The sequence below is a fragment of the Rubripirellula reticaptiva genome (genome assembly GCF_007860175.1).
Taxonomy (GTDB): Bacteria; Planctomycetota; Planctomycetia; order Pirellulales; family Pirellulaceae; genus Rubripirellula; species Rubripirellula reticaptiva.
Genome location: NZ_SJPX01000003.1, coordinates 138,223 through 253,565 on the forward strand (window position 1 = coordinate 138,223; position 115,343 = coordinate 253,565).

Annotated in this window: 96 protein-coding genes, 1 tRNA gene and 3 pseudogenes (1 of these 100 running past the window's edge); 51 read left to right on the forward strand and 49 right to left on the reverse strand. The window is 53.9% G+C overall.

Translation table 11 applies throughout. The annotated features are described in order from the left end of the window. Positions 1-195 precede the first annotated feature (195 nt). Both Poly59_RS13280 and Poly59_RS13285 read left to right on the forward strand, forming a co-directional pair. A complete protein-coding gene (locus Poly59_RS13280) occupies positions 196-1,140 on the forward strand; it encodes a putative bifunctional lysylphosphatidylglycerol flippase/synthetase (RefSeq protein ID WP_146534612.1) in 945 nt (314 codons plus the stop codon). A gap of 64 nt (positions 1,141-1,204) precedes the next feature. Further along, positions 1,205-3,352 (forward strand): sulfatase-like hydrolase/transferase, encoded by a 2,148-nt coding sequence (locus Poly59_RS13285; protein ID WP_146534613.1) that lies wholly within the window; start codon positions 1,205-1,207, stop codon positions 3,350-3,352. A gap of 20 nt (positions 3,353-3,372) precedes the next feature. Here the strand turns inward: Poly59_RS13285 and dnaB are convergent, their stop codons facing one another. The 3 genes from dnaB to Poly59_RS13300 all read right to left on the reverse strand — a co-directional run bounded on the left by dnaB (position 3,373) and on the right by Poly59_RS13300 (position 8,345). After that, positions 3,373-4,812 carry a replicative DNA helicase gene (gene dnaB, locus Poly59_RS13290; RefSeq protein WP_146534614.1) on the reverse strand — a complete coding sequence of 480 codons (1,440 nt, stop codon included), beginning with the start codon at positions 4,810-4,812 and terminating at the stop codon, positions 3,373-3,375. A gap of 140 nt (positions 4,813-4,952) precedes the next feature. Beyond that, on the reverse strand, positions 4,953-6,716 hold the full coding sequence (locus Poly59_RS13295) for a DnaA/Hda family protein (protein ID WP_146534615.1): 1,764 nt from the start codon (positions 6,714-6,716) through the stop codon (positions 4,953-4,955). Between the two features lie 456 nt (positions 6,717-7,172). Beyond that, positions 7,173-8,345 carry a GNAT family N-acetyltransferase gene (locus Poly59_RS13300; protein WP_146534616.1) on the reverse strand — a complete coding sequence of 391 codons (1,173 nt, stop codon included), beginning with the start codon at positions 8,343-8,345 and terminating at the stop codon, positions 7,173-7,175. 372 nt (positions 8,346-8,717) lie between these two features. On the opposite strand from Poly59_RS13300, the gene Poly59_RS13305 reads away from it, so the two are divergent. Further along, positions 8,718-10,145 carry a PDZ domain-containing protein gene (locus Poly59_RS13305; protein WP_186776232.1) on the forward strand — a complete coding sequence of 476 codons (1,428 nt, stop codon included), beginning with the start codon at positions 8,718-8,720 and terminating at the stop codon, positions 10,143-10,145. Next, positions 10,142-11,470: an excinuclease ABC subunit UvrC gene (locus Poly59_RS13310; RefSeq protein WP_246151623.1), complete on the forward strand. Its 1,329-nt coding sequence runs from the start codon at positions 10,142-10,144 to the stop codon at positions 11,468-11,470. Before Poly59_RS13305 ends, Poly59_RS13310 begins: the two co-directional genes overlap by 4 nt. 39 nt (positions 11,471-11,509) lie before the next feature. Here the strand turns inward: Poly59_RS13310 and Poly59_RS13315 are convergent, their stop codons facing one another. Further along, positions 11,510-12,205 (reverse strand): PEP-CTERM sorting domain-containing protein, encoded by a 696-nt coding sequence (locus tag Poly59_RS13315; RefSeq protein WP_146534618.1) that lies wholly within the window; start codon positions 12,203-12,205, stop codon positions 11,510-11,512. 327 nt (positions 12,206-12,532) lie between these two features. Between Poly59_RS13315 and Poly59_RS13320 the strand changes: the two genes are divergently transcribed. After that, a complete protein-coding gene (locus Poly59_RS13320; protein ID WP_146534619.1) occupies positions 12,533-13,207 on the forward strand; it encodes a hypothetical protein in 675 nt (224 codons plus the stop codon). Between the two features lie 31 nt (positions 13,208-13,238). Here Poly59_RS13320 and Poly59_RS13325 read toward each other — a convergent pair whose 3' ends face one another. From Poly59_RS13325 to Poly59_RS13335, 3 genes are read right to left on the reverse strand one after another with little or no spacing between them, the layout of a single operon-like run. Further along, positions 13,239-16,394 (reverse strand): hypothetical protein, encoded by a 3,156-nt coding sequence (locus Poly59_RS13325; RefSeq protein ID WP_146534620.1) that lies wholly within the window; start codon positions 16,392-16,394, stop codon positions 13,239-13,241. 29 nt (positions 16,395-16,423) lie between these two features. Further along, a complete protein-coding gene (locus Poly59_RS13330; RefSeq protein WP_146534621.1) occupies positions 16,424-16,957 on the reverse strand; it encodes a KdsC family phosphatase in 534 nt (177 codons plus the stop codon). A gap of 30 nt (positions 16,958-16,987) precedes the next feature. Continuing rightward, positions 16,988-18,076 (reverse strand): KpsF/GutQ family sugar-phosphate isomerase, encoded by a 1,089-nt coding sequence (locus Poly59_RS13335; protein ID WP_246151624.1) that lies wholly within the window; start codon positions 18,074-18,076, stop codon positions 16,988-16,990. Between the two features lie 299 nt (positions 18,077-18,375). Here Poly59_RS13335 and Poly59_RS13340 point away from each other — a divergent pair, with 299 nt between their 5' ends. Together Poly59_RS13340 and Poly59_RS13345 are read left to right on the forward strand one after the other, a co-directional pair. Further along, complete coding sequence (locus Poly59_RS13340) at positions 18,376-19,245, forward strand: hypothetical protein (protein ID WP_146534622.1); 870 nt, start codon at positions 18,376-18,378, stop codon at positions 19,243-19,245. Then, complete coding sequence (locus Poly59_RS13345) at positions 19,236-19,895, forward strand: class I SAM-dependent methyltransferase (protein ID WP_186776233.1); 660 nt, start codon at positions 19,236-19,238, stop codon at positions 19,893-19,895. Before Poly59_RS13340 ends, Poly59_RS13345 begins: the two co-directional genes overlap by 10 nt. Before the next feature lie 29 nt (positions 19,896-19,924). Here the strand turns inward: Poly59_RS13345 and Poly59_RS13350 are convergent, their stop codons facing one another. Beyond that, positions 19,925-22,240 carry a DUF1592 domain-containing protein gene (locus Poly59_RS13350; RefSeq protein ID WP_315852591.1) on the reverse strand — a complete coding sequence of 772 codons (2,316 nt, stop codon included), beginning with the start codon at positions 22,238-22,240 and terminating at the stop codon, positions 19,925-19,927. Positions 22,241-22,541: 301 nt separating this feature from the next. On the opposite strand from Poly59_RS13350, the gene Poly59_RS13355 reads away from it, so the two are divergent. From Poly59_RS13355 to Poly59_RS13380, 6 genes are all read left to right on the forward strand, one after another. Continuing rightward, entirely contained in the window at positions 22,542-24,149 is a 1,608-nt protein-coding gene (locus Poly59_RS13355; RefSeq protein WP_146534624.1) for a hypothetical protein, read from the forward strand. Between the two features lie 130 nt (positions 24,150-24,279). Further along, entirely contained in the window at positions 24,280-25,320 is a 1,041-nt protein-coding gene (locus Poly59_RS13360) for an AAA family ATPase (protein WP_146534625.1), read from the forward strand. A 110-nt stretch (positions 25,321-25,430) separates the two neighbouring features. Next, the gene (locus Poly59_RS13365) at positions 25,431-26,306 is read left to right on the forward strand and encodes a DUF58 domain-containing protein (protein WP_146534626.1); all 876 of its coding nucleotides are present in this window, start codon (positions 25,431-25,433) and stop codon (positions 26,304-26,306) included. Then, a complete protein-coding gene (locus Poly59_RS13370) occupies positions 26,303-27,304 on the forward strand; it encodes a hypothetical protein (protein ID WP_146534627.1) in 1,002 nt (333 codons plus the stop codon). The genes Poly59_RS13365 and Poly59_RS13370 overlap by 4 nt, the downstream gene beginning before the upstream one ends. Next, positions 27,304-28,434 carry a VWA domain-containing protein gene (locus Poly59_RS13375; RefSeq protein ID WP_146534628.1) on the forward strand — a complete coding sequence of 377 codons (1,131 nt, stop codon included), beginning with the start codon at positions 27,304-27,306 and terminating at the stop codon, positions 28,432-28,434. Before Poly59_RS13370 ends, Poly59_RS13375 begins: the two co-directional genes overlap by 1 nt. A 9-nt stretch (positions 28,435-28,443) precedes the next feature. After that, positions 28,444-29,454: a VWA domain-containing protein gene (locus tag Poly59_RS13380; RefSeq protein WP_146534629.1), complete on the forward strand. Its 1,011-nt coding sequence runs from the start codon at positions 28,444-28,446 to the stop codon at positions 29,452-29,454. A gap of 26 nt (positions 29,455-29,480) precedes the next feature. Here Poly59_RS13380 and Poly59_RS13385 read toward each other — a convergent pair whose 3' ends face one another. Next, complete coding sequence (locus Poly59_RS13385) at positions 29,481-29,660, reverse strand: hypothetical protein (RefSeq protein ID WP_146534630.1); 180 nt, start codon at positions 29,658-29,660, stop codon at positions 29,481-29,483. Positions 29,661-30,065: 405 nt separating this feature from the next. On the opposite strand from Poly59_RS13385, the gene rpsU reads away from it, so the two are divergent. Both rpsU and Poly59_RS13395 read left to right on the forward strand, forming a co-directional pair. Then, complete coding sequence (gene rpsU / locus Poly59_RS13390; RefSeq protein WP_146534631.1) at positions 30,066-30,260, forward strand: 30S ribosomal protein S21; 195 nt, start codon at positions 30,066-30,068, stop codon at positions 30,258-30,260. Between the two features lie 95 nt (positions 30,261-30,355). After that, a tRNA-Val gene (locus Poly59_RS13395) sits at positions 30,356-30,429 on the forward strand. Positions 30,430-30,509: 80 nt separating this feature from the next. On the opposite strand, the gene Poly59_RS29465 is transcribed toward Poly59_RS13395, so the two are convergent. After that, a complete protein-coding gene (locus Poly59_RS29465; RefSeq protein ID WP_186776346.1) occupies positions 30,510-30,776 on the reverse strand; it encodes a hypothetical protein in 267 nt (88 codons plus the stop codon). 401 nt (positions 30,777-31,177) lie between these two features. On the opposite strand from Poly59_RS29465, the pseudogene Poly59_RS30650 reads away from it, so the two are divergent. The 3 genes and pseudogenes from Poly59_RS30650 to Poly59_RS30655 all read left to right on the forward strand — a co-directional run. Further along, positions 31,178-31,231: pseudogene (locus tag Poly59_RS30650) on the forward strand (hypothetical protein); the annotation flags it as partial. Positions 31,232-31,259: 28 nt separating this feature from the next. Then, a complete protein-coding gene (locus Poly59_RS30155; protein WP_246151625.1) occupies positions 31,260-31,427 on the forward strand; it encodes a DUF1501 domain-containing protein in 168 nt (55 codons plus the stop codon). A 157-nt stretch (positions 31,428-31,584) separates the two neighbouring features. Beyond that, positions 31,585-31,836, forward strand: a complete 252-nt coding sequence (locus tag Poly59_RS30655) for a DUF1501 domain-containing protein (protein WP_390621483.1) — start codon at positions 31,585-31,587, stop codon at positions 31,834-31,836. Positions 31,837-31,913: 77 nt separating this feature from the next. On the opposite strand, the gene Poly59_RS13405 is transcribed toward Poly59_RS30655, so the two are convergent. The 5 genes from Poly59_RS13405 to Poly59_RS29470 form a co-directional block, all read right to left on the reverse strand. After that, positions 31,914-33,332 carry a DUF1501 domain-containing protein gene (locus tag Poly59_RS13405; RefSeq protein WP_146534632.1) on the reverse strand — a complete coding sequence of 473 codons (1,419 nt, stop codon included), beginning with the start codon at positions 33,330-33,332 and terminating at the stop codon, positions 31,914-31,916. Further along, complete coding sequence (locus tag Poly59_RS13410; RefSeq protein ID WP_146534633.1) at positions 33,329-36,442, reverse strand: DUF1553 domain-containing protein; 3,114 nt, start codon at positions 36,440-36,442, stop codon at positions 33,329-33,331. The genes Poly59_RS13405 and Poly59_RS13410 overlap by 4 nt, the downstream gene beginning before the upstream one ends. A gap of 93 nt (positions 36,443-36,535) precedes the next feature. Next, on the reverse strand, positions 36,536-37,975 hold the full coding sequence (locus Poly59_RS13415; protein WP_146534634.1) for a DUF1501 domain-containing protein: 1,440 nt from the start codon (positions 37,973-37,975) through the stop codon (positions 36,536-36,538). Positions 37,976-38,007: 32 nt separating this feature from the next. Further along, positions 38,008-40,965 (reverse strand): PSD1 and planctomycete cytochrome C domain-containing protein, encoded by a 2,958-nt coding sequence (locus Poly59_RS13420; protein ID WP_246151626.1) that lies wholly within the window; start codon positions 40,963-40,965, stop codon positions 38,008-38,010. Positions 40,966-41,216: 251 nt separating this feature from the next. Further along, positions 41,217-41,597 carry a hypothetical protein gene (locus Poly59_RS29470; protein WP_186776234.1) on the reverse strand — a complete coding sequence of 127 codons (381 nt, stop codon included), beginning with the start codon at positions 41,595-41,597 and terminating at the stop codon, positions 41,217-41,219. 33 nt (positions 41,598-41,630) lie between these two features. Here Poly59_RS29470 and Poly59_RS13425 point away from each other — a divergent pair, with 33 nt between their 5' ends. After that, positions 41,631-42,332, forward strand: coding sequence for a dockerin type I domain-containing protein (locus Poly59_RS13425; RefSeq protein ID WP_146534635.1), 702 nt, complete (start codon positions 41,631-41,633; stop codon positions 42,330-42,332). 384 nt (positions 42,333-42,716) lie between these two features. On the opposite strand, the gene Poly59_RS13430 is transcribed toward Poly59_RS13425, so the two are convergent. From Poly59_RS13430 to Poly59_RS13440, 3 genes are all read right to left on the reverse strand, one after another. After that, a complete protein-coding gene (locus Poly59_RS13430) occupies positions 42,717-42,908 on the reverse strand; it encodes a hypothetical protein (protein WP_146534636.1) in 192 nt (63 codons plus the stop codon). A gap of 630 nt (positions 42,909-43,538) precedes the next feature. Beyond that, positions 43,539-44,432 (reverse strand): diacylglycerol/lipid kinase family protein, encoded by an 894-nt coding sequence (locus Poly59_RS13435; protein WP_146534637.1) that lies wholly within the window; start codon positions 44,430-44,432, stop codon positions 43,539-43,541. A gap of 5 nt (positions 44,433-44,437) precedes the next feature. Then, positions 44,438-44,788: a cupin domain-containing protein gene (locus Poly59_RS13440; protein WP_246151627.1), complete on the reverse strand. Its 351-nt coding sequence runs from the start codon at positions 44,786-44,788 to the stop codon at positions 44,438-44,440. 227 nt (positions 44,789-45,015) lie between these two features. On the opposite strand from Poly59_RS13440, the gene Poly59_RS13445 reads away from it, so the two are divergent. Beyond that, positions 45,016-45,240, forward strand: coding sequence for a hypothetical protein (locus Poly59_RS13445; RefSeq protein WP_146534638.1), 225 nt, complete (start codon positions 45,016-45,018; stop codon positions 45,238-45,240). A gap of 204 nt (positions 45,241-45,444) precedes the next feature. On the opposite strand, the gene Poly59_RS29475 is transcribed toward Poly59_RS13445, so the two are convergent. From Poly59_RS29475 to Poly59_RS13465, 4 genes are all read right to left on the reverse strand, one after another. Beyond that, positions 45,445-45,615 carry a hypothetical protein gene (locus Poly59_RS29475; protein ID WP_186776235.1) on the reverse strand — a complete coding sequence of 57 codons (171 nt, stop codon included), beginning with the start codon at positions 45,613-45,615 and terminating at the stop codon, positions 45,445-45,447. A gap of 328 nt (positions 45,616-45,943) precedes the next feature. Continuing rightward, a complete protein-coding gene (locus Poly59_RS13450) occupies positions 45,944-47,185 on the reverse strand; it encodes an AI-2E family transporter (protein WP_146534639.1) in 1,242 nt (413 codons plus the stop codon). 568 nt (positions 47,186-47,753) lie between these two features. Next, positions 47,754-49,013, reverse strand: coding sequence for an MgtC/SapB family protein (locus Poly59_RS13460; protein WP_146534640.1), 1,260 nt, complete (start codon positions 49,011-49,013; stop codon positions 47,754-47,756). Between the two features lie 339 nt (positions 49,014-49,352). Continuing rightward, positions 49,353-49,823: a PA2169 family four-helix-bundle protein gene (locus Poly59_RS13465; RefSeq protein WP_146534641.1), complete on the reverse strand. Its 471-nt coding sequence runs from the start codon at positions 49,821-49,823 to the stop codon at positions 49,353-49,355. A gap of 326 nt (positions 49,824-50,149) precedes the next feature. On the opposite strand from Poly59_RS13465, the gene Poly59_RS13470 reads away from it, so the two are divergent. From Poly59_RS13470 to Poly59_RS30660, 6 genes are all read left to right on the forward strand, one after another. Beyond that, positions 50,150-50,365 (forward strand): MerR family DNA-binding transcriptional regulator, encoded by a 216-nt coding sequence (locus Poly59_RS13470; RefSeq protein ID WP_246151628.1) that lies wholly within the window; start codon positions 50,150-50,152, stop codon positions 50,363-50,365. 102 nt (positions 50,366-50,467) lie between these two features. Then, positions 50,468-52,963: a PAS domain-containing hybrid sensor histidine kinase/response regulator gene (locus Poly59_RS13475; RefSeq protein WP_246151629.1), complete on the forward strand. Its 2,496-nt coding sequence runs from the start codon at positions 50,468-50,470 to the stop codon at positions 52,961-52,963. 191 nt (positions 52,964-53,154) lie between these two features. Continuing rightward, positions 53,155-54,570 (forward strand): MBL fold metallo-hydrolase, encoded by a 1,416-nt coding sequence (locus Poly59_RS13480; RefSeq protein ID WP_146534642.1) that lies wholly within the window; start codon positions 53,155-53,157, stop codon positions 54,568-54,570. Then, the gene (locus Poly59_RS13485; RefSeq protein WP_146534643.1) at positions 54,563-55,123 is read left to right on the forward strand and encodes a YeeE/YedE thiosulfate transporter family protein; all 561 of its coding nucleotides are present in this window, start codon (positions 54,563-54,565) and stop codon (positions 55,121-55,123) included. The genes Poly59_RS13480 and Poly59_RS13485 overlap by 8 nt, the downstream gene beginning before the upstream one ends. Before the next feature lie 107 nt (positions 55,124-55,230). After that, on the forward strand, positions 55,231-55,836 hold the full coding sequence (locus Poly59_RS13490) for a YeeE/YedE thiosulfate transporter family protein (protein WP_146534644.1): 606 nt from the start codon (positions 55,231-55,233) through the stop codon (positions 55,834-55,836). A 191-nt stretch (positions 55,837-56,027) separates the two neighbouring features. Further along, positions 56,028-56,201, forward strand: a complete 174-nt coding sequence (locus Poly59_RS30660; protein WP_390621484.1) for a four-helix bundle copper-binding protein — start codon at positions 56,028-56,030, stop codon at positions 56,199-56,201. Between the two features lie 325 nt (positions 56,202-56,526). Here Poly59_RS30660 and Poly59_RS13500 read toward each other — a convergent pair whose 3' ends face one another. Both Poly59_RS13500 and Poly59_RS13505 read right to left on the reverse strand, forming a co-directional pair. Next, a complete protein-coding gene (locus tag Poly59_RS13500) occupies positions 56,527-57,348 on the reverse strand; it encodes an alpha/beta fold hydrolase (RefSeq protein ID WP_146534646.1) in 822 nt (273 codons plus the stop codon). A gap of 99 nt (positions 57,349-57,447) precedes the next feature. After that, positions 57,448-57,885 carry a hypothetical protein gene (locus Poly59_RS13505; RefSeq protein WP_146534647.1) on the reverse strand — a complete coding sequence of 146 codons (438 nt, stop codon included), beginning with the start codon at positions 57,883-57,885 and terminating at the stop codon, positions 57,448-57,450. A 350-nt stretch (positions 57,886-58,235) separates the two neighbouring features. Here Poly59_RS13505 and Poly59_RS13510 point away from each other — a divergent pair. Beyond that, a pseudogene (locus Poly59_RS13510) lies at positions 58,236-59,373 on the forward strand (ISAs1 family transposase). Positions 59,374-59,492: 119 nt separating this feature from the next. On the opposite strand, the gene Poly59_RS13515 reads toward Poly59_RS13510, so the two are convergent. Continuing rightward, on the reverse strand, positions 59,493-60,002 hold the full coding sequence (locus tag Poly59_RS13515) for a hypothetical protein (RefSeq protein WP_146534648.1): 510 nt from the start codon (positions 60,000-60,002) through the stop codon (positions 59,493-59,495). Between the two features lie 724 nt (positions 60,003-60,726). Beyond that, positions 60,727-60,894 carry a DUF1328 domain-containing protein gene (locus tag Poly59_RS13520; RefSeq protein WP_146534649.1) on the reverse strand — a complete coding sequence of 56 codons (168 nt, stop codon included), beginning with the start codon at positions 60,892-60,894 and terminating at the stop codon, positions 60,727-60,729. Between the two features lie 1,734 nt (positions 60,895-62,628). Here Poly59_RS13520 and Poly59_RS13525 point away from each other — a divergent pair. The 6 genes from Poly59_RS13525 (at position 62,629) to Poly59_RS13550 (ending at position 68,500) form a co-directional block, all read left to right on the forward strand. Continuing rightward, positions 62,629-62,865, forward strand: coding sequence for a carbon storage regulator (locus Poly59_RS13525; protein ID WP_146534650.1), 237 nt, complete (start codon positions 62,629-62,631; stop codon positions 62,863-62,865). 902 nt (positions 62,866-63,767) lie between these two features. Then, on the forward strand, positions 63,768-64,991 hold the full coding sequence (locus Poly59_RS13530; protein ID WP_246151630.1) for an AI-2E family transporter: 1,224 nt from the start codon (positions 63,768-63,770) through the stop codon (positions 64,989-64,991). Between the two features lie 115 nt (positions 64,992-65,106). Continuing rightward, a complete protein-coding gene (locus tag Poly59_RS13535; protein ID WP_146534652.1) occupies positions 65,107-65,991 on the forward strand; it encodes a DUF1206 domain-containing protein in 885 nt (294 codons plus the stop codon). After that, positions 65,984-66,535: a DUF421 domain-containing protein gene (locus Poly59_RS13540; protein ID WP_146534653.1), complete on the forward strand. Its 552-nt coding sequence runs from the start codon at positions 65,984-65,986 to the stop codon at positions 66,533-66,535. Before Poly59_RS13535 ends, Poly59_RS13540 begins: the two co-directional genes overlap by 8 nt. Positions 66,536-66,850: 315 nt before the next feature. Continuing rightward, the gene (locus Poly59_RS13545) at positions 66,851-67,126 is read left to right on the forward strand and encodes a hypothetical protein (RefSeq protein ID WP_146534654.1); all 276 of its coding nucleotides are present in this window, start codon (positions 66,851-66,853) and stop codon (positions 67,124-67,126) included. A gap of 660 nt (positions 67,127-67,786) precedes the next feature. Further along, a complete protein-coding gene (locus Poly59_RS13550; protein ID WP_246151631.1) occupies positions 67,787-68,500 on the forward strand; it encodes a CAP domain-containing protein in 714 nt (237 codons plus the stop codon). Between the two features lie 38 nt (positions 68,501-68,538). On the opposite strand, the gene Poly59_RS13555 is transcribed toward Poly59_RS13550, so the two are convergent. From Poly59_RS13555 to Poly59_RS13580, 6 genes are all read right to left on the reverse strand, one after another. Continuing rightward, on the reverse strand, positions 68,539-69,678 hold the full coding sequence (locus Poly59_RS13555; RefSeq protein WP_146534655.1) for a carboxylate-amine ligase: 1,140 nt from the start codon (positions 69,676-69,678) through the stop codon (positions 68,539-68,541). After that, positions 69,675-70,895 (reverse strand): amidohydrolase, encoded by a 1,221-nt coding sequence (locus Poly59_RS13560; RefSeq protein WP_146534656.1) that lies wholly within the window; start codon positions 70,893-70,895, stop codon positions 69,675-69,677. Before Poly59_RS13560 ends, Poly59_RS13555 begins: the two co-directional genes overlap by 4 nt. Beyond that, on the reverse strand, positions 70,885-71,244 hold the full coding sequence (locus tag Poly59_RS30665) for a DUF4235 domain-containing protein (RefSeq protein ID WP_390621485.1): 360 nt from the start codon (positions 71,242-71,244) through the stop codon (positions 70,885-70,887). Before Poly59_RS30665 ends, Poly59_RS13560 begins: the two co-directional genes overlap by 11 nt. Before the next feature lie 113 nt (positions 71,245-71,357). Next, a complete protein-coding gene (locus tag Poly59_RS13570) occupies positions 71,358-71,846 on the reverse strand; it encodes a DUF1269 domain-containing protein (RefSeq protein WP_146534658.1) in 489 nt (162 codons plus the stop codon). A gap of 389 nt (positions 71,847-72,235) precedes the next feature. Further along, positions 72,236-72,802: a type 1 glutamine amidotransferase domain-containing protein gene (locus Poly59_RS13575; RefSeq protein WP_146534659.1), complete on the reverse strand. Its 567-nt coding sequence runs from the start codon at positions 72,800-72,802 to the stop codon at positions 72,236-72,238. A gap of 445 nt (positions 72,803-73,247) precedes the next feature. Continuing rightward, positions 73,248-73,481, reverse strand: coding sequence for a transposase (locus tag Poly59_RS13580; RefSeq protein ID WP_146534660.1), 234 nt, complete (start codon positions 73,479-73,481; stop codon positions 73,248-73,250). A 283-nt stretch (positions 73,482-73,764) separates the two neighbouring features. Here Poly59_RS13580 and Poly59_RS13585 point away from each other — a divergent pair, with 283 nt between their 5' ends. Together Poly59_RS13585 and Poly59_RS13590 are read left to right on the forward strand one after the other, a co-directional pair. Next, a complete protein-coding gene (locus tag Poly59_RS13585) occupies positions 73,765-75,195 on the forward strand; it encodes a BON domain-containing protein (protein WP_186776236.1) in 1,431 nt (476 codons plus the stop codon). Positions 75,196-76,416: 1,221 nt separating this feature from the next. Beyond that, positions 76,417-76,917, forward strand: coding sequence for a YciE/YciF ferroxidase family protein (locus Poly59_RS13590; RefSeq protein ID WP_146534662.1), 501 nt, complete (start codon positions 76,417-76,419; stop codon positions 76,915-76,917). A gap of 625 nt (positions 76,918-77,542) precedes the next feature. Here Poly59_RS13590 and Poly59_RS29480 read toward each other — a convergent pair. From Poly59_RS29480 to Poly59_RS13600, 3 genes and pseudogenes are all read right to left on the reverse strand, one after another. Further along, positions 77,543-77,680, reverse strand: coding sequence for a hypothetical protein (locus Poly59_RS29480; protein WP_186776237.1), 138 nt, complete (start codon positions 77,678-77,680; stop codon positions 77,543-77,545). A 324-nt stretch (positions 77,681-78,004) separates the two neighbouring features. Then, positions 78,005-78,394, reverse strand: a pseudogene (locus tag Poly59_RS13595) (AI-2E family transporter); the annotation flags it as partial. A gap of 221 nt (positions 78,395-78,615) precedes the next feature. Beyond that, positions 78,616-78,933 carry a hypothetical protein gene (locus Poly59_RS13600; RefSeq protein WP_146534664.1) on the reverse strand — a complete coding sequence of 106 codons (318 nt, stop codon included), beginning with the start codon at positions 78,931-78,933 and terminating at the stop codon, positions 78,616-78,618. Positions 78,934-79,069: 136 nt separating this feature from the next. On the opposite strand from Poly59_RS13600, the gene Poly59_RS13605 reads away from it, so the two are divergent. Continuing rightward, the gene (locus Poly59_RS13605; protein WP_186776238.1) at positions 79,070-79,543 is read left to right on the forward strand and encodes a response regulator; all 474 of its coding nucleotides are present in this window, start codon (positions 79,070-79,072) and stop codon (positions 79,541-79,543) included. 79 nt (positions 79,544-79,622) lie between these two features. Here the strand turns inward: Poly59_RS13605 and Poly59_RS13610 are convergent, their stop codons facing one another. The 3 genes from Poly59_RS13610 to Poly59_RS13620 all read right to left on the reverse strand — a co-directional run bounded on the left by Poly59_RS13610 (position 79,623) and on the right by Poly59_RS13620 (position 83,595). Continuing rightward, positions 79,623-80,840 carry a hypothetical protein gene (locus Poly59_RS13610; protein WP_146534666.1) on the reverse strand — a complete coding sequence of 406 codons (1,218 nt, stop codon included), beginning with the start codon at positions 80,838-80,840 and terminating at the stop codon, positions 79,623-79,625. A gap of 101 nt (positions 80,841-80,941) precedes the next feature. Continuing rightward, complete coding sequence (locus Poly59_RS13615) at positions 80,942-82,045, reverse strand: baeRF3 domain-containing protein (RefSeq protein ID WP_146534667.1); 1,104 nt, start codon at positions 82,043-82,045, stop codon at positions 80,942-80,944. Between the two features lie 146 nt (positions 82,046-82,191). Further along, positions 82,192-83,595 carry a DUF2254 domain-containing protein gene (locus Poly59_RS13620; protein ID WP_146534668.1) on the reverse strand — a complete coding sequence of 468 codons (1,404 nt, stop codon included), beginning with the start codon at positions 83,593-83,595 and terminating at the stop codon, positions 82,192-82,194. On the opposite strand from Poly59_RS13620, the gene Poly59_RS29485 reads away from it, so the two are divergent. Further along, complete coding sequence (locus Poly59_RS29485) at positions 83,594-83,749, forward strand: hypothetical protein (RefSeq protein WP_186776239.1); 156 nt, start codon at positions 83,594-83,596, stop codon at positions 83,747-83,749. The two genes, Poly59_RS13620 and Poly59_RS29485, sit on opposite strands and share 2 nt — an antisense overlap. Positions 83,750-84,925: 1,176 nt before the next feature. Here the strand turns inward: Poly59_RS29485 and Poly59_RS29490 are convergent. The 3 genes from Poly59_RS29490 to Poly59_RS13630 form a co-directional block, all read right to left on the reverse strand. Next, a complete protein-coding gene (locus Poly59_RS29490; RefSeq protein ID WP_186776240.1) occupies positions 84,926-85,081 on the reverse strand; it encodes a hypothetical protein in 156 nt (51 codons plus the stop codon). Between the two features lie 375 nt (positions 85,082-85,456). Then, positions 85,457-86,404, reverse strand: a complete 948-nt coding sequence (locus Poly59_RS13625; RefSeq protein WP_456238990.1) for a YihY/virulence factor BrkB family protein — start codon at positions 86,402-86,404, stop codon at positions 85,457-85,459. Positions 86,405-86,534: 130 nt separating this feature from the next. Continuing rightward, complete coding sequence (locus Poly59_RS13630) at positions 86,535-87,260, reverse strand: phosphatase PAP2 family protein (RefSeq protein ID WP_146534669.1); 726 nt, start codon at positions 87,258-87,260, stop codon at positions 86,535-86,537. Positions 87,261-87,377: 117 nt separating this feature from the next. Here Poly59_RS13630 and Poly59_RS13635 point away from each other — a divergent pair, with 117 nt between their 5' ends. The 3 genes from Poly59_RS13635 (at position 87,378) to Poly59_RS13645 (ending at position 90,376) form a co-directional block, all read left to right on the forward strand. Continuing rightward, complete coding sequence (locus Poly59_RS13635; RefSeq protein WP_246151633.1) at positions 87,378-87,827, forward strand: SDR family NAD(P)-dependent oxidoreductase; 450 nt, start codon at positions 87,378-87,380, stop codon at positions 87,825-87,827. A gap of 49 nt (positions 87,828-87,876) precedes the next feature. Next, on the forward strand, positions 87,877-89,250 hold the full coding sequence (locus tag Poly59_RS13640) for an NAD-dependent succinate-semialdehyde dehydrogenase (protein WP_146534670.1): 1,374 nt from the start codon (positions 87,877-87,879) through the stop codon (positions 89,248-89,250). A gap of 100 nt (positions 89,251-89,350) precedes the next feature. Continuing rightward, on the forward strand, positions 89,351-90,376 hold the full coding sequence (locus Poly59_RS13645) for an NADP-dependent oxidoreductase (RefSeq protein ID WP_146534671.1): 1,026 nt from the start codon (positions 89,351-89,353) through the stop codon (positions 90,374-90,376). 1,126 nt (positions 90,377-91,502) lie between these two features. On the opposite strand, the gene Poly59_RS13650 is transcribed toward Poly59_RS13645, so the two are convergent. The 3 genes from Poly59_RS13650 to Poly59_RS13660 all read right to left on the reverse strand — a co-directional run bounded on the left by Poly59_RS13650 (position 91,503) and on the right by Poly59_RS13660 (position 95,915). Then, entirely contained in the window at positions 91,503-92,201 is a 699-nt protein-coding gene (locus tag Poly59_RS13650; protein ID WP_146534672.1) for a DNA alkylation repair protein, read from the reverse strand. A gap of 65 nt (positions 92,202-92,266) precedes the next feature. After that, positions 92,267-92,617, reverse strand: coding sequence for a hypothetical protein (locus tag Poly59_RS13655; RefSeq protein WP_246151634.1), 351 nt, complete (start codon positions 92,615-92,617; stop codon positions 92,267-92,269). Positions 92,618-93,023: 406 nt separating this feature from the next. Next, complete coding sequence (locus Poly59_RS13660; protein WP_146534673.1) at positions 93,024-95,915, reverse strand: FG-GAP-like repeat-containing protein; 2,892 nt, start codon at positions 95,913-95,915, stop codon at positions 93,024-93,026. A 406-nt stretch (positions 95,916-96,321) separates the two neighbouring features. On the opposite strand from Poly59_RS13660, the gene Poly59_RS13665 reads away from it, so the two are divergent. Beyond that, positions 96,322-96,792: an ISAs1 family transposase gene (locus tag Poly59_RS13665; protein WP_146534674.1), complete on the forward strand. Its 471-nt coding sequence runs from the start codon at positions 96,322-96,324 to the stop codon at positions 96,790-96,792. Positions 96,793-97,060: 268 nt separating this feature from the next. Here Poly59_RS13665 and Poly59_RS13670 read toward each other — a convergent pair whose 3' ends face one another. Continuing rightward, positions 97,061-97,354 carry a hypothetical protein gene (locus Poly59_RS13670; RefSeq protein ID WP_146534675.1) on the reverse strand — a complete coding sequence of 98 codons (294 nt, stop codon included), beginning with the start codon at positions 97,352-97,354 and terminating at the stop codon, positions 97,061-97,063. A 565-nt stretch (positions 97,355-97,919) separates the two neighbouring features. On the opposite strand from Poly59_RS13670, the gene Poly59_RS13675 reads away from it, so the two are divergent. The 5 genes from Poly59_RS13675 (at position 97,920) to Poly59_RS13695 (ending at position 106,144) form a co-directional block, all read left to right on the forward strand. After that, positions 97,920-100,853: an FG-GAP-like repeat-containing protein gene (locus Poly59_RS13675; protein ID WP_186776241.1), complete on the forward strand. Its 2,934-nt coding sequence runs from the start codon at positions 97,920-97,922 to the stop codon at positions 100,851-100,853. A 201-nt stretch (positions 100,854-101,054) separates the two neighbouring features. Further along, positions 101,055-101,234, forward strand: a complete 180-nt coding sequence (locus tag Poly59_RS13680; RefSeq protein WP_146534677.1) for a hypothetical protein — start codon at positions 101,055-101,057, stop codon at positions 101,232-101,234. Between the two features lie 94 nt (positions 101,235-101,328). Beyond that, a complete protein-coding gene (locus Poly59_RS13685; protein WP_146534678.1) occupies positions 101,329-102,492 on the forward strand; it encodes a DUF1559 domain-containing protein in 1,164 nt (387 codons plus the stop codon). Positions 102,493-102,758: 266 nt separating this feature from the next. Then, positions 102,759-104,762 carry a DUF1592 domain-containing protein gene (locus tag Poly59_RS13690; protein ID WP_146534679.1) on the forward strand — a complete coding sequence of 668 codons (2,004 nt, stop codon included), beginning with the start codon at positions 102,759-102,761 and terminating at the stop codon, positions 104,760-104,762. A 101-nt stretch (positions 104,763-104,863) separates the two neighbouring features. After that, positions 104,864-106,144, forward strand: coding sequence for a DUF1552 domain-containing protein (locus Poly59_RS13695; RefSeq protein ID WP_390621486.1), 1,281 nt, complete (start codon positions 104,864-104,866; stop codon positions 106,142-106,144). 38 nt (positions 106,145-106,182) lie between these two features. Here Poly59_RS13695 and Poly59_RS13700 read toward each other — a convergent pair whose 3' ends face one another. Both Poly59_RS13700 and epmB read right to left on the reverse strand, forming a co-directional pair. Further along, positions 106,183-107,820: an ABC transporter permease subunit gene (locus Poly59_RS13700; RefSeq protein ID WP_146535292.1), complete on the reverse strand. Its 1,638-nt coding sequence runs from the start codon at positions 107,818-107,820 to the stop codon at positions 106,183-106,185. Positions 107,821-107,878: 58 nt separating this feature from the next. After that, positions 107,879-109,018, reverse strand: coding sequence for an EF-P beta-lysylation protein EpmB (epmB, locus tag Poly59_RS13705; RefSeq protein ID WP_246151637.1), 1,140 nt, complete (start codon positions 109,016-109,018; stop codon positions 107,879-107,881). Positions 109,019-109,078: 60 nt separating this feature from the next. On the opposite strand from epmB, the gene efp reads away from it, so the two are divergent. The 4 genes from efp (at position 109,079) to Poly59_RS13725 (ending at position 113,016) form a co-directional block, all read left to right on the forward strand. Then, on the forward strand, positions 109,079-109,648 hold the full coding sequence (efp, locus tag Poly59_RS13710; RefSeq protein WP_146534680.1) for an elongation factor P: 570 nt from the start codon (positions 109,079-109,081) through the stop codon (positions 109,646-109,648). 27 nt (positions 109,649-109,675) lie between these two features. Continuing rightward, positions 109,676-111,025 carry a magnesium transporter gene (mgtE, locus tag Poly59_RS13715; RefSeq protein ID WP_146534681.1) on the forward strand — a complete coding sequence of 450 codons (1,350 nt, stop codon included), beginning with the start codon at positions 109,676-109,678 and terminating at the stop codon, positions 111,023-111,025. A 68-nt stretch (positions 111,026-111,093) separates the two neighbouring features. Then, positions 111,094-111,927, forward strand: a complete 834-nt coding sequence (locus Poly59_RS13720) for an amidohydrolase family protein (RefSeq protein WP_146534682.1) — start codon at positions 111,094-111,096, stop codon at positions 111,925-111,927. Positions 111,928-111,990: 63 nt separating this feature from the next. Next, positions 111,991-113,016 carry a zinc-binding alcohol dehydrogenase family protein gene (locus Poly59_RS13725; RefSeq protein WP_146534683.1) on the forward strand — a complete coding sequence of 342 codons (1,026 nt, stop codon included), beginning with the start codon at positions 111,991-111,993 and terminating at the stop codon, positions 113,014-113,016. A gap of 62 nt (positions 113,017-113,078) precedes the next feature. On the opposite strand, the gene Poly59_RS13730 is transcribed toward Poly59_RS13725, so the two are convergent. Continuing rightward, a complete protein-coding gene (locus tag Poly59_RS13730) occupies positions 113,079-113,609 on the reverse strand; it encodes an FxsA family protein (RefSeq protein ID WP_146534684.1) in 531 nt (176 codons plus the stop codon). A 184-nt stretch (positions 113,610-113,793) separates the two neighbouring features. Here Poly59_RS13730 and Poly59_RS13735 point away from each other — a divergent pair, with 184 nt between their 5' ends. Further along, positions 113,794-114,600, forward strand: coding sequence for a ThuA domain-containing protein (locus Poly59_RS13735; RefSeq protein WP_146534685.1), 807 nt, complete (start codon positions 113,794-113,796; stop codon positions 114,598-114,600). Positions 114,601-114,725: 125 nt separating this feature from the next. On the opposite strand, the gene Poly59_RS13740 is transcribed toward Poly59_RS13735, so the two are convergent. Continuing rightward, a protein-coding gene (locus tag Poly59_RS13740) for a family 16 glycoside hydrolase (protein WP_186776242.1) crosses the window boundary here: on the reverse strand, positions 114,726-115,343 show its 3' portion. Its footprint extends 15 nt past the window's final position; only the last 618 of its 633 coding nucleotides appear in the window; its start codon lies beyond the right edge, outside the window — the gene reads right to left on this strand; the stop codon is at positions 114,726-114,728.

Below are 115,343 nucleotides of genomic sequence, written 5' to 3' on the forward strand. Positions count from 1 at the left end.
AAGAGAGATTGAAATGGAACGAGGCGACGAATTTGCTATGCAAAATAGCACAATGGTGTCACGAAAGGAATTCAAAGCGGCGAAACACGTCCGTCGATCCGATTTGGCCATCCGCCCGGTCTTGCCAGGGGTGATTTGAATTGGACAATGAATGCGCGGTTACACGTGTTTTGATTCTCATCCACGGCGGTCCCATTGGCCAAGCTAAATCTTCGCAAATTCGCCGGCCCCGCCCTGGCGATCGCGCTGTTCGCTTTGGCCGTTCGTTTATTGGTGCACGAAGCCAATTCGATCACCTGGGAAGACTTCCGATCCGGCCTCACCAGCGTACCGACATTATACATCGTGTTTGCCGTCTTTTTGGTCGCACTCAACTACGGCCTGTTGGTTTCGTACGACTTGCTGGCGCTGCGGTACTTGTGCCGATCGATGCCACTTCGCCGCGTCGCGCTGGTGTCTTTCCTTGGCTTTACGCTAGGCAACAACTTTGGCACCTTCATGGCTGGTGCCCCGATTCGATTTCGCTTTTACACTCGCTGGGGATTGTCGCCAAGCCAAGTGGTGGTGCTAATTTCAATCTTGGGGCTAACTTTTTGGAGTGGCCTTTGGTTCTTGGGTGGTATGGTATTGGTATGTGTGCCGATTGAGTTGCCACCGCCTTACGTGCTGCCAGTTGGCACTCGGACGCTTGGCGTGATCCTGCTGTCGCTTGCAGTTAGCTACCTGTTGGTTTGTACGTTTTGGCGAAAACCGTGGCCGATTGGCAAGCTTCATTTACGTCCACCCGAACCGGGTTTGATGGCAGTTCAAGCGTCGGTTGCGGCAGTCGACTTGCTCATTTCAGCAACGGCGCTGTACCTCGTATTGCCAGGCGATTCACTGGTGCCGTTCACTTTGGTATTGGCGGCCTACTTGGCCGCGATCGCCGTTTCGTTGATCAGCCAAGTGCCGGGTGGATTAGGTGTGCTTGAAGTCATCCTGCTGGCGCTGCTGAAAGAAACGGTTGGCGATGCAGTGCTGGCATCGGTGATCATTTTCCGAACCATCTACTATCTAATCCCACTGATGTTCGGCATGACGGCGCTAGTGATCCACGAAATCTATGGCGGTGCAGTCGAAGCCCGTGAGGCACGCCAATAGGAATTCGCTTGCACAGGTAGAATGGAGCGAACCATTCCTCTGAACGCGCGGTATCGCCCCGATAATGTTGCCCATCGAATCCCAAAAACGGCTGATTATCTATGCGTTGCTCGCCGCGTTGGCAACTTTCTTAATCGCAACGTTTTATCCCGTGGGACGTCCGGCGGACGAAACAACCCAACTATCATTTGCGTCGGCATATGCGTGGATTGCAGCCCAGTCGCTAGCGCCGGCAATCGTGGTATTGATTCCATTGCAGCTCGTAACGCGACTATCTCCTCGACTTACTTGCCGCGTGGGTATGGCCCTGCTGGCATTATTGCCGATCACGATCTTCTTGGATGCCATTGGTTTCCACTGGACCGGCGAGCGACTACTGTCAGCAACGACGGCACACATTGCGTGGTCACTGCTGCCCGGACTGATCCCGTTTGCGAGTTTCTCGACGATCGCAATGACCGCCTGTGCAATTCTGACAGTGTTGGTACTACTGTGGTTCTCGGCATGGCTTTCAAAGTATCTAGCCGATCGTTGGTCGACGGATCACCCAGGCGAACTGTCGCCATTGAAGATAGGCTGGGTTCTTCTTGCAGGAACCGTTTTACTGGGATTGCCCGCGATGAAGCATCGCACCCGCACGATCGCCGAAATGCAGGACTACTCGACTCGGCATCCGTTTTGCGTGCTTCGTGTGATCGGATATCGATCCGTCGGCATGATGATTCCGACGGGCGAGTCTGCGGTCATGTCGCATCTTTATGGTTTTGGTTTGTCCACAGCAGTACAACATCGCCTGGACGAATTAAAACAAGTCCGGATTCAACTCGCCGTCATAGATGACAAAACTGAGCGGCCAAGCCAAGAAGACCGCTCCGACGTCTTGATCATCATCATGGAATCGCTGCAGGCATCATTACTCAACGAAGACGTAATGCCGAACTCGCACAAATTGGCTAGCGAGGGTCTGATGTTGACCCAGCATTTTACAGGCGGTAACGCTAGCAACCTGGGAATCTTTTCATTGCTGAATGGATTGGAGGCAACGTGGTTTCCCTATGCCGACCAATTTGAACCGCTGGCCAACCGGTTCTTTCATCAGGCAGATTACGAACTCGGTTTCTTTGGCGGGACGAACGACTGGCACTCCTTCGGAATGGAGCCCTTTATCAATCCGAAATGGTACGACCGCTTTAAAATCGAGCCAGTCGCCTGGTTGGAATCTGACCAGCGAGCAATCGACCATGTCCAAGAATTTCTTGGTCGCGGCAACAAGTCCCGAAAACCTCGCGTGGCCGTTCTGTATTTGTATTCCAGTCATGGTCCGTTTGCGTCACTCCCCGAAGAAGAAGTTTTCCAGCCCGCCGCAGAGTCTTACGTCACGCCGTTTTCGGACGCCATGCGGATGCCGGTTTGGAACAAGTACCGAAACGCTGTTCGGTCACTCGACAAAATGCTGTTACCGCTATTGGACCGTACCCGCATTACCGCAATTGTTGGCGATCACGGCGAAGCGTTTTTGGAAGACGGAACCATCGGTCATGGCACGCGGTTGTCTCAGATCCAAAACATGACGCCAGGGATGATTTATTTTCCCGGTGGCAAAGCAAAACGGATCACCGAGCGAACATCTCATGCCGACATCTTGCCGACGATTCTTGATTCGATCGGAATCAAAACAAGTTCACCGGTTTTCGAAGGCGTCAATATCAACAGCACCGAACCTGCGTTGCTTGCCCAGCGACGATTCGCGTCTTGCAGTTACATGGGCGGATCGCTGATCCTTACCGGCCCATGGACTGAGAAACCGGATCGTCCCTTCGCGTACCGATGCGCCTATTCAATCAAGGACTGGCAAATCGCTCCGCTGAATCCCGTGGACACCAAAGGTTTGCAGTGGATACCGCCAAACGAAAAAAGCGGCAACGAATCTCGCGATTCCGAAACAATTGGCGACGAACTTGGAGATTGGCTTATTCGTCGATTAGGAGTCAACCCGATGGACGACGAACGGGACGAGCTAGAACTATTCGCCCAATACTTAACGGCCCCCGATCACACCATTCGATTGGCGGCCGTCAATCTAGCTGAAAACGTTAGCCGGCCAAGCGACGAACTGATCAATCTGGTCAGCGATCGCACTGCAGACAGTCAAAAAGAAATACGCGACGCGGCTCGAAAAGTGGTGATCCAACTGCAGCGCCGAGCGCGGTAGCTAAACGATCCTCAGCTCGCTTACAAACCCGAGTTGTCGAACTCGGCCAGCCCATCAAATTCGCTGTGCCGTTCCGGTGCACGGTCGCTGAACTTCGTGAACTCTGCTTCCCACGTCAATTCAACGTCGCCGACCGGACCGTTCCGCTGTTTCGCGATGATGATTTCCGCTTGCCCAGCAAACTGAGCTTTGTCTTCACCACGGTGATAGTACTCTTCACGGTGCACAAACATCACGACGTCGGCATCCTGCTCGATAGCACCCGATTCACGAAGGTGACTCAGTTTGGGACGGTGATCCTTACCATCCTCGGCTTGCCGGTTCAACTGAGACAAACAGAGCAGCGGCACCTCTAATTCTCGCGCCATCCCCTTCAATCGACGAGCGATCTTGGCGACCTGTTCTTGCCGTGGATCGCGAGAGTTGTCCGGATCGATCAGTTGCAGATAGTCAATTACGATCAAGCCAAGACCATCTTCTTTGCGTTTGATTCGACGCGCCGTCGCGGCAATCTCGCTGACCGTTCGGCTGGGCGAATCGTCAACATAAAGCGGCGACTCACTGATCTCGTTAGCTTTGGAAATCAATCGATCTCGATCGTCTGACGAAATCGAACCGTTTCGCAATCGGTGACCGTTGACGCGAGCGAGCGAGCACAACATCCGGTCCGCCAGTTCAATCCCCGACATTTCCAACGACACAAACAAGACGGGCGCGCCTTGGACGATCGCACAGTGTTCGGCCATATTCATCGCCAACGCGGTTTTACCCATCGACGGACGAGCGGCCAAGATGATCAGTTCGCCGTTGTGCAAACCACCTGTCATTTCGTCGAAGACTTTCAGCCCCGTTTCGGCTCCGCCGTCAACGTATTCATCTCGCAACCGTGCCTCCATGCGGTCCATCGCTTGGTGCAATACGTCACTGATGCTGTGGACGCTTTGCGACGATCGACCGTCCATGATCGCGAACACTTTCTGTTCGGCCTGGGCACACAATTCTTTGGCCGTGCCGGTCTGTTCGTAGGCGTCACGCAGAATCTCGGTGCTGGATTCGATCAGCCGCCGGTAGACCGCTTTTTCAGAAACGATCGCCGCATAAAAACTTGCGTGCGCCGCATTCGGAACTGCGCCGGATAAACGCGCTAAATAAGCCGCACCGCCCACCGATTCGTAGTCACCTTCGGTCCGCAGACGTGACACCAAGAGCGTGATATCGATCTTCTCGCCGCCGTCGTACATTTCGCGCATCGCATGATAGATCTTGCGATTGGCGTCATTGTAGAAATCGTCCGCCTTCAACGACGCAATTTCGTCACAGATCGAAGGCAACAACAGAACGCTGCCGATCACCCCCATCTCGGCCTCCTCGTCGAAGGGAGGCTCTCGCATCAAGACTTCAGCAGTGGTCGGTTCATTCTTCTTCTTTTTGAACCGGAATTCTTTTTCGTCTTTAATCATGGTTCCACATCCTTGGGAGGTGCCGAGCGAGCTGTCGCGTCTAATCTGTCGCGAAAAAGCGATCGATGCAAGGACAGGAGCAAACGAGAAAGACGGCCAGCCGGACTAGAGCGCCGCGAGTCTGCGGATTACGCGATGGATCAGGCACGCAACAGGTTCTCGATTCGTTCAATCGCTTCTTGAGCCGACATCGCGACGTTACCACGGCCGATCGATTTTCCTTTTTCCAACCAACCCTTCACGTTCTTTTCCGCCGCCATTGCCGTGCTGTGCGATTTGCCGCCAAAATGTTTCGCAATCTCAGTGTACGCCGCCGATGTCATTTGCCGCGATAAATACATTGCCAGCATACGAGGTTCCGATACGGCCCGCGTCTGAGCTCCGCTGCGAAGGACATCAAGCGGCAACTGGAACGCATCGCAAACCGCCGTCTCGATGACTGACAAACTGGCAACCGGCTTGGCCGATCGCAATACATCACCGCCAAACCGACGAACTTCGTCCATCGACGGATTACGGCCGTACATGCGTTGCAGCAGATTGATCGTATTGACGACGCCGCTGATCACGCGTCCATCCCCCGCAAGCATCGATGTCAACTGAGTCACCATCGCGTCGTCGACTGGCATCGAACACGTATCACCAAGCCAGCGACGCAAAATCGTCTCGCGAGTCGACAGGTCAAGCGGCCCCATTGGGCAAACCAAACCGCTGGACATTCGCCCGGCCAACTCGTGAGTCAAGCCTTGGATTTCGGTGGGAGCATGCGAGCCGCTGAAGATCAACGGCCGACCAGCGGCCGCCAGTGTTTCAACGGTGTACAACACTTCTCGCAGAGTCGCTTTCTTTGAGCCCAAAAACTGGACGTCATCGATTAATAGAGCGTCGACTTCGCGGTAGCGACGACGGAACGACGTGATGCCGCTGTTGCCAACCGAAGTGATGAAGTCGTTGGTGAACTGTTCGGCCGACAAGTGCATCACGCGGCGCATCCGGTGATGTCGACGAAACTGGTCCGCGATCGCGGTCAGCATGTGAGTCTTGCCACTGCCGGTCGGGCCGCATAAGAACAGGGGGCTGGCCAGTCCCGGTTGTTGGCACACCATCGACATCGCGGTGAACGCCAACTGATTGCACGATCCTGACACGAAGGTTTGAGCGTTCATCGGACGCTGCTGCCCTACCGCTTTGGCGGAAGGGTCTCTCAGCGACTTACTCAGAGACGTGTCGCTGCCAGCCGGCTTCGTCGGTGCTTTGGACGGCGACTTGGACTGTGGCTGCGGTGTTCCGCCCAGAGCGAAATCGCTTGAAACCACAACACCATGGACGACGGTGGCGGCGACTTTGGGTGCGCGACGTTGATTGCGAACGGTACCGGCGCCGCTCGCCACCAACCCCGACATCGACATCGTCTTGCCGCGTTGAGATTCGATCTTCGCACTCGCTTGTCGACGACTGCGGACCGGTGATCTTCGCGGCGCGGAATCCGACTTTGATGCTTCGCCAAGCGGCAACTCGGCTTGCGCCGCTTGCGGTGCAGCAAGTTCCACCGAGACATTCGTCGACGATCCACAGGCCTGCATCGCAGCGCCGCGCAACTCGCTTAGAAAGTTCTTCTTCAAACGATCGAGTGCGAATTGGCCACGGACGCGGACAATCACGCAGCCACGAACCAAGCTCGTAGGCTTGGTGATGGGTTCGCCGTCGGACGGGTTACCAGTTTCCGAGGTTTCCGCTTCAACCGGCGACGATGCGACCTCGAAAGCGACACCGTTGGTGAACCACATTCGAAACCGGTCTGCACCGATGCGTTGTTCAAGCGCTTCCTTGAATGATGCGACAACGTCCCTGTCGTCGGTGCAGCCGTGCGGAACAAACATACCGGTAGCGCAATCCTCCTTCATGGACGTTTCGCGGACCAACCATTCTCATCGACCACATTCAATTCGCCCACGCGAATCGGATCGACGCTTTGCGTTTTAAGAAGACTCCGCCCATGCTTGGCGGCGACGTCACTTTCGCATTTCCTTCACGTCTCGACGAGCTACTCTCCTGCAGACGTGAGGCCAGATTCTAGGGTTGCTAGCATTCAAGTCAAACGCTGTTGTGAACAGAAAGTGAAGATTCGAAAAGGAGAATTCAATTAGGGATGCAGTTGACGCAGAAACACCGATTCTGATGGCGACAGATTACCAAGTTTGACTCGCCGAAATGCCAATTGGAAACTATCCACCCGTGTGGAAAATGTGTCGACTAGCAAGCCAGAATGCACCTGAGTCGCCGGCTGTGATTCCCTAACGCGTTACCACGTCGATGGTTAGCGATTGGCCATGGATAAAGATTGGGCGTAGAAACAAGAATCACTCATTCTCGCCCTTGCCAGGATCGGCTGCTGCGATCCTTTTGCACCACACCACCTCGCCCATCATCGACCGCAAACCGGCGCGTTCATACAGACGACGGGCCGGAATATTTTTTTGGTCGACGGCCAAAATCAAACGGTCGCCTCCGATCTGACGAGCGATTCGCATCGCTTGGGCAATCAGGCAGGCGGCCAGACCTCTCGACCGAGCCTCCGGCACCAATCCCATGTAAACGATTTCGACGACCGGCCGAGGCTGTGCGCCGTCAGCGTCTGGGTCGTCCGTTTCAGAACCCGGCGATCCGTGAAGACCAACGATCAAGCAGCCCGCTGGGCGGCCGCTGGCTGGATCCATCGCAGTGAACCAGTACTTAGGAGCAAAGGCGGCACTACTGCGATAGCCGAGCATCGTTTGGTTGGCGGAACGAAACTCACACAGTTGCGGGCAGTCCAGCGTGCCCTGATAAGTCTGTTCGACCAGCCTTTCCATCGCCGCCCAGTTTTCGGCCAAGTCGTTCCAATCAAACGGCTCGAACGTCAATGAAAGTGCGGGCTCGCTGCGATCCGACTGACCGACCAGCGACGTCTCCGTGACGAGATCCACAGGGCCGCTCATGTAATCCAGCGTCGCCAGCGGTTCGAACCCAAAATTTGCACACCAATGAGCCACCGAATCGGGTGACAAAGCAGAATGCGTATCGGTCTCGGCATCAGTCTTCGCGACCGGATCCGCTCCCCACTGGACGAAACTGACGCCACATTCCGCCAATTCAAGGTCCAAGCAATTGGCTAATTTCCCGATCACATCGGCGGTTAACGGACTGTTTTGTACACCGTTTGTCTGTCGCATCGTAACGCCGGCGTGAACAATCGTCGCCGTGTCGCCCCAGCAAAGCGACGTGGCGTCCACGGACTTGCCTAGCGGTTGTGCGTTTTCATCGTTGATCGCGGTCTGAATCGCGATTGCGGCGGCGACTACCCCTTTGTTCGCCGATTTCACTGTGGCCAATCGGATCCGACCGGACGAGGGGTCTTGCAGACTTGTTCGAATCTGATCGATAGCTATTTGTGCACGTCCGAGCGACAGATTGGCCAACAAGGGTGGCAACCACTGCTGCAATAACTCGGCTTTTGGCGACTCAGCCTGGTAGGTCAGGGTTTCTGATGGCATCAATCGTCTTTTTTACGAAGGATTCCCGATAGTGACGGTTTTTATTCTCGGCAACTTAACCCTATCATAGAAGGCCTCGAGTGGGTGAACGCAGTTGGACGTCCAGAGCCTTGTTGGGCAAGTCGTCATGGCGCGGCTTATTGATCGACAGCCCCAATCACGACTTTCCCCCCATCACCTGCTTCTGCGGATCAATTAAACGATTCGCAAATCTACCCCGACCACCCTTCACGGAATCTCAGTTCGATGTCGTCACGCCGATTCTGCCTTTGCCTCACCGCTCCCCTGGTTCTCCTTTTCTTGGTTGCCGATTCGCAATCCAGCCAGGCCCAAGGACTTCTGCGTCGAATTCAAAATCGGATCCAATCCCGAGTGCAACCGGCGCCCCAACCGCAATTACGGCGTCCTGCTCCTCAGCAGCAACCGGCCCCGCGACTTCAAACGCCGAACAACAACAGCAGCAACGCCGCCGGCCTCCGCCGGGTCAGCCCAGTTTCGCCAACCGGTTCGGGTGTTGAACCGTCGGCACCGGACGACGCCAACGACTTTGGGGCGTCAATTCTCAGTGGTAGGGACAACGACTCAGAACGAGCTTCGATTGGAATCACGGTTTCACCACCTGCGGACGGTTCAAGCGGAATCGAAATCACGCAGTTCAGCCCTGATTCGCTCGCCGATGACGCGGGCCTAAAAGTCGGCGACGTGATCACATCGGTGAACGGTCGCCCCATCCAAACAAGCAGCGACGTTGCCGCTCAGCTCGTCGGCCTCAGAAATGGCGAACGCGTACAGATCCAATTCAATCGCAATCAAACGCCCTACCGAGTGACAATTCCGTTGATCGCTCGCAAGGCAAACGATCCGGCACCGAAGAGCGACTCTGACAAGAAACCAGCACCAACAGCGACTGCCATAGAGAAGCCGGCGGACGTAGAACCAACTTTGGCCGAACCAAACAAGCAAAAGTTGAATACCCCCGAATTCAAAGTCGCTGAATCGATGCAAGCGGAACCGACTTTGGCGGCTCCCAAACAGGCTGCCAAGCCAGAACCAGCCAGCTCAGTCGCCTCGGTGGCATCGGTCGCTAAGCCTGTCGCCCCCCAGCCAAAACTGACTGAACCGAAGCCAAGTGATCTGACCGAAACGGTTGCGTTGCCGTCTCCCGTGCTTGATTCGCCACGCCCCTTTGGCGTCAACGCCAAGAACGTCAAGGGAGTCCGCGGGGCCGTCATCACCGAAGTGTCACCTGGATCGCCCGCTGCCAATGCTGGCATTATCCCCGGCGATCGCATCGTTTCCATCAACGGTCGTCTGCTGATGAATTCGGACTCTTTGTTTCGCCAAATGGACAATCGCATTTCAGCAGGTACGGTCATCGTTCAACTGGTTCGTGACACTAAACTGGTCGCGACCGAGGTGAGCTTTACGGCGGATCCGATCCCAGCAAAAACTGGGGAACGAACAAAAGAAGTTGCCTCTGATACCGATTCAAAATCGAGCACTCTGAATTCACTGCTTGGTGGTTTATTCGGAAGCAAAGCAGAAGTCCCCGAGAAATCGAGCGACGAAATGGCCTTTGGCGACAATGAACCGGTCAAGCGGGCTGGTTTCAACGAACCTGTTAAGACAGCGACACCGCAATCCCCACCGCCAACGGACCCGCCATCGCTGGACGACCTGGAAGCACCGACCGGGGCTGCCGCCGAAACAAAAGCCGATCCCAGCAAAGCCGAAACTGAGTTGCTGAAGAAGATCCGCGAACTGGAATCGCAACTGGAACGACTCAAAGGAACCGAGTGAGCGAGAATAAGGCAGACGAAGGATTTGACTACGCCGCGGCGAAGGTAAAGACGTTTCCACAAACGCCCGGCGTGTATCTGATGAAGGATGCCGCCGAACGCGTCATCTATGTCGGCAAGGCCAAGAACTTGCGCAGCCGCGCCAGCAGCTACTTTTTGAAAGCTGCCGCCGAGGACCTGCGAACGGCGAATTGGATCGGCGAGATCGCGGACATCGACTATGTCGAATGTGACAGCGAAGTCGACGCGTTGTTGATGGAGTCTCGGCTCGTCAAAGACATCCAGCCAAAGCACAACAAAGACCTAAAAGACGACAAGTCGTTCCCGTACTTGATGATCACGACTCGGGACGAATTTCCGCGAGTCGAAGTCACCCGAGAACCCAAAGAACGCGGCGTCAAACTGTATGGTCCGTTCCCGAGTGCCGGCGCCCTGCGTGGCGCGATCCAAGTGCTGCAGCGAATTTTCAAGTTTCGCACCTGCACGCTAGACATCACCGAATCGGACGAAAAGTGGCAATGGTTTCGGCCCTGCCTTTTGCACAGCATCCATCAGTGCACGGCGCCCTGCAATTTCCGAATCAGCAAAGAGGAATACCGGCGCGACATCAAACGCCTACAAACGTTCATGGAAGGCGGCAAGAAACGGCTGCTCAAGGAAATGAGCGACGAAATGATGGTCGCTAGTAAGGCGATGGATTTCGAACGCGCCGCGGTCCTGCGAGACGAAATCAAAATGCTCGACCGCTTGGAAGAACGAGGGGAACTCGACACACATGCGCAACCCGAAGTCTTTTACGTCGACCCCAAGAAAGGTCTGACCGGGTTGCGAAAGGTTCTTGGTTTAACCGAAACCCCGCGAGTCATCGAAGGCATGGACATTGCCCACCTGGGCGGTGGCGAGACCGTGGCGTCAATGGTCCAGTTCATCGATGGGCTGCCGTTCAAGCCAGGCTACCGACGATTCAAAATCCAAGACGTCGAAGGTATCGACGACTTCCGCAGCATGTACGAAGTCGTTTCGCGTCGGTTTCGACGACTGTCCGACGAAGGCGATTCGTTTCCGGATATCTTGTTAATCGATGGCGGCAAAGGCCAACTGAGCGCTGCCATGGCCGCGTTTCGTGATCAAGAAATCACACCGCCAACGGTGATCTCGCTTGCCAAACGAGAAGAAGAGATATTCCGTCCTGGCATCTCTGAATCGATCAAGCTGAGCAAGAGTTCGTATGCACTGCGATTGTTGCAATACGTTCGCGACGAATCGCACCGATTCGCGCAACACTATCACCACATCCTACGATCAAAATCAACGTTCGATCGCTAGACGTGATTCGTCAATTCGCTCGACTTATGATCGCTCAACCTAAGATCGACGACGACGAGCCAAGAAACCGCCGCCGACAACAGCGAATGCCATCAACGTGCTCGGTTCAGGAACCGCCACGACTTGGTACGAAACAACGTTGTCGAACGTGTAACTGATAAAGCCAGTGCCGTTTTCGTACAATTCAAGCTCGGTGATCGTTTCAAGGCCAGCCGAATCAACCAGACCAATGAAGAACGCTTGGTCACCGTCGACCGCGACTCCCGAACCAGGTGCGACTGCTGCAACCGTTCCATTGGCATCGTTAAGCTCGATCAATTCCAAGACACCATCGTTGGCAATCGATGCAGAGTCATACTGAACCCACAATCCGGCGGCCGAGCGAGCGGCACCAAAACTGATCGAAATCACTTGCACCTCGTCCAACGGTTCGAAATCGAAATCGTCACCAATGTAATTGGTGGGGCTGATCGTAAAGGTGGGAAACGTGTCGTAGACAAACAGTGTTTCACCGCCATCGGATGCAAAGCTGATGTCGCCGATCGACGTTAAAGCGGTGCCTGCGGTCTGGCCTTCAAACGTCTCAATCTGCTGAACACCAGTCGCCGCCGCGACAAAAGCGGCATAGTCGCTGTAGGCAACGAGCGCAGCATCGGCCGAATGGGAAAACCCCGTCAGAGCCAACAGGGCAACCGCTAACAAACAAGCCGCTCGCTTCTTTGCAACACTTAACATGGTCTTCCAACCTTCGATTCAATGAGACGTTTCTAGACAAGAATTGCGTAGTCGGCGCAATCAATCCTGTACGACCGAGTTCGGGCGACTCTAGACCTACTCTCAAGTAAAAACAACCTTCCCAACCGCTTTGGGGGGGACGGAATCGTTTTTCTTTCCTAACTACGATTTCGCCTTTTCGCATTGCAAATCGCAAACAGAGTCACCAAGAACCCTCGCCACCGGTAACACCCCCCGAGGATGGAATTGCTTTGCTAAGAATCGACGCCTTCACTAAGCTATTTAGCTCTAATCTCTCCTTTTGCCTTCGAACTGCGGTCATATCTAATGCCACGCCTTGCTCTTGCCCTAGCGATTTCGATGGCGACGATTTCGTTTTCTTGTGCTGCTACTGTGACGGTGCTTTACGACGAATCGACCAACCCGGTCGCCCTGTCCACCAACAACATGGCACCAACCGACCTCGGTGTCCTCGCAAGCGGATTGAATCGGGTCACCGGAAACCTGGAATCGGCCCTGAGTGTTGGAAACGTCGACGTCTTCAAATTCGATGTGCCAACCGGCTTCCAACTCGACGGGGTTTTCGTGTTCGACTACGGCTACCCCAATACTCCACCAGTCGGCGAAGGTGCGGCATTCTTAGCGATCAATGACGCTGCGATATTTCCTTACGACGCCTTCGACTTGGATTTCAACACGAATCCATTCTTGGACGAGACACAATTTTTGGGTGGATCGACGTTTGGATCTTCCGATGCACCAACGCTTGATATCCTGCCACGCATTGGAAACGTTGCCGGCCGCAAATTCACGGGACCACTGGCCGCCGGAACCTACACGGTCTACATCCAACAAACGGGCCCCGAGAATTTCTATTCGCTCGACTTCCAATCGACTTCGTTGACGGCTGTGCCCGAGCCTGCTCACGCATCGCTGGCAATCTTGGCAATGGCTACCATCGCCGTCAAACGGCGTCGGACGAAACGCTGCTTGACTAACTAGCCCTTCGACGGGCTGCAACGGAAATCAGTCACTATCGACTGGACGATCCCGACGGCAAGGCATTGCTGAGTCGCTCGAAACCTGTTCCTTGAACTTCCATCGTCTTCGGGTTGACGGTTAGCATTCTGACTGCGGCTTCAACACCCGGTTGGCCGTCGGCACGAGTTTGACGAAAGATAACGGGCATATTGGGCGCGCCATCGAGCGTAAAGATCTCCTTTGACGCCGAGTAGGCCGCGCGGCTGGCGGTGCCTTCCAGCAGTCCATTTTCGTTGCGTGTGCGGAAGACGACTCCACTGGTCGCCTCCATCTCCCACGCCGTTTGTCCGCTACCCAAACGAGATGAACCGTAAGCCGAACCGGCATAGGAATGAGCTGCTTGACCAGGCTCAACGGAAAACCGCAGGCGATCGCAATCCAACGTCGATTGGCCGATCGAAATCGTATCCATCTTGGCGGCATCAAACGCCTGATCCCAACCCGATACTTCCTGCACGCCCACACGAACGCCTCGCAAGAAATCCAGATTTCGTGTCGTCAGATCGGCTTGCATCGAATCATTGAACGTCAAGTGAATACCAGTCATGTCGTCTTGCGCGCCATCAACCACGGTCGCTTTCGACGCGTTTGTCGACTTTCCGCTGGCCACACCGGATGTCGCCAGACCGCCAATCGTCCAGCCGCGATACCATCCTGGTCCTTGCCCGACCAATCGACCGCCTTCACCAGGTGCCATCGTCAAACGACGGGCAAAAACCAAGTGCTTGGTTTCGCGGACACCGTCGCGACCATAGTGCAATGCTTGGGCAATGACAGGACGATCATCGGCCTGCAGAATCGTGATTTTCTGAACCACCGCGTTCCGCATCGATGCCATGTCGCGCATTTGAACGCCCTCTTGAAGATCGACTTCTAAACGATCACCGCTAACTTTCAATTCCCAGGGTTCTCGGTCACTGATCAACGATGCATCAATATCGACACCCTCGGTCAACACTGCCTTCCGCCCGTCGAACAGCATTTCACCTTGCCAACGACAATGCGGTGGCTTTGTCCAAACAAATCCGCCGGACTTCGTGCCGCCATCGGTTCCGTTGCCTCCTGAAAGTCCTGTTGGCAATGCAGCTGTGGGAATCTGAAACTCGCCCGCCGCATTGATCCAAACCATATTGTCACTTGGCCGAATTTGAATTTGCGGCCCCACAAAAAAACCATCACCGAGCTCAAACCTTGCTGGCGCGGCCTCATTTCCCGACAGTTGCAAGACATCTTCGCCGCCGCCGTCAAGCAACTCTAAACTTTCACCTCGGAACCCAACGGCCATCGACTGTCCGCCCGTCTCGATCACGTGCTCGACTTCGACGCCACCAACAACGCTTAATTTTTTGGCACTCAGCCCCGACGCATTTCGGCGCAACTGGGCATTAATCGATGCTCCACGAACCATCGGGCGAGCACGCGCAACAGGGTCGACCAAGGCGGTCGCTGCCGTAGGCTGGGCCACCCATTGCCGCAGCTGCGAATCCGATTCTGTTCCAGCACCAGCACCAGCACCAGCACCAGAAACGCTAGTAACAATCCCGTCGTCGCCAACCACGGCGTCGTTGATAAAGTTCAACCACATCTCCTCGGTCTCGGCCGCGATCGCCGCGGTCTCAATCCGCACGTTCCCTTTGATGTTAAACCACTCGGGTACCATTGTCGGACGGGCGGCCGGTTTGCTCGACTTTGCATCTCCGACCACACTACCATCCGGACGGTCTGTGGTCGGCTGAGGCACAAAGAGCCCAAAGACAGAATCGGCTGCGAACTCACCACCATCAACCAACCACGCGCGAACGTTACCGTCGATCCGCAACTCGATGTCGGTGTTCAAGTCTTTCGCAGTTGTAACTCCCTTGGGTCGGATGTGAAGTCCGTCCCGCCAACGCGCTTCGCGAACTGAGTTTTGTGGATCTTTGATCGTGACGATTCCTGCACCGTCGGCATCAAGAATCCCTATGACTTCCGGATTCGCAGGATCAAACTGATAGATCAACTGTGCCAAACTTGCCGAAACAGGCCCCCGTCGCATGCGGATCCCTCGTCGACCGTTGGCCTGAAGTAGTCCAGTCAAAGTGTTGAGTTCGATGTTGTCGGCCGCCACCTCAGTATCAAAGCTAGGAATCTTCGCAATCGCCGGATCGCCCGTCGCTTTGATCTTAACCAACCAGTCCAGCGGCGACCGTCGCACAATCTCGCTGTTCATGGGGTCGTTGAGCGTCAGTTCTAAGTGCTGACAGTCAAAGCGATCGGCAAGAAGGCCGTCGACCTGGTATACCAACGACACCGATTCGCGCAGCAACAATTGATCGATTGCAAAGTCGTATTCGACACGGCCACCGCAGGCGATCGAAATCATCGCTTGCTTTTCCGAACCCGTGGCCGCATTCACCTTGGAGCCCTTCGACGCGAACAGGCCCCCGCCTTTCATTGGCATCACCAACTCGTCCAAATAGATAAGCTCCATCCGGTCCAACACTGGTGTCGATTGCTTGCCACGTGGCCCAGGGGCCGACAAATGGATCGTCAAGTCACGGCCGACCATGCGAGCCTCGCCGAAGGTCATGCGGATCGCTTCGGTCGTCCAGATTTTTCGATTGTCGATGCCAACATTCGCGGTGCGCAGTTCCAAAGCCGGGCGATCGCCCGACGATGCCGAGCCCGGCTGGCCAGCGTTTGATCCCGCTTCGCCAGCACGATAGATTCTCACGTCGCCTACCATCCGGCCCCAATCAATCGGTGGCGCACCACCACTCATCATGTCCAGCGACTCGGTGAACTTCAATTCAGCTCCCTCGGGTGCCTCGACGATCACAGGATCTTCCTCGTCGTCATTTCCCAAACCGCGGCCAATCACCACCGTAATAGGCCAAAGTTTCCAATGGGCATCGTCGGTTTGCTCCCAGTTTTCGAAGAGCAAAACGCCATGGCTGGTCTGCAAGCGTTTGCAAGATCCTCGCTGCCAAGCGCCTTCGGCAAACAAATCATTCAACGAGTCATCGCCACGATGTTCCGGCGATTTCTTCAAAGCGATCAGTTCGACATCCGGCGCCGACATCAATGGCGCCAGCGCATTGGTGTAGACGACCGCCAGTGCGGTCAGAAATATCAGCGCCGAAAAATATTGCGTCAGTCGATCCAACATAAATGAAACCGCTGCTCAACGAAAAGCCTTCACGCCGATCGTGGCAGGTGCTCCTCCCATCGCCTGTTGGATCTCATCAACCGTTCGATCATTTCTCGAAGCACACCTTCACCACCCGGTGTTTCCAAATTCCAGTCGGCGGCTTCACGAACGTCGCGTGCCGCATCGGCCGGGGCGACCGCCAAGCCAACGTGATGCATCACGGCAAGGTCGGGCAGATCGTCGCCGATATAAGCAACTTGGTCGGGCGTGCAACCTAACGATTTCATCATTTCAGTCGCGGCTGGCCATTTGTCTTCATAGCCCTGCTTGACCTCGACAATCCCCAGTTCGGTCGCGCGCCGCGTCACCATCGGGCTGCTACGAGCGGTCAGAATGCCAAATTGAAACCCCGACTTCATCCACAACTTGATGGCCAAACCGTCCCGAACATGAAAACGTTTTGTTTCCACACCGTCGGAATCGTAGACGATTCGTCCATCGGTCATCACGCCATCGACATCCGACAAGATGCATCGAATGGGGGCAGCAATTTCGGAATCAGAGCGTTGAGGTAGCGTCATCAAAGTTTGATCGGACAAAGTATGGTTTGACTAGAACTTTATAATTTTTACGGCATCCGAACTGGAATCGCTAAGCGACACGACATCCGTGATATCGATCAAGCCGATCGGTCGCGAGTCTTTGTCGATCACGGGCAATTCGCTGATCCGCCGATGCGACATTACCGCCATCGCTTCACGCAGCATCGAACCCGATTCGATGGTCGCGGCCTGTGTGGTCATGCGAGTTGAAATGGGTTGATCTAGTGACGCTTCGTCACGGCACTGCAGCAAGCGAGCCAGGTCACTGTCCGTAAAGATGCCTGCCATGCGGCCATCACGGTCGATCAACATGATCGCTCCGGTGCGACGACCTGACGTGACACCATCGACGCTCGGTTTAGCGATCATCGCTTCGCGGATCGTTGCGTCCTTCGACGCGACTCGGCACGAACCGATGGGACGCATTATCTGATTGACTGTCGCCAACTTTCGGCCCAGCGAACCGCCCGGATGAAAACGAGCAAAGTCTTGACTGGTAAAATTACGCAGACTGCTGGCTAGCATCGCAACTGCGTCACCGACGGCCATCATGACGGCCGTGCTTGTCGTCGGCGCCAATCCGTTGGGACAGGCTTCGTCATAACGCCCAATGCTGACAACACAATCAGCCGCGACTGCGAGCGGGTTGTCATCCGAGGCTGTGATCGCGATCAGCCCCGCGCTGTTTTCGGCAAGATGGTCGGCAATACGGACGACTTCTTCGCTGCGTCCAGAATTGCTTAACGCCCAAACGATGTCATTCGAACGGACTCGCCCCAAATCTCCGTGTATCGCTTCCGCTGGATGCAAAAAGTGAGCCGGCGTGCCAGTACTGGCCAACGTTGCGACCAGTTTCTGTCCGACCAAACCAGCTTTGCCGACGCCTGTCACCAGCACACTGCCTTCGCAGTTCGCCGTCATCTCTGCCGCACGAACGGCGTCGGCGGACAAAGTCGACGCCGCCGCCAAAATCGCATTGCCCTCGGCTGACACAATTTGCCGCAGCCAACGCAGTCGTTCGAGCATGGTCGTCGGTGCAGCGATCCCAACCTTGGAATCGGCGTTCGATGAGACGGCGGATCGGGCGGGAACAGACACGGCGGACCTTCCTTGGTACGGCAGCGTAAACGGACTTCAAAGCTTCCGGCCTGGATAGTACGCAAAATTCCAGTCAGGCGACAACGGCGAACCGGTCCTCCTAGACCCCGCAAATCACCAGAGCTATCACAAGAGTGAGAATCCTGTCGGTTTCCGGCACGTCGCGGCGAGAGTATAGCCAACCCGTCATGCCAGATCAGCCAGGTGTTGATTTCGACTTAGGTCGGCTACCCATTCTTCGCCAGGCTCCTAGACTGACGACTCGTCTCCCGCAAACTCTGACCTCCGAGCGGCATCTGATGACTCCGTTTACCCGACTCTGTCGCCGTGCGGCCAGAAATGTGAACGCGCTATCTATCGATGCGGTGGCCGTCGGAGTCCTTTGGCAGGCAATTTTCACTCGCAGTTTTCGCGCGGATTGGCCGACGTTCTTCGAAAGCATCACACTCGCGATGACGTTGTGGCTGATCTATACGGCCGATCATTTACTCGATGCTACGCGATTGAACCTAGATCGCCGGCATACGTTTCGGCATCGTTTCCACCACCAACATCAACGTGTCCTCGCTGCGTTATGGATTTTGGTGACAGTCGTGGACACCGGTTTGATCATTGCGACGCTTGACGATTCGCTGATCCGGTGGGGGCTTGCGCTGGCCGGGGCCGTACTGAGCTATGGTGCTAGCGTTCACTTTCGATCCGGCCAGAAACCGGTCATCGGCAAAGAAGTTCAGGTCGGTTCCATTTTTGCCATCGGCGTTGGCTTGTTGGCTTGGGATCACCAGCCGTCGGTTGATTTGGCGATCGCAACCAGTTTAGCGGCAGTTCTGTTTTCCTCGAACTGCGTTTTGGTCGGACTTGCCGAATCCGAAGCCGATCGCCAACAGGATTTCCCCTCGCTCGCCAACCAGATTCCTGCGGCGGCTAAAGCGACTCCCAAAATCCTGGTGACACTTTTCTTTGTCGCCTTAGCGGTAACACTGACCGGGACGGTTCCCAAGTTCGTTTCGTGTTCCATCGCGATCAGCAGCCTGATGCTGGCGTGTACGGCGACTCCGCGGCAACAATTCTCGGTCAAGCAAACCGCAAGTCGCTACCGATCATCGCCATCGATCGTGTTGGCTGACGCGATGTTGATGGTCCCTATCGGACTGTGGTGGTGGGCGTGACCGAAACCAGCGATGGTGGCTACGACCGAATCGCTCGCCCCTATCGTTGGTTGGAATGGATTGCGTTTGGACAAAGCCTGCAGCATTCCCGAATCTGTTTGCTGAGTGAACTGCCTCTCGTGGATCGGATTCTTGTGATGGGCGATGGCGATGGCCGTTTGCTGCAACAGATCTGCCGATCACAACCCGGCGCAGAAATCACAAGTGTTGACCAAAGCTTGGCCATGATTGATCTACAGAAGTCTCGCGTTGCCAGCGCCGGCGCAACCGACCGAGTTCGCTGGGTTTGTGCAGACGGACGTCAATTCTCGCCAGCCTCGAATGAATACGACCTGCTAGTCACGGCGTTCTATTTAGACTGCTTTACCGAATTCGAACTCGGCCAACATTTACCACGCTGGCTAAGTGGCGTGAAAAATGGCGGTTTTTTCTACGTTGCCGAGTTTGTACAACCAACAAGCGGTTGGCGAGCAATCCGAGCCCGCGTGATGCTGGCCGCGATGCATCTGTTTTTTCGCCGGCAAACTAGCCTAACCAATCATCGTCTGGTTGACCTTACCGCCATTTTTGACTTATTGCCAATCGACGAAGTGAATCGAGCCGAGCGAAGCGGCAACATGATACGAACACAGATCTTCAGTGTTCGTTAACTAATTTGCGAAGAGCCGATCGCGACGGCTCATTCGCGATGCCCTTGCTTTTGAAATGGTTCGCTTTCGATGATCGCCACCAAAAGATAAGCGAACTTGTAGTCCCGTCGGCTGATGTCATCCATGATTTTATCGATCGCACACTTGTCGTAGTACTCGGTGCCACGCCCGAGCGCGTAGATCAACATTTTTTCAGCAACACATCGCACAAACTGTTCACGCCGCTGAGTGGACAACAAATTTCGCAGATCGCCGACGCCATTGAATTCAGTCCCATCAGGCAACTTACCCGACGCGTTGATTTCATCTCGTCCATCCCGTGTTCGCCACTGTCCAACCGCGTCAAAATTTTCCATCGCAAACCCTAGCGGGTCCATCATGTTGTGGCATGCCGCACACGCTGGATTGCTGCGATGTTGCTCCATCCGCTCGCGAAGCGTCCCCACCAACCGACTCTTTTCAAGCTCGGGAATGTTCGGTGGTGCTGGCGGTGGAGGCATGTTCAACAGATTGTCCAGAATCCACTTTCCTCGCTTGACCGGGCTGGTGCGAGTCGGATTGCTGGTCACCGTCAAAATGCTGGCGTGAGTCAACAGTCCGCCTCGCGGCGTTCCTGCCAACGACACACGTCGGAACTCGTCGCCCTTGACGCCGTGAATGCCATAAAACTTTGCCAGTGGTTCGTTCAAATAAGTAAAGTCCGCATCCAACAACGTCGGGACCGGCAAGTTTCCTCGCATCACGCCCGCAAAAAACGTCAACGTTTCCCGGCGCATTAATTCGCGCACGTCATCGTCGAACGTACGAAACAATCGCGTATCCGGATCGACCGTATCCAGATTACGAAGTTGCAACCACTGGCCGGCAAAATTTTCGACGAAACGATTCGAGCGAGGGTCCTTCATCATCCGAGCAATTTTGACCATCAACTTTTGCCGATCGCGAATCTGGCCTCGGTGCGCCATCAACAACAGTTCGTCATCGGGCATACTGCTCCACAAAAAATACGAGATCCTTGTCGCCAATTCATAATCGCTGATCGGCGGCATCTTTCCCGACGCATCGGGCTGGCGGTACTGTTCGACTTTGAACAAGAAATGCGGCGACACCAAAATCGCTTGCAAGGCAACCTGCAATCCTTCTTCGTAATTTCCGCCGTCACTGCGAACCTGCGCTGCCAGCTGAACCAAGCGACTGACTTCGTCTTTCGTTGCTGGTCGACGAAAAGCACGACTGGCCACTCGTCCCAGCACTGCAGCCGATGCCTGGTCGGCCGAAACGTTATCGTCCGGCGTCACGTACACGATCCGCTTGTGGCTTGCCGGCAGTTTGTCAGGATCGATAAACATCTCACGCCGCTCTTCACCACGAAGTCGCACGTGATGAATGTGCAGATTTCGATCTTCGCCATCTTTGAAGTAGTCGTTGATGAAGCTGATGTCGAACATGCGTTTTCCGCGACCGACTCGCATCGAAACATCGAAATCTTTGGCGTCACTATTTGGAACATCAATGATCTTTTCGGTGCGTCCACACTCAACTTTCATCTTGCACGGATCCGGTCCGCCTTGGTCGCCCGATGCGGTGATCGTCAACGTGTAATTGCCACCGAATGGCAAATCTGATTGCAGCGAAACGGTCCCGTTGCTGGCAATCACAACTCGGTCGCCTCCCCCCCCCTGTTTCTCGGCGCCGATCAGCGCCGAGGGCGACTTTTCGACTTCGTAAATCTCACCCGGTGGCGGCGTGTAAATGGCTTGCCCCGCAATCGTCTCGGCCGCATCCATGTATCGTTCGATCAACACCGGCGGTAACGACAACACATCGCCGATATTGTCGAATCCGTATCCCACGTCATCGCCCGGAAATCCATCGGCAAGCGTGTAATCGACGTCCGTCAAATCACGAATCGTATTGCGATACTCGGCTCGATTGAGTCGCCGTAGCGCCACTTTGCCGGCATTGGGGTTCTGGACACAATCGACTGCAGTCGCCAAATCATCAATCAGAGTTTCCATTCTCGATCGTGTCGCCGCGTCCATCGGGTCAGCATCTTCGGGCGGCATGGAACCGAGTCGAACTTGCGAAAGCGCTCTCATCCATACGCCTCGATTAGCCGCCAAGTCCGCTGCCGATTGATCGTCGGCCAACGACAACTCACTGCCCTCGTCGTGACAATCCAGGCAATACGTTCGCACCAGCGGCATCAACGAATTGCCGAAAGCGGCCTCGTTAGAAGCCGAATCGGCAAACACCGACGACGACGACGACGACGCGCAAACAAGTCCAGCAATGACTGAAAGAGCAACGGCGATTCGTCGTGCGACAGATTTTCGACAGATCAAGTTCAAACCAGAGACCAACCGTTGAAGGATTCGATGGGAACCGAGACGACTTTCCAAACGTCCATTGTAGAGTGACTTGTGTTTTCATGCCTTCGAAGCGACACAGCGAAAGACGCACAAAGCGAAAGAGTGATACGGCTATCGCATCGTTTGCAAGTTATTCCGTTTCCAACGATTGATCCGCTCAACCGAGCGTTTTGGCGTTACTGAATTCAGCGACGACCTTTTCAACCGCGAACAACGTAAACCACCTGTACAATTGAGGCTGTCCCCCCCGAGGCGTCTAGGTAGAGCCGTTTCTATGAATCCGATTCTCGACATCAAATGCCCAAAGTGTGCGCTGCCGCTGCGGCTACAGCGTCCCAGTGGTCCGTCGGAAGTCACTTGCCCAAAATGCCACAACCAAATCGGGCTGACCGCCCAAGGCACGATCACTGCCGCTAGAAAACTGGACGACTTCGCCAATTTGCCTGCGCCGATCTCAGCGACATCGGCACCGGCGCGGCCCAAAAATCTGCGTCCGGTAGCTCCCCCCCGCCCCAAGCCTGTGGCGGGTGTACCAAAACCGCCCGCGGGTACATTCCAGCCGAGTGTTCGCCCCGCTACCCACAATCCCAGCAGTGGCAAATGGGTCAAGCAATTGATCGTGCCGGCCATCTGCGTGCTGATCACCCTGGGCGCTGGCATTGGCGTTTATTCCATGCGTGATTCGATCCCGATCAACAAAATTTTGCCGATCAAATCGATTGTTGCATCATTGCCGATGATGGATTCTCACGAGTCCGTGCTGGCGGACTATGTCGATGTGGGAAAATCGACCAGCGACCTGTTTACCGCGCTGAAGGAACCCGGCACCTCGCTTGATCCAGCCGCGATCGCCACAGCGGTTGAGACTTTAAAAGCGCAAAACGAGCGTTGTGACCAAATCCGGCGTCGCGCGATCAACCTGCCAACGACGAGCCCCGATCAATGGGCTTCGCTGATGGAATGGTTAAAAGCACAAGCTCCCGACAAAACAAAACAAACGGAAACACCCGAGGTCACGAACGTGGCGCGGCAACAACTGGCTGCGTCAACCGCTCTTCGCGATGCGTCGATGGAACTGATGGGAAAGATGCAAGATGTTCGCTCGACCATTGAATCGGCTTGGCTTCCCACTCCTGAACCGCAAAACCCTCTGCAAACCATCGAATACGGTGCGATCATGGCCAAACGAAAGGTTTGGAAAGCCGTCATGACGGCCGATTCCGCGAGCGATTACCAAGCGATTTCGTCGGCGATGTCGGCCGCCGCTGACGACCTTGCTGAATTGACCGATCAATTCAAGACAATTGAAAAGCCCGACCGAATGTTCCGAGCTTTCTCGCCCTACTTTGGCCATTCGATGTCATACGACGCCGACATTGCTTTTCGGTTGATCGATCTCGCGAACGAGCATGGGCCACTTGACGACGCCGCTGCCCAAAAACGTTACGTAGGCAACATGGAAAGCCTGATGGCGGTCGGTAAGCAGGACGTGTTTGCCGACATGAACCGAATGACCCCGGACAACGGCTCGCCGCAAAACTCCTTTGGCGGCCCACCGCAAGGCTTCCAAAGAAACCGCGGAAACGTTGACGACTGGCTGGCCCGTACAACGCAAAACATTCGCAGGCAGCACACTAAAGACAAAACCGTGCTGCTGCGAATCGACGACCGCGTCGACGGCGCGGCAGGCGATGCCTTGATTGATGGACTAAAAAAGAGTCTGGATATTCGCCGTTCCATTGGATTCGGATTTGGCGATACCTCGTTGATCGCTCTTTTTGATTCTCGGTCACCCGAATCGGTCGCAGCCGCCATCGATTGGGCCGAAGTCATCAACATCGATTCCAACGAGCGACTGATTCACGTAAAAATGAAGCCGTAGCGTCGTTCTTCTGGCGCGGGCTGATTATCCGAACCTAGGTTGGACCGTTGGCGTAAAGGAGAATCGACGGTAGCCTTTGGTTACCGATTCCCTTACAGCCCGCCTTGCCCCCTGCATCCACTTCGAATTCATGACGTTCGAATCCCATTCTGATCCCATCACCCCCGACAACATCAACTCGGGGCATGAAACGTTGGGAGAATTGACGGCCGAGATCCAAGTTCACAGCGCCCCGTTTCGCCGCTTGGTCGACGAGGTTGGCAAGACGATTGTCGGTCAAGAAGGCCTGATTGGCCGCATGGTGATCGCTCTGCTAACGGGCGGCCACTTGTTGATCGAAGGCGTTCCGGGACTAGCCAAGACGACAGCCGTGGCGTGCTTGTCCAAAGCGATCAGCACAGGGTTCCAACGACTACAGTTCACACCCGACCTGTTGCCAGCCGACTTGATCGGAACCCAGGTCTATCGCCCCCAAACGCAAGAATTCGTGGTTCAGAAAGGCCCAATTTTTTCGAATTTGATCTTGGCAGACGAAATCAACCGCGCCCCGGCAAAAGTGCAAAGCGCACTATTAGAAGCGATGCAAGAGCGACAGGTCACGATCGGTGGCGAAACGTTCTTTCTGGACGAACCGTTCATGGTGATGGCGACGCAAAACCCCGTCGAACAAGAAGGCACCTACCCGCTGCCCGAAGCACAGATGGACCGTTTTCTGATGAAAGTGGTCGTGGACTATCCCAATCGCGACGAAGAACTGCAAATTTTGCGGCGTTATTCCAAAACCAATTCGGCAGTCGAAGTCCAGCCGGTCACGACGCCGGCGGAAGTGATGATGGCTCGAGCATTGGTCGACCGGATTCACGTCAGCCAAGCAGTCGAAGAGTACATTGTCGATTTGGTCATGGCGACGCGCAACCCAGTCGCCTATGGCTTGGATCTTAGCGAATTGATTCAGTACGGTGCCTCGCCCCGGGCGACCATCAATCTGACATTGGCCGCCAAAGCAAACGCTTTCGTTCAAGGCCGTGCCTATGCAACACCCGAAGACGTCAAAGCGGTCGCGATGGACGTGCTGCGGCACCGAGTCATCATCACGTACGAAGCCGAAGCCGAAGAAAAAACAGCCGAGGACATCGTCAGCACAATTTTGCAAACCATACCCGTGCCTTGATCGCAGGTGTAAAAAACAAAGGCAGCAAGTCACAGGAAAAGTGCCAAGCTCCTGATACGAAACGTCTGTCACCTGTCACCTGATTCCTATCACCTACGTCCTCTCCCGCCATGATTCCCCGCGAAGTGATGCAGAACATTCGCCGAATCCAAATCAACACCTCTCACGTCGTGGATGATTTGCTGGCCGGCAGCTGGCATTCCGCGTTCAAGGGTCGCGGGATCGAATTCGAAGAGGTACGGCCATACCAAGTCGGCGACGATATCCGTACGATCGACTGGAACGTCACCGCTCGCGCCGGCGAACCATTCGTGAAGCTTTTTCACGAAGAACGAGAAATGTCGGTGATGCTATTGGTCGACCTCAGCGCTTCCCAAGACTTTGGAACAAACCATCAAACCAAACGTCAACTGATCACCGAACTCGGCGCGACGTTGGCTTTCAGCGCGATTAAGAACAACGACAAAGTTGGCTTGACTCTGTTCACTGACCAGATTGAAAAAGCGCTTCCGCCCCGCAAGGGAACCCGGCACGTACTGCGTCTGATCCGCGAACTGCTTTACTGTGCCCCGATCGGACGAGGCACAGATATCCGAGCAGCGTTGGATCACTTGGGCCGAACCGCTTCGCGGCGCAGCGTTGTGTTTCTGGTCAGCGACTTTCAAGACGAGGGCTTTGAACGAACGCTACGTGTGACTAGGCGAAAACATGACGTGGTTCCGATCATGGTCAGCGATCGGCACGAAACCGAACTGCCCAACGTCGGCATGATTCGCCTGCGTGACCCTGAATCGGGACGCCAGGTTTCAATCGACACATCCAGTCGCCGGCATCGGCTCCGCTTTGCCGAGCGAATGCAGGCGCGCATCGCTGCCACTGAAGCGATGTTTCGGCGGATGAAAATGGAGCCGATTCGTATCGTGACAGGCGAAGACTATGTCGAACCACTGCAACGGTTTTTTCATCGCCGGGAGGCGAAGGCGTGAGCCGAGTTCGTACAAATCTGACGGGAATGTTCGCGATTCTGGCGTTGACGGCATGTGCCAGCGGCCTCGATGCCGCCGATCCTTCGCCACAGATCATTACCGATGGTGACGTTGAAATGACGATCACAGCGACTCCGTCGCAAGCGCCGGTCGCAACTCCGATTACGCTGCGCATCGAAATCGAAGCACCGGACCGGACAAGTATCTTCCCGCCGATGCATAAGGGCACCGTGATTAACAAAACGCTGGGCCGATTCAGCGTCACGGATCGCGCGGCGCCGACCATCGTGCCCTCCGCCGGCGGCCGGCAAACACGAATCTACCAATATGTGATCGAAACGCTTTCCAGCGGTCTCCACACCATCCCATCTCTTTCGGTCGCCTATCAATTACCCGGCATGACGACCGGGCCCAAACCGATTGTTAGCGAACCAATCGATGTAATGATCGAGTCGCTTCTTGATCCGATTTCTGACCCAACCCAGTTTCGCGACCTGAAGGGACCAGTAACGGCCAGACCGGCGGCCCCAACATCAAGTTCGAATGTGCCGATTGCCATTGCCTCGCTTGCGGCATTTGCCGGATTGTTGATCGCGGTTTTCCGGTATCGCCGTCGCCAACCGATTGCAGCCGATACTTGGGCAATCGCGGAAATTGAACGCATTGAGTCTCAGTCCGGCAAGCGACCAGGCCGTGCAAACCCGATGGACGAGCTTGCCGCCACGGTGCGTCGTTTCATCGAGTACAACCAACAGACGCCCGCCACCGCCATGTCGTCTGCCGAACTGATGCAAGTGGCCAAACAATCCGACTGGCCTGCTGACGCCGTCATCACGCTCGATCAATTCACTCGCGAGATTGACCGCCAAAAGTTCTCTGGCGAAGAGATTTCCAACGACGCCTCGATCAACCAGTGGTGCGAACGAATACGATCGATGGTCCAAACGATTGCTCGCGCCGAGAATGCTGGCACCGCGGCACCGAAAGAGGTTCAGTAATGTTTCTGTACCCTGGTTGGCTCGCGTTATTACTGATCATTCCCTTGCTGGCTTGGCGATCCTGGCATCGGCGAGACCCAATGTCGATTTCATTCAGTTCGGCCGCCGCGTTATGGGACGAACGACCAACGTGGCGGCAAAGACTGGCTTGGTTGCCGGTCGCTCTGTCGTTGGCTGCGCTCGCGCTGATGATCATCTCACTTGCTCGCCCACGCTATGGCAAAGAACAAACGATCGTGACAAGCGAAGGGATCGCGATCGAAATGGTCGTCGACCGCAGCGGCAGTATGCAAGCGCTCGACTTCAAAATTGACGGAACCAACGTCGATCGCCTGACCGCGATCAAGAATGTCGCCTCGAAATTTGTGCTCGGCAATCCAGACGCCCTACGCAGCAATCGCAGCTCCGACGAACACGACGAAGATCAAGACACTGCGGTCGCAGGCCGTGTCAGCGACTTGATCGGGCTGATTACGTTTGCCGGTTACGCTGATGCGATCACGCCACCGACACTGGACCATCCATTTCTAGTCGCCCAGTTGGAAAACACTGAAATCGTCAACGATCGAAACGAAGACGGCACCGCAATCGGCGACGCACTTAGCCTTGCCGTTGATAAACTCAGCTCACTCGACGAAAAAGTTGAAGACACCGACAAACGCCAAAGCAAAGTCATCATCCTGCTGACCGATGGTGAAAACACGGCTGGCGAAACCGAACCATCCGAAGGTGCCGAACTGGCCAAAGCGATGGGCATCAAGGTCTACACGATCGGCGTTGGCACGAAAGGCCAAGCGCCATTTCCCGTTCGCCGAACCCGTTCGGGCCAAATCCTGGTCGACTATGTCAGCGTCAACATCGACGAAGAAACACTCACTCAGATCGCCGACAAAACAGGCGGCAAGTACTTCCGCGCCACCGACACTGACTCGCTGGAAACCATCTACGGTGAAATCGACAAGCTGGAAAAGACCAAAGTCGAAACTCAGCGTTTTGCTGACTACCGCGAAATGGCGGTCCAGGACGTGCGGATCAGTGGTTGGCATGTGCCGCCGCTGCTGGTGATCGCGTTGTGGTTCCTGGCCATCGCAGCGGTGCTGCGGCGAACCGTTTTTCGCGTCCTGACCTAAGGCCATCTGATGAACTTCAACGAATTCGAAATTGGCTCGCTTGCCAGGCTGAACTATCTATGGCTGGTCGCCGCGATCGCTCTGCTAACGCTGCTATCATTTGCCGGAAATCGACGCGCGGCCCTGCGGTTTGTCACCAAAGATTTGCGAGAACACGTGTTCGGCAAAACGTCACTGGCCGGACGGTGGATATCGCTGACATGCGTAGTGCTGGCAATGACTCTGTTGGTGCTGTGTATCGTCGACGTTCGCTGGGGGAAGGTGTCGCGGACGATTCCGCAAAAAGGAATCGAGGTGATGTTCGTACTGGATGTCTCGCGCAGTATGTTGGCCGAAGACGTCACGCCGACGCGACTGGACCGAGCCAAACAGATGATCCGCGACGTGATCGACGAGATGACCGGCGACCGCATCGGCCTGGCTGTCTTCGCAGGCGAAGTCAAGCAAGTGATTCCGATGACCAGCCATTACGATGACTTCAAGCAACGACTCGACGAAGTTGGCCCCGAAAACATTGTACGTGGCGGGTCTAAGCTGGGCGATGCCATCACCGTGGCCGCCGAAGGATACTTGACCAAGACCAACGAACACAAAGCGATGGTGCTCGTCACCGACGGCGAAGACATGCAGAGCCGGCCGATCGAAGCGGCCAAGAAAGTTCACCAAGACAAAGGCGTCACGATCTTCACGATCGGTCTGGGCGACTTTGACGTCGGTGCGAAGATCCCCATCCGAACGCGATCAGGTCGCTCGTCGTTCATGACGCACGATGGCGAAACGGTTGTTTCGAAACTTAATGGCGACATTCTTTCGCAAGTCGCGACCGAGACCGGCGGCGCTTACATTCCGGCCGGCACCAAACAGGTCAACATGTCCGATGTCTACCACGGCTATATCGCCAGCGTCGAACAGCAGGACTTTGAAACGGCAACGGTGGACAATTACGAAGCACGGTTCGCGTGGTTTCTCACCCCCGCGATCGTCATCTTGATGGCGACCCTATGGATTGGCAAAGACTGAACCGGTGCCATTTAAACCGATCCGGACTAGACCAACGACTCATCCAGATCATCTTCCATCGTCACACCCAAACCAGTCAGAACGGCTTTCAGCTTTGCGTCGAGAGCATCAAGTTGCTCCAGCACGTCATCTTGACGCTGCTCCAGTTCACGAAGCAATTGACCTGGTTCTTGGTCAGCGACTTGCGAAGTAGGCGTGGGCGACATTTTGAGCTCAACCGGGGTCAGTGAAATGCCCACGGCGAGATTTTTGCGGAATCACAAAACAAATTCGCTGGGCTTGCAGGGAGAATCGGCTCGGATGTTGACCGTCCATGACCGTCGGTGCGATCGCAACGATCCGCAAAACTCGGTAAAGATTGCCGGTTTTTCCGCGTAATCCGACCAGGCAAACCTGCCGGCCCCGACTGCCGCGGGACATCCCAGAACAGCCTCATGCCCAGCTGTCGACCCAGACGATTAGAAAAGTGGTGTCGGGTGCCTTATTGCCCATTGCTAGAAAAGGGCATAAAGGTCTAAACTGCCGCCACATCGCGTCCCCGCCGAGTGGCGGATTTCGTTGCAATTCCCTCAGTTAGGGAGAAAATTCTCTCAGATGAATTCGGAGCAAAGATGGTTAAGTTAGTAGTTCGGGACAGGGAAACAATCCAAGAAGCTGTCCGCCGATTTCGGAAATTGGTCGAGCGTAGCGGCATCAAAAAAGAGATGCGCCGCCGCGAATACTACGAAAAGCCCAGCGAAACTGACCGCCGCGCACGCCTGCGAGCCGAGCGCCGAGCACGCCGAACCCGACTGCTAGGCCGATAAATACAGCCGGTATCCGGATCAAGAATCAGGTTTCAGCAAAATAGACCAACGTTCAAGCTGGAACCTGACCGATGAATCCCGCAATCCGCTAACGCGGGCGCTTAGCTCAGTTGGTTAGAGCATCTCGTTTACACCGAGAGGGTCGGGGGTTCGAGTCCCTCAGCGCCCATCCACTTAAACCCGCGAAACCCTTGCGTTTCCGCGGGTTTTTTCGTGTCTTGCCTCACGACGGTGGGCGGATCTTGATGGTCAGGAAAGGTCTCTATTTAACCACGATTCTATCGAAATAGTCGACAAGCGACTGAATCCGCACACCGCGGGCGATTCCCGCAGCTTGCTATCGTAAGCGTCGATCCGCTTCTTTCCGGTACGTTTTTGCCGTTGATACTCCACGAATGCTTCGATGTGCTCGCCAATCGGCGTGCCAGCATCTTCGGCAATCTGGTCTTGTTCAGGTGACAACACTTTCGCTTTGACAAGCTCGGCACGGCCAGTCAATTCCGCAAGAACTGCCATAGCGTCCTGCTTGTCCCGGCATCCCGTAGCCACTTCGCACACAACACCTTCGCCGTCTCGATGTTTGGCAATCCACTTGCCTACCTATGTCGCAATGCCTGACCCGCGGGGCGTTCCACAGAATGATTCGAACAACTGGGAACCCGAGCTTTTTCCTGCTGCGTTTCAGGGAACGCCACTCAGTTCCAAAGAACCGATTCGACACCTCGGTGCCCCTGTTGTGACCGGATCTGTTGATCGTGCGGCGCGGGCGATGTTGCATTGAATCAACGAACGACATCTTCAACAACATCCCGGCGATAGCAAGCTGGCAGCGCGGATCGCCAGCGAGTTAGTCGCCGCCAGGATGCAGCTTAACCTGGCCCGAGATCACCGACTCGAGCTCGGAGCCCGCACCGGTTCTGAGGAATTACGGAGCCGACGATGAATCCAATCCAAATCGTGCGGCTTTCCCCAGCAACTGCATTCCCGCTCGACGAATGATTGAAAGCGACGTTCGATTCGTTCAGTTGTGCAGTTGTGCAGTTGTTCAGCGGCGTTTACGCCAGCGGCGGGAAACTGACTTGGGATGAACACAGCAACTTGAAAGAACAAGACGATACGCACGCCGCCGTGCTCGATCAAACAATTGTAGCGTTGATCAAGACATGAAAGCTCGCGGGCTGTTGGACGAAACGCTCGTGGTATAGAGCACAGAATTTGGGCGAATGCCGTTCTTTCAAAAAGGCGCCAAGGGTCGCGACCACAAACTCGATGAATTCACGTGCGGTTGGCCGGAGCCGGAGTAAAGCTGGGCGTCAGTCACGGCATGACAGATGAACTCGGCCAGAACGCAGTTCAGAACTTTCATCCGTTGTACGATTTCAATGCCACGATCTCGCATCTACTCGGCCTCGACCACGAGCGGCTTATATTCGAGCGCAATGGTATTCAACTTCGGCCGACGAACGTCGAAGACATGTCATTCGCGAAGTCTTCGCTTAAAAACAAAAGAATTGGCCGATTGGAGTTCGTTGTAATTCATGCACGCCCGACCATGGCCGACGCCAAGCCGGCTTAAAGATTCGTTCCGACCACGAGTTGCGATCACTTCCATCCATATTGGCACTATCCAGCACTGGATTGCTGCTGTCTTTACTAAGCGATGATTTCCTTGATGATGTTGCCGTAATCTTGATCCAGACGCTTGTAGCCGGGAACTTCCAAGCGGCGTGGGTCGATGCCCAACAGATGATTGATCGTGGCGTGGACGTCGGTCACATAGTGAGGGTTTTCGACGGCATGAAAACCCAATTCATCGGTGGAGCCGTGAACAACGCCGCCTTTGAGCCCGCCGCCTGCCATCCAAACACTGAAGCCAAACGGATGATGGTCTCTGCCATCGGCACCTTGGGAGCCTGGTGTGCGTCCGAACTCGGTTGCGAACACAACAATGGTGTCTTCCAACAGACCTCGCTGCTTCAAGTCTTTCAGCAAACCAGCCGTGGGCAAGTCGACTTGTTTCGAAAGCTTGGCGTGCCCTTGTTTGAGCCCCGAATGATGGTCCCAAGCACCGGCCGCACCGTCACCATGCATGATTTGAATGAACCGTACGCCGCGTTCGGAAAATCGGCGAGCGGCTAGAAGCTGCTGGCCGAACGTTTTGGTCTCGGCTTGATCGAGTCCATACAGTTTGCGAGTTTCTTCCGATTCGCTGTCAAAATCCAGCACGTCAGGCACAGCGGTCTGCATCCGAAAAGCCAGCTCGTAAGACTGGATTCGTGCTTCCAAGGCTGGATCACCTGGAAACTGTTCGGCAGCAAGTCGGTTCAGTCCGTTGGTGAAATTCAAATTGCCCAACTGCTCGGCCGCGTTCATTCCGCCATACGGACTGGCGTAGTCGAGCGGATTCGCGGGGTCGACTTTCAGGTTCACCGCATCGTAGGCTGGGCCCAGGTAGTGCCCGTCTCGCTTGTCAAAAAAACGTGGGCCGATGTTGATGAATTGTGGCAGGTTGTCACTCAGGGAGCCGAGACCGTAGTTGATCCAGGCGCCAATCGTCGGCGCTCGTGGGTCCAACATGTGTCGACCAGAGTGAAATTGGACCTGGGCGCCGTGGTTGTTGTCAGTTGTCCACATCGAGCGAATGAGCGCGATGTCGTCCGCACAAGATCCAATTCGCGGAAACCAATCACTGATCTCCATGCCCGACTGCCCGTGCTTCTTAAAGCCGACCTGCAACGGATAGATTGTGTTGCGACTTTTCCCATTCGCATCATCGACGACGACGACCCTCAGATCCTTGAAATGTTTTGGGGCGAGAACATCCGCGTGAGGGGTCTCGCTGATTGATTTTCCCGCGAATTGATTGAGCGCCGGCTTCGGATCAAAACTCTCCATGTGGCTGACGCCACCTCGCATGAACAGCCAGATCACACGTTTCGCTTTGGGCTGAAAAGGCGGTCGCCCATCGGGCTTGGAAGGTTCCTCAGCAGCAACGATCCCGTCAAGAGCCAGGGCGCCGAAGCCAAGGCCGGACCGAAGCAGATACTGTCGACGTGAGAGGGGGTGGTTCATCGGATCACCTGGAAATCGTTGTGATTCAGCAGTGCATGAATGAAGCGGACGCGGTCTTTGTTTTCGGTCAAGAAAGAAAGACAAGCTGCCATTTCATTGGCCGAGGGAGGTCTGGCAAGCAGCAATCGGAATGCAGCTTCAGTCATTTCGGTGTCTGACAAAGCGGTGTCAAATTGTGAATCGATGTCACCTGCCGCTTCGATCGCTTCGCGGCTATTCATCAAGGCAAGCGCTTGCCCGGGAACAATGCTCTCGCTGCGACGGTAGCAACCGAACACATCGGCATCGTCGAATGTCGATAGAAAATTGTCGCGTTCATCTCGTGAGTGACGCAGATAAACGCTACGGCGACGGACGTCGCGAGCAGGTTCGACAGATGGGCCTCCTGACGTCGGATCAAGCTTGCCAGCCAAATGAAGCAAGCTATCGCGAATTGCCTGAGATTCCATTCGTCGATTGTTCATCCGCCAGTAATAACGGTTCGCTGAATCGCTAACGAGCGTCTGCACGTCGGCGTCAAGGTTCGATGAACTACGTTGCCAAGCCTTGGACGTGAGAATCAAGCGGTGCAAGTGCTTCATGCTCCAGCCCGATTCGATCAACTCAGCAGCAAGATAATCCAAAAGATCCTGGTGCAGCGGTTGGGGTGCCCGCCTGCCGAAGTCAAACACCGAATCGACCAGCGGTGTTCCGAAGTGTCGCATCCAGATGTGGTTGACGGCGACCCGCGCGGTCAACGGGTTGTCGCGATGCGTGATCCAACGGGCCAGCGAGATCCGACGCCCGGTGCTGGTTTTCGGATACACCGTCGCAAACTGGGAAACGTTGTCTGTCTTTTGATTCAGTGCCCGCTCGCTACCTTGTAGCGGTGCATGCTCTGGTAATTTCCCAGCAGCCAATGCGGCTTTCGCCGCGTCTATTCGCTTGACGGCATCGGCTTGTTTGGCTTCATCTGCTTTCAGCAGATCGACTTCCGCTTTCGCCAACCGCGTTTGAAGCTGAAGTCGTCCAGACTGTTCTAACAAGATTTCCTTGAAAGGCGACTCAGAATGGTCTGGTTTGAACATTACTTTGTCCACCGCGATGGCTGCCTTCAGTGCTTTCCATTCCAACTCGGCCAAAGTCTCCTGAGCCTGCGCCAACTTCAGTGACTTGTTGGAATCAACAGCCGCAGGTTGATCTTTTGTTTGCTGCAAAATGGTGTCGGCGGGCAACGGCTTGACGTCGATCGAGTAGAAATCCGCGGCGGCATCGAATGCGAACAACTCGATTGATCCGGCGTGTCGTTGCGGTAACCGGTAAGCAAAAAGAAACTCTCTATTCAAGGAAACATTGATCAAATCTTCCCTGACTTGAACATTCAGCGAGTATTCCTGATGCAGCTGTATCGCGCGGTCGGCTTTGGCATTTCCGGGATAGACTTGCCTGCCGGCCTGGGTGTGGGCGAGTTGTACTTTCGGCCCGCTGGCAAAGGCACTGACATAGACGGTGTGAGCGTTTTCGTTCGTTTCGTCGACATCAAAACGAATCCCGGTTGATTTCCATTTTGTGCCACCCGTTGTTTGGAATCTCAGCGTCAGTTCAAAGTCACGGGGATGATGCGACTTGGTTTGCAAACATGTCCGATCGGTTGTGGGCTGCGTTTGCGAAAGCAGGCCGCCTTGGTAACGCCAACCATCGCCGATCGTCTCCCAGATATCGGGACGAGCCTTTTTGAAATCATCACTCAGCGCCTTGCCGACAGTGTTGGTTGGCTTCGCAGTTGGTTTGTTCTCCGTTTTGGTTTCGAGTCTGATTTTCGCGAGTGCTTTGCGTGCTTGCTCAACGTTTGCTTCCGCTTTCGCCAGTCGATCCATTTGCACATAGTCTCGGACTCCCGGAGCCCAAGCTTCCACTGGCAGATCAATTGGCATCGGCGTCTCGGCGAACGCCGCCAAGAATCCTGGCGGACCTGGGGGAATCGTTTTATCCTTGACCGGCTGAGCGGGGTCGCCTCGGCGGTGAAGGAAAGTGGCGGCATCCAATCTGTCGTCGTATACCCGAGGAAGCGCGTTCTTCGCGTAATCCGTTTCACCTGGCAACGCGTCCAGGCGGACATGATGAGGTTCGAACACCGCGCGGAAACGATAGTAGTCTTCGTGACTGATCGGATCGTATTTGTGGTCGTGACATTTGGCGCAGTTCATCGTCAAACCCAGAAACGCTTTACTGGTGTGTTCGATCGTGTCATCCAGCCAGGTGGTGCGATTGAACAAATAGTAGTTGCGGGCCAGAAATCCAGTGGCCGCAACTGCCTTTGGATCTTGCGGAGCCAGCTCATCTCCGGCCAACATCTCCATGATCATCTGGTCATAGCCTTTGTCGCCATTGAGCGAATCGATGATCCAATCTCGCCAATGCCAAAGATGCTTTTGGCCGTTGCGCAGCTCTTCGCCGAGACCGTACCAGTCGCTATATCGCCAGACATCCATCCAGTGCCGCCCCCAACGTTCGCCGTATTGCGGACTACCCAGTAACGAATCGACGATTTCTTCAAGCGGTTCATCTGAGACGAGCTGTTCCGCCGTGGGTGGCAGGCCGGTGACATCGAGGTAGAGCCGTCGCAGCAGCAAACTTCTCACCGCTGTCTTCTGTGGTTTCAACCCGTTTGCCGTTTGTTTTGCCACCAGGAAAGCATCAATCGGGTTGGGTTCCCGCACCGCTGGTAAGGGAGGACGTTGTATTTTCTGAAACGCCCAATGCTGCGTCGGATCCGCTTCCGCTTGCTCGTCTTCCGGGGCAGCGGCACCGTTGCTCAGCCATTTCTGGATGACATCAATTTGCTGAGCCGTTAGCGTTTCGCCTTCGGGAGGCATTCGCACGTCGTCTTCGGTTGAAGTCAAACGGCTGAGCAATTCACCGTCGAAGATCCCATGGTCGTCCATGGCCTTCGCGGTGTCCAATCGCAAGTCGGCTTCCTGTTTCAAAGCACCGTGACACGCGAAGCATCGATCTTTCAGCAGCGGCTTGATTTCGTTGAGATAGAGATCGACGCCAGAATCTTGCCCCTGTGCGGAGACCGACAGCAACAGCAGGGGGAAGACGGAAAGGATCTTCGCAAAGGCATTCATGGCTGGACGAGGCTCTCATTCAAAACGGGTGGGTGAAACCGAGTTCATCGCAACAACAAACAACGTCGCGCAATCTTTCGTGATACCGATCGATCACGCGGTTAAAATTCCTTTGACCACGTGTGCTTCTTCCACGCCCGTCAGTCGAAAATCGAGCCCTTGGAACTTGTAGGAAAACCGTGTGTGATCGATTCCCAACAAATGGAGCATCGTCGCGTGGAAATCGCGAACATGCACACGGTCTTCGACCGCGTTGTACCCGAATTCGTCGGTCGCTCCGTATCGAGTGCCTCCTTTGACGCCACCGCCCGCCATCCACATCGAGAAGCCCTTGATGTGATGATCTCGCCCGCTGCCTTGAGCCATGGGAGTACGTCCGAATTCGCCGCCCCAAATCACCAACGTGTCATCAAGCATGCCGCGTTGGCTCAAGTCCTTCAGCAACGCGCCGGTACCTTGGTCAACCAGCTTCGCCGTCGTTTCAACGCCTTTTTTCACCCCGCCGTGATGATCCCAACCGCGATGGTATAACTGGATAAACCGTACTCCGCGTTCGGCCAATCGGCGCGCGAGCAGGCAGTTGCTGGCGAATGATCCGTCGCCTGGCTTGCAACCGTACATGTCAACAATGTGTTGCGGTTCGCTGGACATGTCGGTCAGCTCAGGCACCGATGCCTGCATGCGAAACGCCATTTCATAGCCAGCGATACGTGTCGCAATCTCCGGATCATCGAGCTGTTCGTTTCGGTGCGAGTTGATTCGCGAAATCGCATCGATAACTTCTCGTTGTTGCTTTCGACCGACACCAGCCGGATTGCCCACGTAGTGCACTGGATTCCCCGTCGCATGCATTTGCACACCTTGGAATCGGCTCGGCAAGAAACCCGAATGCCACTGTCGTGAACTGATCGGCTGACTCTGTCCGCCGCCTTCGCTGGTCAACACAATGAAGCCGGGAAGGTCTTCGGTCTCAGCCCCCAAGCCGTACAAGGCCCATGATCCCATCGAGGGCCTGCCGCTGATCGCCGTTCCGGTGTTGAAGAACGTGTGTGCCGGATCGTGATTGATTTGTTCGGTATGCATCGAATTGATGATGCACATTTTGTCGGCCCATTTTCCGATGTGCTCAAAGACCGAAGACATTCTCAGTCCGCTTTCGCCGTGTTGGACGAATTTATGCTGCGGGCCAAGCACGTTCAGTTTCTTGCCTTGCAACTGAGCAATCGGTTGACCTTTGGTCAGTGACTCGGGCATCTCCTTGCCGTCGTACTTCGCAAGTTCCTCTTTGTAATCGAATGTCTCCAGATGACTCGGTCCACCCGCCATGCATAAATGGATGACTCGCTTGATACGCGGTGGATGATGTGTCGGAGAAACGACGCCGGTCCAATGGCCATCGATTACTGACGCGGCCGATGGAGAGCGTCCCGTTTGCAGCAGCGATCCCAGCGCAACCGAGCCAATACCGGTGTTGCGGAGGAATGTTCGACGAGCGATCGTGGCGTGATTTTGCATTGTTTCGTTAGCCGTCATGAATCAAGCCCAGCGGTTTGGAGTTCGCAGGTTCAATATCGGGTGATTGTTTCTTGAAGGTTCAGGATCACGCGGGCGACGCTTGTCCAAGCGGCCAACTGTACGGGATCCAAGTCTTCGGCAACGGACGCATTGCCTTCGCTGATCAATTGCTTTGCCTCGTCGATCGATTCGGCAAAGTGGTTGGAGTGTTGAACGAACACATCGCGAAGTTCGTCCGCCACGACGGCGTCCGGTCCGCGAGAGACTGCGGTTCGATAGGCCCATGTGATTTTCTGGTCGGTCGAATCACCGCCTTCTCGCATGATCCGCGCGGCAAAGACGCGAGCGGCTTCGACGAACGTGGGGTCGTTCAAAAGGGTGAGTGCTTGCAGCGGCGTGTTGGATCGCGAACGCTGAGCGGTGCATTCTTCGCGACTGGGTGCGTCGAAGGCTTTCAACATCGGATGCAAGAACGTTCGCTGCCAATGCGTATACACACCACGTCGATACTGGTGATCGCCGTCGTCGGCGGCGTACTCTCGACGTGGGAAGTTCAATTGGGCGTAGTACCCCGGCGGCTGATACGGCCTTGCGCTCGTGCCGCCTACTTGTTCGACCAACAGTCCGCTGATAGCAAGCGCGCTGTCGCGAACCATCTCCGCCGCTATTCGGAAACGCCCCTGCCGTGCAAAAAGCTCGTTGTATGGATCGCTTTCGCGAAGTTCGGGTGAAGGCTTCGATGATCGTTGATAAGCCTGACTGGACGCAATCAACTTCATGATGTGTTTGATGTCCCATCCCGACTCGACAAATTCCACGGCCAGCCAATCGAGCAACTCGGGGTGCGAGGGGTAAGTGCCCTGCCCGCCAAAGTCATCAACGGAACTGCAGATTCCGCGCCCCAACATCAGGAACCACAATCGATTCACCATCGTTCGCGCGGTCAAGACGTTGTCGGGTTCGCAAAGCCAGTTGGCAAGATCAAGACGCGTGGGCCGAGCATCACCGGTTTCGAGCTTGCCCAGAAATTCGGGAATCGCCGGCCCGACGACTTCACCCGAATTGTCCATCCAATTTCCGCGTGGAAGAATGCGGATCTCGCGTGGCTCAACCGATCTGCTAACCACCATTGTTGTCGCGGATTCTTCGACCTTGGTGCGGTTCGTCTCGGCATCGGCGATCTGTTTTCTCAGGTCGACCATCTCATCGGCGCCATCGATGTAATGATCTTCGACGGCCTTTTCCTGTTCGTCGGTTCGCTCGGACGGATTGATCGCAATCGCTTTAGCCACCGTGGAAGGAATCCCTGCGCCGGTGTAGCCCGCTTGATCCCAGTGCACGAGCCCGCCGAACTGTGTGTAGGCCATGCCTTTGACAACCGTGCCGACCGGCAAGCCGAGCTGCAACGGGTCAGCTTCCAGTCGAACCCACTTGCCGGTATTTGGCAGACCACCGGCTCGTTGGTATCCGACCCAACTGTCGGCTCGCTTTCCATAACTGATATCGTCGGAACCCCACACGGCACGGTGTTCCCAATCCCCGTCATTGAATTGGAGCATCAGGGCTTTCGGTGGATTCTTGGAATCCAAATGCACCCAAACATAGAACTTCATACCCGCTTGAACGGTCGCTTTTTTTCTCGCGTCATCGAAAAAGTGTTGAACGAGTCCGTCGGATTGTTGGCTTCGCGATTTCGAACCGCTATGCACTGGAACACCCTTGCCGCTAACAAAATTCCAGCTGCCGTTATTCTTGCCTCCCGTGTCTTGTGCATCATCGATCCAGACAGTGTCGACTGATTCGTTACCTTCGATCTCATTCCGCGTGATCGCTTCCCATTCGCTTTGGCGTTCCAGCAACTGTTGCCGCAATGGAGCGACTCTTGCGTTCAACGCCGCGAGCTTTTGATCGGCTTCGGCAAGTCGCCGTGAGTCGTCGTCCGAAGGAACTCGAATCGTTGGGGGACGACTTCGAGCACCATAAACGCCTCGTTCGTCGAGGTCAGCAAAGAAAGCACCCAGCGAATAAAAATCCTTCGCTGTGTACGGGTCGTACTTGTGATCATGGCACTGGGCACATCCGACGGTCGCTCCCATGAAAACTTGCGACACGTTCCGGACACGATCGGCAAAGTAGATCGCGAGATACTCCTTCGCTTGTGAGCCGCCTTCTTCGGTCGTTTGGTTCAATCGGTTGTAACCCGATGCGACCTGTTGATCCAACGTCGGATCGGCTAGCAGGTCACCGGCAAGCTGCTCGCGAACGAACCGATCGTACGGCATGTTGCTATTGAAGGCGTTGATGACGTAGCTGCGGTAGGGCGATTGCGAAACATCCTGATCGCCGTGATATCCGACCGTGTCCGCAAATCGAACCAAGTCCAGCCAATAGATTGCCATTCGTTCGCCGTAGCGACGGGAATTCAACAGCCGATCAATGACTTTTTCATCCGCGTTTTCACTCGCGTCGTTCACGTATTCGTTGACTTCCTCGACCGTTGGAGGCAATCCAGTCAAATCGAATGACAGGCGACGGATTAACGTGACGCGATCTGCCTCCGCAACCGGCTGCACACTGCTTTCCACCAATCGCTGGTTGACGAAATGATCGATGCCAAGTGACTTCGAGTCTTCCTCTCGCTTGAGCGGAGTGTAGGCCCAATGCGATTCGTACTCCGCACCTTCCGTGATCCATCGACGCAGCGTCTGTTGTTCGATTCGAGTCAGCGGCTTATGTGACTCCGGCGGCGGCATGACCATCTGCTCGTCATCCGAAAAGATGCGTCGAACCAGCGAACTCTTGTCGGCATCACCGGGCACGATCGCCTCGGTTTCGATGGCTCGTGCTCGCAGATCCAGTCTTAAGTCGCCTTCCACCGTCTTTGCATCCGGTCCGTGGCAAGCGAAGCACTTGTCCGACAGGATCGACCGAATGTCGCGATTGAATTCGAGTGACGATTCTTTGGCATTGCAAAACGACGCCATCACCAGGAAGAAGAAGACCTTCAAAGCCCAACGTTGGGAGATCGCTGGCGCGGCGAAAGATCGTAGGCAAGCAAATTTCGAGCGAGCGCGGCCCTTCCGACTCAATCGATCGATGGGAGAAGCGACGGCAAATGGACTGAAACGTTCAAATGGGAGGTGCATTCAGCGGAACCTTGTCAGCAGCAGAGCACGTTGAACCAGAGAATGGTTGTAGGTGGGAAGATTGGCGGATTCCTATGATACACGGCATTCCGAACGCAGGTGCACCACACCCACTATGTTCGGTACCACCCATTGTGCAGCCTTGTTGGCATTGTGATTTTGGCCGACAAACTCGAATCCAAATCCGAGACGATCAACTTCGCGGTCCATTTGACGTTTAGAACAGCGACAACTACAGCAACATCGGCTTCCTTCACATCGAAGCTTCGGGAGCGGATGGCATGCCCAACGAGATTGGGCTCGCTCGCGGGATCACCATCGATCCGACATGAAGGTTTCCTGGCGATTTCTCGGCCGTGCAGGATGAGTTCCCTGCCGCGTCGCAGCAAGTGGGACGATCGATCGACCTGAATGACGTGATCCAGCAACTCGCCTAATTCGATTTGCACGGTACGTTGCAACCGATTCGGATTGCTGCTGCTTTGGTCGGCCATGAAGATTTAAGCAGGTGGCGTTCTGGTGCCCGTATGGCCCAAGGCGAGCAGGTCGCTGCCAATCGCGATCCCAAAAACACCTTTGACGTCAACGACAACGGAACGGTTTCAGCACTCGATGCCCTGTTGAACATCAACGCCCTCGCCCGACATGATAACAACCAAAGCAGTAGCATCGATCCAGATGACTTCTACTCAAATGTCTCTGGCGATAGCACCGTCTCTGCCCTGAATGCTTTTCTGGTCATCAATCAGTTAACGAGACAAGATCAGCTCGGAGCGCCTAACCAAATCACCGCTCCGACGGAACCGCCAACGAGTCTCGATGGCCAGATGATCAGGTGGACCGCGTCTCCGCTTGTCGGTGGCGAGACCTACGAAGTCGCGTTTTCGACGAAAGCAAGCTGTAATGCAGCAGACTTTGTCGCTAGCCGCAATGGAGTCGATGGGCTGCAAACTTCAATCTTCACCGAAGTCACGACCGACGGCGATTACTTCTTCTGCGTGACCGCCATCGGTTTCAACGACACTCGCTTTCCTGCAGACAACCAAGGTGCGGCGGTGCGACATGAGCTCGAGCGATTTCACACCGTGTTCTTCAGCAAAGCGACCGTCGCGATCTCTCAAGGTTCGCTGTGTCCAGACACACCGAGCAACCTGCGGTTCTTCGATTTGAAACGCAGCGAGATTGCCAGCAACGCTGGCCTAATCATCGATTGGATGGCGAGACGATGATCTACAAAGCGATCATGTCGGACGCTTTTTTGGATGCTAGGACAAGGTCTGGAGTGTAGGGGAAGGTGGTCGTTGGTAGCGGACAACTTATCGTCGACAACGAAGTTGATTTATGGGATGGAGCGATTGAGCGAGCAATCTTTGTGGATGAACATGGAGTTTTTGATCTGAACCGACCAAACGCAATCTACTCAGGAACCGATTTCGACAGCTCCTCAGCGGTTAGCAAGAATTGTAACAACTGGACGAGGCAGAGCCGGGGAGTTGGTGGCCTTACCGGAATCGAAGGATATATAATTCAAGGCTGAATTGACTCGGGGAATATCGTTGCATGCGATGCCGAAGCCTCCCTGCACTGCATCACCCCCGCACAACTGTCCTAGCTCAGTGGTGTCGGCAACCATCGACCCATTCTCGGGCCGTCCCTTTGTAGTTCAAAAACCAAGGCGACCGATAGATTACCGATTTGACGAGGTCGTCGGCATCGATGGTGATTCCGCCAGCGAGTGCAGCCAAGAGATCTTTCTGGTTCAGTAGGCACACGCCGAAGCGATAAAGAAGACGTTGCTGTTTCATCCAGTGCAACCAGTGGCATTACTCGCTGGCGGAACCGCGCAACGGATCTTTCGATAATGCCGTCACGACAGAAGCACTAAGCCGGGAGGCCGGACTCGTCTCTGAGTTGCCCATCAGCGCTGGCCGCGATGCTCAGTGATTGGCTCCGATGAACGCCCTAGTATCGGATTAGCCGGTGACAAAAGTGAGAACGGAAGTGGCGGATTTGTTCTTGAGTCCGGTTCAAATTGAATCGATTGGAATTCTCACCGAAGGGTGTGGGTGAGATTGGCCACGGGCCGATTCGGTTGGATGGCAATTGGGGTAGGTTGGATTCTTATGGGTGGGTGGAAAACGGTACTTTGTATGGTGCCACCCACCTTGCGTTGACTATCGGATTGGCTACGCCGTCACTGCTGTTGAAGGTGCAGACAACGCTAACGCGTTTGGCGCCCCGACGCAGACGGCAAACCAGACTCGAGCATGACCGGTCCCATGCCAGCGATGCGTGTCTTCTGTCCAATCGATTGAACAAAGTCCAGAGTTGATTGCGTCCGCGCCATTTGCTGATCGAAATAGTGAACTGAATTCGCTATAGCCGCTGACAGTCAGCCTATAAGTTGAAAAACCGAAAAAACGGATAGATTTCATCTACAACTGTTTGTTGATGTGAATGTGGATCGCTCCGGGCACGACTTCAAAATGAAGGGGTTCTTCATCGATCACTTCCCCGTCCATCGTGAATCGCATCGGGGGGTCAGATTGCAAGCGCAGAGAACGCGTTTGGCGGAAAATGACTTGATCACTGTCAAGAAAATCGCCGAGTAGATTGTTAGCGACAATCTCGACCATGTCGCCGATCGTGCCATCGCGAATAAAAATAACATCGATCAAACCATCAGTCGGAGACGCTTTCGGAGCGACCTCAATTCGCCCAGCGTTGGTTCTGCCGTTGGCAACAAGGACCGCCCAAGAATCGAGTTGAGTAAAGACTTCTGCGTCGCAGGTTGCGTTAATGCGGTAGCTTGTCATGTTGGGCAGGACATCGACTGCACCACGAATGTAGCTGAATGCTCCCCAACGGGATTTCATTTCGTCCGTCATCGCTTCGCTAACTCGAACACAATTGCCCCCCGCCGCGATGTTTGCGTAGTAACGCTGTAAGTTTCTGCCGCGGACACGGACAATGTCGACGGGTGCCGCTTCCTGGCCGAGCAAGTTTACTGCGGATGCAATGCTCTCTGGCACACAAAGTGTCCCAGCAAAATCGTTTGCGGTGCCAAGCGGGACAATGCCCATCGTCGGTCGGCGACGAGCGTCAATAGTCATTAACGAATTGACGACCGCGTTAACAGTCCCGTCACCGCCGGCTGCAACGACCGTTGCCAAGCTTTCAGCGGAGATGTGGCCAAGCTCTGTTCCCAAATCAGAAATTTCCGAAAGGTCGATCCATTGAGTTGATCGTTCCGCAAGTGTTTGCCGAAGTTCAGAGATTTCTGAGGCTCGGCCGGATCCCGAGTTCCAAACGATGGTTAGTGGCGACATAGGTGTTACGATGCCTTTGTTGGGTGTTCGTCAAGGTCGTTGAATCTGGCAGGTGGGCTCGCCGCTTCGATTGCGATAATTGGCTCGACAACTCGGCAGCGATTCTGAGCACCTTGAGGCACAAGCCACGAATCGCCAGTACGCAACGAGACAGTTTCGCCACCGAGACCAAGTTCGAGTGCGCCATCAATCATGTGGCCCATTATTTCGTAATCGCGGATAATCGCATCATTAGAATCGCTTGGATCTTGCTGCCAGCGGCGGAAGGAAACTTGCATACCAGTAGCAAGGTTTTGCCTGCCCATCGCGCCGCACTCAGCCGAGGCTTTGGGAGTGACTTGCGGGACAACCATCATTGGACCCCTTGTTGAGATTGAGGTAGTTTTTCTCCACGAGCTGTTAGCTTGAAAGCTGGACTTAGACGATCAGCTGGCAGCTTGTGCCAGCGTTGTAGAAAGCAAACGCTGTACCACGCCATTCGGATGGCGCGAGAATTCGGATGGCGCGAGAATTGCAGGAGAAGGTTCGTCGGGCAATCGACTTCGGTTGCTCTGTTAACGCCTTTCGAAAAAGGAAATCTGCGATGCGTGTGCTCATTGTGATCGTGGTCCTCGTGTTGATCTTAAGTCTCATTGGCTGGGTTCAGTTAAGTTCTCCTGATGGTGATCCCACGATCCGTGTGGATTCGGAGAAGGTCAAACGCGACGCTTCGGAGGTTGTTAAAAAATCGAAAGAAGCGATTGATCGAGCTGCCGAGAAGGTCGACGCCAGTATTGACCGTGAATCGCTTGAAACGTCCAGCGAGTAGTATCAGCGGTAGCTAAAAGCAAGAGGCTACATCATTCGGCGAACATCAGATGTGAAAGTCGGAAAGGCAATAGCGTCGACTTAACATCGACGGCGGTTAACCCGTGCTTCATCGCTAGCGCGGACAGATCGATCGTTTCCTCGGCGGATGGACCGATTAATGCGCGCCGATGATTTCGTCGGTTTGCTTATCGATCAAGAGCTTCTAGCCAGCGACGGTGTCTCCGGTTTTTCGAACGCGTCTCCAAGATGTGGTGTCCTCGAATCGCACGTCGATATCGTTGGCGAATTTTCCTGCGTCTTCTTCGGCCAGACCGACCGCAGCGATTACGGGAGTTGTGAACGCGTTCTTCGGGTTGGCTCTATAGTCAGGCATCGACTCGGGCGACTCGCAAAAAAGTTTTTAACATTGCCCCTTGCTAAGTTGAGCGAAGTCCTTCGACACGTATACGCCACCGATCAATAGCGGACGATCGGGAATCCCTTTCAGCTTGAAAAAATTGTCACTTTGTGTGACTTCGTTGCTACCTGGGAAATCAGTGGAGCCGGTGTCGTTCTGACTTTTCGCGGCTTTGCGGGAAACCGTTCAACTCGATGAAAATGAGTCAATGAGCAAAACAGGTTTGGCGACTTTCCAAACTTTTCTTCGACCACCCTAAGAAGCGGTTAGGGATCCTCGGAGGATTCGTTGATGCTGAGCGTTTTCACGTGGGGCAAGTCTCTTTTTTCACGACAGTGTTGATATGTGAGTCAGGAATCGTGTCGTGTTGGTCACTGTCGACAACGGAACGGTCCTGATCGGCTTCATCTGAGTTCGCTGCTTCCTTTACCGGTACCTCTGCACCGAGGACGTAGGCCAGCGGCCGTAGTCCGTCATAGCCTTCGCAGGCCATTCTTCCAGCGATCAATATCGGGACGGAAAGGAACACGCCCATGATTCCCCACATCCAACCCCAAAGCACAATAGACAGGAAAACCAGAATCGGACTTATGCTCATCGAGCGGCCCAAGATCGCAGGCGTGATAAATTGACCTTCCAAAGACGTCAGCGTGAGAAATAAGGCCGTGACGACGAACGCGTAATAGGTAGGATCAAAATTCACCAACGCCACGACAAAAATGATAGCTCCGCCCGTGATCGCACCCACGATCGGGATGAAGTTGAACAGAAACGCCATCGCTCCCCAAAGTACGGGCGACGGCATTCCGAGCAACCACATCGCCAATGCGACCGATACACCTAAGCCAGCATTGATGGCTGATATTTTCGCAAGATAGTTTCCGAGCCCTTCTTGAACGTTAGCAATCACTTCAACCAAGCGACGTCGGGCCGTGAAGTCCGGCAAAGCATGCATTATACTACGCAACAAGCTGTCACCAGTCGCCAATAAGAAGTAGAGCAATGCGACGCAAATTGTAATGAATGAGACGACGTTTCCTGTGCCACTAAGGTAAGTGACATTACTCGTCCATTCCGGCTGTTTTATTTCGACCGGCACGGGCTCGTCGTCTGCCGTCGCGGATGCTGAAGTCTCTGTCTGGCTAGTTGTATCAGCCAAGTCCTCGGTGGCTTGATTGACCGCTTGCAGCTTTTCGGTCACGAAGGAGAGCTTTTCTTTGACAATTGCAATGTGGCTCGGAGCCTCGGCAATCGTTTGCTGTGCCGGCTCGAACACCAAGTAGGTCGCCAATCCCAGCGCCACCAGAAGCCCAAAAATGATGCCGGCGGAACCGATGGCAGGGTTAATTCCGATTCGCTTTCCTTGGCGGACGATCGGACGCAAAACCATGTAGATAACGAATGATGTGACAACGGGAACTGCCATGCTGCGTGCGAAGTACAACGCGTACATGATCAACATGCCGGCACAGATGTGGGTCGCGATGTCACCAACGCGTGCACCGCGAGTTGTCGTATCTTCATTCTGAGATTCTGTGTCACTCATAGTTTCATTCCGAAAGTTCATTAGATATAGCGAGAGTCGCCAAAACTTGAGATCTCCAGGTGTGTAGTTTTCGCGACGACAGCTTTGCTAACTTTCACTAGTTCGAAAAAGATGGGCGGTTGTCCTTACAAGCATTTGCACAACTGGATTTGCGGACCTGTTGTTCTGTTTTTTTTCCCGATGCCGTAATGCCCTTGGACTTTGCCGACAAGCGATTCTCGTTTGACTTCGACTCGGTTGCGGTCATTGTCGGTCAGGTCTCTCCCATTTCAGTTGAGCTTGGCGTCTAATTTGTTTCCGCCTGCCTTGGATTTCCCCAAATCCACCGCACTGTTCCCTGTGTACGCAATTTGGCACTCGTGTGGCCGCTTCGCGTAAAACGACGTGTGATCGCTGTTCGGTTGCATTTGCTGGGCCAATGTGGCGGGAAAACTAGCGTTGTCCCAAACACCCCGGAAGTTGCGTGCCACTGAAGAAAACGCAGCAAACAGGTTGCCCGATTGATGACCGGGTTGGTCGATGGACAAGCATTCCACTTATCTTGCGCTGGCCACAGGCAGGCGAAACATTACGGGTTCGTGAATTGCGTCAGCTCAAACCCAGGCCAGAACGCGAGGAGCAACGCTCCGCCGGCCATTGCGATCCCGAAGGTGACGGTGACATACAGCAACAGCTTTCGACTTCCCAACATCGCGACGGCTCCCGCTTTGAACACAAGGTTGGACATCGTAGCGATCAAGATCACTCGCCAAGCCGTCGCCGCGTTCACTCGATCCTGCTTGAACATTTTGGCAGTCGAGAGCGTGATGGCGTCGACATCGGTCAGCCCCGAGATCCCCGCGATCCAATACAGTGCTCCGTCACCGAAGATATCCTTCGCTGCTGCCACAATAAACAAGATGACCGCATAGAGAACGCCGAAAATGATCGCCGGTTTGAGCTGTGCGGGATTGTCGTGATCAGGTGGCTTTGTGGCTTGATGGCGGAGCGGAAGATAGAGAGCCAGACATTCAACAACCATCAACAACAGCATTACGGCCATCGGTAGGAATGCGACATTCAGCAGATTGGGAGCCACCACGCCAATTTCGATTAATACGCGGACGTTAACAATCGTCGACGCGATCAGAATTACCAAGGCAGCCATCGCACTGATATTCGGCGAATCTTTCGTTTGCCGGGCGTAACTGACGGTCGTCGCTGTACTTGAGATCAAACCTCCGAGAACTCCGCCCAGAATCGCACCAACTTTTGCCCCGAGTAACTTGTAAGCCGCGTACGCCACCATACTAATGCCTACGATCAACACGACCATTCGCCAGATGCCGTAGGGATTCAAGACATCGTAGGGCCCGTACGTTTCATCAGGGAGGATCGGCAGAACGATCAGACCGATCAACGCCAGATTCATCATGGCACGAAGGTCTTTATCGGTCATCGATTTGACAATTCCGTGCAGTCGCTTTTTCCAGTGCAGAAGCACCGCAGCGACTCCCGCCGTCACGATCGCTGGCCCCGTCTCGCCAACGCCAAGTACACACCCGACAGCGAACATCAACAGCGCGGCGACTTCGGTAGTCATGCCCGAATCAAATTCACCGGAACGAATTTTCGCGACGTTTGCGATCGCCAATAATACCGCGATCGCCAGGATGCCCGCGGCACTCATCCAGCCGAGCTGGTTGCCTGGCATCGTCGATAAAGTTCCCATCATTGCGATCAGCGGGAACGTGCGAATCCCAGCGATCTCTGAGGCTTTCCACTGACGCTGTAAACCCACTAGCAGCCCAAGTCCTAGGGAGATGGCCAGGGCCTGGTAGGTTTCCATGTGGGTTGTCTACTGCTTGAGTAAGGTATTGCTCGCTTTTGGCGTGCAGTGCTAACGGACACCATCGGGAGTCATGACGATAATTGAGGAGAAGTTACCCGGCCAGTCCGGAGTTCACGCCAACGTAATCGGCGGCATTGATCGGCCGCGAGCTAATTGCCTGCGACCTCGAGCAACGATCCGTTCGACCAGACGACTGCGAACCGTCAACCAGAATACGCGGGGGACCAACTGACACGCTGTCGCGACAATCGCGGAAACTCTCGGCGATGCACTGAACTTTATTTCAGCCGATAACTCTTGGCGTGCTTCGCTACCTGACGATCGAACTTGGCGCGCCTACTTTTCCTTATACGCGTCTCTTAGGTCGCGGATTTTGTCGTGGCCGGCTTTGACGACGGTGTACTGATCGGTTAGCAAGTCATTCATTGCACTGCCAGCGGTGTCCTTCAACACGTCCTCGTACGCTTCTTTGATGTAGTCCTCGCCTCGTTCGGCTTCGATCAAGATCACATAGGGATCGCCTCCGTTGATTTTGCTACGGATGTTTATCCAAAGACGGTGCGTCTTGGCCGCTACACTGCCATCGTCCTCCGCTTTCTTGCCGTTAAATTCGACGTGCTTCTGCAACTCGCTGGCCATCGCACTGCGCTGATCGCCGAGTTCCTTGAAAAGTTCGGTTAGCTTCGCGTCATCAATCTCCTCGGCGGATTCGTGGAAACCGTTGTACGAGTCGATGTTGGCACGAATTAGCTTCTGAATTTTTTCGATCGTGGTGTCGTTGAGATTCGTTTTTGTTTCGAGAGCCATGGTTGATTCCTTTGGTACGTGCTTAAGTAAGCGTCAACTTGTGAACGCTTTTGCTGAGGCAACTAACGCAAACCACGTGCCGTTGGATCCTACTATTAAAGTCGGTCGCCTTGCGATCGCGATGCAGACCTGCCGACCGTCCCAGAAGCGGGAGTGCGGTTCGTCAGCGACCGAATTGGTTCGTGGTTGCTCATCGCGACGAAAGAGATTGAACTGCATGTCGGAAACTTAAATTGCCTTGATTGACCCAATCGCCCCTGTGGTTTTCAATGGGAAGAGTTTTAGTTTTTGTAAGGTTTATTTGTAAGGTTTAGAGGCAGCCTATCGTGAGTGAGAATCGAGAAATCCAGAAACTACGCGGACTGATGAAGGTCGGCGAAGCGGCTGAATTCTGTGGTGTTACCGCAGAAACACTTCGAAACTGGGATCGGTCTGGCAAGCTAGTCGCTCGTAGAAATCCGGTGACCGGTTATCGCTATTACCGACAGAAAGACTTGGAGAAGTTTTTGCAAAAGGTAATTGAGGAGCGGGCAGGTGGTTGAGCAATCCGTTTTGTTGGTGGCTTCCGTCGAGTTCGCCTCCGGCGCGAATCGCCCTGAAATTAGCGGCCGTGGACGCGTGCCGACCGACGGAGAATTCGTACTGTGAGCGAATTCTTCCCTAAATTCTTTGACACGTCCGATTTCCCGGCGCGTTGGTACTGCGGCAATTGGTCGGAATTCCTTGGATGGCTACATATTGTCAGTGACGTTGCCACGTTTGCGGCCTACTTCGCGATCCCAGCGGTACTGATCTACTTCGTACGCAAGCGAGATGACTTTCCGTTTCACAAACTGTTTTGGTTGTTCGGCGGATTCATCCTTGCGTGTGGCACCGTCCACCTGATCGAAGCGATCATCTTTTGGCATCCGATCTATCGTGTCTCCGCAATGATGAAGGTCATCACTGCGATGATCTCGTGGGCGACGGTGATTGCTTTGGTCCGTTACATGCCTCGCATTTTGCAGTTGCCTTCGATAGCGGCAACCAACGAGCGGCTAAAAACTGAGATAAGTCAGCGCCAGCAAACTGAGCGAGAGTTGCGCGAAGCGAAAGAACGCCACGACGCAATTTTGGCGGGCACAAGTAGTATCGTTTGGACGACCGATCGAAGAGGCCAGTTCGCTAAGCCACAGATTTCCTGGGAACGATATACAGGACAAAACTGGGACGAACACAAGGGATTAGGTTGGGCCGAGGCGATTCACGAGGATGACCTGCCGGAGCTCAAACGTCGGTGGCAAATATCGCTTTCAAATGGCACCAAGCATCAGGCGACGGGGCGAATTTGGCATCAGGAAAGCCAGGCCTACCGTGCATTCATCGCCGAAGCCGTGCCGGTGAAAAATGATGACGGCACCATGCGTGAATGGGTCGGCACTATCACGGATATCGAGGAACAGGAGCAGGCCCAAGCCGCACTGGGGCTTGCCAAAACTGATCTGGTGAAGCAAAAACGTGAATTGGAATTGATTTACGAAGCAACTCCAGTCGGACTTTCGTTGATTGATCGCAATTACCGGTTCCTGCGAGTCAACGAAACACTCGCGTCGATCAACGGATACTCAGTTGAGCAACACATTGGTGCGCGATCGGATGAGATGCTGCCGGAATTACACGAGCAGCTCTATCCGATCTACGACCAAATTTTTGCGACTAGCAAGCCGATTCTAAACGTAGAGATTGTCGGAAAGACGCCGGCAAGTGACCAGGAGAAGACTTGGCTGGCAAGCTACTTTCCGCTGGAATTGCCCTCGGATGACGGAACCGCTCATTCGGTGACTGCCGTCAGCGCGATTGTGCAAGACATTACTGATCGGAAAGAGACCGAGCGTCGTTTGCAACAGAGTGAAGCCGCCGCGCTGGCGGCGAGCCGGTCCAAAAGCGAGTTCTTGGCGAACATGTCCCACGAGATTCGGACCCCAATGGCAGCCATCCTTGGTTACGCCGACGTGCTGCTGGGTCACCTGAAAGACCCTGACAATCGCAATTGTGTTTTGATTATGAAACGCAACGGGGAACATCTGCTGGAACTTATCAACGATATTCTTGACCTGTCGCGGATCGAAGCGGGAAAGCTGGATGTCGAGCCGGAAGCGTGTCCGTTGCCGCAGTTGGTCGCTGATATTCAGTCGTTGATGCAAGTTCGTGCGGGCGAAAAGAAAGTCAAGTTTGAGGTCGAGTTTGAGGGCCAAGTGCCTGGCGAGATTTTGACCGACGCCACCCGCCTTCGGCAGGTACTCATTAACCTGATCGGTAACGCAATTAAGTTCACTGACGAAGGTGAAGTGACTCTGAAGGTGAAGTTTGTCGCGGAGGCGAATCCGCCATTGGTCGAATTTGCGATCGTGGATACCGGCATCGGCATCAGTCCCGAGCAACAAGAACGTTTGTTCAAACCATTCTCTCAGGGCGACTCGTCTGTGACTCGGCAGTATGGCGGCAGCGGCTTGGGATTGGCGATCAGTCAAAGGCTGGTCCAAATGCTCGACGGGACAATGGAGCTGGAAAGTGAACCAGGCGAGGGATCCACGTTCTTTGTACGCTTACCGGTGGACTCGATTGACGAAATTGAGCTGGTGAGGCCTGATCTGGTGATCCGCAGAAGCGAACCCGAGGAGTTGCTTTCTGAATCACCGAAACTCGATTGTCGCGTTTTAGTCGTCGACGACCGCCGCGATGTGCGGCACATCAGTCAACACTTTCTTGAGAAGGCTGGAGCGAGAGTGGCGACTGCCGAAGATGGTCAGCAAGGGATCGACGAGGCGATCGCGGCACGTGATGCGGGGCAACCATTTGATTTGATCGTGATGGACATGCAGATGCCAAATGTGGACGGTTTACAAGCGACCGCGCGGCTCCGGTCAGCGGGAATCGAGTTGCCGATCGTCGCATTGACTGCCGATGCGATGAAGGGTGATCGCGATAAATGTCTCAATGGCGGCTGCGATGACTATTTGTCGAAGCCGATTGACCACGCGAAGCTGGTGAACATGGTTGCGAAGTACACGCAACAGGTGACAGCTGAAGAATTGGTTCACCGCCGTCGTGACCGTGCTGAGCAACTCCGAAAGCAAATGGGAGATAGCAATGATGCCTGAACCGTGTCGCCATCAAACCGATCGACAAGACAGTCGTCTTGCAAAAGGTGAGGGATTGTTCCAAATCGCGGGGTAGCTCAGCATCGGAGTCGCCGTCTGATCGATCCTACGTTAAAGCAAGTTCGAGATTGGTACGTGATTCGCTTCTGTGTCGACGGTAACACCCGCCGCGCCGTCAACTGGAGCAAAACATGTTTGTCTTAGAGCCGATCCTGACTGATGGAATCGCCCAGCTTTCATACTTCGTCGCCGATACCGGCACCGGCACAGCGGCGGTGATTGATCCCCGGACCGACGTTGAGATTTACGAATCACTCGCCCGGAAGCACGGCGTTTCAATCACACATATCTTTGAAACGCACATCCATGCGGATTTCGTATCGGGAAGCCGGTCGCTGGCTGATCGCTTAGGCACCGCGAAAATCTTCCTCAGCGGCGTCCAAGCGGATTACAAGATTGATGCGGAACCAGTTTCCGATGGGCAAGAGTTTGGTTTCGGATCGTTCATCCTGACCGCTCGTCACACACCCGGCCACACGCCAGAGCATCTTTCGTTCTTGATGTGCGAAGCGAAGCACCCCGACCAACCATGGGCGGTCTTTAGCGGCGACTCGCTGTTTGTTGGCTCAGCAGGTCGTCCCGATCTGCTCGGCTCGGGTCAAGTAAACGAACTTGCCAAGTCGCTCTATGACACGCTTTACAATTTCTACCTCAAGCTCGAAGACTATGTGACGATCTACCCCGGTCATGGAGCAGGCTCGGCTTGCGGCGCTGACATCGGTGATCGCCTCAATAGCACCATCGGATACGAACGAAGAACCAATAAATTTCTGTCGTTCCCTAACTTTGAAGCGTTTCGCGAGTTTGTAGTCGACGATGCACCGCCGGTTCCGTGGCACTATCCCGAACTCAAGAAAATCAACTCCGCGGGGTCGGCAATCATGGATCGATTACCGACGATACCTGCGTTGCCTCCTCATGCGTTTCGTAAGGTCGCTCGCGAACCTGGCGTCACGACGATCGACACGCGTTCGATGACCGCTTTTGGTGGCGGGCATGTGCCGGGCAGCATCAACATAGCCGCTCGACCGGAAATGTCCCCATGGGTTGGACAGATGTTCGACTTGAAACACCGGTTGCTGCTCGTCCTAGACAAGGATACGGACGCTGAACAAATTCAGCGTTTGGTCGTCCGCAGCGGCCACAGCCAATTCGCAGGCTATCTGGCTGGAGGCATGAAGGCGTGGGAGACGGCCGGATTGCCACTGGAACGACTCGAACAACTGTCCGTTCACGAGCTGCGCGATTATCAAAGAACAGGAACGGGGCCGACCATTCTCGACGTTCGCTCGCCTGACGAGTGGAACAATGGACACGTTCCTGGTGCCGAACATCATTTCATCGCCGAGATGCGTGATCGCATCACTGGCTTGGACAAAGAGCAGCATTACGTAACGTACTGTGCTAGTGGCTACCGAGCGAGCATTGCGTCAAGCCTCATGAAGTCACGTGGCTTTCAGCACGTGTCGAACGTGCCCGGAAGCTGGAGTGCATGGTTGGCGGAAGGCTATCCCGTCGAGACTGGAAAAGAGGTAAGCCATGCTTGAGGTAACGCATTCCACGACGATCCTCGGAGCAATCGATCCACTGCAGTATCCAGGACCAGCGTGGTCACCCTACGTGGTCGGAGCACTGATCGGAGTGCTTTCGATGATGACATTTTACTTTTCGAACAAACCGATAGGCGCTTCGACCGCCTACGCTCGCATTGCGGGCATGATTGGACTGCTGGTCGCTCCTGCTCATACGCGATCACTGAAATACTTCAAAGACAACCCGCCAAAGATAGGCTGGGAATTTATGCTGGTAGTAGCTGTCGTCGCGGGCGCGTACCTCGCCGCGTGGACCGGCGGCGAGTTGACCGGAAAGTTTCTACCTGCGATGTGGCAGGAACGCTTCGGCGGTGACAGTTATTTACTCCGTGCCGGGGTCGTTTTGACAGGCGGAGTGTTGATGGCTTTCGGAGCCAGAATGGCTGGTGGTTGTACAAGCGGACATGGAATCAGCGGCACTTTACAATTTGCAGTTGGCTCATGGGTTTCCGCGATCTGTTTTTTCATCGGCGGCATCATCGCCGCGACGCTAATGTACGTAACTTGAAACTAACATGGAGTGAACTTCGAGCGTGCCATTAAAGTTGGAATGGCAAGCTCGAAGATTATGCCACTCTAAGCTCGCCAGCCTGTGTCTACGAATGGGAGAGAACAATGGCAACCTTCACCGAACCAAAATCTGATTCCAAAGTGCCTCCTCCGTCACAAGTGGTAGTTGAGTCTGCACCGATCAAGCAGCTCATTCTGGGTCTTGCTTTCGGCGTCATCTTCGGCTTCCTGCTGCAAAAAGGTGGAGTAGCCAAGTATCACGTGCTAATAGGTCAGCTACTTCTGACGGACTACACCGTCGTGAAAGTCATGCTATCTGCGGTCATCGTTGGTTCCGTGGGCATTCACTTTATGCAACGCGCTGGCCTCATTGAAATGCATATCAAACCGACTCGATACGCATCGAACATCATCGGTGGACTTCTGTTCGGAATCGGTTTCGCATTTTCTGCCTATTGTCCCGGCACAGGTGCAGCAGCTCTTGGGCAAGGTAACTTAGACGCAATCGCGATGGTAATTGGAATGATCGGCGGATCTTACATGTTTGCAGAGATGTCGGGCTGGATCGGCCGTTGTATCGACCCAATCGGTGATCGCGGAAAGCTGACGCTACACGACATCCTGCCAATGAATCGAACGACTGTCGTCATTGGATTCGCTGCAATCTTTTCGAGTGTCCTGGTGGCGATTGAACTTCTCGCGGTCCGCTAACCGCCCGTTTCACGAACCGATCCCAGTCACAGAAAGCTGACGGGCTACAACACCAAGCGTATCGACGCATGCCGATCTACGCCATCGCGTGCGAGCAATGTCAACATGCCATGGTAGACATAGCAAGTGACAACGACTGGCCGCACTGTTGCCGGGAGTGCATTGACATCTACCTGCTTTGCGCTCAAGCGATGGCGAGGAACAGCCGCTATTCGGATGCGATCTGTAAACCATGCGTCGGTATTTGCGAGTGGTGCCCCGAGCAATGCGGTACCCACGACCATGACCATTGTCAAAAATGTGCCGAAGCATGTCGGGCGTGCGTGCGATCATGCCGCTCGATGGCTGCGAAGGATAATGGCTAAACGCACGGCTGGTTGGGGTTGCTGTTGCTGGTCAGCTAAACCGCTGTGTCTGCGGCCCTGGTGGAAAGGGGTTGGGCAAGGGACCGGGTAAAGGACCAGGCGTGGGACTTGGTTCGGGAATCGGTTTTGGCCGAGGATTGGGCAGTGGCTGCGGCGGTTTTACTTGAGTGGCAAGCATGACATCTTTCGCTATTCAAGATCTGATCGGAGAGGTAAAACTTCGTTGACAACTGACTTCGCTTCTAGCCTGCAATTCTAGATCACGTACAAAAGCAGGATGAACACCTCACGCCTTCATGGGGAGATTCGATCGCAAGTGATGTAACTACGATTTCAGAAACTCGAGCAGGTCACCTGCAAGCTGTTCTTTGTGAGTTGCAAACAATCCATGTGGTGCTCCTTCGTATTCCTTCAGCATCGCATTCGCGATCCCGCTTGCTGCCGGACGACCGCTAGCGTCGATCGGGACCGTAACATCATTGGTTCCGTGAATGACCAGCGTGGGAACAGTGAACGCCGCAAGGTCATGACGGAAATCAGTGGTGGCGAATGAATTGGCACACGCCAACGTTGCTTTTAGACTTGCCTGCATGGCAATGGCCCGCGTCCACTGCAAATACTCTTCGCTGACGGAACTTGACAACATCCCAACGCCATAAAAGCTCTTAAAGAAACCGCTGAAGAACTTAGGACGGTCTTCCAACATCGCTTTCGTCATTCCGTCGAACACGGATTGTTCTACACCGTGGGAATTGTCATCGGTCTTCAGCATGTAGGGGACGACCGAGGAAATTAGACCACATTGTCGTACGTGACGGCCCGCGTGTCGCGACATGTATCGGGCAACTTCGCCGCCGCCCATCGAAAATCCGATGACTGAAGCGTCTTCCGTTTTCGTCGCCGTCATGACATCACTGAGGTCATCCGACAGCGCGTCATAATCATAGTCGCCGAAGGGTTGGTCAGAACGTCCGAAACCGCGTCTGTCATACGAAATCACGCGAAAGCCAGCTTCAGCAATTCTCATTGCATGATAGTCCCAGCTATCCGCCGATAGTGGCCACCCGTGGAGTAGAACAACGGGCCGACCACTACCCCACTGTTTGATGTAGAGTGCGTGACCGTCGCGGGTTGGAATCATCGTCATTGCAGGAACCCTCATGTTCAATCGAGTTATCGATGGTCGCACAGCCGCTCCACCGGCTCGCTGAAATTTCTGCGGTCGGCGGAGCGATCAGCGGAAAATTCAGCCCCAAGAGCGCTTCTTGATCTGGTCCCAGGCGTTGGTTTGAGGCCGTGTGCTAAACCACAATGCTGTGACCGTCGCACCGAGAACCATACCCGCTACGAAGCTAGTAATGACCGATTCAGTCGGACGCTTTGCAATGCACTCATCAGCTCGCATATAAGCGAACTGCGCCGACTCACCGGCTTGGTGCAGCGTGTCGCTCGCCGTATGAGCCACTCGACTCGCTATCGACTCGTGGGGCGTGAACTCGCCAACGACTGATTCGATTTCCTCATCCGAGGCATCGACTTGCTGTTTGACGAAGTCGGTAATCGTGCATTTGTCGTCCGGACAATCGTGAAGTTCATCACGGTTGATATTGGGCCATCTTTCGGTCACGGCTTCGCGAACGCGGTTCCAGGCAGCTTTATCGTCGGTTCGAGTCTTCGTAGTCATGTTTGGTTCCTTTGAACTAGTTTAGGTGGATGCCTTTCAACTCCCCCAAACCATGAGCAAACTGCATTCCAACTGCTCGAGCACATGGCTATTCGAGTGAAGACGATTGAAATAGTCAGGCTGAATACGCGTGCCACTAAGTTCACCTCGTGCCGGTTGGTCGATTTGCGTCCACAAAAAAGGTCACTCAGACGACATAATCCGCACGCGGCTACTCGGCGCCTCAACGGCAATCCACGTTCGACCCAGGGCGATTGCGCCACGATTGGTATTTTGCGAAACCTGGTGAGACATCGCTTTGGGATTGAGTGTTCGATGAGCGACCGGGTGATGCATCTTGCCCTGGAGTCATCGCCTTGGAACGTTCCGCCAGTCTCACCGAGCATCTTAGCAATGTCACGGACCCGCGCACCGGGAAGATCACTTACCCACTGACCAATATTCTCTTCATGACTATTTGTGCGGTAGTCGCTGGTGCCGATGACTTCGTCGCCATTGCTCACTTTTGCTCACTTTGTCAACACGAAGAAAGATTGGTTCGCGAAATCCTTGGATATGAGTTCGGGTGTCCCATCGCATGATCGATTCAACTCGATCCTTAAACACATCAAGCCTGACGAATTGGAGCGATGCTTGTTAGCTTGGCTGACAAAGCTGCATGAGATCACCGACGGGCAAGTCATCGCAATCAACGGGAAGACACTGCGTCGAAGCTACGATCACAAAGACGGTAAGGCAGCCATTCACATGGTCAGTGCATGGGCCACTGAGAATCACATTAGTTTGGGGCAAACCGTGGTTGATGCGAAGAGCAATAAGATCACGGCCATTCCGAAACTGCTGCAAATGATTGAAGTTTCCGGAGCTTTGATCACGATCGACGCGATGGGATGTCAGACCGAAATTGCCGATCGGATCATCACCGAGAAAGCCAATTACTGTTTGACCATCAAAGGCAATCAGCCAACCTTGAACAAGGGACTCAAAGCGTTCTCCTTGAAGCACCTGGAAAACGACTTTGCCGATGTTGAAGTGCGTGAGTTTCAAAGTAACGAGAAGGGGCACGGACGAGAAGATTTTCGTTCGTACTACCTTTGCAAAGTGCCCTCAGAGTTGCGCGATGCAGCGCGTTGGCGTGGACTCAAAGCGATCGGGATTTCGATAAATAATACAACTCGCCGAAGTGGTGATCGCATCGACGTCCGCTACTACATTTTGAGCAAATATGTCTCGGGCAAACGGTTCGCCTCAGCGGTTCGTGACCACTGGGGCATCGAAAACAGTCTTCACTGGAAGTTGGATATAACGTTCGGCGAAGACCAAAGCCGAATCCGAAAAGGTCACGCTAACGAGAACTTCAATACGCTTCGCAGGACAGCCCTGAGTCTGCTCAAGCAAGAGAAAACGGCCAAGTGCGGAGTGAAGAACCAACGACTGAAATCTGGCTGGGACTGCGACTACTTAGCAAAAGTCGTGTTCGCAGCATGACTTGCGGTGCAATCGCCCTGGCTCATCGACCTACCCGATTTGTGGGTAGGTGAATCGCTATCAGCGACCGGAGTCTACGGAGCAACGACTGTCCGAGATCGCCGAATACCTCAACGTTCCTAGCGAGGTTTGTTCGTTCGCGTATGGATTCGGTTGTAAGCGTCCATCGCAGCCGGCCGTGCTTCGTCCCATGTCATGTATTCCGCCCCCCCTTCATTTTCCCACCGCTCTCGTGCAACCGTTTCTCGCGTCGCCCAGTCCTCGTTGGCTTCAGCGTCGTACGCTTCCCAACCCGATTGGTAGGCGGGGCGGTAGTGGTCGTACTCATGAGATTTATTGTAGTAAGGTCGATTTTGGTGTTCAGATTCCCAATAAGCGGTTTCGACCGTTGGGTCATAGCTTTCAGCGACAGCCTTCCCCGCCAATCCACCAGCGACGCCGCCGATCACAGCACCCGCCACGGTTCCGACTGGTCCCGCTACAGCACCTGCCACCGCGCCCGCCGCTGCTGCACCCAACGCTGTGCCGACACCCGTGCCAACGGGATGAGCGCCAGTTTCACCAGTGATCGGGTCTTCGTTGCGCAGTTCTTCGCGACTCTCGTCGCCAATGGTTTTCTTAGTTGACATGATCGCTTCCCTTAATGATGTAAGAGGCACCAGACACGAGCCGAGCGGCTCGACAATCCGGCGCTGACGATCGTGGAGTAGTAGCACTTGTCGTGCCATAGAAGTGCAGCGGAAAGGTGACAACGCGTTCAGGCCCTTGAGGTATCGCTCTTCACTCCTGCGAATGGACAGCGAGATTAGGACCCGCTTATTACTGAGGATGGAGCCGCGCAATGACAAGTCGAAACTGAGTTATTTGGCGAGTTCACATCTGCTTGGCCCAAGTCTAAGTCCATTGCAATCAGTCGCGTGGACAGAAGCTTGCGATGCGCCCGTCGAGATAACGGCAATGGCGCCCAAGATAAGCGACTCGAACAACGCTCGGCTATCGCAAGCCACAAGTAATCGACAACCTTAACGCGTGCGACTGCTAGCCAGAAGCAATCGCTTTCACTCGAGCGTGAGCAGAAAGATCGCGAGTCCATTTCACAGCATCGCACTCCGCTGCAAGCACTCTGTCACTCGGTACCCAGCTCGCCGCCTTGAACTCTACCATGCTCCTTTTGTGAAGCTGTTCGCATCGGCTCGGCCAACCAAACTTCACAAACTCGAGATGGGGATCGCTAACAATTAGATCTACCGAAAGCCTCAATTCGAGCAATTTAATAGAGCTCACATCGTAGTCACGAGTTATCAACTTATGACCACGAGTACTCCTATCACGAAAGCGTGCTGTGCCTCTGGATCAGGCAACGGGCCCGCGGCGACCCATCACCAATCCGATGATGAACAGCACCAGGAACACAACGAACAGAATCTTCGCGATCGACGCGGCGGTTCCGGCAACGACGCCGAAGCCTAGCACACCAGCGATCAGTGCGATAATCAAAAATGTAATGGCCCAGCCCAACATGGCTATCTCCAAACGTTACGTGGTTTTTCTCGCGGCGGCTAACAACACCACCCGGCGAACATAGTCTTGGAAGAGCGATTGGTGTGCCAAACACGTTACTGCTTAATTTTTCCGTGAAAACGACGACTCTAGCGGTCCGAACTGGACGACTGCGAGTCACTCTGATCGTGAAACGTGCATCGAGAGACAGAGAGGCCGGCCAAGCCTGCCGCTACGCCGCGATGCCCCTCCACTTTCTTCTCGATGAATGCCGAATCTCGGAAAGGGGTTTGCCTACTTTGATGCCGCATTCAAAGACATTGCGAATTATCCCTGAGCCATACGAGGCCGAACTCCTGGCCACCCCCAAAAATGGAACGACTTGACATCGGTGATATGTATCGCGGCCTCAAATGCGACGCGGCGATACATGCGAAAAAGGGATGCAACTACAAAGATTGCTGGACGAATTCCCAGTGCTGTGGTCAGCAGCTTGAGACCGCGACCGCATTGTCGATACAGAATCAGTGAGCGTCAAAATGAAATGAGTTGGCCGACCGTTACCGAAACTGGAGAACCGATTTGAATTTAGATGCGTTTGACATATCGATAGACACCGACATTGGCCCGAAAAAACGGTGAATCAGGATCGTTTCCCCGTTGCAAACCTGCGGCGCAAATAGATCGCCGAGCAAACCGACGGGACTGAAACACACCACGCGGATTCCTTGGATTACAAGGAGGAGAGGCTATTTCTGAAACTCTCGCCCAGTGACTCGTAAGATTTCAAGGAAAAGCTTTCGGAATGCTTAAGCACGGCCAATGAAAAATTCCGCTCGATGTTCGACCCTCTATGTTCGACCAAAGGTATGGCAAATTCAGAGGATTGTCACGATCGCGTTCGTGCGATGGCCGCGTATGTTTGTCGCTTCTCGTTTTCAGTGATGGACAGACCGGGACAATCGACAAATCGGAACTTGCGGCAACGCTACCAACGCTGACTCCAGCGAGGCATCACTGTTAGATCTGGTCGACTCCGTGAACCGGGCACGCGAGAGAACAATATCCCTGCCGTCGTGTAGCGAATCGGACATCCAAAAACTTACGTTGAAGAAAGCTCACCGAGCTCGCCAACCACTACGATCGGTCGCTGTTCGTAGCGAAACTCGCCATCGGAATTGTTGGAAATTGCCGTAAGCCTAAAGGACTTTCGATACGTTAGATTCGGCGTGGTGATATGCTTTTTCAACCGTCAATAGACGACGCAGAGGCCGAATCGAGATGACCCAAAAACAGCCAAATCCTTGACACTTCCGCGACCATCCTGGACGTTGACGATACAGCGCCACGCAAGACGCTTGGCAAAACACTCGACGATCTCGGTTTTTCGCGGTGATAGCCTTCGACGGAGAGTCGGCGCTTTCAAAGGGCCGCGACCATCATCCCAACGAGATCTTCACCGACGTGGAAGATGCGAAAAATGGACGGCGGGAAGTTGGTTGAATCACGGCAGAGCAACGAAAATCTGGGCATTGGCGAACTTTCATTCATTGCTTCCCCTCGAAAGTTGACGCATTCACGCTCGCGAAACTTCGCCGCCTTCATGCCGGTACGATTGCCCCTAAATCAATCGATGTTCGTTTGCTTGCAAATAGCAAGCTGCAACTTTTCACGAACGATTGTGTCGGTCTTGGCACGGCGATTGCCGCTACACAGAGAAAGTTCATCTCAACCTCCCCAAGCAAGGATGGAACCATGTTGGTACTCTCACGAAAAGCCGGTCAGCAAATTCACATCGGTGACGACGTCGTTATCACGCTCACGAAAGTCACTGGTAACCGAGTCGCAGTTGGCATCGAAGCGCCCCTTGAAGTCTCGATCCGCCGTGGCGAACTCGAGATCCACAATGATGAATCTGAATCGTCGACAGTCATTCTGTTGCGTCACGACGATTCGCGGCCTCCATCAAGCCATCTTGCTGCGGCACAGTAAGTGCGCGCTAAATCCGATAGTGGACGTCGCCGGGAATTTTTTAAAGTTTTGTTGCTGGAATGCGGCCCAATCAGTTCGACTGGTGGCATGTCAAACTTTGATTGTTGTGCTCGGCTCCGGCGAGTATTTTCCCAGGATCGACCACCGGACGCGGGCGGCGGCAATTTCGAAATTTGTTGTTAGCGGCGTTATCGAATTTTACTGATTTACCATGGAATCAGTAGATGGGATTTCAGCCGACAGATTGTTGGTTGGGCTGAACATAGTAGAAGCCGACTTTTTGACTTCTCTCATAGAGTCGTGATCATCAAGCTCTTCAATCTGGCGTTTTACTCACAAAATTCTTCGATGTCGTTACTAGTTTCGTCAGCCCTCTCTTCCATCAATGGCTTGGCGACCTAGAGCAACCACTACTTTGTCGCCTCAGTCGTTGACCCGTTCATCGAGATCATCCGCAAGTTCGCAGACATCGTCCGAATGCTCTTGCGAGTCGTCACGTTCGGCGCCGGTCTGCTCGTCTCACACGCTGCCGATGCATCCGGCATAGGCGAGCCCAGCAATGAGCGAAAGCAGCGTGAGCGAGCTTTTCACCTTCGGTGCAAATTCGTTTGGATATGCGATTTGTTCCGCGTCGATCGAGATTCGATCATCCCTAGCTATCTTGGAGAGGCGACGGGTCTGCCATGAATCAGCGATTCGCGGCTTAGGCCTTTGAACGCAACGCGACTGCTTAAAGACTGGAACGTCTTTTGCGTTCTTTCGTTCGCCGCGCCCGCGTCCGGCATTTAGCCGCCTGCGCATTCGTCCCGAGACATCATTCGTAGATGGGTGACGACGATCACAACCCAAAACTCTTAACGAGTTTTTCTAACCGCAGAACATCAAACGACAACCATTCGACCATGGAAATGAACCGAATCGACACCGAACGTGACGCCGGACGCTTCGATCAGCAGGATGGCGTCTACTACTCACGGCATCGAGTGCGGCTCGATCAGCCACCGTTGACCGAAAATCAGTCAACCTCTCCTTGGGTCATTTTGATTGCGATCGTATTGCTTCTGGGTGCGTTCTACATTGCCAGCAGTTTGCTGGTGCCGCTAACCATTTCCGCATTAGCGTACCTGACCCTACGACCTATCACCGCTTGGCTATGCGGCTTCGGACTGAGCCAGCCGATCGCTGCTGGAATCATCATCGCAGGATTCTTTTCCATCATCGCGGTCATCGCGACCCTCATGTACGACCCATTACAGTCATGGATGACCACCGCACCGGAAAGCGTAGGAATGCTGAAGGATAACTTCGACAGCGTTGTCCAGCCTCTGACTGCGATCGATCGAGCTGAGGAAAGTCTAGGCGAAGCGGGCGAGCAAATTGGTGCTGAGCGGCCGCCGGTCGAAGTGAAGCTTGAGAAGCCAAGCATCATCAACCCCGCCTATCTGGTGAACACGACAGGACATTTACTTGCGTTTATCAGTGCGATCGCCGTGCTAACGTTTTTTATGCTTTCATCCGGCGATGATCTCCTTAATCGCGCGTTAAACGTCTTGCCCGATGAGCAAAAACGCGAGGAAGTTCTGGTGAAGATTCGTAACGTTCAAGACAACGTTGGCAGCTACCTTGGGTACGTAACGCTTATCAATGCTGGGCTTGGCGTCGCGGTTTCGATTGTGATGTGGTTGGTCGGCATGCCGACACCGATTCTGTGGGGAGTCATGGCTGCGCTGCTCAACTTCATTCCCTACATTGGCCCAATCGGCGGGACCGTGATTGTTTTGGTCGCCGCTGGCAGTGTGTTTGACTCCTTTCCAAGAGCAATGGCGACTGCAGCCGCGTTCTGGTTGACCACCGCGGTTGAAGGACAATTCGTCACGCCAACCGTGGTTGGCAAGTCGTTGAAGGTTGGTTCGCTCGTTGTGTTGATCGCCGTCGCATTTTGGGGATTCCTTTGGGGCTCGCCAGGCATCTTTCTGGCTGTGCCATTGCTGATCGTACAACGCGTAGTTTTCAGCAGCTTTCCGGCAACCTTGCCCATCGCTGTCGTGCTCGGTGAAGAGGCCTGCAAGCCTGGTGAAGATTGCGAATTCGTTCAAGACGACAAGCCAATCGCTGAGTGCGTGTAGCACACTTGCAGATGAAAGCTGCCAACTTGCAATTACGTGGGATGGCTGGTGGCACATCGTTTGCGTTTATTGCCCTTGCAGCTCGTCCATCACAACCACACGACGGTTTTTGCCCATGTCGATTAATCAACCCACAGCACGCCGCGATCCCCACAGCCGATCGTGGCATGGATATGAACCACGTTCGATGCCCGAAGTCCCACCCTGGATCAAAGCGTTAGGACGCGCGGGGCATATCGCGAAGGGTGTCGTGTATTTCATCATCGGTATGCTCGCGTTCAAGTTAGCGATTGGTGCCGGTGGGGAACTTTCTGGTTCACGCGATGCAATTCGAGAAATTGGACAGCAGCCGTTTGGCCGCGTCCTGCTTGGGCTGGTTGCGATCGGGTTGCTCGGTTACACCGCATGGCGATGGGTCCAAGCTGGCAAGGACACTGAAGGAGCCGGATATGATGCGAAAGGGGTCTGCAAGCGAATCGGCTACGCTTTCAGCGGCTTGGCATATCTGGCATTGGGGTTCTTTTCCGGATCGCTGGCGTTGGGCTTCGGTTCCGAATTCGGCAACTCACAAGGCAATGCGGCAAGCCCGTTGTTGGATTCGTCGTGGGGGCGGGTGTTGCTGGGAATTGCCGGTGCTATCACGATCGGGGTATCATTTTATTTTGCCTACAAGGCCTATCGGGCCAAGTTCGTGACGAAGTACGACTTGTCAGCGATGAGAGAAACGACGTGCGTAATCGCCCTGTATGCAGGTCGGATGGGCCTCAGCACAAGGAGTGTTGCATTTGCGATCGTCGGTGCCTTCATGCTGGTTTCCGCAGTTCGAGGTACCGCAGATGGCGAAGTCGCAGGGATGAGCGACGCCTTGGCAGCAATCGCGGCACAAAGCTACGGCAAGATTCTTATCGGCATCACGGGTTTCGGCCTGATGTGCTACGCCATTCACATGATGCTGATGGGTTGGTTCCGCAAGTTCAACGTGGCGAAATCGAATGTTTGATAAATGGATTTCCGCATCGCTAAGTCAGCTTGCGATGATTCTGCTTTCGTCGATCGTAGTCTACATCGGCATCTTGCTTTACACCCGATTTGTTGGCCTACGCAGCTTCTCAAAGATGTCGGCGGCCGACTTTGCAATGACAATTTCCGTCGGATCTCTATTCGGGGCAACCATTTCATCCCCAAGTCCAACACTGTTCATGGGATTGTTTGCGATTGCGTGTATGTTCGGCGGTCAATGGTTGTTAGCGATCCTACGGGTTCAATCCAGCAAGTTCAGCAAAGCGATTGACAATCAGCCACTCCTGTTGATGGCAGGGGCCGAAATCCTGCACGACAACCTCCGACGAGCCAACATGACCGAGCACGATCTGTTCGGAAAACTTCGCGAGGCTAATGCAATGAACTTCGACCAAGTCAAAGCAGTGGTGTTCGAGACGACAGGCGATGTATCGGTCCTTCACGCCGACGGACCAATCCAACTCGAATCTCGATTCTTTGAGAGCGTCGATGGATCAGAGATATTGTTCGATCAGACGCCGTAAGGCTTGCATCGAAAGTCGACAAGATTTTCGACCTACCCACGCTCCATCGCCTAGTGCCTAGTGCCTAGTGCCTAGTGCCTAAACTTTTGGCGAGTGTCGTTGCCGGCCATCTTGGTACGCTGATCGAAATCACACCGACCTGTTCGGCGATCTACCAAGTATCGCTTCATCAACCCTGAAAGCGAGTTGCCACGATCGAGTATCGACTTTTGGCACGCAGGTTGCGTTATCAAAAGTCATCATCTTGGCGGTTGGAAACTAGACAGACCGATTCGGAGTTCGCCGCCTTACTCCGGACCCAACACAGGAAATCACATGTTCAAGATACTACTCAATAGCTCACTCGCTGCCGCACTCGCTTTCTGTGCGGTTGGTTGTGACGTCGAGCAGACTCGCGAAGGCGAAATGCCCAATGTTGACGTCGACGTCAATGGCGATCCAGGGCAATTGCCCGCGTACGACGTCGACGCACCCGAGGTAGATGTCGAGATGGAAGAAAGCACGGTCACGGTGCCGGATGTCGATGTCGACATGGAAAAGAGGACAATCAAAACTCCAGACGTGGACATTACACTTCCCAAGGATGAGTAATCTCTTGTCATAGCGTCTCGCTCGCTGCGAAGAATGCCAGATTTTCGCGAGGAGCTGTGCTTACCACGGCTCTTCGCGGATTTGGTTAGGGCACAAAGCAACTTAATGAAAGCCAATCAAGATCGAGATTCTTAATCTTCCTCATCGGTGCTCGCTAGAGCCGATAAAGCGGGGATCTAAGGTTGTCCAGCAGCAGACGAGATCGCTACGGAAATCGGTGGAAGCAGTGTCGAGCTGAACTCGGGATGGTGAGGCGATGCAGAGCGATCCAGCTTCGTGCAGGTTGACGATGCGAGGTGACTTCGTCAGACAGGAAAGCACTTAGTAAGTCTCAAGTATCATGAAGTGGACTCGTCGCATCCGACAAACGTGATGTGGTTCAATAACCAAACGGACAGACCGTTGTCGATCGAACTCTTAAAAGCGAAGGCTAACCTCGCAGAGGGAACGCGCCCAAACCACGTTCCCTTAGCCATTCGAATTCAGACGATGATCGAGAATCTGTGTGACCGAGACCTGGTTAGCGAAGACACGTGTACGTCAATCACCCAACCGCTCGGAAACACTGCTCCAATTAGCTCAGGAAAATTGATTTCCTGAGCAGCCGCCGTCGCAACGAACTAAACGTACATCATTCTCTTTTCGATACGGACAAGCATCATGCGACAACTCCTAACGCTAATGTTCCTGCTCGCGATGATCGGTTTCGCGAATGGTCAGAATAAGACATCGGACGATCCGTTGATTACCGAAGTAGAAACGGCAATCGTATTGCAAACAAATGAATTCCGGAAAGAAGACGGTTTACCATCCGTAAACGAGAACGCAAACCTCACAGAAACTGCATCCAAATTTGCTAGCTTTATGGCGACGAGGGAAAAGTATGGACACCACGCTGACGGCCGCACTCCTGCTCAGCGAGCCAAGGCGTCTGGATATAAATACTGCGTCGTCCGCGAGAACATTGCGTATCGAACAAACACCGGTGAAGTGACTGCCGCGAGTTTGATCGAAGCGTTCGTGCAGGGCTGGATCGACTCGCCCCCGCACCGCGAGAACATGCTGGCAGACTATGTAACCCAAACGGGTGTCGCCGTTGCGAGTGCGGATGGCGTAACCTACTATGCGGTTCAATTGTTCGAACGCCCCAAATCGGCTGCAATTCAGTTGAAGGTGACGAATGAGTCGGATGAGGCTCGGACGATGCTCATCACCGCAAACGACAGCGAAGATTCAGTCGAGTTGCCACCGAGAGCTGTCATCACGATGAAGCGTTGTTTTCCCACGACACTAAAGTTGGAGAATAGCGATTCCGAAGTTCGACTAACAGAATCGAGTGAACTGACCATTACGGAGAAGGGACTGACGCGATAGGTCCATTGCAAGGTAATGAAACTCGTTATGCGTTTCGGTTAACGATGTCCGCAATTCTTGGCGACTGTCGCTACCGTATTCTGAGCCGTCTCGACGATGGCATGCTGTACGGCGTCGATCAAGTTCGCGTCGCTGCCCACGGCTGCCCGTTGGCGATCGGCGCCTGTTCCCCCCGCAAGCACTCGCTTTACATACTCTGCCACACACTCCAAGTCGCCTGATTCTTCGAGTGATTGCCGCACATAACCGAGAAGCTCCGCCACCAACTCTTCCGTCGACTTTTTCTCGCAGGTTAACGGATCGACCATGTCTTTGCTCACGCCGTAACGCGCCGCGTGCCATGTCGCATAAGTAAGGACGTTTGCACGAATTGGCTTGTTGATTTGATTAGCTTCAACTTCCTTGGTTGCCTGCATCACGATCGCCCGCACTAAACCTGTGTAGCCGACCGTTTCCTCCAGTGAAAGCATCACGTCCGCACCACGGAACTCGATCGTTGGAACCTTGGTTGGCAATCGTATATCCCAATAGATAAAACTCTCGTCTTCGATCGCTCCACACCGAATCAAGTCATCGACACACGCCTCATAGTCTTCAAGAGAATCGAAATGCGGTGGCGGTCCTGCCATCGGCCACTGCGCCCACAATTCACGCCGGTAACTCGCATAGCCTGTGTCTTCACCATCCCAAAATGGCGAATTTGCGGACAGCGCTTGAAGGATAGGCAACCAGCGGCGAGCTTGATTCATCACCTGGAACCTGAGTGAGCGATCGTGCATTTCCACATGGACATGGCATCCGAAGATCAACATATCGCGTGCTACCTGTTGAAAACGCTCGTGCATCGCACGATATCGCTGTTTTGGTGTGAACGATTCGGTATCAGGCAGGATTAAAGGGTTGGTACCGGCTGCAACCAATGCCGCCCCAGTTTGCTTTGCAGCTTCGACGAGTTGACGCCGAACTCTCTTCAAACTGTCGCGAACTTCATCGAGTGTATAGCAGACGGCTGAGGCCATCTCGATCTGCGTCAGATGCAATTCGTGTTGAATGTCCGCTTTGGTATCGTCACCGAGTCTCCTCATCACCTCTTTGCAGTTTGGCAGCAGTTGCCCCGTACCAGGATCGACCAGTTGGTACTCTTCTTCCACGCCGACCGATGGGATTGGCTTTCTCATAAGATTGCTTTCGTCGAAAGTTCGATTGCTGCGAGGGCAAGGACCGCTGCACCGTGTTCCAGTACCGATTCGTCAATGTCAAACGTTGGCGTATGCAATGGCTGTGCCCCGACGTCGCTTCCAGTAACACCAATTCGCATCATCGCGGCCGGAACCACTGATGCGAAAAAGGAAAAATCCTCCGCTCCCATGCTCGGCTGTTCAATGATTCGCACGTTGGAATCACCGACCAGTGCAATTGCGGCTCGACGAAACGCGAGATTGACGCCAGAATCGTTGAAGACGGGCGGCGTGTGAGTGGAGAAATTTAACATCGCTTCGACGGGATGACTTAGCTCGAGAGCCTCAGTGATTCGCTTCATTTGTTGTCTAGCTCGTTCACCGCTTTCGCGAGACAACGTTCGGACAGTGCCACCAAGGTGCACTTCGCCAGGAACGATGTTCGGTGCGTTTCCGGCCGTGAACTGTCCAACGTTCACGACAACTGCTTCGCGAGCGTCTTCGTTTCGTGGCAGCCGACGATAGATGTCGGTCACCCATGAAGATGCAGCTCCGATGGTGTCTCCCGTCAAATGCGGTCTAGCACTATGCCCAGGCTGGCCGATCACTCTTAGATGAAAAGTATCGCAACCCGCCGTGAACGCTCCATCACGATACCCAAAGCTGCCAACCGGTCGGCTCGGGTCAACATGCAATGCGATCGCGGCACCGATGCCATCCAGTGCTCCCGCCTGGATCATGTGTCGACCACCCGTACTGGTTTCTTCCGCGGGTTGAAAGATGACTCGCGCCGCGAAGCCGCTCGGCAGTATTTGTTCACCAATCAGCTCGTTCAAAATTGCAAGTGCTCCCCAAGCCATCGTGGCATGCGCGTCGTGGCCGCAAGCGTGCATAGCGTTGTCAACGCCACTGGCGTAGGTCGTACTCAACTGAGTTTGAATGGGCAACGCGTCAATATCGCCACGGATTGCGACTCGAATATGGTGCTCACCGCGTTTCGCATCGACATCCGCCCAGACGCCGCGTCGGTCGCCTGCGAAATTCGGCGTTAGTCCTAAATCCGATATTAGATTGGCGAGGAATTCCGTGGTCGCATACTCTCGCTCGGACAACTCGGGGCGTTGATGCAGGTAGCGACGGATTTCTCGCAGACGTGCCGTAAGCGACTTAGCGCAACGGCTAATGCGATCCTGCAACTCGGTCGCTTCAACGGACATCTGCCCCCCCATACCGCGAAACGAGATTACTGCACACGTTCGATAATGAACGCCGCGACGCCTTTCGCATCACACCCAACAAAGCCCCGGAGAAGGCTCCCCAGACCAGGACATCCCTCCGAACGACTTCCAGAGACGCTAGATTCATGGGCGAATCACACTCCAACGCCGTTCGCCACACCGCTTGCAACGCGTTACGAGCGAGCACAGTCGCTCCGATCACCATAGCAAAAGAGAGCACGATTTCGGTTTTTCCGATTCCTACATTGCGCTGGTCAGGCTCGCTACCGAAGCGTTCTTCGGCAGACCCACGCACGTCGTGGAACCGTTCACGTAGTTCTCGCTTCATCTTCCGTTTTCTCAAGTCGTAGTCGCCGGTACATTCGATAGCGAAACTCACCAAGAGTCACTTCCGCCCGCGTAAATCAGTGGAATTCTTGGCGATTTCACTGCGTCCGAACGTTAGAGCGGGAAAGTTCCCAACGACGCCGGCCCTGCTGTTTTCAATAAACGACTCGCGACTGAAACGCGATTCAAGTCGCCAGAAACGATAATCAGCAACGCACCATCCCGCACTTTTGCTTCGTAGTCGCCAGCGACGTCGCGGTCGACGCCCCAGCTTTCCACCGCACCCAACACGCTCCCGCCGACGACACCTGCCGCGACACCAAACAACGGCCCAGCAACCAACATTGGGCCCATCATTGTCATCGTTCCCAATGCGGCTCCCAATGTCCCGCCCACCAAAGTCGTCGTGGCAGCGGTTTCCTGCCGTGACGGCGAGGCAGCTGACTTTACTGTTGTAGCATTGAGCCCAGCCAAGCTTTCATCGTCTGCATGCACGACCGTGGAAACTTCCTCTTGATTGAAGTGGGCTTTTTCAAGAACTTCAATTGCGGTTTGAAAATCGCTGCGATTTTTAAATTCAGCAATCAGGTAGTGATTATCCATCGAATGGCTCTCTATTTATGTTGTTTTATGTTGTTGCAAAAATCAACAATCCGTCGTCAAAACTGTCAACGATCCGGAACGACCGAAAACGCTGGCGAGTTTCAATACGTCTCTACTTCGGCGAACGCTTTGCTGGAGTTGCGACTCAGCAAGTTGACACAAATCTTCTCGCCACAACTCGGACACGCCACAACTCGGACACGCCACCGCTCGGTCATCGACAACCTGCCACAAGCCGGGCATGGAGTCCGTTTTAGCGAAGCGGCGACTGCAGTATTATTCATCAGTAGCCCAAACCGTCAGGTGGGAAACCTATCCACAAGCCGCTAGCCTTTCGGCTTGGTAGCGATCAAAGACGGCAGCTTGTAGTCACTGGCTAAGGAGGTGCCCTATGCGGTTTGCGCCGCGTGCTTTCCTTCCGCAAACTCTTCAATCGCCTTCTTGCAGAAAGCGGGGAGGTCACCTGGATTGCGACTGGTCACCAAGCCTTCGTCGCAGACACATTCTTCATCGACCCACTCGGCACCAGCGTTTCTGAGGTCTGTCTTAAGACTCGGCCACGAAGTTACTTTTCGCCCGCGGACCACATCTGCTTCGATCAGCGTCCAAGGACCGTGACACACAGCGGCAACCGGTTTATGTTGCTTAAAAAAGTCGCGCACGAACGTCACCGAGTCTTCGCACGTCCGCAATGCGTCGGGGTTGGCAACACCACCGGGCAATACGAGTCCATCGAAGTTTTCCGCGGACGCGGATCCAACCAACTGATCTACGTTGAACGTGTCCGCCTTCTCGTCATGATTCATGCCTTGAATATCGCCTTCTTTAGGCGAAACTAAAACGACGTCGGCACCGGCGTCCTTGATCGCGTTCCACGGCATCGTCAGCTCCACCTGCTCAAAGCCGTCGGTGGCGAGAAATGCAATTCTTTTTCCTTTGAGCGATTGGCTGCTCATAATGCTCTCCTGTTCTAGAAAGTGTTGTTTATGGAATAACCACCTGTGCAGGTTCTATGCCAACTATTTGGTCAAGATCGCAGAGCGGGTCCAATCGCATAAGCAGCAATGCAGCACCCCTGATTACCTAACGATATGAAAAGGCGGGTCAACGCGGTGGACAAGTACCCTCGACTCTGACGACGAATTGTACGTTCGAATATTCGTTCCACTGATGCTCGATCACGGACCAACACGAACCCTCTTCGGCCAAAACATTTTTTGTCGCGGCTGCTGTTTCTCAAGGAAAACGTCTGTCGATCGTCTCGTTGAATTTGCCCAGCTCACGCAAGCGAAACTACTCTTTCAAATTATCTGCACTGGATTTTGGAAAGCATCAATTCGCGCGACTTCGATAGCGGCCGCGTCACTATTGTCTTTCACAGTAGTGTCGCGTTGCAGAAATTCAGTGCCATGCGTCGAATTGCGGCTGAAACCTCGGCGATGTTCCACCGCGAATTCGGCTGGCGTCTTCGGGAAAAGTTACATCCAAGAGATAGTGCTCACTGTTTTCAATCTTCCAGTGATCACGAACGAACTTGCTAAGGCGTTTCAATTTCGGTGGCAAGCTGCTGATTAAGAACACGGTTTCACCGTGCTCGGCGACATTACCTTCACCTTCGCGATGACGGTAAATCATGCCAATTGTCTTTGACGTGTCCTGCAATTTCATTTTCAATGACCGCGATAGCGAAAAAGGAATGCGGCGTACGCCGCCACTGTGGTTGATTGCAGGCCAGCGTGGTTGATGCAGCCTCACTCAATTGCTCTGGAATTTTCGTGTCTGCAACCAAACTGGGCGATGGCATACGAGTTGCGGCGCACAACAGTTGAGCATGTAACTCCGAAATCCCCAAAGCAAGGCGCCCATTCCAATGCTTCGCAACGTTTCCCTTGTCCTCATCGTTTTCTCTTCATTACTGGTGAGCACCAGTATTTTGATCGCGGATGATCTTGAATCCTCGTCGATCGAACCCAGTATTGTCGCTTCCGCAATCCAATCCGACTTTGAGGGCGATGAACGACTGGCTGTTGGTTCGCTTAAGGTCGAAATGAACGGCGGCCTTGTCACTCTATCGGGGCAAGTTGATAGTTTGCAAGATAAGAACCTCGCCTCGCGCATCGCCAAACGGACTCTTGGTGTGGAAGCCGTCCTCAACCAAATTCTAGTGAGAACATCGGATCGACCCGACGATGCGATTCGAAAAGACGTGCTGAAGGTCCTGCACATCACTGACAGTGTTGACAAGCCACAAATCGTTGTCGACGTGACCGCAGGTGAAGTTGCGATGACGGGCAAAGTCGATTCGCTATCGGAAAAGCGAATTGCCGAGTTCACTGCCTCGGGCGTTCGCGGTGTGACGAATGTCGTGAATCAAATGACGGTCAACTTGTTGACGCCTCGCAGCGATCAGCAACTGCGTGAAGAGGTCAATGCATTGCTCGTTCAATCGGTTTATCTAGACGACGCCGACGTCGAAGTGAACGTCCAGGATCACATCGCAATGTTGTCCGGCAAAGTCAGCACGGCGGAGATGAAGGATCGTCTAGAGGAAGTTGCAGAGGTTAGAGGCATCAAAAAAGTTGATGTAAGCAGAGTTGAAGTTGATCCAAGTTCGGCTGACGGTACGCGTCGCAAATCACGCTACGCGGATGTGACGGACGAAAAGATCAGCGATGCCCTTTTGCGAGTACTCCATGCGGATCCGGTCGTTTTCGGCGAAGCGGATGCGATTTCAGCCAGTGTTGATTCTGGCATTGTCACGTTGACCGGTTCCGTTACACGACTACGAATCAAGGAAAAATCGGAACGATTGGCGATGGACGTGATCGGCGTTCAGCAAGTGTCGAACGAACTGAAGATCGAGTTTTCTGACCGATCGCCTAGCGATAGCGACATCATCCGAGAAACACAGGAAGCCGTTCGATTGAGCGCGTATCTCGACCGCCGCGATGTTCGAGTCCATTGCCAGCGTGCGCACGTCAGTCTGTACGGCATCGTCGAGAGCGAGACCGAAAAACAAATCGCTGGCTGGCTCGCTGGTGGTGTGACAGGCGTGGTTCATGTCAACAACTCGCTGGCTGTCGAGAACAACTGGAAGGAGAAGAGCGACAAGAAGATAAAGGAAGACTTGGAGCGAAAACTTAAGTTTGCCCTGTTTGACACCAGCAATCAGATTGAGGTGACAGTCGAAAACGGTGTCGCGATCCTGCGTGGTGAAGTCGATACATGGCGTCAATGGCAAGCCGTGCTGGACTTGACCGTGGAAGCTGGAGCAAAGCATCCGCACAGCTTGATTAACGTTCGATACCATCCTCCGCATGGTGCCTCGCGAATCTACGTTCCGCGATAGTTCGCCATAGCCGAAAACTGAAAAAGGAACGAGATTGCATTGACACAAGCGCCTGCCGTCATTGTCGAGTAGGCGTGCGCAACCGCCGGATGGTGCGAGTACCGCAATTAGCGGACCTTCAAAATCTCAATCTCCCGTTGTAAGTACATCAACAACAAGATCATCGGCGGCGTTAAACAACAATGCGGCTCGACAATCTGACCGAGGACATGGATCGTGAAGTTGTCTTGAAAAGATGCTTTCGCACTTTCGCAGCCCATCCGTCATCACATGAACTGATCGTCAAGTTTTCATACGCTTGACGTATTTCCGATTGCGTTTCGCTCCTTACCATTCAGGTGAGCGTGGGGGCGAAGCCGCTCTCCTTCTCGATGGTGCAACAAGTACCGATCGAACAGTCGATTCCACTCTCGTCGCGAATTCTTTCATGCGATGCTCTCATCGAGCGGGGCAGAGAGACTCACAACAGACGAGAACGCCAAGTTATCGCCAGCTTCGGCACGATACTGCACCAGCAGTTTGCTCCCAATGAAAATGTGGCTGCGTTCAGTCTGTGTTTGGTCCACCTTGAATGGTTTCCATGGATCGGACGCACCAAGCACTTGCAGTTCTCAGTGTACTCCAGATGATGAAACCGCTGGCAGGGACGCGCCGATCCGCCAGCAACTCAGTCAGGCCAAAGGATGACTGGAAAGCCTTGGTAAAGAAGCGTTTCCGCCACCGAACGCATACAACCACTCTTCCCATGTCCGCCCAAACCGTGGAACACGATAACCGTTGGCTTGACCAGTGATCTGTCCTCAGGACGATAAGCAAAAGCCGGAAACGGTGTCTGGTCGTTCGGAACATCGAAGGCGTCGCGTCCGCCATGCGAGGAAACACCAAGTTCAGGATGTAGCGCTCTTATAGATGCAGTTTGTATTTATCCGCCGCGCCACGACAGATATGACTCGAAAGAATCGTGCCAGTCAAAACGGTTGGTCGCACGCTTGCGTGGGTTAGGCACAGACGCATCCAGTTTGGTGGCAGATCGGTCACGTAGTTCGCGACAAACCTCGCGAAGAGTTTCGGCTTCGACCGAATCACCGAAAATCTCGGCGAATTCTTCTATGGAGTTGCAAACGATACAGCTTTCATGTCGCGATTCTTGTCGATGGCACGCGATATGCTTCGTCCTGGTTATGCAAACCAACCGTTTCCCCAACACGAAGAAAGCATGCCATGAAATTGGACTCACTTAGCAAACTTTACGTTCACGAGCTGAAGGATCTGTATAGCGCCGAGACACAATTGCTCGAAGCGATTCCGAAGATGCAAGAGGCGGCGAGTAATCCAGATTTAAAAAGTTGTTTCGCAGCTCATTTGGATGAGACGAGGACACATATTTCGAGACTCGAGTCGATCTTTAAACAGCTCGACTTTGAGCCAGGTGGCCACAAATGCGTCGCCATGGAGGGGCTTATCAAGGAAGGCGAAGGACTTATCAAAAGCGATATCGAACAAAAGGTTCTCGATGCTGCTTTGATCGCGTCTGCTCAACGGATCGAGCACTACGAAATGGCTGGATACGGGATCGCGCGGACCTACGCCGAGAAACTCGGTAGCCACGAAGCCGCCGAAACGTTGCAGCTCACCCTCAACGAAGAAGGACTTGCTAACCAAAAATTGACCCGATTAGCCGAGCGGAAAATCAATTTCCTCGCGCTTGGTGCGATTGGTTAAAACCGTTCGGCTTTACACATTTACTTTCGCGAGGTAGCCGACAAGCTGGCAGCTTGTGCCTACAAAAACCCACTATTTGCTACGAACCAATGAATACCCCAAACATTCAAACTGTCCACGGACTTTCGTTTCCCATCCCTGTCGTGAAGAAGTCCACTCCAGATCCCACAGGCGAAGCGAGCGATTCAAAATCCGACGATCCGCTCGAGCGTCGTCATCAAAGCACGTTACGTTCATCTGCCAATAGCAGGCAGAACGCCAGGCGAAACGGTGGCAAATGACCTACCGATAGTGGTCATCACGTCACTCGCAAGTAGATTTCCTTGCGACGTGAGGAATCGTCGTTACGTGCAACGGTTGCACTGAAAATCCGCCGTGGGGCGAACAGCAAACTCGTTGAGTTCCCCCCATCGCCGCGCGATCGTTGACGATCTGTCGGCGGGCTTTAACAAACGTACATTAGCGGAGCTGGAATCGCTGTAGCGACCTGTTCGCGTTAGGGTCAAGACACTTGAACGTAGTGTCGCCTAATTTGCGACATTAACGTCATCCTATCGATCGGCTTAAGACGTCAAGACTTGAGGGTCATCGCACGCCTGCTGGCATGATTTTCCACTCAGCCTATCTACGGGGCTGTACCTTCCACAACAGCGATCGGATTCGAATTCACCTTTTGCGTCTGGCGTGAAGCATCCAGTTTCTCAATCAACTCTTCTCTGGCATCGGCAACCATTTCGTTTGCTTCACGTTTTGCTTCTCTCATTTCTTCTTCCGCTTCTTCCTTTGCACCAGCAACGATCCAACCGCCTCCTCTTTTGATTCCGCGATCACTTCAGCCGCCTGCAAGCGTGCTTCTTCGAGATTTTCTGAGCCTGCTCGGGTTCACCAAGAAGCGTTATCGGCTCGTTGTTTCATACGCAAGCAGCAAGACAAAATAAGATAACAATATCCTGAATTTATATAGCTTTGATCTCAGGTTTATAACGTTGTACCGCTATGCGGAATTGTTCGTTCACAACCAATGGTGCGGCCATCCTTACGTCGAAGATTCCTATGAACACGTCCATCACCTATTTCGCAGCAATGGTTAAAATTGGTGGTAAAGAGACTTCGTGTCGTTGACACTACCGGTGTTATCAGATAGCTTTCGACCGCTTGCAGATTCCCGTTGTACAAGCAGCACAAACGAAACTGTTTGCGTGCGGAAATCAATCGCGAGCAACATCTGTAGCGCTGCATCCGAAAGCGGCCCGACGTCGGGGATGAACGTCAACGATGCAGCCCGGATACCGAGCGAAATCGGTAGCAATATTCCTAGAGCCGACATCGCGATGGCAGTCGCAACGCCGTCGATCGTAATCGAAAGTGAACGTCCAACGATCCAGAGGGCCAATTCCGATCTCAATTCGTTCAATACTTCACCTGCCCGATCTCGCCGATCGTTTGGTACTAACTTGACCAGCCCGGTTCGATAGAGTTCAGGTTCATAAGCAGCCTAGAGTCCAATAAAGAAAACCACCAGCGTGCAGGTCGCACCTCAGCCAACCCATTGCAGCCACTGAAACATCTCTGGGAAAACCCAACTGGTCGATTGCGTGACTCTATCTTGCATTTCCGAAACACTCGGCAAATGCTCGCTCGCCCAAGGGTTCTGCGACAGCCTGCCGTTTGCGCAGCGGATTGTGAATGCGACCACAGCTAATCCGTTCGGCGAACCACTTGCGAACTAAGGTAGAAGCAGCCGACGCCGGTCGACAGCAACATGGTCGCCACGACGACGAGAAAGCTGGAGCAATAGAACAGCGGAGCATGCTCGGCTGGCCACGAACTGAGCAAATAAACCAACACGCCGAAGAGCAGCCCGGCGACCACGAGCATGAAAAACTTCCCATCGGCGCAAACAGTCCCTTGGTTGCAAGTACCAGCATGGCCGGCAACGCCGCGATGACGAGGACTCGCATGCTGGTCACTCGGTTGAGTGTGAGTTGCTTGTTCATCGCCAGTTCTGTAAGGCAATCAGCGTGCCAGGTAAAAGTCTGTTCATGCTTGCGTCAGCTATTTCGGCACAGAGATTGCATCATGGAAAACGCTCCTTCGTTTCCTTTTCGAAAATACGCTGTTGATGCCTCACTCTGCACTGCCCAAACGATGTGTGATTGCTGACGACGTTCGTCGTTCTCGCGAGACTATTGGAAAGTGGCTGCGTGAGTGCGGGTTCGAATGCCGGTTGGCGCAGAATGGTAGGCTCGCGTGGGAAATGATTAAAGAACAACCACCTGAGCTTCTGGTCACTGACCTTGAGATGCCGGAATTGTGCGGACTCGAACTGCTGGAAAAAATTCGCCAGGCCGACGATGAGAGTATCCGCAAATTGCCCGTTTTAGTGATGACCAGCCTTCACGACGGCCAGACACTAAAAATCATCCAGAAGCTAGGCGGAGATGGTTTGTTGCAGAAACCGCTCGACAAGCAAGCCACATTTTCGGTGATTCGCGACATCGTATCAGCGCGCTACAGTCTTCAACAAACTATGCATCCTGGTGATGAAAAATGTATCAAAGACAGGGGAGTAATCTCACCGACGCTTCGCCGCTTGCTAAATAAGGTTGCTGAGAACGAGCAATGACTCCGCGGCAAAGGTCCTCCAGAGTTACCGTCGCGGAGCCCGGTAACCCCCGAAAGTCCCGACGACTTCCGTTTCGCGTCTACTTCAATATCGTTTGCAGAATCTCTATCAGCCGAGGACTCGAGGTGGCATCCATTGCCGCACTTGCATGTGACTTCAGCTTTGTCACGGCCATCCGCGTTCGCTCAACGACATTTTCTTCGGTTGTGAATTCTGACCAAGTAGCCTGGTTTGCGTTGAGTTGGAACTGCACCCAATTTGCATCTTGCTGATTGCCTGAAAGTTTCGACGTGTAGCGATCCATTTCTACGTTCCGCTTGGACTGCTTGGCATTCGACTTGTTCTCGCGTGCCATCGCTGCGATCAGCTCGTCCTCGCCGTCGATCACTTTAGCCGGGGAATCGGGGTCAATGCCGTCGTCTCCATCACCCAGGTCGGCGCTGGCTGGATTGGTTGAGTTGCCCCCGAGTGGATTGTCAATTTCGTAATCCACATCAGGATCATAGTCGTCACTGTCATAGATCGAATCCTCTGCGTAAGGCAGGGTTGCCGACCGCGTGTGAACTTCCCGTTTACTGATGTGTTCAGCCGAAGGACGCCCCATGCCGCGTCGACCAGCGGCAGCAGCGATTACTCCTTCGACACCGTCTTCAATTGCATCGGCGCGGTTTAGTGCTTCGGCCGGCGTTTCGTCGATGTAGTCATTTACACGGTATTGATCAACATTAAGACGCAGATTGTTGCCGGTTTGTTCGTCATCTAGTCCAGGATCGTCACGGCCTGCTTGCGTTTCCGTATCAAATCGCTTGACGCTCCAATCGAGTGACGGCTTTCTGGCGATCGTCTTATTAGGATCGAATGCTGTCTCATCGGGCGAAGTGCTTGTGTTTTCAGCGCGGTCGATCGAATCTGCAAGTGCGACACCGGCGTTTCTTAGGTCAGACGTCGGGTTCAATGAAGACTCGCGTTTCGCTTTGGAAGAAGTGTGTCTGATTTGTTTCCAGCCGAACATCTCAAGAGCGTCGACTAATTCGCTTGACGTTTTGGCAATTGCATGAAGCTGTTCTTTCTGCTCGGGCGATTCACTGCGTTTTGCAGCTTCGGACGCGAGTTTCTTAGCGAGACTGGCGTCGCTCCAGATAACGCCAGCCAGCGCCCAATCGCTAATTTTGGGCGTCTCGGCGTAGCGAACTAAGGCGTCGGCCTGTTTTCTTTCGTCGGCTCGGACACTTATCATCGCGGCTATCGCAAAGGCGACATAAGCGAAGAAGTAGACGAGGGTTCGTTGACGTTGCATTGGATTGCTTCCTAGATAGAGTCTCGAAATTCGGTGTTGCCACACGCCTCCGGCGCGTGGCTTTGGGTAGCGCACGCGGGGAGCCAAGCACTACAGTTGTTTTAGTAGCGGAAGATTGCTGCGACTGCTGCATCGTCGGGCATGTGCTCCGCTTCACAACTGAATACGTCTCCACCTTGACGCAGCGTCTCGCCGACGATCACGTTAACTTGGTCCAAGTCAGCGTTGCTGCAGCAGACCATCACTGACTCAACACGTCCGAGTTTCGCAGCGGTGACGATTTCTTCGATGTCCTTTGAGCCTTTGGATTGTGCGAGCGCCGTCCCGAATCGCTCGGCGTAATCGATGCCACCCGCGTTAATCTGCTCGGCGACCGCTTCGTTGACTCGATTTCGCATCTCGTCGTCGCTCCACCGAGAAGGGCTACCCTCGATTTTCACATCGGCGGTCAAGCCCGTTGCCGCTTCAAAATGTCCGGCGACTTCGGCCGTTGCAACAACCACCAACGCTGTGCCGGTGTTGTAGATCGCTTCGGAAACTTCATCGCCGACGAGCGATAGATATCGATCACGATCTGCTTGGATCTTGCCTTCGCCTTCGCCATGGCCGTGAAACATCGCCTTCGAAGGGCCTCCGTTGTTGCCAACACTACGGTGACTCGTGTTCTGCAAGTTCTCTTCAGGGTCGCGAGGCAAGACGAGATCGTGATACTTGGCCGGCAGAGATTGTGTTTCGACCAGTTTCAACACATCGCCGGCGGAACGGAACAACTTTGCTTCGTCCCATGTCAACGCCAACACGAAATAGCTGTCGCCAGCATTTTGCTGACTAACGAGCGGTAGCAGGAAAAACGAGTCGCTGACGCTGACGTGTTCGTCGACTGATCTCTGCAATTTGATGAGACGACAATTCTCGGACGTTAGAAACAGGGCTAGTCCTTCGACTTGATACTGCCAGAAATCCGAGTTGGTCGTTAACGACTCAACGAGAGCCAGGATCGAGCAATCGTTTCCGGCTTCCTTTAGTTTCTGCCTTGCCTCACCCAAGAGATTTTTGAAGCGAATCGCATCTTGCTGAGTTGCGGCGCCGGAACGGTGCGTTCGCATGAGAATCGAAACGCACGGATTCGCTGTTGTCTCGGCGAGTTGTTTTAGGTCACCTTGTTTGAGGCGGCTTGGTGTTAGGTCGTGGGCAGTGATGGACATCGCTGATCTCGCTTAGGAAGATAGGAAACATTCTGTTTCGTCATATCCGCAGCAAAAGGGATGCCGAACGTCGGAGTGAGCGACACGTCGAAAACGCACACGACAACGTCACCACGCGCTTCCGACGATTGGAAGGGGATAGCCAGTTACGCTCTTCCACCGATCCAGTTCCCCGTATCCAACACTTGCCTGCGATACTCGGGATCGCGTAACAGCCAGATGATCGAACGATGCCGATCAGATAGCAGCTCGATACCACGTCGGTCGTTGAGTACCTGCTTACACTCCCGCCTTAACGCACCAGCTTGCCTGACTAACAATCGTCGGTAAGCTTCATTCGAAGCGGATAACGACACCTTGGCAATCATCTCCATCATATGAATCGACGCGTTCCGATCAGCCGACACATAAGGGCGAAGTCGATCGAAGACAAGTGATACGAAATCAGCAAACTGTTCCGGCTCAGCAACGAGTCGAAGGTTTTGATCGTCATCGTATCGGTACGCATCCGGCAATTCTCGCTCGGCGAGATTTTCCAACGCTGATCGCATCCAATCCATGCAGTTGGTCGCAGTGAATGGGTCGTTCACGCCAGGAGATAAAGCTCGCATGGCGACTTCAATCAGTTGATTGAAAACGAATCGCAAGTTCTGCTTCGCAGTTCGCTGTGCTCCTGATACGAACGTGGCGAGCATTTGGTTAGCAACTTCATCGCTGACATTGGACTTTGGTGAAGCCAACATCAGAACGTTCCCCGGCGTGATAAAGTCGCCCGCGCGAAACCGCATCCGTATCGTCAAATCGTTCTCGACGGCAATCCGCATCAAGCCATCGGTGTCGGCGAATTCAACGTAACCAGAGTGCTCGGATTTGATTGCTTTCGCAGATTCGTAGAACGAAGCAGGCAGGCCTGACTCGACCTGTTGCAGCGACTTCTTTTCGTTCGGCTCACCGACTCTGGACGGAAACTGATGATCAATCCGTCGATTCAAATCTCTTCCAATTCCCGCGACAATGTTGGAAATATGGATGCTCTCTGGAATATGGTGAATGAAATAGATCAACACTCCAACACTCGCGATTGCCATCAAAATCCCGACGATGATCGCGATGTGAGGAACAAAAGCAGCCATTTCTCCCGTGCCTCCGCCACCTCCCCCGTTACGAACGGTTCGCAAAACCATCAAGCAATACAGGAACGTCGAAATAAAGACACCCAGTGTGACCTGGTTGCCGGTATCGCGCATGAAGTTGTTGAGCAATCGCGGCCCAACTTGTGATGTGGTGTACGAAATCGACAGAATCGTCATCGAGAACGTGACGCCTGCAACCGTGATCATCGAGCCAGCGACCGTCGATAGAACAGCGCGAGCACCATCGGGTTTGTTCGCGTAAAGCCAACTGATCTTCTCTAACCAGCCCGCGCCGAAGTGACTGTCAATTCCTGTCGTCACGAACGAAAGCACGATGGCACCAATCGCCATCAGTGACGGAACAAACCAGTAACTTTCGCGAACATGGGAGACCCACGTGATGAAGAGAGCTTTCATGAACACTCCATGGTCACAAGCTGCCAGCGTGTCGGCTGAGATCAGCTACGGTATCGGGATCACAAGCTGGCAACTTGCGCTTACGCTCTCGACCGGTCTTTGTCATGTAAGCGGCGTGCTGGAATCTGCTTCCGAAACCGAAAACGCCACTTAGAACCGACCCGCACGAGATCATAGATCGCAACGCTTGTTGGCGGCTTGCAATTTCTCGGATTCACTCCCTCAATCAAATCAAATTGAGCGCGTGAAATCGGAATGTCAATCCAGACTGGCATGGATGCCGAACGGTTGCGGCTAATGGTTTCGAAGTGCCCATCGAGTGGTCCACCAAGAAACTCAACAACGAATAGCTTAGACCGGCCTGGCCCAACAACATGCTTTGTGAACTCCAGACATTTGCGAATCCAATCATGTATCTTCCTGGAAACTTTTCGTACTCGGTTCACAGGGTCACCTTGCTCACGCCGGAGGTTGCAATCAGGAATACATTCTCGATAACGCAAACCCTGTGCCATAAAAACCTGAGCGGGAACAAAGGTCCCTTACGGCTAGGCGCGCGGGTGATTATCAACGTTGAACAGCATGCCCACGCATAAGTTGCACCCAGCCGACAAGCTCGCCGTTTGTGGATGAGGGGCGACTTGCTGAATAGACGGTGTACAACAGCTACAACGTCTCTGACATGAATTTGGGGAGATCCATCGCCGGCGTTGACTATTCTCGCGATCAACATCGAGTGGCCCAATTCATTTACGACTGGTCCCGTTGCGGTCAACTTGTTGCGTTTCTGAACATCAAGCTTGAGCTTGTCCTATGGTCCTATGTCCACCAGTAACTTTATCCCTTCGTTGGTGTTGATATTCACAAGTCGATGCGTGTTGCCACGAACCTTTACCGTCATTATCTTCCACCATACCTCTAAATTCGCGACAACTGCGGTTGATCGACTATTTGTTGCGATTCCGAGTTGTATTGCAATCCAGCAATTGGAAACTTTCGCCAGCATTGAATGCAGTGCCTTCAACGCTGACGTATTGTGCCAGGCGAGGCATCGTGCCATGAGGTGTACTGTTCATCGCAACTGCTCTAACGGTGCCTTGGTGCAAAATGACCTGTGAGGTGCGTGTCTCCCGGTCGTTCTGAGACTTCATTTATTCCTCTTGTCCTGTTCCGCATTGGTAAGGGAAAAACGGAAGCGATTGAAGTCGTCGTACACACGATCATTGACGGTGTCGACGTTCTCGGAGTTCGAATCGTATACACCGTCACCGTCGTAGTCGTAATACGAAGCGGTGTAATCCCAGGCTCCGTCGGCGTTGCCGTCGCTAAACTACCAGTAACCAAGGAGGTCGTAGTTGGAAAACCAGTTGTCGTTTTTCGAACTGGGCAAATCTTGCGAGACGTCGAAGGTTTCGTTGTCCGACCGCCCAATTGCATCGTCAATTTTCGCCTTGTAATGGATGACTAACAATTTCGACAAGTGCATCACCGAATCTCCGAATCTTTTCAATCGCCAACAGTAGAAAGTTCAGGCGAATCAGCTTTTGGAACAACCCTGTTGCTCAATCAGTATCCGGACACAGCCCCACCACTCCATTTGCATCGGGAAGGTAGCGACGATTAGGAACGCGCTCCGATCAATCGCGTGAACTCGTGCAATTCGTTTCTGCATCTGCTGGGCGATTCCAAGGCACGCGGATAACGAACAACGTTCTCGTAGCAAATGCGATAGCGACAGGCTTCTCTACGGCAATAGACACCTTTACGAATCGCCAACGGGTTTGAAAAAAGGTGCAACCGAATTGCTGTGCTTGCCTTCCGCGTGCACCCCCGCCGAAAACGGCCGGCGACGATGCCTCAGTCAGCCAATTTCTGTACGGCGGACCTCTTCAACAACCCGAACTGCGTTGTCTTCCGGCTGAATTCCATGGCCATAACGAACCGCATAAACCTGAGTCGCCTCAGCACCGAGCAGCACGATTATCGCAGAGTAGTACACCCAAACCAGAATCACCGCTAAGGAAGCCGCAGCGGCACCCAATTGCGCCCCTGGTTCGCTGTACGAAAAATAGACTTGCATGGCAAATCGCCCTGTGAGGAACAAAGCGGTCGTGATCGCTGCCCCCACGATTACATCTCGCAACTTGACCTTGGCATCTGGCATGAACCTGAAGATCGCTGCAAAAACGATGAAAACCACCGCCGCCTGAACCAAGTAGTTGATCGTGCCCGCAACCCCGTTACTGATACCGACGGCTTCACCGAGTTGCTTTCCGGCACTAGACAGAACTGAAGAAACCACGATCGAAACAAGCAGCAAGAAACCAAGACCTAAAATCATCGCAAGCGACATCACCCGCTTGTAAAGAATTATAAAAAATCCCGATGCTTTCGGATCGGGTTTTACCTGCCAAACTCGATTCAATGAATCCTGCAGAGCGCCGACGACTCCGGTTGCTGCGACAATGATCCCTGCGAAACTCAGCAACGCCTTCCACCAAGTACCACCGGACTCACGATTGTGTTCCAAGATCGTTGTGACTCCTTTTGCAGCGGCGTCGTTACCGAGCATCTCGGTCGCTTGCTTTTCCAAGACCGCTTGCGCCTTCTCCTTCGCGCTGTCGCTTTCATAAGCCACCGACAATCCAAACGTCAGCACCGTCAACAGCAAGTACAATAACGGCGGCAAGGCGAACGCGGTGTAATATGCAAGTGCCGCGGCAAGCGTCGTACAGCGATCTTTGGAGAATTCAGAAAAGGATTGCTTGAGGAAATCCATCGGCGCGTGAGACAGGTAGGAGTTTGACACCCGTTGAGTGATGCCATGCTAAAGAGTTGCAGATGCGAACCTCGTAGGACGCAAATCCCATGCCAGGACCAAATGCGTAGTCATCCACTCCCGGCGTTTTACTTTTGCCTCTACGCCACCAATCGGGCGACTACATGCTTTCCCGCTTCGGATTGACACCCTTCGCTATCAACCAGCACGTGATCGCCCAAACCAAACCGGCTGACCAACCGGCCAACACATCGGTCGGATAGTGAACGCCCATGTAGACGCGGCTAATTCCGACCAGCACGGTCAATCCGACCGCCACCGCGATCACGTAGAACCGCAACCAGAAATGTCTCAGTATCGGCGAGATCAGTACCGCCAGCGTTAGATAAACAACTGCCGCCATCATCGAATGTCCACTCGGAAAGCTACTCGTATAAACATGCGAAAGATGCGGTACGAAGTCGGGGCGAGGTCGAGCGAATAGTGACTTCATCAACAAACTTGCTCCTATCCCGCTAAGCGTGGAAACCAGCAGCACAGCCATTGTTCGGTACGCTCGATTGATAGCCAAAAAACCGGCTGTTGATGCAATTGCGATCAACATGACCGCTATGCCACCAAGAGCCGTTAAATCTCGTCCTGCCTCCTCCAACCAAGTCGGTCCGATTGGATTCGCAAGGTCATTTGCATCCCGCAAACTCCGCACCGCCCAGCGATCGAACGAGTCAGTGCTTCCTTCAATCACTTCATCCGTCAACTCGATAAACCCCCAGGCCACCAGCACAACGACCAATAACCCCAGGAGAACTGTCGGTTCGCGTCCACGGAGAAACCGGACTAGCTGAAGGTACCGCTGCTGAAAGAATCGTTTACTTGCAGTTTTCATGTTTCAATCAAAACGCAAGTCGCATGCCACTTTTGCCACGACGTCACTCTTTGGCACGCTAATCGCGTCGCTGTCTATGCGATGTCAAAACAAAACTCCACTCCGCAGAAAGACACCATGCCTACCACACTCGTTACAGGAGCCTCGTCCGGTATCGGCTGGGAACTCGCGAAACGGTTTGCCAAGGGTGGCGACGGTTTGGTGCTTGTTGCACGAAGCGAAGACAAACTCTATGAATTGGCCGACCAAGTTCGACAGAAACACGGCGTCAATGCAATCGTCATTCCAAAAGATCTCGCCAGGCCCGACGCAATAGATGAGCGATGTCGCCAACTGCGCGAACGATCCATCCAAGTCGACACACTCGTCAACAACGCGGGCCAAGGCCGGGTACGAAGGCTATGTCAACAACAGGGACATCGTCATTCCCAGCTGGAAGAACCGTCTGATGATGACATCGACAAGCTTTCTGCCACGCTTCGCAACCCGAAAATTGGTCGCCAAGCTGCATGGGGTCTGACCGCACACGGTCGGCTCAAGCTGCAAGCCTGTCGACTGTTTCCATAACAAGTTAGTAGCTTGTCACCACGTTCCCATTCCCAACGAGACCTGTCCTATGACAATCACCAGCATCAATCCCGCTACGAACGAAAAACTGCAACAATTCGAGCCCCAAACAAAAGACGCGGTCATCGAAGCGATTGGCACAGCTCACGAAGCCTACAAAGACTGGCGCAAGACGACTTTCTCGCACCGAAAAAATTGTCTGCTAAAGTTCGCAAAACTTCTCAGAGCGGATGCCGATGAGTTCGCTCGAACGATCACGCTCGACATGGGCAAACGCATCTCCGAAAGCCAGTACGAAATCGAATATTGTGCGAATATTGCGGAATTCTATGCGAACGGTGCCGAGCAGTTTCTTGCCGATCAAAAGGTAGAAGTTGAAGATGCGAACGCCTACATCCACTATGAACCACTCGGAGTTTTGATGGGTGTCATGCCCTGGAACTTTCCGTTCTATCAAGTCGTACGTTTCGCCGCTCCGAACATTATGGCTGGCAACACAGTGATGGTGAAACACGCCAGCAATGTACCGCAATGTGCAAAAGCCATCGAGGAACTGTTCACCGAATGCGGCCTACCTAAAGGCGTCTACACAAACCTATTTATCCCATCCGAGTTCGTTGAAGCGATCGTATCAGACCAACGTGTTCAAGGCGTCTCGCTGACGGGAAGCGAGCCGGCCGGAGCAGCCGTCGCGGCGCTCGCCGGAAAGAATCTGAAACGGAGTGTCCTTGAACTCGGTGGCAACGATCCGTTTATTGTCCTCGAAGATGCCGACCTGGATCACACGATCGAGCAAGCCGTCAAAGGCCGTACGGTCAACGCCGGTCAGTCGTGTGTTGCATCGAAACGATTCATCGTCGTCGAAGCTGTTGCAGAATCCTTCATCGCGGGATTCAAACAGCAAATGTCGGAATTGAAAATGGGCGATCCGATGGACGAGGGAACAACGCTCGCACCACTTTCATCCGAGGAAGCCGCCGTGGATTTACTCGAGAAGGTGCAATCTTCCATCAACGCCGGTGCAGTCGTGTTGCTTGGCGGGGATCGGCCGGATCGCGAAGGTGCTTATTTCAACCCCACGATCTTATCAGGCGTGACCCCAGACAACCCAATCTTTGATCAAGAACTATTCGGTCCTGTCGCGACGATTTACATCGTCAAAGACGAAGCCGCTGCGATCAAATTGGCCAATCAATCGTCCTACGGTCTCGGCGGTAGCGTCTTCACCGCCGACACTGAACGAGGCCGCCGCGTTGCCGAAAAAGTCGAAACCGGGATGATGTTCGTCAACCGACCAACAAAGTCCCAAGCCGAACTACCATTCGGAGGCATTAAAAAATCCGGCTATGGACGGGAACTATCCCACCTAGGAATCCTTGAATTCGTTAATAAGAAACTGATCCACCTTGGCACCTCGCATTAAAAGTCGCCATGACGTTAATCGAGTCAGGCTGCACAGCGAAATTCTTGGCGAGTTTCGCTGCCCGCAAACCTTGTCAGCACACCTATCACAGAATTGAAAAATGACTACCAAATTATCAAATGCCACCGTTTCTAGGCAAATCGTTCTCGCGTCACGACCTGAAGGCGTACCGCAGGAAATCAACTTCAAGGCGACCACAACCGAAATCGCGCCGATCACCGACGGAGAGTTTCTTGTCAAGAACGAATGGATGTCTGTCGACCCATACATGCGTGGTCGAATGAAAGAAGGTGAGAGTTACGTTCCCGCCTTCAAAATCGACCGGCCGCTCGAAGGTGGCTGCATCGGGAAGATCGTCGAAACGAGAAACAATGATTTTAACGAAGGCGATTACGTACTAGGTAATTTAGGCTGGCGGGACTATTGGAAGTCGAGCGGTGACGGCATTACGGTAGTTGATCCGAACGTCGCACCCGTGCAAACCTATCTCGGCGCTCTTGGCATGACAGGCATGACCGCTTGGGTCGGCCTTAATAAAATCGCCAAACTGCAATCTGGCAGTACCGTCTTCGTCTCCGCAGCATCGGGCGCTGTTGGTTCAATCGTCTGCCAACTTGCCAAGGCCAAAAATTGCCGCGTCATCGGCAGCGCCGGCAAAGCCGAAAAAATCAAGTGGCTGAAAGACAAAACTGGCATCGACGCAGTCATCAATTACAAAAGAACTGATGGCCTCACCGCAGCACTCAAGCAGCATGCTCCAGACGGCGTTGATGTTTACTTCGACAATGTCGGCAGCGATCACCTCGCAGCCGCCCTCGACGTGATGAATGACTTCGGAGTCTGCGTTGAATGCGGCATGATCGCAACCTACAACGCTACCGATCCGCCTGCAGCACCACGAAACCTTTTTAAGATTATTGCCAAACGAATTCGTATGGAAGGATTTATCGTCCGCGACCACATGGATGCCCAAGATGAATTCGTTCGAGAAATGGCATCGCTGATCGAATCCAAGCAGGTTGTCTGGGAGGAAACGATTACCGAAGGTCTAGAGAACGCCCCCGCAGCGTTCATCGGACTATTCGAAGGCGACAACCTAGGCAAACAGTTGGTCCGTATCAGTTGATACCAAAAACTTTCCGATTGCACCTCTTCGTAACGGCGTTTGACGGCTGTCCACTAAATCCAAGCAATCAAAGATTGCTTGGAAGTGTCAGCCGAGCAATCAACGATTGCTTGGAAGTGTCAGCCGAGCAATCCGAAGTCGAAACGGATCCAAGCAAACGGATCAGAGTTGCGACACTATGGACGTTCTTGCAAGTTCAGCAGCAACGCAATCAGCCTCAAGGCCTACTTCGGGGAACCACCACGCCAGCCCCATCGGTAATGTCAGAGCACTCAGATGCGTCAAGAAAAGCCATCAGTAAATGTGTAGCTACGGCTGCATGATCTTTAAGGTGAAATCTGGCGAGACTGAATGATTGACGCCATCATCGAGAAACCGCTGCGAGAGTATCGCGTTTGTTAGGAATAGAATATCTTTGACACGGAGCTGAACGTATTGGCAATCGCAACAATCGCAGACATGGCCCAATCGTCGCTATTGAGATAGTGCTTACGAACACGGTTGCTTCCGCGATTGCCGATAGCATGCATTGAATCAAAATTGTCACTGGACGCTCGTTGACGGACGCTCTTCGTCATGCAAGTACATCAACGGAACCATCTGATTCCTAGGATTGACCAACGAAGAGATTGACGCTTGATTTCGCGCTGCCGCATCGACCGGTCGGTGCGGCTACACCTGCACGCTTATGCTCCGAGTTTCCGCGGCAGTAGATTTACTGGCGATAGCAAGCAAGTTGCTTTGTGCTTGGTCATGGATCGGCGTCCAGGTTTCTAGCAGGTCCGATATGTCGGGACGCTTCACGATGTTTGCTGATGTCGCTACTGGACTTCGGATAAGCGGGCTTAGCGTCGATTCGACATCTACTCCGATCGCTTCCAGTGTGCCGGAACCAGTTATCGAGGACGCGATCCGTGAAGCGGCTTCCACGGTCTAATTTGGTACGGCGACTCGCGTGCCGTACCATGAAATAACTATGGAAGCACGGCGATGTGAACAGGGGTGGCCCCCCCTTTTGCCGAGCCCGAACAAGCGTCTCGCCCCCTCCACCGCCCAAGCAATCCTCACAAAAATCACCCGCCGATTCGGCGGAAGTGCCATCAATTTAGACCAAGCGGCGAGCGCCTCACGTTGCAAACCTCTTTTTCATCGTGTCGCTCGTCAGGTGCTTCAACACGTCGAGCGGTTCACAGGTATTATCATTGCCATAATCGACGTCGATCGGACCAATCTTTTTGGCGGCTCGGATGGCAGTGATGTTTAGCTTTCTATTTCGCTTACCGATCCCCATCAACGCCGTCGCCATTGCTTCGCGAACCCACATCTCTTCGCCAACAATCGAATCGACGATCTTTTCGATCCGCTTCATTAGGTACTCGTCGTCCATTCCCTTGGGGTTCTTTTTGGACAATTCGTACAGCAACGAGTAGCCACAACGCCGGCGAACAGAATCGTCGCTGCTCATCCAATCATCGGCAATCTGAAAAGCAAACGGAGCCTTGGCAACCGTCGAACCGCAAGAAGCGAAGACATGCAATAACATACCGTCGGCTAGCTGATCTACCTGCTCTTCAACTTGTTTGCGAGTGATTTGCTTGGGATCGTCGATCAATAACGCAATCACTTTGGCGTCGTAGCAATCACTCTTCCAAAGCTGCCGAGCCAACTTGTGGTCTCGGCCGATCTGCTTGGCTAGCTTTCGCAGTACCGTCAAACCGATCCCATAGCTCTTCAAAGTCGAAGCCTGCCGTTGCCAATAGGTGGTGCCCCGCTCGTCACGGTTATTCTTTAACAGCGCCAGAACCTCAGCCTTCGTCATGCTCATTCGATTCGCCTTCAACGGATTGCGATGCTACGTCCAGTTACGCCGAAATCGGATTGCGACTCGATTCAATGTGAATCTTGCCCAAGTGAATACAATCCGTTGCCGGTGTGGCGCAGTTTGCCTGTGTTAGCCAGTTCGCGCCAAACGGCTCGCGGAAATTGGTCTGGTGGCCGGATCGCGGCGATCGCCGAACGTTGCCCCGAAGACATCGGCCCGTGACCAAGTCGCGACTCTTCGTCCAACTGCATCAACTTCATTCGTTTACGAAAGGCCTTCAAAGCCAACTGCAACTCTTCTTTCGTTGGCGGTGCGGGCTCGGGCGTGCCAGCTTGCTCGGAATTTGCTTGCTCGTGGAAAGCGGGCACGCCGTCCGAAGCCGTTTGGGACCGTGCTTCATTGGGTTCAGGGTTGGTCATCGAAAAAATCCCTAGAAAATTGACTCTGATTGAAGTCGCCCATTGTCGTCCAATGTCACGGCTCGGGCAACCGACGGGGTGCCCCCATCGAAAACGAACCACGTTCCCCCGATCAATCACCCCACGGACCAAAAAATCACTCCGCTTGCCCCCCTCGCCCAACTGACCTGATACGCTCATGCCGTACTGCCAACCGAGGGCGCAAGTGTCCGGACCAGAGACTGAGTTCAGCGATCCAGTCCCAGCGATCCAGTCCCAGCGATCCAGGATCAGTCACCCACAGCTGCATCGGACGGGTTCGCCCCCCACCACATCGTGACCGTCGACAACTGCGTCTCGGCCGACAAGCTTGCCCGTTTAATCATGCGCAAAGCAAACACTACACGATGATCTAGTTCGGCCGTTACTAATCGTGAGGCAGTCGCCTTGGCGTTGGAATTTTTTGCCCTTCGACAAATAAATAGCGATGATTAGCAAGCAGCGATTCATGGATCTGGAAACTGCCGGACGGCCAAGTGATTTCGATTTGATCGACGGCAATTGCACTTCCTATCCCAACGTGAAGCATTGATTCGTTCGTGCACATGTAGCCGTCGCCTGCTGTTTGCCAAAGCGTCCATTCTTCTTCGCCGACCCGAATTACAACGCGCGCACCAATCGCATCCCGCTCGCTCTGAACCCCCACGAGTTCGAGTTGCATCCAGTTTTCCGCTATCGTGTCATTTTGCAGGATAGCAGTCGGCTGATCCAAGTGATTTGCTACTAGGTCGATTCGGCCGTCACGATTCCAATCGAATTTGGCAAGCGTCCGACCAAGCTGCCGACGTTGCCAATAGGGACCTCCGATAAGCGGATCCTGCGTTAGGAAACCGCTAGATCCGCCGCGAACCAACTGCGCTGCCATTTGAAATGGAATATCGGCATATCGAGCGTCATAGATGTGCCCATTCAAGATTGCTAGGTCCAACCATCCGTCATTGTCGAAGTCGTCCGCTTGAATACCAAATCCAAGAACATCTTTAGACGGATCCACAAGCCCGTAATTATACGACTGGTCGATAAACAGCCCGGATGGTTCTTGCAAGAATAGGTTCATCGGTTCGTTGTAAAAGTTAGTGATCGCAACATCCAAAAATCCATTGCGATCAAAGTCGCCCGTCGTGGTCCCCATGCAGCCCTGGCTAAGCCCTTTCGCGCCGACGCTGCACCCCACCAATCCAGCGACTTCAGTCAATTCGAAATCATCGATCGTTCCTGCAATGGCCGACACGCTCTTCCAGAAATGATTCAAGTCCCCATCATTCGCAACAAAAATATCATTGCCATCTTTACCGTCAAAGTCGGTGACGACGATACCGAATCCGTAGTTGGGCAATTTATCGATTTGGTCCGCACCACTCCAACTACGAAACCTTCCATCACCGAGACTACGACGAATCCGGTCAGTCGCTGCTCTGAATCGCTGCGGCGTACAGTCAAGTGACTTGCCACGACATGGTCGTTGAAAAATCAAAGGATCGTCGACGTAATTGACTTCGATGATTTCGGGCAGACCATCACCGCTCAGATCCGCCACCGCAATACTTGATGTCCATTTTTCATCAGCAGGGTCCATCAGTAAATCCGAACGCTCACGAAATGTCCCATCGCCTTGATTGATGTACAGAACGTTGGAGCCGATATTGGCGACCAATAGATCTGGGAATCCGTCTTGATTGACATCGGCGGCGCAGACCCCCTGTCCAAATCCTTGATCCGCCGTTAAAGACGCGCCGCCAACCTCATCAAAACGAGCTTCGGGTAGATGCCGGTAGAGCTCGTTGGCGACTGAGCTTTTGTGTTTATTCGGGTCGCCATCCGACTGAGCCATGTACAAGTCGCAACGTCCATCCAGATCAAAGTCCAAAGCGGCGATCCCCCCGCCATTGGCTTGATGCAGCAGAAAGTTGCCGCTGTTGACGGAATACCCACTAGCAAAACTTGACGTTAAACCAACCTTGGGGGCGATGTCATGAAAGAGCAATGGATGCAAAAACGAATTACGTTCGACAGCATCGTTTGATATCGCAAGTGAATTCAAGTTCGGTTTGGGATAATCACGAAAGTCAAACCCCAACATCGTATTTACCCTGGCGAGACCGATATTTGCTGCCCCGGCCTTGGTTTCCCAAATGCGAATCTTTTCTTGTCGCTGCTGCAATTCCTGAAACCGGCTGTAAGGTGAGTTGCCCTGTTCAAAAGCAATTCGATACCAACCGTTCGCTTCCCACGGGCGTCCTAGTTTTTGAAGTTGATTTCCGATTTCCACTGCATGATCAGAATTCGCCATCGATGCTATTCGAAATATTCGATCGAGTGCCGCCAAAGTCTCTTGAACCACACTGAGCTTTTCGCTGTCGCCAATTCGAGTGAGTGCAGACAAAATTGAACGCAAAGCCGAACGAGCGGTTGGGTCACGCAGCAAGACTTCTCCAAAAGCATGAATTGCTTCTTGGTCGCGCCCCAGATGAACTAGCCAAAGACCAACCGCAGACCAGTATTCAGGGTACTCAGGTGCGCCATCAGGCACCTCAGCGAGCCACATTTGAAACCGATCAGAATCGCGAGTTTCGGCAAGCAACTGCCCCCTAAATGCTTCAATCGCTGGGGATAAGGGGCCAGCGAAATGTAAGCGATCCAACGTCGCAATGGCCAGCGCCAAATTTTCGCCGCCCACGTACTCGTAGCGCGCCTTGCACAAGTCGAAGACGTTTGTTGTCGTAGGATCAAGTATGGTCCGGAACGACACCAACTCGAACGGACCGGATGTATCGATCAGGCTCAAGAGTTCTCGCTGGGTAATCACGTTTAACTTGGCGATTTCCAACGTGTGACGTCTCGCCTCGAAACGGCGTCCCTGGGCATTCAACAACTCCGCCATCCCGCGATGGCCGCGAGGGTCATCGGGTGCGATTGCGATCGCGCGCATCATGTCCTGCTCTGCTTCAACCACGTTAGCGGCGTGCATGTGCCAGTTAAAGGCGAGCTGAAGTTCCGATACCGGGTCTGCCACTGCTGATTCGGCCAGAGCCAAAGCAACATCAGCCGCCTTCTCGTATTCACCTTGAGCAGCATGATCATTCATCAAACGCCGAAGAGCAACAACTGGATCGACGGACGTGGCCGCAGGCTCCATTTCAAGAGAAACATTGCGGCTCTGATCGTTTCCATTATTGTCGTGTTGGTTGCCGCAGCCGCCGCCCGCCAAAATTGCAACCAACACGAAAACAAAAATCGGACGAATTTCAATGGCGTTCATCTCACTGGTTGCTCCTGCCCCGCTTGGCCGCAACTGGAATCTCCGTTCAAAGTCATCGAAAAGTGGATCATAATTGCCAGTGAGCTGAGAGGCCTCGTGACACCAGCCTAGTGTAAGAGACAGAACAAATTCTAGTAGTTCCAAAATTTTCGCTCGCGATAAATTGCAGCATGGGCCGGCGGGTTCACAGCAGTGAGGCCAGGGCGATTGCGACACGAAGAAGGGTTGTTTGGGAGGTTTCTAAATATGAGCTCGAGAGCTCCGTCGCACGACCGACTCCATTCGATCCTGAAGCACATCAAGCCGAAAGAATTCGAAAGCAGCTTGCTCACATGGTCGACCAAGCGGCAAGATATCACCGACGGCCAAGTCATCGCGATCGACGGCAAGACGTTGCGTCGAAGCGATGATCACAAAAAACGGCAAGGCGGGCATTCCTATGGTCAGTGCTTGGGCCTCGGAGAACCATATCGGTCTCGGTCAAACGGTGTTCGATGCAAAGAGCAATGAAATCACTGCCATCCCGAAATTGCTTGAAATGATTGAGGTTGCTGGTGCTCTGGTCACGATCGACGCCATGGGCTATCGAACCGAGATCGCCGATCGGATCGTCGCCGAGAAGGCCCACTACTGCTTGGCCGTCAAAGGCAATCAACTCACTCTGCAAGAAGGACTGCATTCGTTTTTCTTGAAGCACTTGGAATATGATTTCGCAGAGATTGAAGTACGTCGATTCCAAAACCAGGAAAAGACACACGGACGCGAGGATCACCATTACGAATTCGTCTGCAAAGCCTCCAGGGACTTGCCTGACGCGTCTGGTTGGCGAGGACTCAAAGCGATCGGCATATCAATCAATGACACGAAGCGGCGATAGCGTCGAAGTTCGCTACCACATTCTTAGCCAGTACGTCTTGGGGACAAGATTCGACTCAGCAGTCCGCGACCACCAGGGAATCGAGAACAGCCTTCACTGGCAACTCGATTTGACATCCGGCCAAGTTCAGAGTCGCAACGGAAAAGGTCACGCCGATGAGAACTTCCGCACGCTTTTTAGGACGGCGTTGCGTCTCCTCAGGGATGAAAAGACAGCCAAATGTGGAGTGAAAAACAAACGTCTCAAATTTGTCTGGGTTGGTGACTGCTTAGCAAAAGTCGTGTTTGCAGCATGATTTACGGTGCAAACGCCCTGTTTGAGCCAGTACGTCGCCCCGAATGTCTTCTACGCCGACAGCGCCATTGGTTGTTTGCAAATCTAAACTAAGCGATGGCGGCATCGTGACCGCAACGATCACGACTCCCGGAATTCCGTTTGGGATTTCCGCACGAATGTCGGCAGTTCCCTGATTGACGACGTGGCCAATCATGATTTCATTGATGTTGTCGCGAGCTTCAATGACCGCATGCCGCGTAGGTTGCTTCGATTTGGATCGCGTCAATTTTGCCCTCGGCGCAGTGGATGCTACCGTTCACCGTGCGTAGGAGGCACCTTTCCGACGGAGGAATCGGGACGGCAAAGCTGTCTTGACGGTTGGCGTTTTCCATCCCAAGACTTGCGAAGAATCCGCAACCCACGCCGAACGCAATGCAAGCTCCAGCGAGGACAGGCAACAATGTCGTTGTGAATTTCTTGAAGTGTGGCGTCCGTCCGCCAGAACGAACAGGTACGTTTGGGTTCGATTCGCCCAGCGTATCAGCATCTTGGCAACGCGATCAACAAACTCACAAAATAATAGCAACGCAGACAAACCGACCCTCGCACCAATCGTCAATGAGATCACGCGCGGCTTTGCCGTTTTGGCTCGACGCCTTAGACACCAGCATTGCCGGATCTTGGCACAGCGTTTGGCAAACATTTGGTCAGGATCTGATCCGTGGTTTTCCCAGCTTTAGATCTGGTTTGCTAGGGTAGGGGGCCTCCACCTGCTAGACCATCGACCAAAGACCGTAATGATCCGAAACATTTTTGATTTGCGAAATGCGTCTTCTGGCGTGAAACAGTGTTTGAGATGTTCCACAGAAACAACACGAACTCACGCCGCTTGGCTGTTGTTGTTTTGTGCATTTTTGGGGTGTCGGCCAGCCGCACCCGGATCCCAGTTATCTGATACGCCAAGCGGCGGCCAAATCGACCAAGATCATCGCACCCAAAATCTAAACGACGACCTCGACGCGGTTGCTCTCGAGCGTGCGGGCGATTCGGCGTCCGCTCGGTCAGCACACGACCAAGCCATCGCGTACTACCAGCGAGCGATTGAAATGTCGCCCCAGCCAACGGCACAGTTGCTCGACAAGGTCGGCCGGCAATGGGTGACGCTGGGCCGTCCATTCGAAGCGCTGCAGGTGCTCGAATCACTTGTCGAAACATTTCCGGATGATGCAGCCCGACGCGCGGACCTTGCGGGACTGCAAGGTTCTCTTGGGCTAGAATATCGCGCCGCGGAACACCTGCAGTACTTGGTCCAGCACCAAATGGCGGGCGTGAACGAACTGATCATGCTGACGGACCTGACTCGGCCACAAACCGACAAGGCGATCTGCGAATATGCGCTGAAACACTACCCCGCTGATTCGCGTCCGAAGTACTCGCTTGCTCGGTCGCGTGCCTACGAAGGAAAGTGGGCAGACATCGTCGCGGATCTCAACGAGGTCTGCGAGCAATATCCTGACTTTATCGAGGCGTGGGCGTACTACGGTCGCGCGCTCGTCGAGTTGGACGACCGTCTGGGGATTCAAGCATGGTCCAAGAAACTGCCCAGCGGCATCGAAACCGAGCCATGCTATTGGTTGGCGGCTGGCCAGTGGGCAAAAAAGCAAGGAGACATGGCTGCGGCGGCGAACGCATTTTGGCACGCAGCCGAACGGAACCCAAACGACGGCGAAGCGTTAACTCAACTTGCCGCTTGCCTAACTGAACTCGGACGTATCAATGATTCGCAGCGCGTCAACGCGGCGGCCGGACTGGTCACCGCAATGCGTGACGATGTGGAAGGTCTGTTTTCGTGGCGCAACCATTCCCAGCGGGCTTCCGTTCGCATCGCCAAGTCGATGCAAAAGCTCGGGCGAACATGGGAAGCCGCCACGTGGGCTCGCATCGCAGTAGTCATGACCCAAGATCCGGACGACAGCGCCAACGAAGTATTTGCACAGATTCGGGCGACGATGACGGGAAAAACGCCGTGGCAGTCAAGTGAATTGATGGTCACACGATCAATCGATGTATCGAACTTGCCATTGCCAGAGTGGACCGATGAAACGGACCGCCTGACAAGCGGCGATGCAGAATCGAGCGGCAAGCAGTTTCACTTTGTCGACGAAGCTGCAATGCAGGGACTTGATCATGTTTGCAAAATCGACAAAGGCGATGGAACCGAAGCTGGTTTGTGTATTTATCAATCCGGTGCCGGCGGTGCGGGTGTCATCGACTTTGATCGCGACGGCTGGCCCGATTTCTATTTGACATCAAGCGACGGTGTGCCGAAGCAATCGAATTCCAGCCCCAATCGTTTGCACCGAAATTTGGACGGACGATTCGCCGACGTGACGAAAAACTCCGGAACCGGTGACCAAGGCTTCGCGCAAGGCGTTTCGGTAGGTGACTACGACAGCGATGGTTTTGCCGACTTGTATGTTGGAAACTTTGGCACCAACCGCTTGTTGAGGAACAATGGCGACGGAACCTTCACTGACGTCACGACCGAGTCAGGTTTAAGCGGGGCTCAGTGGACAACATCCGTCGCCTTGACGGATTTCAACAACGATGCCATCGCCGATTTGTACGAAGTCAATTACATCGCAGGCGATGAAGTGCTAACCCAAAAGTGCTTACTTGATGGCGGCCAAGAACATCGTTCGTGTGGGCCGCTGGTCTTTGCGGCAGAGCCAGATCGCGTTTGGCGAGGCGTCGGCGACGGCACGTTTATTGATGCGACCGAGGATTGGCTTGACGAACAGTCCCCAGGACGTGGGCTGGGGATCGTCGTCGGTGAACTGGACAACCAACCGGGGATGGACGCTTACATTGCCAACGACATGACAGCCAATCAGTTGTGGTCGGCACAAACACCGCCAGCCGAAGTGACCGACTCAGAAGGCTCGGCACCATTTCGGATGATTGAACAGGCAGCGATTCGTGGCTTGGCCTTCAACGCAAGATCGCTGTCCCAAGCATCGATGGGCATCGCAGCAGATGACTACGACAACGACGGTGACGTCGACTTTTATGTCAGTCACTTCACCGACGACTACAACACGCTTTACGACCAAGTCAGCCCTGGGATCTGGGCTGATCGCACAACGGCCGCGGACATGGTGACGCCGACGCTTTCGATGCTTGGATATGGCACACAGTGGATCGATGCAGACAACGATGGTCAGCTCGAACTCGCGGTCGCCAATGGCAACGTCGACGATTTCACGCACAATGACAAAGCCTATCGAATGCAAATGATGCTTTATCACCGACAAAATGACGGCCGGTTCACCGAAGTAAACTCGTCGACACTGGGGCCCTACTTCGACACCAAACGACTGGGCCGGGCGCTCGTTCGAGTCGATGCGAATCGCGATCAACAAACCGATCTGCTAGTGACGCATTTGTTTGATCCGGTTGCCCTATTGATCAACACAAGTGAATCGATAGGCTCGGCGACTGACACGATGGTGGGAAACTCGGTGACGTTCTATCTCGTTGCGAGGCATTCACACCGAGACGCCATCGGTGCACATGTATCGATCGAATTCGGTGAACAGTCGAGAACACGCCAGTTGCTTGCCGGTGATGGATACCAATGTTCCAATGAGCGGTGTCTGACATTCGGTCTCGGTGATGCTGATGTTGCTAAGCGAGTCACTATCGATTGGCCTAGCGGACACCGCCAGACGGTCACGAATGTTGCGACCAACACCGCGCATATCGTTGTCGAGGGAATCGAATAACGTCCTTCGATCGCGAATTGCCGAATGCTTTAAGGCGAAAGATCGTCCGCTACCGTAAAATAACACACCCAATATGCGCAAAACCTCATTGCCATTCTGGCTTGCGGGGATTCAACTGTCCAACTGTGTAAGTTGGCTGCACCAAAGGCGGAGTGACTTCACAGCCGTTCTATCTCAACATTCCCGTGGATTTCTTATCTTATGTTCAATTTCATCAAGCTCGCAGCCATAACGGTACTAATTCTACCATTCGTCATCGGTTGTGGAGTCGGAGCAGACACCACCGCCACGTCAACCGGCGTTGATGACAGTGTCGTCCATTCGCAAGAAACGATGGACGCGATGGAAGCCGACTATAAAGCTCAAATGCGAAGCGAGTAGTCGTTTTGCGTCTGTAAATAACAGCGTGTTTTTGTTCGCCCGTGTTTTTGCGCGGATCGAATTTTTTGCTTTTGTCTTATTTGGAAGGTGTTTAATGAAGAACTTTAGAAAGGCTCGGACTGGCTTTACGCTAGTCGAGTTGCTGGTCGTCATCGCCATCATTGGCGTGCTGGTCGGCCTGCTCTTACCCGCTGTCCAAGCGGCTCGTGAAGCGGCGCGACGAATGAGTTGCAGTAACAACTTCAAGCAACTTGGACTTGGACTGCACAACTACCATTCGGCGTTCAAGAAGCTTCCCAAACAGAGCGGCGGTACTTACGAAAACCCAGGTAATCGCAACCTTCAGAGTTTTCTGATCGGATTGACGCCGTTCATCGAACAGCAAGCGATTTGGGAAATGATCGCTAATCCCCGCGCAGTGAATCACAACGGCTCCGCGAAGAGCCCGGTATTCCCAGCGATGGGCCCTGTGCCGTGGGACCGAAACTACACGCCGTGGGTTACGCAAATCGGTACCTACCGGTGCCCAAGCGATCCCAATCAACCACCGGCGAACTTTGAAGGCTTCACCAACTACGCCGCTTGCATTGGTGACGGAATCGCTAGTAACAATCACTCATGCATTGATCAAAACGGACTTGAATTGGGTTGGTGTACACCACGTCGCGGATCCTACAATCGAGGGTTCTTCCAAACGCGGTACCAAACGTCATTTCGGGACATACTGGACGGGCTTAGCAACACCATTGCGTGTGGCGAAATCCTAACAGACAACGGCACCCTTGAAGTCAATTCGACGGTAGTCAATCGAGGCAACGATGCATCCTTTTTCATCACGCCATCGAACTGTGAAAGCACGATCGACCCGCTTCGCCCGAGCTTCCACGTGCAAGGTACGAATACCAACAATTGGGGTTCGTCCCAGAACAAGGGAATGCGATGGACCGATGGTCGTCCTGTAATGACAAGTGTCACAACAATCATGGCACCCAACAAAGTCAGTTGTGCTTATTCGGGTGACGGATCCGATGGAATGTTTACCGTCGGTAGCCGCCACCAAGGTGGTGCCCACGTCTTGATGGGTGACGGAGCAGTGAAGTTCATCACCGATTCGATCGAAGCCGGTGATAAAAACGCGAACTCACCCGCTTGGCCAGTGAACACCTCAACGACTCCACCAGGTGGCCAAAGCCCCTATGGACTTTGGGGTGCACTTGGTACTCGCGATACCCGAGAAAACGTTGCCGTTCCTGACTGATCAGCCTGCTACATCAACGCAAGACTTAGAAACCCGCGGGAGCCTTCTCGCGGGTTTTTTCATGCGCGGTTCGTTTGTTGGGCTGCAACGAAGATCGGGACCCCGCCATTGCCCCCCGATGGGACTTCGATTCCACCAGCGCGACGATCAATTGAAATTCGTTGCAGGAATCCTCTTCAAAATCAATCAATGGACTTGGTGTTTCGGTTCCAGTAGACTTGGTCTTCCCACCTAGCCTTCCCACCTAAAAATCCCACAGTTCTCCGATGTGGATTCTTCGCCTCGCGGCCTCTTGCATGATCCCCGTTGCGTTTTGCGCTGCTGCGATGAATGTCGGCGCAGGCACTGCGTGTGCTGATGAAAAAGACGCAGCGATTGCAGCCTGGGAATCGACCTACCAAAGCGACGTTTTGCCGATTTTGCGAGAACGTTGTGCTGAATGTCATCGTGGGGACGAGGCGGACGGTGGATTTGACCTCGACCGCTTCGCCAAATCCACGAGGCTTGCCAAAAAGTCGGATGTTTGGGATTCGGTTGGCAAACGACTTCGTCTAAACGAAATGCCACCCAGTGGAAGCCCTGGACTCAACGACCATCAAAAATCGATTTTGCATCGCTGGCTGGACGCGAAACCGGGACAAGATTTGTGCAACCAAATTGCAACCGACGAAACGAAAGCGTGGTACCGCGGTTATGTGATGAGTCGGCGTTTGACTCGGACGGAATACGTCAATGCGATGCGTGACCTGATTGGCATCGCAATCCGTGATCCATCGTCGATTCCTTCGGATGGATCCGGCGGCGAAGGCTTCGACACGGCGGGGGATTCATTGTTCACGTCAACGATCCATATTGAGCAGTACTTGTCGCTCGCTTCACAAATGATCGACTCGATCTTGTTGGCACCAGCCCAGAATGCCAGTGAAGGTCGCTCACCCGATCAACTCGCCGCGCGTGAACGACTGTTCGCCCCGACTGACAAAAACAGCACGTTGGATCGTAACGCAGCAAGTACGATCGTGTCGACGTTTGCCAGACGTGCCTGGCGCCGACCGATCGGCTCCGAAGAACTTGAACGCTTGCTTGCTCTCTACGATCACGCAAAGTCGAGAGACGCAGAATTTGACACGGCCGTTGGTCAATCTTTGAAGGCAGTACTGATCTCCCCGAACTTTTTGTTTGTCGTTGAAACCGAGACTGCCAAAGGTGGGGTCCAGCGTCTTACCCCCCATCAATTGGCGACCCGAATGGCGCTGCTTATTTGGTCGTCCATTCCGGATGACGAGTTGCTAGACGCCGCCGACGCAGGCGAACTTGACACCGACGAACAGGTGATCGCACAAACGCGTCGCATGCTGGCCGATCCGAAAGCTCGTGCGATCGGCGAGAACTTTGGCCTGCAGTGGCTCGGATTGGCAAATTTCATGACCGCCGTCCGTCCCGACGATGAAGTCTATCCAGAGTTCAACGAACAACTTGCTGGTGATCTACGCGAAGAAGCCATCCGAATGGTTTGGAGGCTGTTCAGTGAAGATCGTTCGCTTTTAGAAGTCATCGACAGCGACTCGATTGAAATCAACGGGCGTCTTGCTTCACACTACGGCGTCAACTTGCCCGACGACTCGTCGTGGCAGCGAGTCAAGACAAACGATCGACGTCGAGGCGGCGTGATCACGTTGGGCGCGGTGCTGATGTCGTCGTCGTATCCGCGGCGGACCAGTCCGGTTCTGCGAGGACGATGGATGTTGGAAGAAGTGCTTGGTGACCGTGTTCCGCCACCACCACCGGGTGTTCCCGCACTCGACGCTGTCGTCGCCGAACGACCGATGACACTACGCGAGCGACTGGAACTGCATCGCCAGAGCCCTGTCTGTGCATCATGCCACGACCGAATGGATCCACTAGGCTTCGGCCTAGAAAACTTCGACGGACTAGGTCGATGGCGGGACAAGGATGGTGAGGCGGACATCAATGCAACAGGAAAACTTCCAAGCGGCGAATCATTCGACGGTCCGGAACAGTTGAAACAAATCCTGATGACAAGGTCATCGGACTTTGAGACTCATTTTGTCAAAAAGATAGTTGGATTTGCCCTTGGGCGAGCACTTTCGAGCTTCGACGACTGCGTCATTCAGGATTGCCGAAAGGCATTGGCCGCCAACGACCACCGGGCGTCCTATGTGCTTGAGACAATCGTAACTAGCTATCCGTTTCAACATCGTTTTTTCAAAGCCGCTGAATCAGCAGCCGAATCTGACGTTCAGCCGTGAACCCAATCGCGAGTGCCAATATGAATCCGATGCAACCAGGCCAACGACGTCCCATCTTGTCACGACGACATTTCTTGCAAGGCAGCAGTGTGATGTTAGGGATGCCGTTGATGGGATCTCTTCACGCAAAAGAAAAGTCTGCCGATGAAACTTCGGCACCGCTTCGCACCGCATTCTTGTACTTTCCCAATGGCGTTTGGGAAAAAGACTGGGTTCCACAGACGACCGGCAGCGACTTCAAGCTTTCTCCTTCACTTGAACCGCTTGCGAAAGTGCGAGATGACATTTTAGTGCTTTCGGGACTCGACAAACTGAACAGCCATAACGGCGATGGCCACTATGCAAAGACGGCCAACTTTTTGACCGGAATGCCTGTCGTGAAAACCACCGGCAAGGACATCAGCAGCGGCGGTGTTTCGGTTGATCAATTGATTGCCAAACATATTGGTAACCAAACGCCGATTCCATCCCTGGAACTGGGAACCGAACCAGTCATCAGCGGCATCGACAGCAATGTTGGATTCACGCGGCTTTACGGGTCGCACATTTCATGGCAAACCGCGACCCGGCCAATCGCAAAAGAGATCAATCCGCACACCGTCTATCAGCGTCTGTTCGGCAAGAAATCGGACACCGACAACCGCGAGGCTGAATCGCACACGAACTTGCTGGACTATGTGCTGGACGATGCCAAACGCATTCGCGGGAAACTGGGACGCGATGACCAATTCAAGATGGACGAGTACTTGGATGCCGTTCGCGCGGTTGAACGAAGAATCGAATTTTCTAGTCGCAATGCAGCGCGTTCCTGGGAACCATCGCCCGAAGAGAAACGTGTCGCTGGAATTGATCCAGGAATGCCGACCGAGTTTCCAGAACACATCGACGTAATGCTGGATTTGATGGTGTTGGCGTTCCAAACCGACTCGACTCGTGTCGCGTCCTTTATGTTTGCTAACGACGTTTCGTCCCGCAACTTCTCATTCATCGATGGCGTGAAAGGCGGACACCATGAACTGTCTCATCACGAAAACAACGACAGCAAGATCGCTCAGTACCAGAAGATCAATCGCTGGCACGTCGAGAAGTTTGCACGGATGCTGGAAAAGATGAAAGCGATCAAAGAGGGCGAGGGCACCTTACTAGACAACAGCATGATCATGTTCGGGTCGAGCTTTTCCGACGGCAACCGACACGACCCCGACAACTTGCCAATCGTGTTGGCTGGTCGTGGTGGCGGTTCATTGAAAACCGGTCGCCACTTGGCTGCCGACGGAATGGTTCCGCTTTGCAATCTGTACCTGTCGATGCTACGGCAACATGGAATCCCGCAAGAGAGCTTCGGCGACAGCAACGGTGAACTAGCCGGCCTGCGCGGTTAAACGGCGCAATAAAACGGCAAAGCTAGGTTGACCGCGTTCTATTCGGACAGTCCGCGGCGGGCTCGCAAACGTGCCACCATTGCAGCAGTCGCGGCAGCGATCAACACAATGCTGAAGGCAAAGTAGCCCAACACAACCTTTAAGTTGCCAAGATTGGCGGGATCACCGTCTGGATTACGTTTTAGATTTTCGTCGAGCGGAATCGAAAACAGTGCGGAAAACGGACTCGTCACGCCCATCCACTGAGCCGACATGATCTGTTCCGGTGCAAAGTCCAGGATCTCCATCAGAGTTGTGATCGTTGGCGGCGCGACATACAGCAGTAGCAAGATGACGTAAGTGCTGAGCAACGCGATGGATGTTTTCTTGGCGAACAACGAACTCGTTAACGCCACCACCGCATTGACCAAACAAACCGCCAAGACAATCGCGAACATGGCGATCACGGCCGCCCAGTTGGACCAAAAACTAGTGTTCAGCGCCGTGCCCAGTAGTAACGGCCACAGCAAGAAGCCCGTCAGAACGGCCGAGATCCGGAAACCGACGACAAACTTACCCCACAGAATTTGCCATGGCGTCAGCGATGTCGTTAGCAACAGGTCAAGCGTCTCGCGTTCTCGTTCGCTTGTCATGCTGCCGGCCAGAAAAACGGGACCGACCAACATATTGAACACGATCACGTAGACCGAAAACCAAGCGCATCGATCCATCATCCAAAACAGAAACACGCCCATCAACGGGATCGCCAAAAGCATGCTGATTTGAATCACCAGCCTTAACATCAGCGTCCCTTGACTGAAGATCTCGCTGTGCATTTCTTTGTCGTAGACAGGGTTGGTTCCGTCCGCCATCAACTCTTGTTTCTTTGGCGGCGCAAACAACCGGTCCGGAAACTGGTCCGGCTGGATCACCAGACCGACCGCTTGTTCGGATTCCTTTTCCAAGTCGATCACATCTTTGCCTTCGCTGCCCACATCCGGCGGGTACAGCATCCGACCGGCAGCAGACGCACACATCAAAATCACCGCCGACAGCACAAATGCCGGAACGACCAAGACTGCCAACTTCAAACGCAATTCGCCATTGCCTTCGAGCGACCACCAAAACAGGACCGCTCCCATCACCAGCGGCAAGATCAACAAATAACTGACTACCAGCGAACTGCTGGTCCGCGAAAAATAGCTGCTACAAAAAACACCGATCGCGCCGAACAGAATGACGGAGACGATCAATCCCAAATACGCCGCCAACACTTCGTAGACGCTAACGCCGCCCAGCGGCAAACACAGCACGATGATCGGCAACGACGCCAGAATCAGCATGCCCAGGTGAGTTAGCGAAGCCACCATCTTGCCGAACACAATCGCCCCCGGACGCAGCGGGCTGGCTAATAACATTTCGTACGTGCGCCGTTCTTTTTCGCCCGTGATCGTGCCCGCAGCAAAGCTTGGCGCCATCAGCGACGCGATCACGTATTGACCCAAAAAGAAAATGTTGACCAGCTTCTTGGCACTCGGTGGGTTGGTCGTCAAATCAAGGCGTTGATCGGTCGGCCAAGCGATCAGAACAACTCCGGCCAACAGCAACTGGTAAACCGCCAGCAATAGAAACGCACGGTTGGTTCGCAAATTGACCAACAGTTCGCGTTGCAGAACAGGATTCTCGAAAACGTACATCAGCGTTCCGCTGGCTTTGGTCGGGATATTCGTCAGCAATGTTCAAAACGAATGCTGCCTAAGATAACCGAGTCTTCGACGCCTCGCCGGCTTGTTCGACAACATAGGTCGGAACGGCATAACCCGGCAAACGTTTCGTCAACTGATCGATCAGGTCGCGTCCAGTCGATTCAGATACTTCGAAATGGGCCGCACCTTGAACACGATCAAGTTGGTGCAAGTAATATGGGCTGATTCGGTGATCAACCAAGCGGGTGCAAAGCTGAGCAAGTGTTTCAACATTGTCATTTACACCTCGCAACAGCACGGCTTGATTCAAGACCGGAATGCCCGCGTCAATCAACTTGTTAGTCGCCGCGACCACGGCGTAATCGATCTCCGCAGCGTGATTGGCGTGGATGACAAACCAAGCCGTCAAACGACTTTGCCGCAGCCGATCAACCAAAGCGTCGGTGACTCGCTGGGGAATGACAACAGGCATGCGAGAGTGAAAGCGAATCCGTTGGACGTGCGGGATCGACTCGATTTTCGATATCAAGGCATCCAGTTTCGCATCAGTAAGCGTAAGCGGATCACCACCACTTAGGATGACTTCGTCAACACTAATGGACTTTTTCAAATACTCGATTGCCGGACGATAGTTGTCATTTTGCGAGCCGGCATCGGAATAGGGAAACTGACGCCGAAAGCAGTAACGACAATGGACTCCGCAAGCCCCCGTCGTTACGACCAGCGCCCGTCCACCGTACTTGTGCAGCAACCCGCCCGCAACAAGCGCCTGCATGTCGCCAACCGGATCGGATGAAAACCCAGGCCGATCAAGGTCATCTTCCGCCGAGATCGGCATGACTTGCATTAGCAGGGGGTCATTGGGATCGCGATGGCGCATTCGGCGGAGAAATTCGAGTGGTACAAAGGTCGGAAAATCCGACTCTCCGTCCGGGGAATTCGCAGCGGGCAGATCAAGGGCCTCACGAAGTTGCGCCGACGACCGAATTGCGCGTTTCATTGCCACTTGCCACGACACGACGTCGGCGAGATCATCCTTGGCCGAGTTGCAACCCATCGGGACAAGACCGGGGGATGTCGCTAGAATTTCGACCGAAGGGATCGCCGAGACACGATTACCCGGACTGGTTGGAAGACCATCGCCCGGCGAATTGGCTGCCAAACGGTCGTCTTGAGTGATTCGACTCAACAAAAATCCCCGCACATTACCCACTCTTCGACTCCCTCTTGAACGGAGCCAGCAAAAACAATGGCTACTTATAACACAAGTGACTTCAAAAAAGGTCTCAAGGTCCAAATCGACGGCGAGCCCTACTTGATGACGGAAATGACGTTCGTCAAACCAGGAAAAGGCAACGCCATGTACAAGTGCCGCCTGAAGAATCTGGTTCGCGGCACCAGCCTTGATCGCACCTACAAGGGTGGTGACTCTCTGGAATCAGCCGACGTCGAAACCACCGCCGTATCGTTCCTGTACCGTCAAGGTGTCGACTATGTCTTCATGAACCAAACGACGTTCGAACAGTACGAAGTGACGCCTGATGTTGCGGGTGAAATTTGGAAGTACCTGCTTGACGGTATGGTCTGCTCGATGACGCTCTACAACGGCAACGCAATCATTGTCGAGCCACCTACCCAAATTGACCTTACCGTCACCGAAACTCAGCCGGGCACGAAGGGAGACACAGCCACCAACGTCACCAAGCCTGCGAAGGTTGAAACGGGCGCTGAATTCCAGGTGCCTGGCTTCATCAAGGAAGGTAACGTCATTAAAGTTGACACTCGCACGGGCGAATACGTCGAACGAGTCAGCAACTAGTCCACCGTCTGCATCAAAGGTTCGCGCATGTTCAACACTCTCTTTCTGCCCGAACTTCGAGAGATGTTGGCTTCGTCGAATCGTGCGGAACTGGAAGAGTTTTGCCAAACTCTGAATGCTGGACGGACAGCCGAGTTCATGGAAGGACTCGCCAACGAAGAAGTTTGGCAGGTCTTACAGTTCGCACCTGCGAATCGACGTGCAGAAATCTTCGGCTACTTCGAGCACGAGCGACAAGTCGCCATGCTGGAGACTCACGAACCGCGTGAGGCCGCAGAGCTGATCGAGCAGATGCCGGCCGACGACCGAGTCGACTTGATCCAAGACCTGACGAGCGATCGAGTCGCACTTGTCTTGCCGCTGTTGCCGATTGGTGTTCGTCGCGACATCCAGCGACTGCAATCCTATCAAGACGGTACCGCCGGCGCGCTGATGACCAGCGAAGTGGCGATGCTCGAAGAGCATATGACCGTCAAAGATGCGCTTGACCAACTGGGACGACAATCGAGCGAACTGGAAACGATCTACTACTTGTACGTTGTTGATACCAACAATTTGCTATGCGGGATCGTGTCGACTCGGCAATTGGTATCGTCGCTAAAACATCCAGGCTTAACGCTTGGCGAGATCATGGAATCGGACGTGGTCGCCGTACTGGTGAGCGATGACCAAGAAACGGTTGCTGAAAAAGTCGAACGTTATAACTTGCTAGCGATCCCCGTCGTGGACACTGGCCGTCAATTGCTGGGCATCATCACGCACGATGACGTGATCGACGTCGTCCGAGAAGAACTGGCCGAAGACGCTCAGCGAATCGCGGCGGTCGAACCGCTGGAAGACAACTTTTTGCGAGTCGGGCTATGGACGCTGTGTTGGAAACGCGGCCTGTGGCTAACGATTTTGTTTTTCGCAGCTCTGCTAACAGCATTCGCGCTTCGGCACTACGAAGCCGACCTCGAAAAGTATGCTTGGTTGGTCTGGTTCATTCCGTTGATCATCAGTGCAGGCGGTAATTCGGGAAGCCAATCGGCGACCCTGGTAATCACCGCGATGACCAGCGGTGAAGTTCGTTTTCGCGATTGGCCCGTCGTGCTTCGGCGCGAGATCATCGTGTCGCTAGGTCTTGGCAGTTTTCTAGCGATGATCGGTTTCAGCGTTGCGTTGTTCATTGCGCCATCGATTCGCGATGCCTGTGTCATTCCTTCGACGTTGTTGCTAGTGATCGTCTGCGGATGCTTGTGCGGCGCAACACTACCGATCGCTTTCAAACGACTGGGCCTGGACCCGGCGATGATGAGCAACCCGTTCGTGGCCGGGATTGTTGACATTATGGGAATCGTAATTTACATCAATATCGCACGATTATTGATCGCTTGATTGCAACGGCTTTTTATGGCTCTGATGCACGATTCTGTTTCCTACCATTTGCTTGCGAAGTTTTGTTCATGTTGATTGACGCACACCACCATCTTTGGAAATACACGACCAAAGAATACGGCTGGATCGATGGCTCGATGTCGGTGATCCAAAAAGACTTTCTATCGGCAGAACTGGAACAGGTCGCCGCAGCCAGCGGAGTCGATGGATTCGTGACCGTCCAGGCACGTCAGACAATCGAAGAAACTGAAGACCTGCTGCACATCGCGTCCGGCCAGTCTCTCATCCACGGTGTCGTTGGATGGGTTCCCCTAGCTGCACCGGATGTCGACGAGGCCCTCGACCGTTTCGAAGGCAATCCGTTACTCAAGGGCATCCGGCACGTAGTCCAGGGCGAACCAGACGTCCGATTCATCATGGGCGATGACTTTAACCGAGGCGTAAGCAAACTGGCGGCACGCGGTCTCGTCTATGACGTGCTAATCTTCGCCAAGCAATTGCCAGCAACGATCGAGTTTGCGGACCGTCACCCGAACCTGTCGCTGGTGCTCGATCATATCGCCAAGCCAACAATCAATCCGGACGAGTTTGACGAAACCTGGGCAACGCATCTACGTGACCTTGCCAAACGCGATCACGTGACCTGTAAGTTCTCGGGCGTCGTCACCGAAATCCGAGCCGCGGAGTGGTCGATTGAAACCATCCGCCCGTACTGGGATGTTGCCCTGGAAGCCTTCGGTGCTGACCGCTTGATGTTTGGCAGCGACTGGCCAGTGTGCCTGTTGAAGACCGACCACAAGCGATGGCTCGAGACCGTGCAAACGCTGGCCAGCGAGCTTTCCACCGACCAACGAGCAGCAATCTTCGCAGGCAATGCGGTTCGTGCTTACGGCCTTTCGTAATCAGCCGAACCTTAAGATTTAACAAACGAACAACCTTTCTCACCTTCCAAATCGGGTTCCTCGATGCGTGCTATTCAGATCTCTGACGTCAAGACACTTAAAGCCATTGAAATCGACACGCCATCGGCGCCGGGCCCGGGAATGGCCTTGGTAAAGACTCACCGCATGGGCGTGTGCGGCACCGACGTCAGTTGCTATTTGGGCAAGTTTCCGTTTTTTGACTTCCCGCGGATTCCGGGCCACGAACTCGGCGTCGAAGTCGTCTCGGTTGGCGAAGGCGTAGAAAACGTCAAGTCAGGAGATGCCTGCAGCATTGAACCATACATGAACTGTGGAACGTGCTATCCCTGCCGTCGTGGTGCGATCAACTGCTGCCAAAACTTAAAGGTGATCGGCGTGATGTGCGACGGCGGCCTCTGTGAGTCATTCTTGGTCCGCGCAGACAAACTGCATCCATCAACCAAACTTAACTACGACCAGTTGGCGTTGGTCGAAACGCTCGCGATCGGTTGCCATGCAAATGACCGTGGTGCTCCCGCGGGCGGCGATCACGCGCTGATCATCGGGATGGGCCCTATCGGTTTGTCGACACTTGAGTTCGCTCGACTGACTGACGCAACCATTAGCGTGATGGACATGAACCCTGATCGGCTGAAGTTTGTCGAGCAGAACTACGGCATCAAGAACACCGTTCTGTTCAAAGGCGACGACAGCGAGCTTGATCGAATGAAGGAGATCACTGGCGGTGACATGTATCAGGTCATCACAGACGCTACCGGCAACAAGCATTCGATGTCGGGTGCGTTTCAGTACTTGGCGCCAACCGGAACGCTGGTTTACGTGGGGATCACGACGGACGAATTAACATTCCGCCATCCAGTAATGCATCGCCCCGAGGCGACGATCAAAGCGTCTCGGAACGCGATGCCAGCCGACTTCACACGGATCATTGGCTTGATCGAGGACGGAACCATCAACACGGATCCATGGATCACACATCGCACAAGCTTTGAAGGAGTGCTTAACGATTTTGAATCCTTCACCAAGCCCGAGACCGGCGTGATCAAAGCCATCATCGAAGTCGCCTAGTCGCCTAGTCGTTTGTGGCAGACGCCCCCTAGCGGCGACAAACTCGCAGGTACGCAGCAAAGTTAAGTCCGATGCTTTACCGCGGCTGCATCAATCGTATCGACCCGTGGCTGACGATTCAGCGGCGTTTCTGACGCCGCGTGATCTGGTCCTCCATCGCCTGGCACTACCGGACCGCGATGCTGAGCATGCGTTGCGGATCCCTGGACTGTTTGGCCGTTGACTTGGACGTGGAACGAACCGCCGTAGCGAGCCAGCACCAGCCGACGAAAGAAATTTCGTCCCATCGGGACCAACAGCGAAAACCCGACAAAGTCGGTGATCAGTCCCGGCGTCAACAAAAGCGCGGCAGCGAACACGATCATCAGTCCGTCTTGGATTTCCTTGCTTGGCATCCGGCCCTCGGCCATCGCAGCGCCGAACCGACGCCAAGCCATGACGCCTTCGCGGCGGGCCAACACGGACCCAATGAATCCGGTCACGATGACGATCGCCAGCGTCGTCCCCCATGAGGTCGCTTCTGATAATCGCAACAGCAGGTACAGTTCGACCAGCGGAACGATCACAAAGAGGGCAAATAATCGGATAAACATGGCGAACTCAGTCAACATGGCAGATACGAAAGACAGCCAATAAGCAACGCAGCTTCCATGCCGAAATCGCCACACGCCCTCAGAATCCGCCGCCAATGGATGGTAAAATCTACACGAATCTCCCGTTTTGACGATTTCGCTTTTTCAATTTACAACAAATCCCACCACACCTTCGGAACGCTCCATGACTGGCTCACCAAGACTGCTTTTGCTCGCCCTGATTCTGACAATGGTCCATGGACGCATTAGCCGCGGCGATGAACCAGCAAACCAAACCGCTGGCCGTCTGTTGCGTGCGTTGATGGTGACTGGCGGATGCTGTCACGACTACGAAAACCAAAAACAACTGATCAGCGAGGGACTAACGAAACAGTTGGGACCTATCGATTGGACCATCGTCGACTACGACGACAAGCGAGAAACCAAAGCTGACATTTACAATCAACCCGATTGGATCAAGTCTTATGACGTCGTCGTTCACAATGAATGCTATGGTGCGGTCGAAGACGGACTGTTTGTGCAGAGCATTGTCGATGCGCATGTGCAACACAAAGTGCCGGCCTTGGTAATCCACTGCTCGATGCACTCGTACCGTGCCGCACCGACAGCCGATTCTTGGCGATCGCTACTTGGTGTAACCAGTCGCCGTCATGAAAAAGTGAAGCGCAGCCTGACCGTCGTCCCAACTGATGCAGGAAAGCGGAATCCGATCACCACGGGACTTGGCGATTCGTGGGCGACCCCCAATGGCGAGCTGTACATTATCGAAAACGTTTGGCCGAATACCGATGTGCTGGCCACCGCACACAGCGATGAAACCGGCAACAACGAACCCGTCGTTTGGACCAATACGTACAAGGGAGTGCGAGTCTTCGGAACGACGCTGGGACATCACAACGAAACGATCTCGACGGACCAATGGCAACAGATGGTCGCCCAAGGTTTCCGGTGGGCCACCGCAAAAGACGCTACCAACGAATCAAAAAACTGATTCCACCGAACGCCCTGAGAACTGCACTCATCGACTGGTTGCGACCAAGTCGATGTTTCGCATCTGTGATCGCCGCTACGAAAACCTCAAGCCGAAATCACACGGCAGTGTTCATTCACGCAGATTCAGTTCAAGGTCCAAATCTGCAGATCATCGATCGATAGTGAATCACCTTTCATGACGAAGCGATAGTTCGGCTTGTCGACATCAAGTTGGGGATGAACAACATCAAGCAAAGCACCGTTGTCAGTCTGCGCGACGACGCGATCGCCCTTCATTTCAACTTGCATCGTGTACCATTTTCCCTGCTCGAAACCAGCCTTGGCAGTCGCCAACTTCATCGCCTTGGACTTTGGATCCTTCTTGTCTTTATCCAAGTTGATTGACACCTCCGATGGAGTCACCGAGACTCGAAACAGGTGTCCTTTCGCGTGGTTCAAGCTGAACATGAATCCCCGAGTACTGTCGTCGAGCTTGAACGAAAACCGAACCACCGAGTTGCGATTCTTCATCTGGTAATTCAGCACTGCAGCATGCTTATCGGAGGACAGCTCTTTGCCAACCAACGCTGAATCGACCACTTTCCACTCGCCCTTCACGCCTGTGCTCGGACTCGCCAGGGCACTATCGAACGTTTCGCTGACCGAGGGCGATCCGACCTCACCGGTCTTCGGCTCGATCGCAACATTCTTGCCAGCGAACGCATCTCCGTGGGCTGCCAAAAGAAACAGACAAGTAACTGT

Coding starts and splice junctions, on each gene's coding strand:
- Poly59_RS13285 (WP_146534613.1), top strand. CDS start 1,205: ATGTTGCCCATCGAATCCCAAAAACGGCTGATTATCTATGCGTTGCTC.
- dnaB (WP_146534614.1), bottom strand. CDS start 4,812: ATGATTAAAGACGAAAAAGAATTCCGGTTCAAAAAGAAGAAGAATGAA.
- Poly59_RS13295 (WP_146534615.1), bottom strand. CDS start 6,716: ATGAAGGAGGATTGCGCTACCGGTATGTTTGTTCCGCACGGCTGCACC.
- Poly59_RS13300 (WP_146534616.1), bottom strand. CDS start 8,345: ATGCCATCAGAAACCCTGACCTACCAGGCTGAGTCGCCAAAAGCCGAG.
- Poly59_RS13315 (WP_146534618.1), bottom strand. CDS start 12,205: ATGTTAAGTGTTGCAAAGAAGCGAGCGGCTTGTTTGTTAGCGGTTGCC.
- Poly59_RS13320 (WP_146534619.1), top strand. CDS start 12,533: ATGCCACGCCTTGCTCTTGCCCTAGCGATTTCGATGGCGACGATTTCG.
- Poly59_RS13325 (WP_146534620.1), bottom strand. CDS start 16,394: ATGTTGGATCGACTGACGCAATATTTTTCGGCGCTGATATTTCTGACC.
- Poly59_RS13330 (WP_146534621.1), bottom strand. CDS start 16,957: ATGACGCTACCTCAACGCTCTGATTCCGAAATTGCTGCCCCCATTCGA.
- Poly59_RS13340 (WP_146534622.1), top strand. CDS start 18,376: ATGACTCCGTTTACCCGACTCTGTCGCCGTGCGGCCAGAAATGTGAAC.
- Poly59_RS13355 (WP_146534624.1), top strand. CDS start 22,542: ATGAATCCGATTCTCGACATCAAATGCCCAAAGTGTGCGCTGCCGCTG.
- Poly59_RS13360 (WP_146534625.1), top strand. CDS start 24,280: ATGACGTTCGAATCCCATTCTGATCCCATCACCCCCGACAACATCAAC.
- Poly59_RS13365 (WP_146534626.1), top strand. CDS start 25,431: ATGATTCCCCGCGAAGTGATGCAGAACATTCGCCGAATCCAAATCAAC.
- Poly59_RS13375 (WP_146534628.1), top strand. CDS start 27,304: ATGTTTCTGTACCCTGGTTGGCTCGCGTTATTACTGATCATTCCCTTG.
- Poly59_RS13380 (WP_146534629.1), top strand. CDS start 28,444: ATGAACTTCAACGAATTCGAAATTGGCTCGCTTGCCAGGCTGAACTAT.
- Poly59_RS13385 (WP_146534630.1), bottom strand. CDS start 29,660: ATGTCGCCCACGCCTACTTCGCAAGTCGCTGACCAAGAACCAGGTCAA.
- rpsU (WP_146534631.1), top strand. CDS start 30,066: ATGGTTAAGTTAGTAGTTCGGGACAGGGAAACAATCCAAGAAGCTGTC.
- Poly59_RS29465 (WP_186776346.1), bottom strand. CDS start 30,776: ATGGCAGTTCTTGCGGAATTGACTGGCCGTGCCGAGCTTGTCAAAGCG.
- Poly59_RS30655 (WP_390621483.1), top strand. CDS start 31,585: ATGACAGATGAACTCGGCCAGAACGCAGTTCAGAACTTTCATCCGTTG.
- Poly59_RS13405 (WP_146534632.1), bottom strand. CDS start 33,332: ATGAACCACCCCCTCTCACGTCGACAGTATCTGCTTCGGTCCGGCCTT.
- Poly59_RS13410 (WP_146534633.1), bottom strand. CDS start 36,442: ATGAATGCCTTTGCGAAGATCCTTTCCGTCTTCCCCCTGCTGTTGCTG.
- Poly59_RS13415 (WP_146534634.1), bottom strand. CDS start 37,975: ATGACGGCTAACGAAACAATGCAAAATCACGCCACGATCGCTCGTCGA.
- Poly59_RS29470 (WP_186776234.1), bottom strand. CDS start 41,597: ATGGCCGACCAAAGCAGCAGCAATCCGAATCGGTTGCAACGTACCGTG.
- Poly59_RS13425 (WP_146534635.1), top strand. CDS start 41,631: ATGGCCCAAGGCGAGCAGGTCGCTGCCAATCGCGATCCCAAAAACACC.
- Poly59_RS13430 (WP_146534636.1), bottom strand. CDS start 42,908: ATGAAACAGCAACGTCTTCTTTATCGCTTCGGCGTGTGCCTACTGAAC.
- Poly59_RS13435 (WP_146534637.1), bottom strand. CDS start 44,432: ATGTCGCCACTAACCATCGTTTGGAACTCGGGATCCGGCCGAGCCTCA.
- Poly59_RS13440 (WP_246151627.1), bottom strand. CDS start 44,788: ATGATGGTTGTCCCGCAAGTCACTCCCAAAGCCTCGGCTGAGTGCGGC.
- Poly59_RS13445 (WP_146534638.1), top strand. CDS start 45,016: ATGCGTGTGCTCATTGTGATCGTGGTCCTCGTGTTGATCTTAAGTCTC.
- Poly59_RS29475 (WP_186776235.1), bottom strand. CDS start 45,615: ATGCCTGACTATAGAGCCAACCCGAAGAACGCGTTCACAACTCCCGTA.
- Poly59_RS13450 (WP_146534639.1), bottom strand. CDS start 47,185: ATGAGTGACACAGAATCTCAGAATGAAGATACGACAACTCGCGGTGCA.
- Poly59_RS13460 (WP_146534640.1), bottom strand. CDS start 49,013: ATGGAAACCTACCAGGCCCTGGCCATCTCCCTAGGACTTGGGCTGCTA.
- Poly59_RS13465 (WP_146534641.1), bottom strand. CDS start 49,823: ATGGCTCTCGAAACAAAAACGAATCTCAACGACACCACGATCGAAAAA.
- Poly59_RS13480 (WP_146534642.1), top strand. CDS start 53,155: ATGTTTGTCTTAGAGCCGATCCTGACTGATGGAATCGCCCAGCTTTCA.
- Poly59_RS13485 (WP_146534643.1), top strand. CDS start 54,563: ATGCTTGAGGTAACGCATTCCACGACGATCCTCGGAGCAATCGATCCA.
- Poly59_RS13490 (WP_146534644.1), top strand. CDS start 55,231: ATGGCAACCTTCACCGAACCAAAATCTGATTCCAAAGTGCCTCCTCCG.
- Poly59_RS30660 (WP_390621484.1), top strand. CDS start 56,028: ATGGCGAGGAACAGCCGCTATTCGGATGCGATCTGTAAACCATGCGTC.
- Poly59_RS13500 (WP_146534646.1), bottom strand. CDS start 57,348: ATGACGATGATTCCAACCCGCGACGGTCACGCACTCTACATCAAACAG.
- Poly59_RS13505 (WP_146534647.1), bottom strand. CDS start 57,885: ATGACTACGAAGACTCGAACCGACGATAAAGCTGCCTGGAACCGCGTT.
- Poly59_RS13515 (WP_146534648.1), bottom strand. CDS start 60,002: ATGTCAACTAAGAAAACCATTGGCGACGAGAGTCGCGAAGAACTGCGC.
- Poly59_RS13520 (WP_146534649.1), bottom strand. CDS start 60,894: ATGTTGGGCTGGGCCATTACATTTTTGATTATCGCACTGATCGCTGGT.
- Poly59_RS13525 (WP_146534650.1), top strand. CDS start 62,629: ATGTTGGTACTCTCACGAAAAGCCGGTCAGCAAATTCACATCGGTGAC.
- Poly59_RS13530 (WP_246151630.1), top strand. CDS start 63,768: ATGGAAATGAACCGAATCGACACCGAACGTGACGCCGGACGCTTCGAT.
- Poly59_RS13535 (WP_146534652.1), top strand. CDS start 65,107: ATGTCGATTAATCAACCCACAGCACGCCGCGATCCCCACAGCCGATCG.
- Poly59_RS13540 (WP_146534653.1), top strand. CDS start 65,984: ATGTTTGATAAATGGATTTCCGCATCGCTAAGTCAGCTTGCGATGATT.
- Poly59_RS13545 (WP_146534654.1), top strand. CDS start 66,851: ATGTTCAAGATACTACTCAATAGCTCACTCGCTGCCGCACTCGCTTTC.
- Poly59_RS13550 (WP_246151631.1), top strand. CDS start 67,787: ATGCGACAACTCCTAACGCTAATGTTCCTGCTCGCGATGATCGGTTTC.
- Poly59_RS13555 (WP_146534655.1), bottom strand. CDS start 69,678: ATGAGAAAGCCAATCCCATCGGTCGGCGTGGAAGAAGAGTACCAACTG.
- Poly59_RS13560 (WP_146534656.1), bottom strand. CDS start 70,895: ATGTCCGTTGAAGCGACCGAGTTGCAGGATCGCATTAGCCGTTGCGCT.
- Poly59_RS30665 (WP_390621485.1), bottom strand. CDS start 71,244: ATGAAGCGAGAACTACGTGAACGGTTCCACGACGTGCGTGGGTCTGCC.
- Poly59_RS13570 (WP_146534658.1), bottom strand. CDS start 71,846: ATGGATAATCACTACCTGATTGCTGAATTTAAAAATCGCAGCGATTTT.
- Poly59_RS13575 (WP_146534659.1), bottom strand. CDS start 72,802: ATGAGCAGCCAATCGCTCAAAGGAAAAAGAATTGCATTTCTCGCCACC.
- Poly59_RS13580 (WP_146534660.1), bottom strand. CDS start 73,481: ATGATTTACCGTCATCGCGAAGGTGAAGGTAATGTCGCCGAGCACGGT.
- Poly59_RS13590 (WP_146534662.1), top strand. CDS start 76,417: ATGAAATTGGACTCACTTAGCAAACTTTACGTTCACGAGCTGAAGGAT.
- Poly59_RS29480 (WP_186776237.1), bottom strand. CDS start 77,680: ATGAGAGAAGCAAAACGTGAAGCAAACGAAATGGTTGCCGATGCCAGA.
- Poly59_RS13610 (WP_146534666.1), bottom strand. CDS start 80,840: ATGCAACGTCAACGAACCCTCGTCTACTTCTTCGCTTATGTCGCCTTT.
- Poly59_RS13615 (WP_146534667.1), bottom strand. CDS start 82,045: ATGTCCATCACTGCCCACGACCTAACACCAAGCCGCCTCAAACAAGGT.
- Poly59_RS29485 (WP_186776239.1), top strand. CDS start 83,594: ATGAACACTCCATGGTCACAAGCTGCCAGCGTGTCGGCTGAGATCAGC.
- Poly59_RS13620 (WP_146534668.1), bottom strand. CDS start 83,595: ATGAAAGCTCTCTTCATCACGTGGGTCTCCCATGTTCGCGAAAGTTAC.
- Poly59_RS29490 (WP_186776240.1), bottom strand. CDS start 85,081: ATGCACTTGTCGAAATTGTTAGTCATCCATTACAAGGCGAAAATTGAC.
- Poly59_RS13630 (WP_146534669.1), bottom strand. CDS start 87,260: ATGAAAACTGCAAGTAAACGATTCTTTCAGCAGCGGTACCTTCAGCTA.
- Poly59_RS13635 (WP_246151633.1), top strand. CDS start 87,378: ATGCCTACCACACTCGTTACAGGAGCCTCGTCCGGTATCGGCTGGGAA.
- Poly59_RS13640 (WP_146534670.1), top strand. CDS start 87,877: ATGACAATCACCAGCATCAATCCCGCTACGAACGAAAAACTGCAACAA.
- Poly59_RS13645 (WP_146534671.1), top strand. CDS start 89,351: ATGACTACCAAATTATCAAATGCCACCGTTTCTAGGCAAATCGTTCTC.
- Poly59_RS13650 (WP_146534672.1), bottom strand. CDS start 92,201: ATGAGCATGACGAAGGCTGAGGTTCTGGCGCTGTTAAAGAATAACCGT.
- Poly59_RS13655 (WP_246151634.1), bottom strand. CDS start 92,617: ATGACCAACCCTGAACCCAATGAAGCACGGTCCCAAACGGCTTCGGAC.
- Poly59_RS13660 (WP_146534673.1), bottom strand. CDS start 95,915: ATGAACGCCATTGAAATTCGTCCGATTTTTGTTTTCGTGTTGGTTGCA.
- Poly59_RS13665 (WP_146534674.1), top strand. CDS start 96,322: ATGATCACAAAAAACGGCAAGGCGGGCATTCCTATGGTCAGTGCTTGG.
- Poly59_RS13680 (WP_146534677.1), top strand. CDS start 101,055: ATGTTCAATTTCATCAAGCTCGCAGCCATAACGGTACTAATTCTACCA.
- Poly59_RS13685 (WP_146534678.1), top strand. CDS start 101,329: ATGAAGAACTTTAGAAAGGCTCGGACTGGCTTTACGCTAGTCGAGTTG.
- Poly59_RS13690 (WP_146534679.1), top strand. CDS start 102,759: ATGTGGATTCTTCGCCTCGCGGCCTCTTGCATGATCCCCGTTGCGTTT.
- Poly59_RS13695 (WP_390621486.1), top strand. CDS start 104,864: ATGCCGTTGATGGGATCTCTTCACGCAAAAGAAAAGTCTGCCGATGAA.
- Poly59_RS13700 (WP_146535292.1), bottom strand. CDS start 107,820: ATGTACGTTTTCGAGAATCCTGTTCTGCAACGCGAACTGTTGGTCAAT.
- efp (WP_146534680.1), top strand. CDS start 109,079: ATGGCTACTTATAACACAAGTGACTTCAAAAAAGGTCTCAAGGTCCAA.
- mgtE (WP_146534681.1), top strand. CDS start 109,676: ATGTTCAACACTCTCTTTCTGCCCGAACTTCGAGAGATGTTGGCTTCG.
- Poly59_RS13720 (WP_146534682.1), top strand. CDS start 111,094: ATGTTGATTGACGCACACCACCATCTTTGGAAATACACGACCAAAGAA.
- Poly59_RS13725 (WP_146534683.1), top strand. CDS start 111,991: ATGCGTGCTATTCAGATCTCTGACGTCAAGACACTTAAAGCCATTGAA.
- Poly59_RS13730 (WP_146534684.1), bottom strand. CDS start 113,609: ATGTTTATCCGATTATTTGCCCTCTTTGTGATCGTTCCGCTGGTCGAA.
- Poly59_RS13735 (WP_146534685.1), top strand. CDS start 113,794: ATGACTGGCTCACCAAGACTGCTTTTGCTCGCCCTGATTCTGACAATG.